The 115,343-nt window shown below is 30.4% G+C and carries 108 protein-coding genes, 1 pseudogene and 3 other annotated features (2 of these 112 cut by a window edge); of the genes and pseudogenes, 84 read left to right on the top strand and 25 right to left on the bottom strand.

Going from position 1 to position 115,343, the window contains the following annotated elements:
* A protein-coding gene (locus KQI18_RS10425) for a DUF3810 domain-containing protein (protein ID WP_216467791.1) crosses the window boundary here: on the bottom strand, positions 1 to 46 show its beginning. 1,100 nt of this gene lie to the left of the window's left edge; only the first 46 of its 1,146 coding nucleotides appear in the window; it begins with the start codon at positions 44 to 46; its stop codon lies off the left edge, out of view.
* 389 nt (positions 47 to 435) lie between these two features.
* Between KQI18_RS10425 and KQI18_RS10420 the strand changes: the two genes are divergently transcribed.
* Positions 436 to 768 (top strand): hypothetical protein, encoded by a 333-nt coding sequence (locus KQI18_RS10420; RefSeq protein ID WP_216467789.1) that lies wholly within the window; start codon positions 436 to 438, stop codon positions 766 to 768.
* A gap of 29 nt (positions 769 to 797) precedes the next feature.
* Positions 798 to 1,025, top strand: coding sequence for a hypothetical protein (locus KQI18_RS10415; RefSeq protein WP_236887734.1), 228 nt, complete (start codon positions 798 to 800; stop codon positions 1,023 to 1,025).
* Positions 1,026 to 1,111: 86 nt separating this feature from the next.
* Here the strand turns inward: KQI18_RS10415 and KQI18_RS10410 are convergent, their stop codons facing one another.
* Both KQI18_RS10410 and KQI18_RS10405 read right to left on the bottom strand, forming a co-directional pair.
* Positions 1,112 to 1,258 (bottom strand): hypothetical protein, encoded by a 147-nt coding sequence (locus KQI18_RS10410; RefSeq protein WP_216467788.1) that lies wholly within the window; start codon positions 1,256 to 1,258, stop codon positions 1,112 to 1,114.
* Positions 1,259 to 1,399: 141 nt separating this feature from the next.
* Positions 1,400 to 2,320, bottom strand: coding sequence for an AEC family transporter (locus tag KQI18_RS10405; protein ID WP_216467786.1), 921 nt, complete (start codon positions 2,318 to 2,320; stop codon positions 1,400 to 1,402).
* Between the two features lie 201 nt (positions 2,321 to 2,521).
* On the opposite strand from KQI18_RS10405, the gene KQI18_RS10400 reads away from it, so the two are divergent.
* The 3 genes from KQI18_RS10400 to KQI18_RS10390 all read left to right on the top strand — a co-directional run bounded on the left by KQI18_RS10400 (position 2,522) and on the right by KQI18_RS10390 (position 5,736).
* Positions 2,522 to 4,393, top strand: a complete 1,872-nt coding sequence (locus KQI18_RS10400) for a tetratricopeptide repeat protein (protein ID WP_216467785.1) — start codon at positions 2,522 to 2,524, stop codon at positions 4,391 to 4,393.
* A gap of 202 nt (positions 4,394 to 4,595) precedes the next feature.
* Positions 4,596 to 4,937: a PadR family transcriptional regulator gene (locus KQI18_RS10395; RefSeq protein WP_216467784.1), complete on the top strand. Its 342-nt coding sequence runs from the start codon at positions 4,596 to 4,598 to the stop codon at positions 4,935 to 4,937.
* Entirely contained in the window at positions 4,927 to 5,736 is an 810-nt protein-coding gene (locus tag KQI18_RS10390) for a hypothetical protein (protein WP_216467783.1), read from the top strand. The genes KQI18_RS10395 and KQI18_RS10390 overlap by 11 nt, the downstream gene beginning before the upstream one ends.
* A 115-nt stretch (positions 5,737 to 5,851) precedes the next feature.
* Here KQI18_RS10390 and KQI18_RS10385 read toward each other — a convergent pair whose 3' ends face one another.
* The gene (locus KQI18_RS10385; protein WP_216467782.1) at positions 5,852 to 6,787 is read right to left on the bottom strand and encodes a magnesium transporter CorA family protein; all 936 of its coding nucleotides are present in this window, start codon (positions 6,785 to 6,787) and stop codon (positions 5,852 to 5,854) included.
* Between the two features lie 515 nt (positions 6,788 to 7,302).
* On the opposite strand from KQI18_RS10385, the gene KQI18_RS10380 reads away from it, so the two are divergent.
* Positions 7,303 to 7,815, top strand: coding sequence for a flavin reductase (locus tag KQI18_RS10380; protein ID WP_216467781.1), 513 nt, complete (start codon positions 7,303 to 7,305; stop codon positions 7,813 to 7,815).
* A 91-nt stretch (positions 7,816 to 7,906) separates the two neighbouring features.
* On the opposite strand, the gene KQI18_RS10375 is transcribed toward KQI18_RS10380, so the two are convergent.
* The 3 genes from KQI18_RS10375 to thrC form a co-directional block, all read right to left on the bottom strand.
* Positions 7,907 to 8,965: a nitronate monooxygenase family protein gene (locus KQI18_RS10375; protein ID WP_334299413.1), complete on the bottom strand. Its 1,059-nt coding sequence runs from the start codon at positions 8,963 to 8,965 to the stop codon at positions 7,907 to 7,909.
* A gap of 136 nt (positions 8,966 to 9,101) precedes the next feature.
* Positions 9,102 to 9,992: a homoserine kinase gene (thrB, locus tag KQI18_RS10370; protein ID WP_216467780.1), complete on the bottom strand. Its 891-nt coding sequence runs from the start codon at positions 9,990 to 9,992 to the stop codon at positions 9,102 to 9,104.
* 10 nt (positions 9,993 to 10,002) lie between these two features.
* Complete coding sequence (gene thrC, locus KQI18_RS10365) at positions 10,003 to 11,484, bottom strand: threonine synthase (protein ID WP_216467777.1); 1,482 nt, start codon at positions 11,482 to 11,484, stop codon at positions 10,003 to 10,005.
* Between the two features lie 146 nt (positions 11,485 to 11,630).
* Positions 11,631 to 11,858, bottom strand: a binding site (T-box leader).
* An 816-nt stretch (positions 11,859 to 12,674) separates the two neighbouring features.
* Here thrC and trxB point away from each other — a divergent pair.
* Entirely contained in the window at positions 12,675 to 13,586 is a 912-nt protein-coding gene (gene trxB / locus KQI18_RS10360) for a thioredoxin-disulfide reductase (RefSeq protein ID WP_216467775.1), read from the top strand.
* A 94-nt stretch (positions 13,587 to 13,680) separates the two neighbouring features.
* On the opposite strand, the gene KQI18_RS10355 is transcribed toward trxB, so the two are convergent.
* From KQI18_RS10355 to typA, 3 genes are all read right to left on the bottom strand, one after another.
* The gene (locus tag KQI18_RS10355) at positions 13,681 to 15,564 is read right to left on the bottom strand and encodes a DUF2207 domain-containing protein (protein WP_216467773.1); all 1,884 of its coding nucleotides are present in this window, start codon (positions 15,562 to 15,564) and stop codon (positions 13,681 to 13,683) included.
* Positions 15,565 to 15,609: 45 nt separating this feature from the next.
* Positions 15,610 to 16,161 (bottom strand): LemA family protein, encoded by a 552-nt coding sequence (locus KQI18_RS10350; protein WP_216467772.1) that lies wholly within the window; start codon positions 16,159 to 16,161, stop codon positions 15,610 to 15,612.
* A 210-nt stretch (positions 16,162 to 16,371) separates the two neighbouring features.
* Positions 16,372 to 18,198 carry a translational GTPase TypA gene (typA, locus tag KQI18_RS10345; RefSeq protein ID WP_216467771.1) on the bottom strand — a complete coding sequence of 609 codons (1,827 nt, stop codon included), beginning with the start codon at positions 18,196 to 18,198 and terminating at the stop codon, positions 16,372 to 16,374.
* A 203-nt stretch (positions 18,199 to 18,401) separates the two neighbouring features.
* Between typA and KQI18_RS10340 the strand changes: the two genes are divergently transcribed.
* The 35 genes from KQI18_RS10340 (at position 18,402) to KQI18_RS10170 (ending at position 59,464) form a co-directional block, all read left to right on the top strand.
* Positions 18,402 to 19,319: an SPL family radical SAM protein gene (locus tag KQI18_RS10340; RefSeq protein WP_216467770.1), complete on the top strand. Its 918-nt coding sequence runs from the start codon at positions 18,402 to 18,404 to the stop codon at positions 19,317 to 19,319.
* 174 nt (positions 19,320 to 19,493) lie between these two features.
* Positions 19,494 to 21,986 carry a heavy metal translocating P-type ATPase gene (locus KQI18_RS10335; RefSeq protein ID WP_216467769.1) on the top strand — a complete coding sequence of 831 codons (2,493 nt, stop codon included), beginning with the start codon at positions 19,494 to 19,496 and terminating at the stop codon, positions 21,984 to 21,986.
* Between the two features lie 234 nt (positions 21,987 to 22,220).
* Positions 22,221 to 22,889, top strand: a complete 669-nt coding sequence (locus KQI18_RS10330; protein ID WP_216467864.1) for a response regulator transcription factor — start codon at positions 22,221 to 22,223, stop codon at positions 22,887 to 22,889.
* On the top strand, positions 22,873 to 24,138 hold the full coding sequence (locus KQI18_RS10325) for a sensor histidine kinase (protein WP_216467768.1): 1,266 nt from the start codon (positions 22,873 to 22,875) through the stop codon (positions 24,136 to 24,138). The genes KQI18_RS10330 and KQI18_RS10325 overlap by 17 nt, the downstream gene beginning before the upstream one ends.
* A 312-nt stretch (positions 24,139 to 24,450) precedes the next feature.
* Positions 24,451 to 24,624 carry a hypothetical protein gene (locus KQI18_RS10320; protein ID WP_216467767.1) on the top strand — a complete coding sequence of 58 codons (174 nt, stop codon included), beginning with the start codon at positions 24,451 to 24,453 and terminating at the stop codon, positions 24,622 to 24,624.
* Between the two features lie 37 nt (positions 24,625 to 24,661).
* Complete coding sequence (locus KQI18_RS10315; protein WP_216467765.1) at positions 24,662 to 24,874, top strand: hypothetical protein; 213 nt, start codon at positions 24,662 to 24,664, stop codon at positions 24,872 to 24,874.
* Positions 24,875 to 25,017: 143 nt separating this feature from the next.
* On the top strand, positions 25,018 to 25,731 hold the full coding sequence (locus KQI18_RS10310) for an ABC transporter ATP-binding protein (RefSeq protein ID WP_216467763.1): 714 nt from the start codon (positions 25,018 to 25,020) through the stop codon (positions 25,729 to 25,731).
* A gap of 868 nt (positions 25,732 to 26,599) precedes the next feature.
* Entirely contained in the window at positions 26,600 to 27,973 is a 1,374-nt protein-coding gene (locus KQI18_RS10305; protein WP_216467761.1) for a hypothetical protein, read from the top strand.
* Positions 27,974 to 28,109: 136 nt separating this feature from the next.
* Positions 28,110 to 29,678 (top strand): acetyl-CoA hydrolase/transferase family protein, encoded by a 1,569-nt coding sequence (locus KQI18_RS10300; protein ID WP_216467759.1) that lies wholly within the window; start codon positions 28,110 to 28,112, stop codon positions 29,676 to 29,678.
* A gap of 91 nt (positions 29,679 to 29,769) precedes the next feature.
* Positions 29,770 to 31,440, top strand: a complete 1,671-nt coding sequence (locus KQI18_RS10295; protein ID WP_216467757.1) for an acyl-CoA mutase large subunit family protein — start codon at positions 29,770 to 29,772, stop codon at positions 31,438 to 31,440.
* A 14-nt stretch (positions 31,441 to 31,454) separates the two neighbouring features.
* Positions 31,455 to 31,856 (top strand): cobalamin B12-binding domain-containing protein, encoded by a 402-nt coding sequence (locus KQI18_RS10290; protein WP_216467755.1) that lies wholly within the window; start codon positions 31,455 to 31,457, stop codon positions 31,854 to 31,856.
* Between the two features lie 13 nt (positions 31,857 to 31,869).
* Complete coding sequence (gene meaB, locus KQI18_RS10285; RefSeq protein WP_216467753.1) at positions 31,870 to 32,841, top strand: methylmalonyl Co-A mutase-associated GTPase MeaB; 972 nt, start codon at positions 31,870 to 31,872, stop codon at positions 32,839 to 32,841.
* 15 nt (positions 32,842 to 32,856) lie between these two features.
* A complete protein-coding gene (gene mce, locus KQI18_RS10280; RefSeq protein WP_216467752.1) occupies positions 32,857 to 33,267 on the top strand; it encodes a methylmalonyl-CoA epimerase in 411 nt (136 codons plus the stop codon).
* 26 nt (positions 33,268 to 33,293) lie between these two features.
* Positions 33,294 to 34,844 carry a methylmalonyl-CoA decarboxylase subunit alpha gene (gene mmdA, locus KQI18_RS10275; protein ID WP_216467751.1) on the top strand — a complete coding sequence of 517 codons (1,551 nt, stop codon included), beginning with the start codon at positions 33,294 to 33,296 and terminating at the stop codon, positions 34,842 to 34,844.
* A 13-nt stretch (positions 34,845 to 34,857) separates the two neighbouring features.
* Positions 34,858 to 35,241, top strand: coding sequence for an OadG family protein (locus tag KQI18_RS10270; RefSeq protein WP_216467750.1), 384 nt, complete (start codon positions 34,858 to 34,860; stop codon positions 35,239 to 35,241).
* 17 nt (positions 35,242 to 35,258) lie between these two features.
* Positions 35,259 to 35,648: a biotin/lipoyl-containing protein gene (locus tag KQI18_RS10265; RefSeq protein ID WP_236887732.1), complete on the top strand. Its 390-nt coding sequence runs from the start codon at positions 35,259 to 35,261 to the stop codon at positions 35,646 to 35,648.
* Positions 35,649 to 35,673: 25 nt separating this feature from the next.
* Positions 35,674 to 36,861, top strand: a complete 1,188-nt coding sequence (locus KQI18_RS10260; RefSeq protein ID WP_216467749.1) for a sodium ion-translocating decarboxylase subunit beta — start codon at positions 35,674 to 35,676, stop codon at positions 36,859 to 36,861.
* A gap of 349 nt (positions 36,862 to 37,210) precedes the next feature.
* Positions 37,211 to 38,206, top strand: a complete 996-nt coding sequence (add, locus tag KQI18_RS10255; RefSeq protein WP_216467748.1) for an adenosine deaminase — start codon at positions 37,211 to 37,213, stop codon at positions 38,204 to 38,206.
* Positions 38,207 to 38,382: 176 nt separating this feature from the next.
* The gene (locus KQI18_RS10250) at positions 38,383 to 39,534 is read left to right on the top strand and encodes a double-cubane-cluster-containing anaerobic reductase (RefSeq protein ID WP_216467746.1); all 1,152 of its coding nucleotides are present in this window, start codon (positions 38,383 to 38,385) and stop codon (positions 39,532 to 39,534) included.
* Positions 39,535 to 39,552: 18 nt separating this feature from the next.
* On the top strand, positions 39,553 to 40,308 hold the full coding sequence (locus tag KQI18_RS10245; protein WP_216467745.1) for an acyl-CoA dehydratase activase: 756 nt from the start codon (positions 39,553 to 39,555) through the stop codon (positions 40,306 to 40,308).
* Between the two features lie 398 nt (positions 40,309 to 40,706).
* The gene (locus KQI18_RS10240) at positions 40,707 to 43,145 is read left to right on the top strand and encodes a cell wall-binding repeat-containing protein (protein WP_216467744.1); all 2,439 of its coding nucleotides are present in this window, start codon (positions 40,707 to 40,709) and stop codon (positions 43,143 to 43,145) included.
* A gap of 200 nt (positions 43,146 to 43,345) precedes the next feature.
* Positions 43,346 to 44,047: a B3/4 domain-containing protein gene (locus KQI18_RS10235; protein ID WP_216467743.1), complete on the top strand. Its 702-nt coding sequence runs from the start codon at positions 43,346 to 43,348 to the stop codon at positions 44,045 to 44,047.
* Between the two features lie 372 nt (positions 44,048 to 44,419).
* The gene (gene gap, locus KQI18_RS10230; RefSeq protein WP_216467742.1) at positions 44,420 to 45,436 is read left to right on the top strand and encodes a type I glyceraldehyde-3-phosphate dehydrogenase; all 1,017 of its coding nucleotides are present in this window, start codon (positions 44,420 to 44,422) and stop codon (positions 45,434 to 45,436) included.
* A 359-nt stretch (positions 45,437 to 45,795) separates the two neighbouring features.
* The gene (locus tag KQI18_RS10225) at positions 45,796 to 47,001 is read left to right on the top strand and encodes a hypothetical protein (RefSeq protein WP_420372070.1); all 1,206 of its coding nucleotides are present in this window, start codon (positions 45,796 to 45,798) and stop codon (positions 46,999 to 47,001) included.
* A 484-nt stretch (positions 47,002 to 47,485) separates the two neighbouring features.
* Positions 47,486 to 51,784 carry a 2-hydroxyacyl-CoA dehydratase gene (locus KQI18_RS10220; protein ID WP_216467740.1) on the top strand — a complete coding sequence of 1,433 codons (4,299 nt, stop codon included), beginning with the start codon at positions 47,486 to 47,488 and terminating at the stop codon, positions 51,782 to 51,784.
* Positions 51,785 to 51,968: 184 nt separating this feature from the next.
* Positions 51,969 to 52,346: a C-GCAxxG-C-C family (seleno)protein gene (locus KQI18_RS10215; RefSeq protein WP_216467739.1), complete on the top strand. Its 378-nt coding sequence runs from the start codon at positions 51,969 to 51,971 to the stop codon at positions 52,344 to 52,346.
* 35 nt (positions 52,347 to 52,381) lie between these two features.
* Entirely contained in the window at positions 52,382 to 53,695 is a 1,314-nt protein-coding gene (locus tag KQI18_RS10210; RefSeq protein ID WP_216467737.1) for a hypothetical protein, read from the top strand.
* A gap of 144 nt (positions 53,696 to 53,839) precedes the next feature.
* Positions 53,840 to 54,099, top strand: a binding site (T-box leader).
* Positions 54,100 to 54,224: 125 nt separating this feature from the next.
* Positions 54,225 to 55,019, top strand: coding sequence for an amino acid ABC transporter substrate-binding protein (locus KQI18_RS10205; RefSeq protein WP_216467735.1), 795 nt, complete (start codon positions 54,225 to 54,227; stop codon positions 55,017 to 55,019).
* Between the two features lie 32 nt (positions 55,020 to 55,051).
* Positions 55,052 to 55,663: an amino acid ABC transporter permease gene (locus KQI18_RS10200; protein WP_216467733.1), complete on the top strand. Its 612-nt coding sequence runs from the start codon at positions 55,052 to 55,054 to the stop codon at positions 55,661 to 55,663.
* A gap of 12 nt (positions 55,664 to 55,675) precedes the next feature.
* Positions 55,676 to 56,344, top strand: coding sequence for an amino acid ABC transporter ATP-binding protein (locus KQI18_RS10195; protein ID WP_216467732.1), 669 nt, complete (start codon positions 55,676 to 55,678; stop codon positions 56,342 to 56,344).
* Entirely contained in the window at positions 56,345 to 56,707 is a 363-nt protein-coding gene (locus KQI18_RS10190) for an arsenate reductase family protein (protein ID WP_216467731.1), read from the top strand.
* Between the two features lie 173 nt (positions 56,708 to 56,880).
* Positions 56,881 to 57,255 (top strand): GntR family transcriptional regulator, encoded by a 375-nt coding sequence (locus KQI18_RS10185; RefSeq protein WP_216467730.1) that lies wholly within the window; start codon positions 56,881 to 56,883, stop codon positions 57,253 to 57,255.
* Between the two features lie 2 nt (positions 57,256 to 57,257).
* Complete coding sequence (locus tag KQI18_RS10180) at positions 57,258 to 58,121, top strand: ABC transporter ATP-binding protein (protein WP_216467729.1); 864 nt, start codon at positions 57,258 to 57,260, stop codon at positions 58,119 to 58,121.
* A complete protein-coding gene (locus KQI18_RS10175) occupies positions 58,114 to 58,791 on the top strand; it encodes an ABC-2 transporter permease (protein WP_216467728.1) in 678 nt (225 codons plus the stop codon). Before KQI18_RS10180 ends, KQI18_RS10175 begins: the two co-directional genes overlap by 8 nt.
* A gap of 22 nt (positions 58,792 to 58,813) precedes the next feature.
* The gene (locus KQI18_RS10170; RefSeq protein WP_216467727.1) at positions 58,814 to 59,464 is read left to right on the top strand and encodes an ABC-2 transporter permease; all 651 of its coding nucleotides are present in this window, start codon (positions 58,814 to 58,816) and stop codon (positions 59,462 to 59,464) included.
* A 105-nt stretch (positions 59,465 to 59,569) separates the two neighbouring features.
* On the opposite strand, the gene KQI18_RS10165 is transcribed toward KQI18_RS10170, so the two are convergent.
* The gene (locus tag KQI18_RS10165) at positions 59,570 to 61,567 is read right to left on the bottom strand and encodes an FAD-dependent oxidoreductase (protein WP_216467725.1); all 1,998 of its coding nucleotides are present in this window, start codon (positions 61,565 to 61,567) and stop codon (positions 59,570 to 59,572) included.
* Positions 61,568 to 61,849: 282 nt separating this feature from the next.
* On the opposite strand from KQI18_RS10165, the gene KQI18_RS10160 reads away from it, so the two are divergent.
* The 18 genes from KQI18_RS10160 (at position 61,850) to KQI18_RS10075 (ending at position 77,275) form a co-directional block, all read left to right on the top strand.
* Positions 61,850 to 62,980: a 1-propanol dehydrogenase PduQ gene (locus KQI18_RS10160; protein WP_216467723.1), complete on the top strand. Its 1,131-nt coding sequence runs from the start codon at positions 61,850 to 61,852 to the stop codon at positions 62,978 to 62,980.
* Positions 62,981 to 63,192: 212 nt separating this feature from the next.
* Positions 63,193 to 63,546 carry a BMC domain-containing protein gene (locus KQI18_RS10155; protein WP_420330400.1) on the top strand — a complete coding sequence of 118 codons (354 nt, stop codon included), beginning with the start codon at positions 63,193 to 63,195 and terminating at the stop codon, positions 63,544 to 63,546.
* A gap of 2 nt (positions 63,547 to 63,548) precedes the next feature.
* On the top strand, positions 63,549 to 63,983 hold the full coding sequence (locus KQI18_RS10150; protein ID WP_216467721.1) for a EutP/PduV family microcompartment system protein: 435 nt from the start codon (positions 63,549 to 63,551) through the stop codon (positions 63,981 to 63,983).
* Positions 63,984 to 64,046: 63 nt separating this feature from the next.
* Positions 64,047 to 64,622: an ANTAR domain-containing response regulator gene (locus KQI18_RS10145; protein ID WP_216467720.1), complete on the top strand. Its 576-nt coding sequence runs from the start codon at positions 64,047 to 64,049 to the stop codon at positions 64,620 to 64,622.
* Positions 64,615 to 66,018 carry a sensor histidine kinase gene (locus tag KQI18_RS10140; protein ID WP_216467719.1) on the top strand — a complete coding sequence of 468 codons (1,404 nt, stop codon included), beginning with the start codon at positions 64,615 to 64,617 and terminating at the stop codon, positions 66,016 to 66,018. The genes KQI18_RS10145 and KQI18_RS10140 overlap by 8 nt, the downstream gene beginning before the upstream one ends.
* Positions 66,019 to 66,158: 140 nt before the next feature.
* Entirely contained in the window at positions 66,159 to 67,592 is a 1,434-nt protein-coding gene (gene eutA, locus KQI18_RS10135) for an ethanolamine ammonia-lyase reactivating factor EutA (protein ID WP_216467718.1), read from the top strand.
* 17 nt (positions 67,593 to 67,609) lie between these two features.
* On the top strand, positions 67,610 to 68,974 hold the full coding sequence (locus tag KQI18_RS10130; protein ID WP_216467716.1) for an ethanolamine ammonia-lyase subunit EutB: 1,365 nt from the start codon (positions 67,610 to 67,612) through the stop codon (positions 68,972 to 68,974).
* Between the two features lie 11 nt (positions 68,975 to 68,985).
* Positions 68,986 to 69,867 carry an ethanolamine ammonia-lyase subunit EutC gene (gene eutC / locus KQI18_RS10125; protein ID WP_216467714.1) on the top strand — a complete coding sequence of 294 codons (882 nt, stop codon included), beginning with the start codon at positions 68,986 to 68,988 and terminating at the stop codon, positions 69,865 to 69,867.
* Positions 69,868 to 69,888: 21 nt separating this feature from the next.
* Entirely contained in the window at positions 69,889 to 70,542 is a 654-nt protein-coding gene (gene eutL, locus KQI18_RS10120; RefSeq protein WP_216467713.1) for an ethanolamine utilization microcompartment protein EutL, read from the top strand.
* 4 nt (positions 70,543 to 70,546) lie between these two features.
* Positions 70,547 to 71,320, top strand: a complete 774-nt coding sequence (locus KQI18_RS14345) for a BMC domain-containing protein (RefSeq protein WP_216467712.1) — start codon at positions 70,547 to 70,549, stop codon at positions 71,318 to 71,320.
* 2 nt (positions 71,321 to 71,322) lie between these two features.
* Positions 71,323 to 72,792 (top strand): acetaldehyde dehydrogenase (acetylating), encoded by a 1,470-nt coding sequence (locus KQI18_RS10110; RefSeq protein ID WP_216467711.1) that lies wholly within the window; start codon positions 71,323 to 71,325, stop codon positions 72,790 to 72,792.
* A 90-nt stretch (positions 72,793 to 72,882) separates the two neighbouring features.
* Entirely contained in the window at positions 72,883 to 73,167 is a 285-nt protein-coding gene (locus KQI18_RS10105; protein ID WP_024621466.1) for a BMC domain-containing protein, read from the top strand.
* Between the two features lie 83 nt (positions 73,168 to 73,250).
* On the top strand, positions 73,251 to 74,036 hold the full coding sequence (locus tag KQI18_RS10100) for a cobalamin adenosyltransferase (RefSeq protein ID WP_216467710.1): 786 nt from the start codon (positions 73,251 to 73,253) through the stop codon (positions 74,034 to 74,036).
* A gap of 9 nt (positions 74,037 to 74,045) precedes the next feature.
* Positions 74,046 to 74,669 (top strand): ethanolamine utilization phosphate acetyltransferase EutD, encoded by a 624-nt coding sequence (gene eutD / locus KQI18_RS10095; RefSeq protein ID WP_216467709.1) that lies wholly within the window; start codon positions 74,046 to 74,048, stop codon positions 74,667 to 74,669.
* Between the two features lie 19 nt (positions 74,670 to 74,688).
* Entirely contained in the window at positions 74,689 to 75,396 is a 708-nt protein-coding gene (locus KQI18_RS10090; protein WP_216467708.1) for an ethanolamine utilization protein, read from the top strand.
* Positions 75,397 to 75,412: 16 nt separating this feature from the next.
* On the top strand, positions 75,413 to 75,685 hold the full coding sequence (locus KQI18_RS10085) for a EutN/CcmL family microcompartment protein (protein ID WP_216467706.1): 273 nt from the start codon (positions 75,413 to 75,415) through the stop codon (positions 75,683 to 75,685).
* A gap of 27 nt (positions 75,686 to 75,712) precedes the next feature.
* Positions 75,713 to 76,804, top strand: a complete 1,092-nt coding sequence (gene eutH / locus KQI18_RS10080) for an ethanolamine utilization protein EutH (protein WP_216467705.1) — start codon at positions 75,713 to 75,715, stop codon at positions 76,802 to 76,804.
* On the top strand, positions 76,805 to 77,275 hold the full coding sequence (locus KQI18_RS10075) for a cupin domain-containing protein (protein ID WP_216467704.1): 471 nt from the start codon (positions 76,805 to 76,807) through the stop codon (positions 77,273 to 77,275).
* A 140-nt stretch (positions 77,276 to 77,415) separates the two neighbouring features.
* Here the strand turns inward: KQI18_RS10075 and KQI18_RS14340 are convergent, their stop codons facing one another.
* The 3 genes from KQI18_RS14340 to KQI18_RS10060 all read right to left on the bottom strand — a co-directional run bounded on the left by KQI18_RS14340 (position 77,416) and on the right by KQI18_RS10060 (position 78,344).
* Entirely contained in the window at positions 77,416 to 77,556 is a 141-nt protein-coding gene (locus KQI18_RS14340) for a tyrosine-type recombinase/integrase (protein ID WP_216467703.1), read from the bottom strand.
* Positions 77,550 to 78,035, bottom strand: a complete 486-nt coding sequence (locus tag KQI18_RS10065; RefSeq protein WP_330654401.1) for a site-specific integrase — start codon at positions 78,033 to 78,035, stop codon at positions 77,550 to 77,552. The genes KQI18_RS14340 and KQI18_RS10065 overlap by 7 nt, the downstream gene beginning before the upstream one ends.
* Before the next feature lie 90 nt (positions 78,036 to 78,125).
* On the bottom strand, positions 78,126 to 78,344 hold the full coding sequence (locus KQI18_RS10060; RefSeq protein ID WP_216467701.1) for a helix-turn-helix domain-containing protein: 219 nt from the start codon (positions 78,342 to 78,344) through the stop codon (positions 78,126 to 78,128).
* Positions 78,345 to 79,064: 720 nt separating this feature from the next.
* Between KQI18_RS10060 and KQI18_RS10055 the strand changes: the two genes are divergently transcribed.
* Both KQI18_RS10055 and KQI18_RS10050 read left to right on the top strand, forming a co-directional pair.
* Positions 79,065 to 79,271 (top strand): hypothetical protein, encoded by a 207-nt coding sequence (locus KQI18_RS10055; protein WP_216467699.1) that lies wholly within the window; start codon positions 79,065 to 79,067, stop codon positions 79,269 to 79,271.
* Between the two features lie 14 nt (positions 79,272 to 79,285).
* A complete protein-coding gene (locus tag KQI18_RS10050; RefSeq protein ID WP_216467698.1) occupies positions 79,286 to 79,522 on the top strand; it encodes a hypothetical protein in 237 nt (78 codons plus the stop codon).
* Between the two features lie 229 nt (positions 79,523 to 79,751).
* Here KQI18_RS10050 and KQI18_RS10045 read toward each other — a convergent pair whose 3' ends face one another.
* Both KQI18_RS10045 and KQI18_RS10040 read right to left on the bottom strand, forming a co-directional pair.
* Complete coding sequence (locus KQI18_RS10045; protein WP_216467697.1) at positions 79,752 to 80,984, bottom strand: MFS transporter; 1,233 nt, start codon at positions 80,982 to 80,984, stop codon at positions 79,752 to 79,754.
* 821 nt (positions 80,985 to 81,805) lie between these two features.
* Entirely contained in the window at positions 81,806 to 82,435 is a 630-nt protein-coding gene (locus KQI18_RS10040; protein ID WP_216467696.1) for a GNAT family N-acetyltransferase, read from the bottom strand.
* A 250-nt stretch (positions 82,436 to 82,685) separates the two neighbouring features.
* Here KQI18_RS10040 and KQI18_RS14335 point away from each other — a divergent pair, with 250 nt between their 5' ends.
* Positions 82,686 to 82,808: a hypothetical protein gene (locus tag KQI18_RS14335; protein ID WP_272876226.1), complete on the top strand. Its 123-nt coding sequence runs from the start codon at positions 82,686 to 82,688 to the stop codon at positions 82,806 to 82,808.
* Positions 82,809 to 82,870: 62 nt separating this feature from the next.
* Here the strand turns inward: KQI18_RS14335 and KQI18_RS10035 are convergent, their stop codons facing one another.
* The gene (locus tag KQI18_RS10035; protein WP_216467695.1) at positions 82,871 to 83,341 is read right to left on the bottom strand and encodes a ferritin-like domain-containing protein; all 471 of its coding nucleotides are present in this window, start codon (positions 83,339 to 83,341) and stop codon (positions 82,871 to 82,873) included.
* Positions 83,342 to 83,443: 102 nt separating this feature from the next.
* Between KQI18_RS10035 and KQI18_RS10030 the strand changes: the two are divergent.
* The 4 genes and pseudogenes from KQI18_RS10030 to KQI18_RS10020 all read left to right on the top strand — a co-directional run bounded on the left by KQI18_RS10030 (position 83,444) and on the right by KQI18_RS10020 (position 85,694).
* Positions 83,444 to 84,232: pseudogene (locus KQI18_RS10030) on the top strand (RNA ligase family protein).
* Positions 84,233 to 84,394 (top strand): hypothetical protein, encoded by a 162-nt coding sequence (locus tag KQI18_RS14575; protein WP_420372071.1) that lies wholly within the window; start codon positions 84,233 to 84,235, stop codon positions 84,392 to 84,394.
* Entirely contained in the window at positions 84,378 to 84,701 is a 324-nt protein-coding gene (locus KQI18_RS10025; protein WP_216467694.1) for a hypothetical protein, read from the top strand. Before KQI18_RS14575 ends, KQI18_RS10025 begins: the two co-directional genes overlap by 17 nt.
* 270 nt (positions 84,702 to 84,971) lie before the next feature.
* Complete coding sequence (locus tag KQI18_RS10020; protein WP_216467693.1) at positions 84,972 to 85,694, top strand: DUF5714 domain-containing protein; 723 nt, start codon at positions 84,972 to 84,974, stop codon at positions 85,692 to 85,694.
* Positions 85,695 to 85,751: 57 nt separating this feature from the next.
* Here KQI18_RS10020 and arsM read toward each other — a convergent pair whose 3' ends face one another.
* The 3 genes from arsM to KQI18_RS10005 form a co-directional block, all read right to left on the bottom strand.
* A complete protein-coding gene (arsM, locus tag KQI18_RS10015; protein ID WP_216467691.1) occupies positions 85,752 to 86,510 on the bottom strand; it encodes an arsenite methyltransferase in 759 nt (252 codons plus the stop codon).
* 115 nt (positions 86,511 to 86,625) lie between these two features.
* Positions 86,626 to 87,366 (bottom strand): metallophosphoesterase family protein, encoded by a 741-nt coding sequence (locus KQI18_RS10010; RefSeq protein WP_216467689.1) that lies wholly within the window; start codon positions 87,364 to 87,366, stop codon positions 86,626 to 86,628.
* 4 nt (positions 87,367 to 87,370) lie between these two features.
* A complete protein-coding gene (locus KQI18_RS10005) occupies positions 87,371 to 87,763 on the bottom strand; it encodes an ArsR/SmtB family transcription factor (RefSeq protein ID WP_216467687.1) in 393 nt (130 codons plus the stop codon).
* A gap of 247 nt (positions 87,764 to 88,010) precedes the next feature.
* Here KQI18_RS10005 and KQI18_RS14570 point away from each other — a divergent pair, with 247 nt between their 5' ends.
* The 9 genes from KQI18_RS14570 (at position 88,011) to KQI18_RS09965 (ending at position 96,995) form a co-directional block, all read left to right on the top strand.
* On the top strand, positions 88,011 to 88,127 hold the full coding sequence (locus tag KQI18_RS14570) for a hypothetical protein (RefSeq protein ID WP_420372069.1): 117 nt from the start codon (positions 88,011 to 88,013) through the stop codon (positions 88,125 to 88,127).
* Positions 88,099 to 88,527: a hypothetical protein gene (locus KQI18_RS10000; RefSeq protein ID WP_216467686.1), complete on the top strand. Its 429-nt coding sequence runs from the start codon at positions 88,099 to 88,101 to the stop codon at positions 88,525 to 88,527. Before KQI18_RS14570 ends, KQI18_RS10000 begins: the two co-directional genes overlap by 29 nt.
* A gap of 1,079 nt (positions 88,528 to 89,606) precedes the next feature.
* Positions 89,607 to 89,750, top strand: coding sequence for a hypothetical protein (locus KQI18_RS14200; protein ID WP_236887730.1), 144 nt, complete (start codon positions 89,607 to 89,609; stop codon positions 89,748 to 89,750).
* A 122-nt stretch (positions 89,751 to 89,872) separates the two neighbouring features.
* On the top strand, positions 89,873 to 91,027 hold the full coding sequence (locus tag KQI18_RS09990) for a THUMP domain-containing class I SAM-dependent RNA methyltransferase (RefSeq protein ID WP_216467685.1): 1,155 nt from the start codon (positions 89,873 to 89,875) through the stop codon (positions 91,025 to 91,027).
* Positions 91,028 to 91,043: 16 nt separating this feature from the next.
* Positions 91,044 to 92,399: a VCBS repeat-containing protein gene (locus KQI18_RS09985; RefSeq protein ID WP_216467684.1), complete on the top strand. Its 1,356-nt coding sequence runs from the start codon at positions 91,044 to 91,046 to the stop codon at positions 92,397 to 92,399.
* A 26-nt stretch (positions 92,400 to 92,425) separates the two neighbouring features.
* Entirely contained in the window at positions 92,426 to 93,130 is a 705-nt protein-coding gene (gene walR / locus KQI18_RS09980) for a cell wall metabolism DNA-binding response regulator WalR (protein ID WP_216467683.1), read from the top strand.
* On the top strand, positions 93,130 to 94,563 hold the full coding sequence (locus KQI18_RS09975) for an ATP-binding protein (RefSeq protein ID WP_216467682.1): 1,434 nt from the start codon (positions 93,130 to 93,132) through the stop codon (positions 94,561 to 94,563). Before walR ends, KQI18_RS09975 begins: the two co-directional genes overlap by 1 nt.
* Positions 94,564 to 94,580: 17 nt before the next feature.
* Positions 94,581 to 95,318: a tRNA pseudouridine(38-40) synthase TruA gene (gene truA, locus KQI18_RS09970; protein ID WP_216467680.1), complete on the top strand. Its 738-nt coding sequence runs from the start codon at positions 94,581 to 94,583 to the stop codon at positions 95,316 to 95,318.
* Positions 95,319 to 95,387: 69 nt separating this feature from the next.
* Positions 95,388 to 95,594 (top strand) — a binding site (T-box leader).
* Positions 95,595 to 95,792: 198 nt separating this feature from the next.
* Positions 95,793 to 96,995 carry an argininosuccinate synthase gene (locus KQI18_RS09965; protein ID WP_216467678.1) on the top strand — a complete coding sequence of 401 codons (1,203 nt, stop codon included), beginning with the start codon at positions 95,793 to 95,795 and terminating at the stop codon, positions 96,993 to 96,995.
* A 71-nt stretch (positions 96,996 to 97,066) separates the two neighbouring features.
* Here KQI18_RS09965 and KQI18_RS09960 read toward each other — a convergent pair whose 3' ends face one another.
* The 4 genes from KQI18_RS09960 to KQI18_RS09945 all read right to left on the bottom strand — a co-directional run bounded on the left by KQI18_RS09960 (position 97,067) and on the right by KQI18_RS09945 (position 100,363).
* On the bottom strand, positions 97,067 to 97,456 hold the full coding sequence (locus KQI18_RS09960; protein WP_216467676.1) for a DUF4363 family protein: 390 nt from the start codon (positions 97,454 to 97,456) through the stop codon (positions 97,067 to 97,069).
* Between the two features lie 3 nt (positions 97,457 to 97,459).
* Positions 97,460 to 98,116: a DUF421 domain-containing protein gene (locus KQI18_RS09955; protein WP_216467674.1), complete on the bottom strand. Its 657-nt coding sequence runs from the start codon at positions 98,114 to 98,116 to the stop codon at positions 97,460 to 97,462.
* A gap of 192 nt (positions 98,117 to 98,308) precedes the next feature.
* Entirely contained in the window at positions 98,309 to 98,806 is a 498-nt protein-coding gene (locus KQI18_RS09950) for a ferritin-like domain-containing protein (RefSeq protein ID WP_216467673.1), read from the bottom strand.
* Positions 98,807 to 99,127: 321 nt separating this feature from the next.
* Complete coding sequence (locus KQI18_RS09945) at positions 99,128 to 100,363, bottom strand: cell wall-binding repeat-containing protein (protein WP_236887728.1); 1,236 nt, start codon at positions 100,361 to 100,363, stop codon at positions 99,128 to 99,130.
* Between the two features lie 240 nt (positions 100,364 to 100,603).
* Between KQI18_RS09945 and KQI18_RS09940 the strand changes: the two genes are divergently transcribed.
* From KQI18_RS09940 to KQI18_RS09925, 4 genes are all read left to right on the top strand, one after another.
* Entirely contained in the window at positions 100,604 to 102,532 is a 1,929-nt protein-coding gene (locus KQI18_RS09940; protein WP_216467672.1) for a sigma 54-interacting transcriptional regulator, read from the top strand.
* 345 nt (positions 102,533 to 102,877) lie between these two features.
* Positions 102,878 to 103,837 (top strand): 2-keto-3-deoxygluconate permease, encoded by a 960-nt coding sequence (locus KQI18_RS09935; RefSeq protein WP_236887727.1) that lies wholly within the window; start codon positions 102,878 to 102,880, stop codon positions 103,835 to 103,837.
* Between the two features lie 111 nt (positions 103,838 to 103,948).
* On the top strand, positions 103,949 to 104,224 hold the full coding sequence (locus KQI18_RS09930; protein WP_216467671.1) for a UxaA family hydrolase: 276 nt from the start codon (positions 103,949 to 103,951) through the stop codon (positions 104,222 to 104,224).
* 14 nt (positions 104,225 to 104,238) lie between these two features.
* Positions 104,239 to 105,402, top strand: a complete 1,164-nt coding sequence (locus tag KQI18_RS09925) for a UxaA family hydrolase (protein WP_216467670.1) — start codon at positions 104,239 to 104,241, stop codon at positions 105,400 to 105,402.
* Between the two features lie 218 nt (positions 105,403 to 105,620).
* Here KQI18_RS09925 and KQI18_RS09920 read toward each other — a convergent pair whose 3' ends face one another.
* The gene (locus tag KQI18_RS09920) at positions 105,621 to 105,965 is read right to left on the bottom strand and encodes a winged helix-turn-helix transcriptional regulator (RefSeq protein ID WP_216467669.1); all 345 of its coding nucleotides are present in this window, start codon (positions 105,963 to 105,965) and stop codon (positions 105,621 to 105,623) included.
* Positions 105,966 to 106,176: 211 nt separating this feature from the next.
* Between KQI18_RS09920 and KQI18_RS09915 the strand changes: the two genes are divergently transcribed.
* The 4 genes from KQI18_RS09915 to KQI18_RS09900 form a co-directional block, all read left to right on the top strand.
* Positions 106,177 to 106,491, top strand: a complete 315-nt coding sequence (locus KQI18_RS09915) for a cupin domain-containing protein (RefSeq protein WP_216467667.1) — start codon at positions 106,177 to 106,179, stop codon at positions 106,489 to 106,491.
* 69 nt (positions 106,492 to 106,560) lie between these two features.
* Positions 106,561 to 106,941, top strand: coding sequence for a VOC family protein (locus KQI18_RS09910; RefSeq protein ID WP_216467666.1), 381 nt, complete (start codon positions 106,561 to 106,563; stop codon positions 106,939 to 106,941).
* A 746-nt stretch (positions 106,942 to 107,687) separates the two neighbouring features.
* A complete protein-coding gene (locus tag KQI18_RS09905; RefSeq protein WP_216467664.1) occupies positions 107,688 to 110,207 on the top strand; it encodes a GH39 family glycosyl hydrolase in 2,520 nt (839 codons plus the stop codon).
* Between the two features lie 169 nt (positions 110,208 to 110,376).
* Positions 110,377 to 115,343, top strand: the 5' portion of a protein-coding gene (locus KQI18_RS09900) for an LPXTG cell wall anchor domain-containing protein (RefSeq protein WP_216467662.1). The gene runs 967 nt beyond the window's last position; only the first 4,967 of its 5,934 coding nucleotides appear in the window; the start codon lies at positions 110,377 to 110,379; its stop codon lies off the right edge, out of view.

Genomic DNA, 115,343 nt, shown 5'->3' with positions numbered 1-115,343 from the left:
GCAAAAGTGTTATAAGCATTATTTTAAAGCGATTTTTTTTCATCATTTTATAATTCACTCCTATATTCTGATGCATCTTATTATATCAGTTAATCAAAAAAATATAAAATAAATGAAATTATGGATTACAATTAGAAAATATAAATATTAATATTTATATTATTAAAATAAATATTATATACCTGTAAGAATCTGCTAAGATTTAGACCGCTTAAGCAAGTATATGATATTCTATATAAAAATAGGGATGTGGTTGTTGCCGAGAGTCTATGTCACTTATTCTAAAAGTATAGAAAATTATTTGCATGTAACCTTAAAGAGTGGTATCTTATAAAAAATAGTATAGAGAATTTTAAAAAAATCATAGTATTTATTATTTAATACAATAACATAGTTATTAAGAAGAAATGATTTAATTATATTGGGGGGATAATTATGGGTATAAATAAGAGAAAGCGACATCTTAAATTTAATGGTGTACAGTTTCTATGGTATGTAAAAGCTGGAGATTATGATGAAGATTGCATACATATTATATCTGAAGATAAAGAACTGTACTTTAAATATAGATTTAATCAAATTGTAGATAAATTTACACATCCAAGAATATTTGTAGAGAAAAGTGAAAAATTAAAAAGAGGCGTTTATAATTTCTTTCCTTTGCTTACTGATGAAATTGCTTCTTCATACACAGTTAGCCAAATATTGAAATGGTATTATAGCCGGGATCCAAATTTAAAGCCTATAGATAGACGAGAGGATAAATAGAATTACATAAATAATCAATGGAGGACTAAATGGAAAAGATAATTATTAGACTTGAAAGAAATAAATTTAATTTTAAATTTAAACAGTACGAAGGACTTTACTTTCATGCAGAAATAAAGAAAGATTCGGAAATAATAAAGTACAAAATTACAGAAGATGAAAAGGGAATTATATTAAAAGAATTTGGAAATACTCATATTAAAGACAATCTATTGTATATTCCTCAAGTTGAGGCGTATATAGATTTAAATACCTAAAATAAGAAATCACAATGTAATTTTTAGTTGGAATAAAATACCAACTAAAAGTTACGTTGTGATTTTTAGTTTTAATAATATTTTATTTACATAAACATTCTAACTACGAATAATATTATCACGAAAATTAACGCTACTTTAAACGCAACTCCTGCAACTGCTTTGATAATTTTATATGAAATACCTATGGCTACAATTGTTAGCGCTATTTTAAAAAGCAAGTCTAAATCCATGTTCATTCCTCCTATTTTATGTACATAATAATATTATAATATGTATGTATTAAAAAAATACATATTGCATAGAATTCTAAAAACTAATATTACTGTACAATTTGTTTGAATAAACTATTGTACAATACATCAAAGAATAAATCAACCTAACAAGAACATGTTTATTATTGGGATAGTAAACACAGAGAATAGTGTGGTTAAAAAAACACACTGTGAGGCTAATGTGACGTTGGAGCCGTATTGGTTTGCCATTATGGCAGTATTTGCGGCTGCTGGCATTGATGTCATTACGATAGGAATAGCGGCAATCATGCTATCTTCTACTCGATTGTTTAGTAAGAAAAATACGACTAACGGAAGCAATATAAGTCTAATGAATGTTACAAAGTATAGCTTTTTATTGTAAAAACATTCTTTAGCTGAAGAATTTGCAAGCATACTTCCAATCACAAGCATTGAAATTGGAGTTGTAACCCCTCCTAATAAACTCAAAGAGTTATTTAAAAATGCTGGAAGTCTTAGTCCTGTTACAAACAATGTAAGTCCAAATACAATAGATATAGTAGCTGGGCTTATCAAAGATTTTGCTGAAAATTTGTAGTCACTATTCCCTTTAGAAAGTAGATATATTCCTATAGTAAAGGTAAATAAATTAAAAGGAAGATTGTATATTGCTGTATAAAAAATTGCTTCCTTACCTAAAACGGCCTCTACGACAGGATATCCCATAAATGCGACATTTGAAAATATTATTACATATTGATAAATTCCTATATCACTATCATTTTTGAATGCAAATTTAAGTAAAAATGCTAGTGCAATAGATACCGCGTATGCAACTACGGATACTATTAGTAAAAGTAATATCTTATTTACCATAGTGTTATTAAAATCTATTTGCATTGAGTCTATTATCATTGCTGGTAAAAATACTGACATAGCTAGATTAGAAATTTTTGATGTTGATTCATCATCAAGTAATTCTAGTCTTCTAATAAAGTATCCTACTAATATTAATATAAATAATACCGCAACTTGTGTAAAAATATTGCTAAAGCTCATAGTTTCACCTCCTTAAATAAATATTATATCAAATACTATTATATATTAAATAAAAATTTAAATCCAGTAGACAAAAAGCGATAAAAAGATGTTAGAATAGAGTAATTAATTAATAGATTCTTAAAAAAATCAGTACAAAGCGTGATATTGTTGTATAATAATATCAAGTATAAAATATCGTAAATAGGTAGGTAATTTATAATGAAAAATACAAAATTTTCCATAAAAAAATTAAAAGATTTACCAAGTGATCCTAAAGTAATACATGCGAAGGGAACACTTTTAGAAAAAATGGGAAAATTAGACAGCGCTATTGATACATATAAAGTAGCTGCTTCAGATAATTATGTTAAATCACAATATCGATTAGGTATTATATCAATAGACAAAGAAAATTACAAAGAGGCTGAGGAGTGGTTTTCATTAGCTTGGAAAAATGGAAGCGAAGATGCTGCATTTGAGCTGGGTAATATGTACTATAAGCTTAAAGGTTATGAATACTGTCTGTATTGGTATGAAAAAATAGCGAGTCAAGGTAATATTCAAGCTCAAAACAATCTTGGTGTAACCCATTTTATGATGAAAGACTATGATAGAGCTGAGAAGTGGCTTAAAAAAGCTTCTGATAATAATTCTGGTAAAGCATGTTACAATTTAGGTATACTTTATAGTTATTTAGAGAGAGATGATGAAGCTTACGAAGCATATAAAAAAGGGTCTGTCTTACTAGATGATGATTCTAAATATAATCTTGCTGTCATTATGTGTGAAAAAAAAGATAGCAAAGGAGCAGTTGGATTATACAAACAACTCCATAAAACAGGTTATGTAAAAGGGAGTTTTAATCTAGGTATGATTATGGAAATAAATGATAATCTAGAGGAGGCAGAGAAATACTACAAGAAGAGTGCAGATAAAGGAGATGTAAAATCTCAGTATAGACTTGCGTATATATACGATAGAAAAGATGATATAGAAGATGCAATAGAATATTATCAAAAAGCCATAGAAGAAAACCATGTGCTATCTAAATACAGATTAGCGAATCTTTATAATAAAGAAAATAATATAGAAAAAGCAAAAGAGTACTATAAGATGGCGGCCGATGAAAATATAACGGAAGCAAAGAATAATTTAGCAGGAATATACTTTGAAGAGAAAGACTATGAAAGTGCTATAGAATATTATGAAGATGCAATTTCAGTCGGATGTAAGAGTTCTTTAGAAAATCTAGGTGATTTATATTATCAAAATGGAGACTATGATTTAGCTATTTCTTATTATTTGAGATTACCGAGCTCTGTTTCTTGTCAGATAAAACTAGGAAATATATATGAAGATATTGATAACATTGAAGAGGCTACTAATTGGTATAAAAAAGCATCTGAAAATGGTGATATTCAATCTAGCTATAGACTCGCATGTATATATGAGAATTTAGGTAATCCTAAAGGGGCTAAAAAATACTTTGAGATTGCAGCAAATAAAAATCATATAAATGCAAGAATTCACTTAGGAAGAATTTATTTTGCTGAAGAAAAGTATGAAGAGGCAAAAATGATGTTTGATACACCAGCTAATGAAGATAATGTATATTCACAACATATGGTAGGTAGAATAAATGATATATACTATAAAGATTATGCAAATGCGAAGTATTGGTATGAGAAAGCAAGAGCAAATGATTGTATAGACTCAATATATAACTTAGGTCAGTTATGCATAAAGCTAAATGAATATTCCGAAGCAGAAAAGTATTTTAAAGAAGGTACAGAATTGTTCAGTAAAAAATGCGAATACATGCTTGCAAGTTTATATTACAAAAAGAGTTTAGATATATATCAAAAATTGGCTGATGAAAAATATGAAAATTGTACTGAGATACTTTCGAATATGCCAAAACTTGATATTGATGTAGATGATGTTCTGACTCCAGATATTTCTTTACAAACAGAAATTGTTAGTGAAGAAGAATATGTTCCAATTTATATATTAGATATTAAGGAGAGTTTAGATTTCATGCTAGATGGTATACAAACTGAAATGATAATTGAGGAAGAGATATCAGAGTAGATTTAAATTATAATTTTGATTTAATAAATAAAATAAAAGTTTCTCAAGAATAGATGATAGAAATCCACTATAAATTGTAAGAGTATATTAATAATTTATAGTGGATTTTTTATTTTCACTATATTGCTTTACAATATAGTGAAAATATATTATTATATAAATAGACTATATTGTAAAACAAGGTAGTATATGAGGTGAAAAAATGGATAATAAAAACTCTTCTCAAATGTTGAAGGGGATTCTAGAAGGATGCATGTTAGAGATTATTTCTCAAGGAGAGGTTTATGGTTATGAGATGCATGATAAACTACAAAAAAATGGATTTCACATGGTGGCTGAAGGTACTATATATCCGCTACTTTTAAAACTACAAAAACAAAAGCTTATAGAGGGTGTTATGCGACCTTCTCCAGAAGGGCCTATGCGAAAGTACTATCATTTATCAGAAATAGGAAAAGAAAGTCTTGAAGCATTTAAAGTACAGTGGGAATCATTAGAATCGAGTGTAAACAGGCTAATTAGGGGTGATAAGAATGAAACTTAAGGAATTAATTGAGGAGAATAATCGTTTAAGAGGATTATTAACTATGGAAAATGAAAAATACTACAGTGATATTTTACTGTATATAAGAAGTAAAGACATGTTAAAAAATGATATTGAAGTTGAAGAAACACTACTAGAATTACTAAACGACTTGTTAGATGCACAAAAACAGGGAATAACTGCAGAAGACTACTTCGGTATAGATTCAAAGAAGCTATCTGATGAAATAATTGAGAATATAGGAAATATGACTCTTAAAGATATTTCAAAATTTTTTCTATCCATATTTGCTATATTTACGATGTTTTCGCTTTTTTACGAATTAGTAAGTTTAGGTAGCAGAGTAGACATAGGAAGAATTTTATTCGGAGCTATACTATTAATGCCAGTAATTTTTATTATATTTAAGCTTATAAACTCAGAAGTTTATAGCAAAAAGTCTAGTAAATTTTTTGGGGCTGCATTTTTTTTAATCCTATTTGGTTATATAGGATTAAATATAGCGTTTGGATTAGTATTCCCGAATACATTGATAATTGTCATAGAAGGATTTCATAGGATAATTGCTATTATAACATTAATGGCTATTTCTACTATTTACGTCTTATTTGCTGATAGTATAAATAAACCATTTTTAATAATAATATGGGCTCTTGGATTGGCTGGTATAATCTCTTGTTTTGAAGGTGTCACTAAATTTCTTCAAGGTAGCACAGGTATTATTGTAAGTATTTTATTTACAACTACAGTACTAGCAGTTTTTTATTACTTCCAGCTAAAAGTAATAAAAAAATATTAAGGTTTAAAACAACTGCATAAATGTGAAGAAAATCGACAGACTATCATTTGTAAAATTAAATAAACTACTATAGACAAAGCCTTTAGAATTATAAATTAATATCTAAAGGCTTTGTCTATAGTAGTTTATTTCTAAACATAAATATAGCGACAACTATGCAGATAAGTGTTGTAACAAAAACTACCATCCAGAATCCTAATGGACCAGTATCAAATGGTATCCCGTTTACATTCATACCAAAAAATCCTGATATTATCGTTGGGATTGAAAAAATTAATGTGACAACTGTTAAGAATTGCATTACGTTGTTCTGGTTATTGTTTACGATGGCGCTAAAAGCATCCATGATTCTACTAAGTATATCTCCATATATTTTGGCCATTTCTACAGCCTGTCTGTTTTCGACTATTACGTCCTCAAGTAGGTCTTCATCATCAGGATATTTTTTCAAACTAGTAAAACGAACCATTTTATTTAATACCATTTCGTTTGCCTTAAGTGATGTAGAGAAATAAACCAGAGATTTTTCAAGTTCTAGTAATTGAACAAGCTCTTTATTTTTCATGGATTTATGTATCTCTCTCTCTATAGCAATAGTCATTTTATTTATTCTTCTCAGATAGTTTAAGTAATAACTTGCATTTTTTCTAAGTATCTGAAGAACAAATCGGGTCTTTTTAGAAGTATAAAATTCCTTAATATGGCCTACGATAAAGTCGTTAAGAATCTTCGTCTGAGAGTTACATACTGTTATAATTGCATTATCCATCAATATAATACCAAGTGGTATTGTAGAGTAGTGTGATGAGTTAGAGCTACTCTCGTCAATAGGGATGTCTATAAGGATCAATGTATGATTATCTTCAGCTTCAATTCTAGAACGTTCTTCCTCATCAAGTGCTGCTTCAAGACTTTCAATATCTAAATTTAGCATATTAGATACTGTGTTTATCTCTGATTGGGTTGGCTCTATTAAATTTATCCAACAATCACTTTCAAAGGAATTTAATTTTTCTAGTTTATTTTCAATAGTCTTATAATATCTTATCATTAGCAACACATCCTTTTTCTAGTGATGTTCTAGACACTATACTATTATACAATATCTTTATATAATTTCCTATAAAAAGAAATTTAAGAACAATTTTAGCAATTACTTACTCATTATATAATAATATTAATTTGTTAAGTAGTCAAAGGTTGAACTTTTATAAATAAATACAATTTTACGAAAAGGGGGAATTATGTTTATATTATTGTATAATTTAGCTTGCGAACAAACATTTAACAATGGCTAAGTTTGAATATGAAATTTAGTAAGAAAGTATTATCACTAGGTTTAACAATTTCTATTGGTGTTATGTATACTCCTACGACAAATGCATTAAACACGATTGGAAAAAATCAAACCTCATACTTTTAAATAAGGAGTTATTTTTTTAATCTTTATGAATAGAATATAGGTGTAGTACATTAATATCTATCATTATGATATAATTAACTTTATAAATCTAAAGTACATAGATAAAAATGTATAAACTATTCAATTATTAAGGAGGTACCGATATGAGTACTTTTAAAAAAATAAGCCCTACTGAAATTTCTAGAAATCCAATTGACATAATAAGTAACGATTGGATGTTGGTTTCAGCAGAAAAAGAGGGTAAAGTTAATACTATGACTGCTTCTTGGGGTGGAGTGGGATTTCTATGGGGTAAAAATATAGCAATTATATTTATAAGACCTCAACGTCATACAAAACAATTTATAGACAGCTCTGATACATTTTCTTTAACTTTCTTCGATAAAAAGTACAGGGAAGATCTTGCTTACTGTGGAAGTGTTTCTGGACGTGAAGAGGATAAAGTAGCTAAAATAGGTTATAAAGTTCTACACGAAGAAGAAGTTCCTTATTTTGAGGAAGCTAATTTGGCTATAATATGTAAAAATGCGTATAAACAAACTGTAGATCCAGATGGATTCTATGATGAAAGTCTAATCGAGAAATGGTATCCAAATAGTGACTTCCACCAAATATATATAGCGGAAATAATGGATGTACTTGTTAAAGAAGACTAATCTCTTAAAATGAAATATATAATTATATAAAAGATATAAATAAAAGTCTGTAAGTTGAACTTATCAACACGATACAGACTTTTATTTTACTCTATAATTTTGATGTAAGATCAGATACAACTTCTTCTACAGTAGAAATTCTATCAATTTTATACCCTTCGCTCCCAGTGAATAAAAGTGCATTATCAATATCTCCTTTAACCGCATTTATCAGTGCTTGAGATATGCAGTAAGGGGTTTCTTTTGGATTACAAGGTATAAGACAGTTGTAGCATTTTTCAATATTTTCGCGGTTTAACTTTACTTTTTCAATAAATTTATTTTTTATTGCTCTTCCTGGCAGTCCAACAGGACTTTTTACTATTTGAATATCTTCTTTCTGAGCGTTAACTATAGCCATTTTAAACTTTTCGTCGGCATCACACTCTTCAGTAGTAATAAATCTTGTACCAATTTGTACACCATCAGCTCCAAGATCGATGTATTTTTTTACATCTTCAGATGATGATATACCACCTGCTGCAATAACAGGAATATTTTTATTAAATTTATCTCCAAAAACTTTCGCTATTTTAAGTATCTCTTTGAATTCATTGTCGTAATCTATTTCTTGAATATGGTCTAATTCTTCATTACTAAATCCTAGGTGACCGCCAGCATTAGGGCCTTCTACAATTAACATATCTGCTGTAGTTTGATCTTTTCGATCCCACATTTTAAGTATAACTTTGGCAGCCTTAGCACTTGATACTATTGGAGCTATTTTAGTGTTAGTGCCCTTTGTTAAAGAAGGCAACTTAGCAGGAAGCCCTGCTCCAGAAATTATTAGATCTATACCAGATTTAATCGCTTCTTTGACATAAGTTTCATATTCCTTCATGGCCACCATAAAGTTTATTCCAATAATTCCGTTATTAGAAATTTCTTTAGCTCTTTTAATATGTTTTCTCAAAGCTCTCAAATTTGCATTTATAGTATTAGTTTCAAAGTCTTCTTCATCATATCCAATTTGGACACCTGATAGTACACCTACACCACCTAGTTTTGCTACTGCACCTGCTAAAGATGATCTAGAGATACCAACTCCCATTCCTCCTTGAATTATCGGAATCTTTGCAACTAAATCTCCGATTATTAATTCTTTTATAATAATCCCTCCTAATCTTCAAAATAAAAGTACTAGATTATAATACTTAATATTATTACCTAGTACTAATTATTATACTATAAAATTTCAGATTAGACTATATTTAAATAATTTGCTTAAATATTATTTTCAGTTAAATTTAAATATAGTTAACAACAGCGCCGTTTAAATCACAGTTGAGATCCTTTATATCCCATTTTATATCATGCTTTGCAAAATATGAAATCATATTATTTTTGAAGTTTTCATCTTCAAGAATTAATGACATAATTGTAGATCCTGATCCACTTATGAATACTCCCAAAGCTCCTATTTTATTAGCATAGTCAATGATATTTTCATATCCATTTATCAGAGTTCCCCTATATGCTTGATGAAGCTTGTCTTGGCAAGCTACTTTCAATAGATCAAAGTTTTTGTTTAACATCGACGATATTAGCATTGAGACTCTACCGACATTAAATACTGCGTCTATATGTGAAACTTCTGTTGGGAGAACGTTTCTAGCTTGTTCTGTCGAAAGTTTAAATTCTGGGATAAAAGCGCAGAATTTTAATTCTTCTGGAACTTTGACTACATCGTAATGAAGATCATCGCCATCTGTTATACATACCATCATATTTCCGAATATCGCAGGAGCTACATTGTCAGGGTGACCTTCAATTTCGCAAGCGATTTTTAAAAGTTCGTCTTTGCTCAAATTAGTACCAGTTAAAGCATCTGCTGCCAATACCCCTGCTACTATGCAAGTTGCACTACTTCCAAGACCTCTACAAATTGGAATATTATCTTCTATTACTATTTTTACACCATTTGGAACTCTATCTGGCTTTACTGTATCAAAATAGTACCTCATTGATGAATATACTAAGTTGTCTTCATTTTTATATTTGTTGTCACAGCCCTCGATTATAAGACCATTTTCTATTTCTTCAAAATAAAATTTATTGTATAAATCAAGTGCGATACCTAGACAGTCAAATCCAGGACCCACATTTGCAGTTGTTGCTGGAACTATAATTTCTATCATGATTAATCACCTACACCTTTAAGAATTTTTTGATCTCTATCTTTAACTTATCTTTATCTGAAATATTCTTATGAATTATTTCATCCTCTTTTAATCTCAATATTGAATCAGGTATTTTAACTTTTGATAAATCTTGTAATTTATCTGCAATCTCAAAGTCATCTAAATTTGATGTATCATGTTCTAAAGATTTTAAAACATCTTCGCAAAATTTGTAAGGGCTTGCAGTGCTTACAATGATCGTTTTAGTATTATCAGAAGTTTTTTGAACGTAATTTTTATAGCAATTGTATGCAACCGCGGTATGAGTATCTACAAGATAGTTAAAACTCTCAAATACATTTTTTATAGTACTATTTACGTCTGCTTCATTAGAGTACTCTGCATGGAAAGAGTCCAATTTGCGCTTCATATTACTGTCTATTTCGTAATAACCTTGTGAGTTTAGATTATTCATTAGACCTTTTACTGTAGCAGTATTTCTATCGGATATTTCAAACAATAGTCTTTCCAGGTTGCTTGATATCAAAATATCCATCGAAGGGGATGTGGTTAGTTTTAATATTCTATTTTTATCGTATTTACCTGTGTTAAAAAAGTCATACAGTACATTGTTGTCATTTGAAGCACAAATAAGTTTATTTATCGGAAGTCCCATTTTTTTTGCATAGTAGCCTGCAAGTATATTGCCGAAATTTCCAGTCGGAACAACGAAATTTACTTTGTCATACATATTTATTTCACCAGTAGAGACTAAGTTTATATATGAATAAAAATAGTAAACTACTTGCGGTAGCAATCTTCCGATATTTATTGAATTAGCGGAAGAGAGTACATATCCATTCTCTAGGAGCTCTTCTGAAAATTTTTCATCTGAAAAAATATCTTTTACAGCAGATTGAGCATCATCAAAATTGCCTCTGATGCCAACTACATGAGTGTTTTTGCCTTTTTGAGTTTTCATCTGAAGTTTTTGTATGGCACTAACACCATCCTCAGGGAAGAAAACAATAATTTTAGTATTTTCAACATCTTTAAATCCTTCAAGTGCAGCTTTTCCAGTATCTCCTGAAGTTGCAGTTAAAATAACGACTTCATTATTTATTCCGATTTTTTCTATAGAAGTTTTTAGAAGATGAGGCATTATTGTCAGGGCCATATCTTTAAAAGCAAGTGTATGTCCATGATAAAGCTCTAAAAAATATGAATCATTTACCTTTCTTATGTTAACAGCATTTTTATATCCAAATTTTTCATCGTAAGAGTTTTGTATACAATTTTTAATTTCATCAACTTTAAAGTCGGTTAAAAACTCTTTTAATAATTCAAAAGCAATTTCTGAGTAAGTCATATCTATAAAATTTTTTAGTTTATTTGTTATATTTGGAAAATAGCTTGGTGCATAAAGTCCTCCATCATTTGAAATTCCTTTTATTATTGCTTGTGATGCTGTTAATTTGTCATTATTTCCACGAGTACTTATAAAGTCCATATTTTTACCTCCGAATTTTTTACATTAATTTATATAAATTTATAATTTCATATTTTGTTATATATTTAAAAATATTTAGTAGTTTGCAAAATATCAAAAACAATAGATTTCTTGAAAATTTTCAATAAAAAAGATTCCCGTCCCTAAAAAGGGACGAGAATCATATTCCCGCGGTTCCACCCAAATTGATTTATAAAAAATCCACTTGTACTTTAACGTAAGTTATACGTCTATTCTTACTAAAATCTATTGATAACTTCAGATAGAAGCTCATAGGTAGTTTTCGATCTCTCGTGTTAAGGAAACTTTTCAGCCGGTGGGTTTCCATCTCTATTAACTGATTTAGATTTACTCTTCCTAATCATTGCCTTTTTTGTATTAAATATTTAATAACCATTTTATGAAAATAATTTAATAATGTCAAGCAAAATTTTGAAAAAATAAATAATTTATTTTTAACAAAATAAAAAATACACATAAATATGAAATTTTATATACAAAAATTTAGATTGATAAATCAAAAAATAGCTTTAGTTTTATAAGAAAATACTTAAATAATACGAATATTTTAAAGTGAATTAAATATTTAATTTTAGATAAAGAAGTTTATTTAAATCCAATGTAATAAATTATGCTTTACCTATCAAAAATATAGAAATTTAAAAGATTTTCTTTGTTAAATTAAATATATTATGGGTATAATATTTAATAAGCAAGTGATAATATTGCAATATAAATGGAATATTTAGTAAAAAATTATCTATAATATACTTGGGGTAAAAAATAAAGAACTTATAAATTACTGATTATTATTATATTAAATGAGGGGTATTTTCAAGTAAAGTTCATATTCAGTTCATATGGTAAGCTTACAATACTATAAAAGGAGGCGATGTAATGGCAATACTACTAATATCAGCTGGATTGATATTATTTATGTATGGATTATCAGTATTATCATATATATCAGAATCAAACGCTTTGGATAATGTAAATGAAAATTAACAATAACGAAAACATAATATAAAACATAGAAATAAAAAATAGGCAATAAAGTTGAACTGTAAATATTAGTGTATTTGCAGTTTTCTTATGTATAAAATATTGTTTTACTTCGAGTAAAAGTTTATATATACTTAAACTATAAATAAAAATTTTAATAAATAATCTAATAGGAAAGAGGGAAGAACATGAAAGATGTAATTGTAATAGGTGCTGGACCAGCAGGACTCACAGCGGCACTTTACGCGGTTAGAGCAGGATTAAGTGTAGCTGTTTATGAAAAGAGTGTTTATGGGGGACAAGTTACTGGGACTGCTGAAGTTGAAAACTATCCATCAATACAAAAAATTTCTGGATTTGATTTTGCCAATAATATATACAATCAATCAATATCACAAGGTGTTGAGATAAATTTCGAAGAAGTTGAAAAAATTGAAGATAAAGGAAACTATAAAATTGTTAAGACTACCTCTGGTGAGCATGAGTCAAAAACTGTAATTATAGCAAATGGAGTAGAAAGACGTAAATTAGGATGTAGAGGTGAAAAAGAGTTTACGGGAAAAGGTGTTACATATTGCGCTACTTGTGATGGAGCATTCTTTAAAAATCAAGATGTCGCTATTGTAGGTGGAGGAAATACAGCACTTGAAGATGCACTTTTCCTAGCGAATAACTGTACAAAAGTTTATTTAATACATCGAAGAGATTCGTTTAGAGGAGACAAAATCCTAATAGATGCAGTTTTAAAAAGAGAAAATATCGAGATAATATACGATAGTGGAGTAGATGAAATAACTGGAGACTCAAAAGTCAGAGAAATAAAAATTAAAAATCTTAAAGATGATTCAATAAGTACAATAACTGTAAACGGAATATTTGTAGCGATTGGCCTTGAGCCAAAGAATCAAATGTTTAGTAATATTCTTGAACTAGATAAAGCAGGGTATATTGTGGCAGATGAGTCTTGTACCACAAAAGTTGAAGGTGTTTTTGTAGCAGGAGACAATAGAACTAAGTTTTTACGTCAAATTATAACTGCAGCTTCAGACGGAGCAATAGCAGCAGTGCAGGCAGCTAACTATGTAAATACAGGAAATTAGTATAAAATATATAATAAAACTTATTTAAAAAATGTAATATCAAAATATAAAAAGGCAATAGCTATCTAAGCTATTGCCTTTTTATATAAATAAGTTACCAGCTACCTCGACCTCCGCCGCCGAATCCACCGCCAGAGAATCCTCCGCCTGATGAACCGCCACTTCCAAAACCTCCACTTGAATCACCAGTATTAATGATTGGAGTTGATGCAGTTCTTAGAGAACTCATTGATCGATTGAAAGAACTCATCCAGTAAACAGTGGAAAAAGTACTATAGTTAGGCCCATAGTACCATGTTGGTTTAGGTACGGCTAGGTCCTCAAATTTCTTCGCCCATACATTTGATACTCCTAATACATAAGCATATGGTAAGACGTGGTAGAAGTATGTTGGATCGTCTTGAACTAACATCTCTAAGCGATCTTTCTCAGCATATTTTATAAAATCTTTAAATCCGAGAATTTCTTCTAACCAAGCATGGCCTTTCATACTACGTTTTGTTGGAGAAACAAATATAAAAATACATACGATAATTATAAATGAAGCAATAGCTGTATTCATAGGTGACAAATCAACAAAATATAAAAAGAATATTAACATTATAAGCCCCGTAAATATTCCTAATATAATATAGAGCAATGTTTTTGTAGTTTGTTTCATTTTATAACGATATTTACCTATATAGAACCATGGAAGAATTAAAATAATAAAAAATACTGATACTACTCCGGACATTGCCAGAGATGATGATATCATCAAATAACTTTTATAGAAATATAAGAAAGTGGTAATCGCTACGACACTTAAAGAAAGAAAAAAAGCAAGGGTTTTTAATCGACCAGACGTTCCATCAAATATACTATTATCTTTTAAGGCGAATTTACCCTCAATTTTGGCTGCAGTTGCCTGGAATTCTTCACCTATATTTTTTTCCTTTAGCTCCTCAAAACTTACACGTTCCTTATAAAAAATTTTATTGAATAACATTTGTTCATATTTTTCTAATTGATCATCAGCGTCCTTTAATTTTTCTAGTTCGAATGATTTTTTCTCTGTTTCGTGAATATTAATATAACCTTTTGTAGCCCATTCAATAATAAGTGATGTGGTATCTTCATGATTTGCAGTGCCATCTATAACATATCCGATTTCAGCACTATTTAAATCTTTTGGAGGTTCAAATGAAACAATTGGAATTACTTTATTTATTCCTTTAGTAAAATACTTAAGGAGTAAAATAGCTCCTAATATACCAAATACTATCATAATAATAGAAGAGATATCAGTAGGTTTTGCGTAATTAAAATATCCGTTTTCAAGATTTACTTTTATTGTAACTCCTTCATTTGGTCTTAAATATCCTTTATAAGAACCATGAATTGAATTTCCTTGTACATTGTAAGTCACATTACTATTATTGCTATTTTCGGTTCCGTATTTACCGCTTGTAAAATTAATTTTGCTAGTATCAAATTTTTTTGGCATATTTATTGTAAATGAAACATTGTGAATATCAGCGTTAATATTCGTAGGAATAATATTCATATACAACATTTGAAGTCCATTTAAATTTAAATCTCGTGTATGTATGTCGTAAGTTAATACATAAGATTCTTTGCCAGTAAATTCATAGTCAGGATCACCAGCTTTGATGACTACGCTTTCAAATCCGTAATCGACATCGAATTGATGTCTTTCTACATTTATATTTTTGACAGGGAAAATATATTTCTTTTCTCCATTTCCAAAATCCATTTTATATTCTATTGGGATTTCACTATACAATCCATGACTAGGCGTAAAGAAATCCATATTGATCTTTTCTGTAACATGGATAACACCATCTTCTTCTACATCCATTACAACATTATATGCATCCATCTGAAAATTACTATATGCAAATACATTACTAGTTGTAGTAAACAATATTAAAAGCAAACAGAATATACTTAGTAAATGTTTTATAAACTTATTCATATAACCTCCTTATAAAAAAGATATAGGGTATTCCTATATCTTTTTTTAAAACGAAATCTTAATGTTATCACGATGTGTGTCATCATCAATTTCAAATAGCGGTTGCTTCTTAAAATTAAACATTGAAGCGATTATATTTGATGGGAAAGACTCGCACTTTGTATTAAATTCTCTTACCATGGCATTGTAGTATTTACGAGAATTTGCGATTTCTCCTTCCATTGATTTTAAGTCATTTTGCATCGTCATAAAATTTGTATTCGCTTTTAAATCAGGATATGATTCGCTTAGTGCAAATAAATGAGATAGCGTAGATTGAAGTGATTTTTCATTTGAAATCTTATCATCTATTGTCGTTGAATTCATAGCAGAATTTCTTGCTTCAATTACTTTTTCTAGTGTTTCTGATTCATGTTTTGCATAACCTTTAACTGTTTCTACTAAATTAGGTATAAGATCATAACGTTTCTTTAAATACACATCCATAGTAGAGAAGGCTTCTTCTAATCTATTTTTTAGCTTAACAAATCCATTATAAGATGCTATAAACCATATAGCTATAATAGCTATTATTGCTATTATTACAATAAAGATCATAATATGCTCCTTTCATTAATTATATTTTAACATTGATATTATAACATTAAATTATTTAGTCGTAAATCCTGAGGAGTAACTGCATTTGATAGTTATAACTATAGTATATATCAATTATATTATGGTATGTATGATATTTAATATTAAAACATAAAAAAGCTAACTGAATACAAATAATTTGTATTTCAGTTAGCATGTATTTAACTTTAACTAGTTAGCTTGTCTTGATCTGTTGTATCTTAGTCTGTCGTGTTCGTTTAAGAATTTTTTTCTAAGTCTTATTGAATCAGGAGTAACTTCAACAAGTTCATCGGCTTCAATAAATTCAAGAGCTTCTTCTAGAGTAAATATCTTAGGAGGAGATAATTTTATCGCATCATCTGATCCAGAGGCACGCACGTTACTCATTTTCTTATTTTTACATGGGTTGACTACCATATCATCTTTTCTAGAGTTCATACCTATGACCATACCTTCGTATACATCAACACCAGGATCAACAAACATTGTAGCTCTATCACTTAACGCGTTTAAAGAGTATCCCATTGTAACACCAGGTCCTTGTGCAATCAATACACCGTTGTTTCTAGAAGGTATTTCACCTTTAAATTCTTCGAACTTTTCAAATGATCTAACTAGAGTACCCTCACCATGAGTAGAGTTTATAAATTGGCTTCTATAACCTAAAAGTCCACGAGTAGGTGCTAAGAACTCAACTTTTACGTAGTCTCCTTCAGCTGCCATAGAGACCATCATACCTTTTCTTAGACTTAACTCATTTATAACTGTTCCTGAATAAATATCAGGGCAGTTTACTATAACTCTCTCAATTGGCTCTAATAACTTACCGTTTTCATCTTTATGCATAAGAACCTCAGGTTTAGATACACCAACTTCGTATCCTTCACGTCTCATGTTTTCAAGAAGTATTGATAAGTGAAGTTCACCACGTCCAGAAACCTTAAATCCATCTGTAGTTTCAAGTGGATCTACTCTAAGACCTACGTTAACTTCAAGTTCTTTTTCAAGTCTGTCTTTTAATTGTCTTGTTGTAACTGATTTACCACTTCTTCCAACAAAAGGAGAATCATTTACTAAGAAGTTCATTGACAGAGTAGGTTCTTCTATTTTTATCATTTCCATTGGAAGAGGACGATCTAGATCGCATAATGTTTCACCAATAGATATGTCTGGAATACCAGCAATAACAGCAATTTCTCCACTTGCAGCTTCATCAACTTCAATTTGGTTTAATCCCTCATAAACTGATAATTTTGAGATTTTTCCTCTTGTTACGACTTCATTACCTTTACAAATAGAAACATTAGAACCATTTTTTAAAGTTCCTTTGTAAACTCTACCAATACCAAGTCTACCGATATAGTCGTCATATGCAAGAGAAGATACTTGGAATTGTAGAGGTTCTTCATTGTAGTCTGGATAAGCCTCAACATGCTTGGTAATTGTTTCGAATAGAGGTGAAAGATCAGTATTTTCGTCATCCATTTCGTGTTTTGCAATACCTTGTTTAGCTATTCCGTATATTATTGGGAATTCGCATTGTTCATCAGTTGCATTTAACTCAACAAATAAGTCGAAAACTTCGTCAACGACTTCTTCTGCTCTTTGATCATTTTTATCTATTTTATTTATAAATAGAATTGGCTTCAATCCGCATTCCAATGATTTTTGAAGTACGAATCTAGTTTGAGGCATAGGCCCTTCACTAGCATCTACTAGAAGTATAACTGTATCTACAGTTTTCATAACACGCTCAACTTCTGAGGAGAAGTCGCTGTGACCAGGAGTATCTACTATATTTATTTTATAATCGTTATAGTTTATAGCACAATTCTTTGAATAAATAGTAATTCCTCTCTCTTGTTCTATATCATTACTATCCATTACACGTTCTCTAACAGTTTCATTGTCTCTAAAGACACCACTTTGAGAAAGAAATGCATCGACTAAGGTAGATTTACCTGCATCAACGTGGGCTATAACCGCGATATTTATGATTTTATGTTTTAATAACATTTATGTTGCTCCCTTCAAATTAAATAACTTATTTATTATATCACAGTAAGATCCCCTGTACAAGAAAACATATAGTATAAAGTATATAAATGTTTTAAAATGTCGAAAAAATATCATATATATTGGAACTACTGTTATTTAATATTAAATTTTGTTAAAATTGATAAAACTATATTATAATACTTGTATAAGGAGGGGATAATATGTACCAACATGTTACTTATAAAGAAATCGAATGTAAAAGTGCAGTAAACAAATTAAAAAGAAAAATTCCATATGAATGGGATTTAAATATATATAGGGGATGTATACATGGCTGTAAATACTGCTATGCACTTTATTCTCATCAGTATATGGGTTTAGATATAGGGACTGAAAATTTCTTTAAAGAAATATATGTAAAAACTAATATAGTAGATAAACTAGAAAAACACCTTAAATCCCCAAAATGGAATAGAGAAATAATAAACCTAGGTGGGGTAACGGATAACTACCAAGCAATAGAGACTAAATACAAAATAATGCCTGACATTTTAAAGCTTTTTATAAAATATAAGACACCAATGATTATCTCCACAAAATCAAATTTAATACTTAGAGATTTCGACCTTATCGACGAACTATCTAGAATTACTTATGTAAATGTAGCGTCTACAGTAACAACTGTAAATGAAGATTTAAGAAAAAAAATCGAGCCAAATACTGTGAAATCTAAAGATAGGCTAGAAATGTTGAAGGAATTTAGAAAAACAAATGCATCAGTAGGTGTTCATATGATGCCAATAATTCCTTACATAACGGATAAACATAATGATGTTGAGGAGTTATTTGTTAAAACTAAGGAAATAGAAGCTCATTATATTTTACCAGGAACTCTAAATCTCAGAGGACCTACCAAATACGTATTTATGAACTTCTTAAAGAGAGAATTTCCAAACTTATATCAAAAAATAGATTACCTATATAGAAATGGTGGATTGGACAAATTGTATAAAAATGAACTGTATTCTATGATTAATCCTTTGTTAAAAAAATATGTTTTATCAAAAGACTATTCAGATCAAATACGTAAAAAGATGCTAAAAGAAAAGAGTGATGATGTACAATTGACATTTTTTTAGATTTTGAAAATCTAGAATATCTCCAAGGTGAGTATTATTAAGCAATAGGTAGATTTACATAATCTTTCTACATAAATATAATTAAATATTTTATAAAAAATCTTGATTAATCATACCTATAGGGGGTATAATTGATATTAGATAGAGCTTATCAATTCGAAGGGAGTGGATGTTATGAGTACAAATAATATCACTGAAACATACAAAATAACAGGTATGACATGTGCATCATGTGCAAAAGCAGTAGAGAGAACTGTACGCAAGCTCGATGGAGTATCCGATCAAAATGTAAATATAGCTACAGAGAAATTAAAGATCGAATATAACAATGATGAAGTTGGGTTTGATGACATAAAGAGAGCTATAGAAAAAGCTGGGTATGGTGTTATAAAAGAAGAAACCAACAAAAAAATAGATATGAAAGTTGGTGGAATGACCTGTGCTTCTTGCTCTAAAGCTGTAGAAAGAGTAGTAAAAAAACTAGATGGAGTAGAAAGTGTAAGTGTAAATATTGCTACTGAAAAGGCAAGTATTAATTATGATTCATCAAAAGTAAGACTTTCACAAATAAAGAAAGCCATTACTAAAGCTGGATATGAGCCACTTGATGATGAGGCAAGAAAAAACGTTGCTGAAGATGAGGATAAATTAAGAAAAGAAAAAGAAATGAAATCACTGTTCCAAAAATTTATAGTAGCTATTGTGTTTGCTATACCACTATTTTATATAGCAATGGGGCCTATGATTATTAAACCTCTAGGGCCTTGGCCAGTACCAGAAATAATAAACCCTATGACGAATACTTTAAACTTCGCATTGATCCAGTTAATTTTAGTAATTCCGATTATGATTGCAGGTTATAAATTCTATATAAATGGATTTAAGTCACTAGTGCACTTAAGCCCAAATATGGATACATTAGTTGCGATAGGTACATCAGCTGCTTTTATTTACAGTCTATATACTACTTTTCAAATTGCTAGTGGTCATGTAATGGAGATGCACGACCATCAACTTTACTTTGAAAGTGCTGGTATAATTATTGCACTTATACTTCTTGGTAAATATTTAGAGTCTAGATCTAAAGGTAGAACTTCAGAGGCTATTAAAAAACTTATGGGGCTTCAACCTAAGACAGCCATAGTTTTAATGGATGGCAAAGAAGTTGAAACTTTAATAGAAGAAGTTGAGGTTGGAGATATTATTCTTGTAAAACCAGGAAGTAAAATACCTGTAGATGGTATAGTTATAGATGGATATACTTCAGTAGATGAATCAATGCTTACAGGTGAGAGTTTACCTGTTGAGAAAAAAGTTGGTGATTTAGTAACTGGTGCAAGTATAAACAAAAATGGAACGATTCAATTTGAAGCTAAGAAGGTTGGAAGTGATACTGCTTTAGCACAAATAATTAAACTAGTCGAAGATGCTCAAGGAGAAAAAGCTCCTATAGCTAAGTTAGCTGACGTAGTATCAGGATACTTTGTACCTACAGTAATAGCTATAGCTTTAATTTCTTCTGTATTATGGTATTTTGTCGGTGGTAAAGATTTAGTATTTGCACTTACTATCTTTATCTCTGTATTAGTAATAGCTTGTCCTTGTGCTCTTGGTCTTGCAACACCTACAGCAATTATGGTGGGTACAGGTAAGGGTGCTGAAAACGGGATACTTATAAAAGGAGGGGAAGCTTTAGAATCTACCCACAAAATCCAAACTGTAGTTTTTGATAAGACAGGTACAATAACAGAAGGAAAGCCGAAAGTTACGGACATAGTAGTAAACAATATAGACGAAGATTATTTAATTAAATTAGCTTCAAGTGCAGAAAAGGGATCTGAGCATCCACTTGGTGAAGCTATTGTTAAATATGGTGAGGAAAAAGGAATAGAAGTTGTTAAAGTTGACGATTTTAAAGCTATACCTGGATTTGGTATACAAGTAAAAATCGATGGTAAAATAGTTATTCTTGGAAATAAAAAGCTAATGTTAAATACAGAAGTAGAATTTGAAGGATTAGCAGAAAAGTCGGATGAACTTGCTGCACAAGGGAAGACTCCTATGTATATTGCTATAGACGGCAAACTAGCCGGGATCATAGCAGTTGCAGATGTAGTTAAAGAAAGCAGTAAAAAAGCTATAGATAAACTACACAGTATGGGAATTAAAGTAGCTATGCTTACTGGTGATAATGTTAAGACTGCAAATGCAATAGCTAAGCAAGTCGGTATAGATGTAGTTTTAGCTGAGGTATTACCAGAAGATAAGTCTAACGAAGTAGAAAAATTACAAAGTCAAGGTAAATTTGTAGCGATGGTAGGAGATGGAATCAATGATGCTCCAGCACTTGCAAAAGCGGATATAGGAATAGCAATTGGTAGTGGTACAGATGTTGCCATTGAATCTGCAGACATAGTTCTTATGAAAAGTGATTTAATGGATGTACCAGCTGCAATTAAGTTAAGTGATGAAACTATAAAAAACATCAAGCAGAACTTGTTCTGGGCATTTGGATACAATACAATTGGTATACCGGTAGCAGCTGGGCTTCTTTATATATTTGGAGGACCTCTTCTTAATCCTATGATTGCAGCGGCAGCTATGAGTTTAAGTTCTGTATCAGTTGTTACAAATGCACTAAGACTAAAAAATAGAAATATATATTAGTAATAAATCAGTTATTTAATTGAGAATATACAAATTATGTAAAGACTATTGAAGAATTTCAGATAATTCAATAGTCTTTTTTAAAATTTTAATATTTGCTAATAATTTTTATTGTAAAAACCTTGAAGATTTCTTAAGTTTCTTTATAAAAATATTGCTTAATTTTCATCTAAAGTTCACAAAAATGGTGTACAATGTAGGTGGTTCATATTTTTTATGGAAAGGAATGATACTATGAATTCATCTATACTAGTAATAGAGGATGATGCCAGTATCCAAGAGCTGATAGTAGAATTTCTGACAGCTGAAGGGTACGAAGTAGACTATGCTAATGATGGACTTGAAGGAATCCAAAAATTTAAAAAAGGAAATTACAATTTAATTATTTTAGATATAATGATGCCAAATTTAGATGGATATGGTGTTTGTAAAATGATAAGACAAACATCAAGTGTGCCAATAATTTTTCTAACAGCTTTAAATCAGGAGACAGATCAATTGAAAGGTTTTGAACTAGAGTGTGATGACTACATAACTAAACCTTTTTCATTTAATTTACTCGTAAAAAGAGTTGAAGCAGTTTTAAGAAGAAGTAGCAAAATAATGAATGATAAATTTCTAGTGTTTGAGAAGTTAAAATTAGATCTTAATACTTATGAGGCTGAAGTTGATGGAAATGCTGTAGAGTTAACTCTAAAAGAGTTTAATATTTTGAAAGATTTGATAGAAAAATACCCTCAAGTTATTACAAGAGAAGGATTATTAGACAGCATATGGGGTTATGACTATTATGGTGATACAAGAATAGTTGATGCTCATATTAAAAACATAAGAAAAAAAATATCTATACCGTACATTAAAACTGTGAAAGGAATAGGTTACACACTTGAGAAGGATATTTGATAAATGGGAAAAAATGAGTATCAAGTACAAACTATTTTCTATAACAACAAGTTTGCTATTAGGATTAGCACTTGCAATATACTTGATACTGTATTTTATGTTACCGTCGTATTACCATGAATATAAGATTGATTCATTAGAAGCACAATTAGGATATTTAACAAAAACATCGAAGAGAGATGACACGGGAGCTTTGGAAGAAAGACTTTATTATATGGCGAAAGATCAAAATCTAGCTATTCTGTTAAAAGACCATAATGGTAGAGTTGTCTATGGTAAAAATGAGGTTGTTCTTCTTAAATATAGCAGATATATGTCGAGCAATATAAACGACGAGTATAGAGTTACAATGCCCATTAACACATCAGATTCAGAAGAACCATATACACTTGAAATAATTATGCCTCTACAACCTATAGACGAGGCAAGTGAAGTAATTAGAAAACTTATGCCTTATATCATTGCAGTTGCTATAATAATTGCTGTCATCGGAGCATTTATATATTCGAATGTGATTACAAAACCACTAATTGAAATTATTGAAATTGAAAGAAAACAGGAAAATAATCGTAAAGACTTCGTTGCTACTATATCTCATGAATTAAAGACTCCTATTACAATAATTAGTGGTCAAATTGAAGGTATGATTTACAATGTAGGTAAATATAGAGACAGGGATACTTACCTTAAAAAGTCATATGATTGTACTCAAGAATTAAAAGAACTTGTTGAAGAAATGATAGAAATTTCAAAAATGGAAATTTTAGATCAAGATCTAAACTTAGGAACCGAGTCAAAACAGATTATAAACATGAGTGAACTACTTCAAAATTTAGTAAAAAGGCAGTTATTTCTTATTGAAGAGAAAAATATAGATACATCTCTTTCTATACAAGAAGACGTATCTGTTATTGCTAATACTGAGAGAATTTCTAGAGCTATTAATAATATAATAAACAATGCGATTAAATACACTCCAGAAAATGAAAAAATAAATGTAAGATTATATAAGAAAAGCAATGCTAGGGTGATATTGGAAGTAGAAAATACTGGTATTACAATAGAGAAAAAATACTTAGATGAGATTTTTACCCCATTTTATAGGATTGAAAAATCTCGTTCTAGAAAGACTGGTGGAAGTGGATTGGGACTTTATATAGTTAGTCAAATACTAAAAAACCATGGTTTTGATTATTGTATGAAAAATAAGGATAATTCTGTAGTTTTTAAAATAGAATTTAAAAATTAAAAGGTTTCAATGCATTTTCATATTAAAATCACAATAAATTCATATACTGGATGTATTATATACTCAAGTAAGAGAAATATTGCTAACTTAAAACCATAATAATAATACCCTAAGTATAGTGATAGTTATCCCTCACATCCTCAATAAATGACTATCACTATAAAAAAGAATTAGCTGTATCTTAAATGATTTATAAATCTTTAGATACAGCTAATTCTTTTTTTTCAAAAAATCAAGAAATAATAAATAAAGATAAAAATCTTGGACACCATATTTATAAGTAATAAATATAATTTTTAGGAGGTGTTTACGATGGATAAAATGAAAAAAAGCATGAAAAATATGCAAAAAGATCTTAAAAGAGGTGTGAGAAAAACTTCTAATGCAGTAAAAGATACAGCAGAAGATTTAATGGATACAGCAGAAGATGCTATGAGAACAATGGAAATGAAAAAAGATAACATGATGTCTAATAAAAGAAAATAATATGTTACTTTAAAAATAAGTTAGGAGATGTCAAAAAATGTCTAAAAGAAATAAAAATAAAAATAATATGAAAAGTCCAGAAAAAAGAGAACTTGAAGAAGATTTAATACTAGAATCAAGGGATCCAGCAGAGTTATTGATGACCAATACAGAAGATGCGAAGAAAATGATGAATGCTAAACAAGATGCTAAAGTTACAAATTTGGACAAAAAGCGTATTGTTAATGACACTATGGGAGAAATGAAATAAATATTACTCTTAAATTAAAAATCACGGAAATATCCGTGATTTTTAATTTAAGAATAAGGATTAATATTTAAAATAAAATACTTGAATTTTAAATCTATTTGTTATATATTAAGTATAACAAAAATCGGAATGGGGGCAAAAGAATGTTAAACATTAATAAAGTGTCTAAATCATTTGAGAACAATAAAAAAGTTTTAAATAATATAACTTTTGATATAAAATGTGGTGAAATATTTGGGTTTATAGGTCATAATGGGGCTGGAAAAACTACATTAATAAAAGCAATAGTTGGAATTCATGATTTTGATGAAGGGGAAATACTAATTGATTCAAAGAACATTAAAAGTAATCCAATAGCATGCAAAAAGATATTTGCATATATACCTGATAATCCTGATTTGTATGAGTATTTAACAGGACTACAATATCTAAATTTTATAGGCGATATATTTAAGGTACATCAAACAAAAAGGCAAGATTTAATAAAATTTTATTCGAACAGATTTGATTTAGATAAAGATCTTGGCAACACGATATCTTCTTATTCACATGGAATGAAACAAAAGTTAGCTATTATATCAGCCTTAATTCATAGTCCAAAGCTACTGATATTAGACGAGCCATTTGTTGGTCTAGATCCTAAAGCAGCTTTTACTTTAAAGGAGATTATGAAAGAATTTTGTAGTGTCGGAGGAAGTATATTTTTTTCAACACATGTACTAGAAGTGGCAGAGAAAATATGTGATAGAATAGCAATTATAAAAAATGGAAATGTAATTGCATATGGAACAACCGATGAAGTAATAGGGAATAGTTCTCTTGAGAATGTATTTATGGAATTGATAGATAAAAACTAGTTTTAATCAAAAATATAAACTATATTATTGAGGAAATCCAATACTATAAAAATCATTTTCTATAATTTAAATCATTGTGTGCTTATAAGTTTATAACTTATAGGCACTTTTTTAATTCAAATAAAAACATAATACAGGTAAAAAAGAGGGATTTCTACTATAAGGTTAAATGTCAAATTAAAGCTTTAATACAAAATTCATTTAAAAAATTTTAGAAATTTCAGAATAATTAAAATGATAAAGAGGTTTAATATAGCATTTTATAACTATCTGTGTGTCAAAATATGTATAAAGAAATGTGTTGCAAAAAAGTAACTTTTTGGTTTAATATAGAATTAACAAATTTAATATAGATTTAACATAAATATGAAAATTAACAATTAGTTAACAAAAAAGAAGATTAATCTAATTTAGTCTAAACTATTAAACTTATCATAAATAGGTCTTCAAAGAATTATCTGTATATGAGAATTCTTTCTTCACCTACACACCACAGAAGAAACCATATGTATTCTATGGATTCAAGAGAATGACATTAATCAGTATTTTCAAAAATGTGCGCACAGTCAAATTATTATTCAAAATCATTTTCACAATCAGATATAAAATTAAAGGACAAAAGTTTTATGCTGAGAATTTTCGGCTTAATTTAAATTGCGTAATCTAAATTTTTAGGATAATCCTAGTATCAAAACATTACTCGAGTCAAAAGTTATATTTTTCACAAAGAAATATCTAAATTTCATAAAAAAGTTTACCTGTATAAAAGTGGTTATTTAAATCTTTAAATTTAGAAGTTGTTTGTGTTAGCGAGAGTGTTAGATAATTCTCTGGCGAACGTTTTCAGCTATACGAGGAGGAATATCGCATGAGTTTTAGCTTTACAGAAGTATTTCTAAGCCAGTTTATATTGATGTTTGTCGCAATTGTTACAGGCTTAATATTTGGAAAGATAAAGTTTGGGAAATTTAGCTTTGGTATATCAGGGGCGTTATTTACAGGACTTGTCATTGGGTGGGTGGCGTTTAAATATGCAACTTCAATCAATGAGGGACAAAAAGGATATGAAGCAGCACAAAATTTAATATCCTCAGGAGTAATTTCAAGTAGTTTTTTTGATATCTTCTTGATTATATTTGTTTGTGCAGTTGGATTATTAGCAGCTAAAGATATAGGTATTGTTTTAAGAAAGTATGGGTTAAAGTTTGTTGTACTTGGTTTACTAATAACTTTTATGAGTGCAGCTACCACATATGCTTTGACTTTATTCAGTAAAGATTCAAATCCATATGAGATTTCTGGTGTATATACTGGAGCTTTAACAAGTTCTCCAGGTCTTGCTGCAGCTATTGAAACTGCAAGAGGCCATGCAATTGAAAAAACAAAAGAATACGATAGTATGAGCAAATCAGATAAAATCAAATTTTTAGAAATGGCGGGAGTAAAAGATATTCCAAAAGACGTTCAAAAGTTTAAGATTACAGATGATATAAAAAGCCAATACATAACAAATGCTGAAGGAAGTATAGGAGCGGGGCATGCAATAGGTTATCCTTTTGGAGTTTTAATAGTAATTTTAGCAGTAAACTTCTTTCCAAATATATTTAAAATTGATGTTGAAAAAGAGAAGTTACAATATCGTAAAGAACTAATCGATGCAAGAAAAGAAAGTAGTCATGTTAATTCAATAGAGGAAACTAAATTCGATATAGCTGGATTTATACTAGCTTGTATGGTTGGTTATGTCATTGGAAATATAAATATATATTTACCTTTTATAGGTTACTTTAGCTTAGGATCAACTGGAGGTGTATTGATAGGTGCTTTGATCTTAGGATATATAGGAAAAATTGGAAGTATTAGCTTTAGAATGGATTCAAAAACGCTAGGTATACTTAGGGATATTGCCCTTGCATTTTTCTTAGCAATTGTTGGACTTAAGTATGGATATCAGGCTGTAGATGCTTTAGTTGGAACTGGAGCATATCTTGGTATAGCCTCGGTGATTATAGGTGTAGTTGGTATGCTTTTGGGATTTGTAGTTGGAAAATACGTCTTAAAAATCAATTGGCCGATGTTGTCTGGAGCGATATGTGGTGGAATGACTTCTACTCCTGGGCTAGGTGCTGCTGTTGAAGCTTTAGATAGTGACGACCCAGCAGCAGGATATGGTGCAACTTATCCATTTGCTCTTTTAGGCATGGTAATATTTACGATAATACTTCACAAGTTACCGATGTAATCACAGTTATTCTAGGGTCATTATCATGTAGTTTATTTAGTTAATTATTTTATTATTTGACATCAAGGTTGATTTTCTAATCATACAAATACTTCTTAAACTATAAAGTTAAAATTCGTTGGGTGGGTGAACATTTATGGATAGTAGATTGAGATGTAAAGAATTAGAGAGTAAAGTTATGACCGCGGATCAAGCTGCGGAATTATTTAAAGATAATATGATAGTAGGTACAAGTGGTTTTACACCTGCAGGTTATCCAAAAGCTATACCACTTGCGATTGAAAGAAGAGCTAAAAATGGAGATAAAATAGGTCTTACAATAATAACAGGTGCTTCTGTAGGACCAGAGCTAGATGCAGCACTTTCAGAGTGTGGGGTAATGAAGAGAAGATATCCATATCAGACTAATACTACCTGTAGAAATCTTATAAACGACGATAAAGTTAAGTATTCAGATATGCATTTAAGTCATGCACCTCAGTGGGTTAAGGCAGGATTTTTAGGAAATATAGACGTAGCCCTAATCGAAGCAATTGCAATAACAGAAGATGGAAATTTAATTCCTTCTACATCAATTGGAAATAGCAATGTATTTGTTGAGTGCGCGGACAAAGTGATTGTTGAAATAAACACATCACAGCCTATTGAGCTTGAAGGTATACATGATGTATATAATTTAGAACTGCCTCCAGATAGAGAAGCTATTCCACTTACTAAAGCAGATGATAGAATTGGAACAACATATATTCCTTGTGATAAGAATAAGATTGAAGCAATTGTATACACAGATATAAAAGATAAGACTAGATCAGTTGATCCAATAGACGAAACATCAAAAAAAATGGCTGATAATCTTATTAAATTCTTAAAAAATGAGGTTGAAGAAAATAGATTGCCTAAAAACTTATTGCCACTTCAATCTGGAGTTGGAAGTGTTGCAAATGCCGTTTTAGGTGGTTTAGTTGATTCGGATTTTGAGGATCTTGTTATTTATTCTGAAGTTATTCAAGATAGTGCAATCGACCTAATTGAAAAAGGTAAAGTAGTATTCGCATCAGGAACATCGCTAACAGTATCACCAGAGAGATTAGATGATTTTTATAATAAGTTTTGTAGTTACAAAGATAAACTTATACTGAGACCTCAAGAGATAAGTAATAATCCTGAGATTGCTAGAAGATTAGGGGTTATAGCAATAAATACCGCAATAGAAGTGGATATATATGGAAATGTAAACTCAACAAATATAATGGGAAGTAGAATGATGAATGGTATAGGTGGATCAGGGGATTTTGCAAGAAATGGATATTTATCAATATTTACTACAGAATCTATTGCTAAAAATGGAAATATTTCAAGTATCGTTCCTATGGTATCTCATCAAGATCACAGTGAACACGATGTTATGGTTATAGTTACTGAACAAGGTGTAGCAGATTTAAGAGGGTTATCGCCTAAAGAGAGAGCGATTAAGATAATTGAAAATTGTGCACATCCTGACTATAAAGAAGAACTGCATGATTATTTCGATAAGGCATGTGAAGGTAAGTATAAACAAACACCACACATACTATCTGAAGCACTTTCTTGGCATCAAAGATTTATGCAAACTGGAACCATGAAAGAAAATAAATCCACTGATGATCTTTTAGTAAATACAAAGCCTAAAGATGGAAAAGTATCAGAAGGGGCGGGAGCTAATTAATCAAAGCAAGTTAAATAAATAACTATTTAACATAAATAGCCTGCCATATATTTATAAATTATATGGCAGGCATAGATTAGGAGGGTACAATATGGACAAAAACAGAGAGCAAATTCAAAGTTGCTTTACAAAATGGGAAGAAAATAAGGTTAAAAAAAGTATTGATAAATTCCCTGAGAGAAAAAAAGAATTTGAATTTGATACCGGTGTGGAAGTAAAAAGATTATATACTCCATTAGATGTGTGTACTGATTATGAAAACGATCTCGGATTTCCAGGGCAATACCCATTTACAAGAGGTGTGCAACCAACTATGTACAGAGGTAAGTTTTGGACAATGAGAATGTATGCTGGTTTTGCTACAGCTGAAGAATCTAACAAGAGATATAAATATTTAATAGAAGAAGGATCTATGGGGCTTTCTGTTGCATTTGATTTGCCAACCCAAATGGGATATAACTCAGACAATCCAATTGCAGAAGGTGAAGTAGGGAAAGTTGGAGTTTGTATAGACTCTTTAGCAGACATGGAAATATTATTTGACGGTATACCACTTGATAAAGTATCTACATCAATGACAATAAATGCACCTGCATCAGTATTACTTGCCATGTATATTGCAGTAGCTAAGAAACAAGGTGTATTTCCAGAAAAATTAAGGGGAACTATTCAAAATGATATTTTAAAGGAATATGTAGCTAGAGGAACTTATATATTCCCTGTAAAACCATCTATGAGACTTATTACAGATATATTTGAGTATTGTTCTAAACATGTTCCTAAGTGGAACACAATCAGTATATCTGGATACCATATCAGGGAAGCAGGTGCAAATGCAATTCAAGAAGTGGCATTTACTCTAGCAGACGGTATTGCGTATGTAAATGCAGCTATTGAAGCAGGACTTCATGTAGATGATTTTGCTCCAAGATTATCATTCTTTTTTAATGCTCACAACAATTTATTTGAAGAAGTTGCTAAGTTTAGAGCTGCGAGAAGAATTTGGGCAAAAATTATGAAGGAAAGATTTAAAGCAGAAAATCCAAAATCATGGGCATTAAAATTCCACACACAGACAGCAGGATGTACATTAACTGCACAACAACCTGAAAATAATATTGTTAGAGTTGCTATTCAAACTTTAGCTGCAGTTCTAGGAGGAACTCAATCGCTACATACAAATTCAAAAGACGAAGCTCTAGCTCTACCTACAGAAGATTCAGTAAGAGTAGCTCTTAGAACACAACAAATTGTTGCAAATGAGAGTGGAGCAGCGGATACTATAGATCCACTTGCAGGTTCTTACTATGTTGAGGGTCTTACTAATGAGATAGAAAAGGAAGCGATGGCTATTATCGATAAAATAGATGAAATTGGAGGTGCGCCACAAGCCATTGAGCAAGGATATATACAACAAGAAATAATGGATAGCGCTTATAAATATCAAAAAGAAATAGAAAATAACGAAAAAATAATAGTAGGAGTAAATAAATATCAAATAGATGAAGAAGCACCGAAGGGTCTTTTAAGAGTTGATCCAATGGTTGGTGAGAGACAAAAAGAAAAAATAAAAGTTCTTAAAGAAAAAAGAAATAACGAAAGAGTAAATGAAACTTTAGAAACGCTGAGAGATGTTTGTAAATCTGATGAAAATATAATGCCGGCTATTTTAGATGCAGTTATGGAGTATGCAACACTTGGAGAAATCTGTGGTGTTATGAGAGAAGAATTCGGTGAATACAAACAAATAGTAATGATATAGAGGGGAGTAAAAACATGAGACCTATAAGAGTATTAGTTGCAAAACCAGGATTAGATGGACATGATAGAGGAGCTAAAGTTGTTGCAAGGGCGCTGAGAGATGCAGGTATGGAAGTTATATATACAGGATTGTTTCAAACTCCTGAACAAATTGTGGCTTCAGCCATACAAGAAGACGTGGATGTAATAGCTATGAGTATATTATCTGGAGCTCATAATCATTTACTTCCTAAGGTAGCAGAATTATTAAAAGAAGAAAATATAGATGATGTTCTTATAATCGGAGGCGGTGTTATACCTGAAGAAGATATACCAGTACTAAAAGAAAAAGGTATTGCTGAGATATTTACTCCGGGAACTCCTACATCGACCACAATTAAATTTATAAAAGAAAATACACACAAAAGTTTGGCGTAAAGGCGATGATATTATGGTGAATAAAGTCGATGATAAGATAAAAAAATTAGTCGATGGAGTATTAAATGGAAATAAGAGGGATTGTGCTAGACTTATTACCATTGTAGAAAATGAAACTTCCGGTTACGAAGATGCATTAAAAGAGATTTACAATCAAACAGGAAGAGCTTATGTGATTGGAATTACTGGTCCACCTGGGGCTGGTAAGTCTACATTTACTGATAAGATAGTTAAACTCCTTAGGACACAGGGTAAAAAAGTAGGAATTATCGCAATAGATCCAACAAGTCCATTTACAAAAGGTGCAATACTTGGAGATCGAATTAGGATGAATGATTTAAGTACTGATCCTGATGTATTTATTAGATCAATGGGGACTAGAGGAAGTTTGGGTGGACTTTCTAATGCAACTCAAGCAGCTATAAAAGTACTCGATGCATATGGATGTGATTATATATTTATTGAAACGGTTGGGGTTGGGCAATCTGAGATAGACATTGTAAAAACAGCAGATACTACTCTAATTGTTATGGTTCCAGGATTAGGAGACGATATACAAGCGATAAAAGCAGGAGTCATGGAAATTGCAGATGTTTTTATTGTAAATAAAGCTGATAAAGATGGAGCTAAAAAGACATCTATAGAAATTGAGATGATGCTTGATTTCAATAAAGAATGGGAATTTAGACCTCCAGTAAGCTTAGTAATATCTGAGACCGGAGAAGGCGTAGATCTTGCTTATGAAAATATATTAAAGCATAAGATGTTTCTTGAAGATAGTGATAAATTAACCCAAAAAAGACTAAGACGCAATAAGCAAGAAGTTAGAGAGTTGGTACAAAGAAAAGTTGAGACGTTGGTTAGAAATTTACAGAGCAGTGAAGAAATAGAAAAACTTCTAAATAAAACAATGACTAAGGAAATTGATCCTTATTCAATAAGCAGTATAGTATATGAAAAAATAACAAACAATCAAAATCTATAATTGGAGGGGTAGTGCATGAAAGTACTAAAAGTAGATCATGTTGGTATAGCAGTAAATAGTTTAGAAGATACTCTTAAGTTTTATGAAGATGTTCTTGGATTAAAATGTACAGGAAGAGAAATAGTTGAAGATCAACAAGTTAAGGTTGCATTCTTACCCGTAGGTGATACTGAGTTAGAGTTTTTAGAATCAACTACAGAAGATGGACCTATTGCAAAATTTATAGCAAAAAATTCAAATCGTGGTGGTATTCAACATGTTGCTCTTAGAGTCGATAATATTGAAGAAGCCATAGCTGAAGTAAAAGATAAAGGATTTAGAATGATAGATGAGACACCAAGATATGGAGCTGGAAATGCAAGGATAGCATTTTGTCATCCAAAAGGAACTGATGGTGTATTACTTGAGCTAAGTGAAAGAGAATAAAAGACTAATTTCCTGGAGGTGGTTTTATGTTGTCTAAAGAAAAGTTAGATTTACTTCAAGAAAAGAGAAGTGCAATCGAATTAGGCGGGGGACAAAAAAGAATAGATAAACAACATTCATCAGGCAAACTAACAGCTAGAGAAAGGTTGAATAGATTATTTGATGAAAATACCTTTGTTGAGTTGGAAGCATTTGTAAAACATAGATGTTCTAACTTTGGGATGGAAAAACAAGAAATTCCTGGAGAAGGAGTTGTTTGCGGATACGGAAAAGTTGATGGAAGACTAGTTTGTGCATTTGCTCAAGATTTTACTGTCCTAGGTGGATCACTAGGTGAGATGCATGCAAAAAAGATTGGTAAAGTAATGGATCTTTCTTTAAAATTAGGTGTTCCAGTAGTAGGTTTAAATGATTCCGGTGGAGCTAGAATACAAGAAGGGGTAGATGCACTTGCTGGATATGGTGAGATTTTTTATAAAAATACTTTAGCATCTGGGGTAGTACCTCAGATTTCAGCAATAATGGGACCATGTGCTGGCGGAGCAGTGTATTCTCCTGCACTTACCGATTTTGTATATGTGGTGGATCAGACTAGTCAGATGTTTATAACAGGTCCACAAGTTATTAAAACAGTAACTGGTGAAGAAGTAACTGCTGAAGAGCTCGGCGGAGCATATACCCATAATACTACTTCTGGAGTAGCTCATTTTATAGCTTCAAACGACGAAGATTGTATTAATCAAATTAAGAGACTGCTTAGCTTTTTACCTTCGAATAATTCAGAAAAAGCTCCAATAATAGAATGTCAAGATGATGCGAACAGAATAAATGATATATTAGATAGCATTGTTCCAGATGATTCTAATAAACCTTATGATATGAAAGAAATAATATTTGAAATAGTTGATAGTGGCGATTTTTATGAGGTACAACCACTATTTGCTCAAAATATTGTTACTGGGCTTGCAAGAATAAATGGTGAAAGTATAGGAATTATAGCAAATCAACCTAATTTTATGGCTGGATCTCTTGATATAAATGCTTCTGATAAAAGCTCTAGATTTATAAGAATGTGCGATTCATTCAATATACCAATTCTAAGTTTAGTTGATGTACCGGGATTTTTACCTGGAACGGCTCAAGAATATGGCGGAATTATTCGTCATGGTGCAAAGATGCTTTATGCTTACAGTGAAGCTACTGTTCCAAAAATAACTATCATAACTAGAAAAGCATATGGTGGATCGTATCTAGCTATGTGTTCAAAAGATTTAGGTGCTGATATGGTTTTAGCATGGCCAACAGCAGAGGTTGCTGTAATGGGACCAAGTGGCGCTGCTAATATAGTATTTAAAAATGATATTAAAGATGCTGAAGATAAAGATGCTATGAGGGCTGAAAAAGTTCAGGAGTATACAACTGAATTTGCAACTCCATATAAAGCGGCAGAAAGAGGATATATCGATGATGTAATAAGACCTTCATTAACTAGACTTAGACTTGCGGATGCTCTGGATATATTATCTTCAAAACGTGAAGAGAGACCGCCTAAAAAGCATGGAAATATACCTTTATAGGAGGTGGTAAACTATGAATTTACGTCAATTACTAGAAGCACTAAAAGATCCTTCAGCTTCCGTAAGTGTAGGTGATAAGCTTCTTGCTGGATTTAGTGTAGCGATAATTTCAATGGTTGTAGTATTTATTGTGTTGATTTTAATTTCTGGAATTATAAGCTTATTGGAAAGGCAGACAGATAAAACTACAAAAATAAATAAAGAAACTAAAACTCCTGCTACAATCCCTGATCACAATGAGCGAGCAGATGATGCAGAATTAGTCGCAGTTATAACTGCTGCAATAGCAACTCAAACAGGAAAATCGGCAAATAATATATTGGTAAAAAAAGTAGTAAGAAGTAACAACTATAAAACAAGTTGGGAAAATATGAAAAATAATACTAATCGATATTGAAAAGGGGGAGCTAAATAATGATAAAAAAATACAATATAATCGTTAATGGAAATAGCTATGAAGTAGAAGTTGAAGAAATAAGCTCAGAAGGAGTGCAGGTTTCAAGAGCACAATCTATTCAACAAAGTACTCCAAAAGTGCCACCAAAAGAAGCTAATAACGCTGCTTCTAAATTAAATACACAATCAGTAGGATCAGGAACAGTAAGTGCCCCAATGCCAGGAACTATAAATGATGTAAAAGTTAAAGTTGGAGATAGCGTTAAAAAAGGTCAAGTATTATTAGTACTTGAAGCTATGAAGATGGAAAATGAAATTATGGCAAGTTCGGATGGGAATGTAACATCAGTAAACGTATCAAAAGGAGCTTCAGTAAGTGTAGGAGACACTTTGATAACTATAGGATAGAAATTAAAAAAAGGAGGACTTACCCATGGTAGAGGTTATAACTAATTTTATTCAATCAATGGGTATTGTTAATATGGATTGGAGACAGTTAGCAATGATATTAGTTGCATGTCTTCTACTGTATTTAGCAATAAGTAAAGGTTTTGAACCATTATTACTAGTACCTATAGCTTTTGGTATGTTGCTTTCAAACCTTCCCCTATCTGGAGTAATGAATGGGGCAGTTTCTGTCATCGAACCAATTGGAGCGACCGTAAACAATACCTTGGAGGCAAATATAACAACGAAAACTGCAGGTGGATTACTACATTATTTATTTTTAGGGGATGAACTTGGAATATTTCCACCATTAATATTTTTAGGGGTTGGAGCTATGACTGATTTTGGCCCATTGATATCAAATCCCAAGAGCATACTACTTGGCGCAGCAGCGCAATTTGGAATATTTTTTACTTTTATAGGTGCATTGCTTTTAGGTTTTACAGGACCAGAGGCGGCATCAACAGGTATAATAGGAGGAGCTGATGGTCCAACAGCAATATACTTGACCACTAAATTAGCACCACATCTACTAGCGCCAATAGCAGTTGCAGCTTATTCGTATATGGCATTAGTACCAATTATTCAACCTCCGATAATGAGAGCTCTTACTTCTCAAGAGGAAAGAGGGATAGTAATGACGCAGAGCAAACCTGTATCTAAAAAAGTTAAAATTCTGTTTCCTATAACTGTTACTATTGTTGTGTCGTTACTTTTACCTGCAGCTGCAACACTTATTGGAATGCTTATGTTTGGTAATTTGCTTAAGGAATGTGCAGTCGCAGATAGACTTTCGGATACAGCTTCTAATGCACTTATGAACATAGTTACTATATTTCTGGGGCTCTCAGTTGGAGCATCCGCTAAAGCAGAAATATTTTTAAGTGCACAGACTTTAAAAATATTTGTACTTGGAGTAATCGCTTTTGGCATTGGAACAGCAGCAGGCGTAATCTGCGCCAAGATAATGAATAAATTTACAAAAGAAAAAATTAATCCACTTATAGGAGCAGCTGGAGTTTCTGCAGTTCCAATGGCAGCAAGAGTAGCACATAAGGAAGCTCAAAAAGAAAATCCAGGTAATTTTATACTTATGCATGCAATGGGACCAAATGTTGCCGGAGTTATAGGTTCTGCTGTTGCAGCAGGTATTTTACTTAGTTTGTTTGGTTAGATGAAGATAAAATACTCTATAATAATAAATGAGTTGTATAAAATGTGAATTTTATACAACTCATTTTCTTTTATTATTATAGAAAAGCTCTAGATAGTTTTATAGAATTTCTTGTATATTAATTTTATTGCCAAGAGTATATTCTAATCATATCTTCTTATATCCAGTTTATATATTAAAACAGATATGATTATATAAGTATGATCGCCATAGATTGTTGAATTGTTTGCTATTATCAATGATATAATATTTTATATAGATGTCTAATGTATAAGTTATACATATAAGAAGTATATTGATAAATAATTATAAATAATGATTAAAAATATTTTTACTTATGGAGGATACAATGATTGAAAATTTACCTAAAATCGATTTACATTGTCATTTAGATGGTAGTTTGAGAGTTGAAACAATTCAAGATTTAGTTATCAAAGAAGGTCTTATTGAGGAATTTGATTTGACAGATATACGAAAAGTTAAAGACATAGCAGTAGCTCCTAAGAATAGTACGTCTCTAGTAGAATATTTAAAAAGTTTTGATTTGCCTGTTGGCATAATGCAAACTAAAGATAATTTAGAGAGAGTCTCCTTTGAACTTTTAGAGGATGCTTCTAAAGAAAATATTAAATATATAGAAGTTAGGTTTGCACCGTTACTGCACACGAAAAAGGGACTTACAATAAAAGAGATAATAGAGAGTGTGCTTATAGGAATCAATAAAGCTGAAGAAAAATACGATATCAAAGGAAATCTAATTCTAGGTTGTATGAGAAATATGACTGAAGAAGATGCTATATTGATAGTAGAGGAAGGTAGAGAATTTATAGGATCTGGCGTAGTAGCAGTCGATTTATGTGGACCAGAAGACGAAGGATTCTGTAAAAAATTTACAAAAGCTTTTAATCTAGCCAAAAGCTATGGATACAGAATCACTATACATGCTGGAGAAGCTGCATCTGCAAACAATGTTTACGATGCTGTAAAAATGTTGGGCGCTGAGAGGATAGGGCATGGAGTTCGAATTAAAGATAATAAGGATGTATACAAATTAATTAAGGATAGCAAGATAGCCCTAGAAATGTGTCCTACTAGCAATGTACAAACCAAAGCAGTTGTATCTTTTAAAGAGCATCCATTTTACAACTTTTATAAAGATGGATTAAAAGTAACCATAAATACTGATAACAGAACTGTTTCAGATGTAAGTTTATCATCTGAGATTGAATTTGTACTCAATAACTTTAATTTGACTACAGAAGATTATTATGAAATATATAAGAATTCTGCAAATGCAAGTTTTGCTGATAATGATATAAAGTCTTGGCTTATTAGTCTGATATAACCTTATTATGTTTATACAATTTGACTATACTACTGTGCAACTATATAGATAAAAACAATCATAATGCTTGCGAAAAACGTGGTAAAATCTAGAATAGAGGTTCAATATATTGATTTTTGTAATTTTAATAAAACAATCAAAAACTTAGTCAAAATAAATAATTAGGGGGAATTTCAATGTCAAATTTACCAAAGCAATTTGATAGCTTTACTGATGCAAGACAAAAAGGATTTTTAAGTGCTAAAGAATTAAAAGATAGTGGAAAAAAATTAGTAGGTACTTTCTGTACTTTTACTCCTGTTGAGATACCAATGGCAGCTGGTGCAGTTACAGTTGGGGTGTGTGGTGTAAGTGAGGAACCAATACCAGATGCTGAAAAGGTTTTACCAAGAAATCTATGTCCGCTTATCAAATCTAGCTATGGACACGCTATAACTGATACTTGCCCTTATTTCTATTTCTCAGACTTGCTAATTGGAGAAACTACTTGTGATGGTAAGAAAAAAATGTATGAAGAACTTGCAAAAGAAAAAAATATGCATGTGATGCACCTTCCAAATACGGTTAAAGGTGATCTTAGCTACAAACTTTGGAAAGACGAGATAATAAAATTAAAAGAAGAAACCGAAAAATCTTTAGGTGTTACAATAACAGAAGATGATATCAGAGCTGCTATAAAAGATAAAAATGAAGAGAGAGTTCTTTTAAAAGAATTCTATGAATTAGGAAAATCTGAGCCATCTATGCTTACAGGTATGGAGCTGCATAATGTCCTTTACCAAGCAGGATTTAAATTTGATAGGGACGAGTTAAAAGCTTCTATAAGAAAAGTAATAGATGACACAAAAGAAAGATATGAAAAAGGTGAATGTCCTGTTAAAAAGGACAGCCCAAGAATACTTATAACAGGATCTCCAATAGGAGGAATCAGCGAAAAGATTATACAAACATTAGAAGATGCTGGAGCATCAGTTGTTGCTTTAGAGTTATGCCAAGCTATTAGATCAACAGACAGATTAGTTGACGAAAATATGGATGATGTTTACGATGCATTAACTCAGAAATACATAAAAATTGGATGTTCATGTATGATGGATAATGACAATAGATTCGAACTTTTGGATAGATTGATAGATGAATATAAAGTGGACGGTGTAATAGACGTAGTTCTTCAAGCTTGTCATACTTTCAATATTGAATCTTACAGGGTAAAAGAGTTTGTAACAAAAGAAAAAAATAAAGCTTTTATGTCTATAGAAACAGACTATTCAAAATCTGATACTGAACAATTAAAAACGAGATTTGAAGCATTTGTAGAGATGTTATAAGAGCTATTAGGAGGATGTATGTATAGTATAGGAGTTGACTCAGGATCTGTCGCAACCAAAGGAGTTCTGTTTGATGGAGAAAAAATAGTCAAAAAAGTAATTCTCCCAACAGGATGGAGTCCTAAAACTACATCTGAACAAGTTTATGATTTATTGTCAGAAGGAATCACCAAAGACCAAATTATAAAAACAATTGGTACTGGATACGGTAGAGGCGTAATGGATTTCGCTGACAAAAAGGTTACAGAGATAACTTGTCATACGAGGGGAATTTTTTTTCTAAATGAAAATATAAGAACAATCCTCGATGTAGGTGGTCAAGATAGTAAGGTTATAAATTTAGATAATGCAGGGAATGTATTTAACTTTATAATGAATGATAAATGTGCTGCAGGGACTGGTAGATTTTTAGAGATAACTTCTAATTTATTGGGAAGTGATATCTCAAATATAGATAAACTAGCAAGTGGAAATGAACCGGTGAATATATCAAGTATGTGTACTGTATTTGCTGAATCAGAAATAGTAAGCTTGCTTGCTCAAGATATTGCTAAAGAAAATATAGCAGCTGGAATTCTAAAATCAATTGCAAATAAATCCGTATCGATGCTATCTAGAACTGAAATAGTTGATGAGATTGCATTTACCGGAGGCCTTGCAAAAAGTAAGGTCTTAGTTAAAATGATAGAAGAATTGCTAGGTAAAAAAATATTTGTTGCCGAAGATACACAAATAATAGGTGCACTAGGAGCAGCAGTAATTGGATATAAATAAATTATTTTTTAATAAAGTTTTATAAACATAAATTAATAAAAAATTAAACTAATAAGGGGCTACTTTTTAAAATGATTAAATTCAATCATTTTTGGGACAGCCCCTTTTTTGATAACTTTTTATATTGTAAATTATTTATTAAACTTCTCAGGGAATTGTTTGATTATACCATCGACAAGTATATCAGAAAAACTTTGGTAAAGTTAAGATTTCAGATTGACGAAAAATTATAAAAAGATATTAAGAAACAGTTTTATTACAAATTTATACAAAAATAAAGTAAAATAATAAAAAAATTACAATATTGATAAAAAAAAATAAATATTTGGTATTTTTATTAAAATCTTACATTATCTGCTATAATTGTATTAGAAAAGTGAATTATTGGGGTGAAAATTATGAAGAAGAGAAAAAATTTAATAAAAAGGCTATTATCAGTTGGATTGGTAATTTCTATTTTTGTCGTATCGACAACACCAACTTTTGCATATAACAACAATTCTATAACATCTATAAATAAACCGGACTATACACAAGAGTATAAGCAATATTTAGAAGATGTTGAAAATGGAAACGCAGATAAGTACAATGGACGAATTCCAGCTCCCTATAAAATCGAGTCGACTGATGTAAAAGACAATGGTCTAGGGATTTCAGTTCCAAACTATTTGAAGAGAAAAACAAGTGCAAATTTACCGATTAGCTACGATCCAAGAAAATTAGGTTTAACTACTCCTGTAAAGGATCAAGGTGAATTAGGTACATGTTGGACTTTTACAGCCATGTCATCACTAGAAAGCTACCTAAAGTATAAAAATATGGGCGAATATGATTTTTCAGAAGAACATTTAAAGTGGTGGGCAACTAATGGTGATTATGGATGGAATTTGACGGATATGACTGGTGCTTCAAATTTTACAGCTATTGGATATTTAACATCTTGGATGGGTCCTAAATTAGAAAAGGATATTCCATACAATGGTAAGGTACCTATGGCACTTGGTGCTACAAGACCAAGTAATATGGATGCAGAAGATACACAAGTAAACGTAACTGAAGTTGTACATATAAATGATAATATTGAATCCATGAAGAACTCTGTGTTAAAGTATGGAGCTATAATATCGGGTTATGGGCATTACAATAGATATTTAAGTCAAGATAAATCATCTTACAACTGTAATGTATACCAGTACACAAATCATACAATATCAATAATCGGATGGGATGACAATTATTCTAAGGATAACTTTAATCCTGACTATAAGCCTAAAAACAATGGAGCATGGCTGGCTAAAAACAGTTGGGGACCATACAATTCAGAGGGTGGTTACCTTTGGATTTCATATGAAGACAAGACTTTGATGTCAGATACAGATAATTTTGCAATAAAAAACGTTGAAATGCCAGATGAAAGTAAGAAAATTTACCAACATGAATATGCAGGATTAGCTCCTATTGTTGGTCAAAAGATTACTGCAGCTAATGTATTTGACTTTAGCAGTGATAGTGAAGTATTGGATTCAGTGACATTTATGAGTGATAGCATAGGCTCTAAGTATAATATTTATTATGCACCAGTGGTTGGAAATTCGCCTCAAAAAGATAGAATGGTTAAAATTGGCGGAGGAAATATAGAGTTTTCAGGATATACAAATGCTGAGGTAGATTCTTATAAAATTCCTAAAGGAAAAGGAGCTATTGTAGTAGAGATAGATGGAGAAGGAACTGGAAATGTATCTATGTTTACCGAATCAGAAGTAAAAGGATACGACGGTTTTATAGCTAAAGCTGATTTGGGTGAAAGTTATATTTTAGAAGGAGATAATTTTAAGGATGTCAATTCTTCATCTGAATTTTATCCAATGAATTTTACAATAAAAGCAATAACTAAAAATACAACTTACAAAGATGTAAATAAAGAAAATTTGATAGGTACTGATAGATACGATACATCTGTGAAAATAAGCAAAAAGGGTTGGTCGACTTCTGATAATGTGGTACTTGTAAATGGAAATGCTATACCTGATGCATTATCTGCTACACCGTACGCATCATCATTAAATTCACCTGTTCTATTAACAGAGAAAAATACATTAAATAAAATTACATTAGACGAAATAAATAGACTTAAAGCTAAAAACGTATATATAATTGGTGGAGAAAATTCAGTAAGTAAATCTGTTGAAGAGAAACTTAGGTCGTCAGGTTTTGCTGTAGATAGAATATCAGGTGAAGATAGATATAAAACTAGTATGAATTTAGCTTACAAATTAAATGAAAAAAATAAAGTATCAAAAATTGCTGTAGTAAATGGTGTTAGAGGGTTGGCTGATGCTATAAGTATAGGAGCTCCAGCAGGAGAAAATAATATACCTATAATACTAGCAGACCCTAAAAGCCAAGTTAAAGACTTAGATCAATTTGAAAAGGTCTCTAATATAGAAAAAACATATATAGTCGGTGGGACGTCTTCACTATCTTCTGATTTAGAAGGTCAACTTATTAATCCGACTAGATTATCTGGTGAAAATAGAAATGATACAAATGCCAAAATCGTAGACCATTTTTACAAAGATAGTATTAACGGAAGCCAGTACAATAATTTATATGTAGTAAAAGATGGTTCAAAGAACAGCGGAGATTTAATCGACGGACTTTCAGTTGGTGCTTTAGGAAGCAAAACAAAATCACCAATACTATTAGTTGGAAATAAATTATCAGTTGAGCAAAAGGCTGCGCTGAAAGGAAAAGTATTTACTTCTGCGACGCAAGTTGGAGGAGGGGCAAATACAGAGGCTTTTGCAGAAGCATTTAAACTAATAAGATTACCTTAATATTAAGGTAATCTTATTCTAAATTCAAGGAGAATTTACTTTATAAAATAATAAAAATCCCTATAGTAAATAAATATATAATCTGTTTGTTTTTCAGGTAAATATGCTAACTTTATAAAAGAAGCAATTGACTAAAGGTTTCAATAGAAATAAAATGGATTATAATAAGAAAATATTGTAAATGTTTTGGAGGTAGCTGTATGAAGTTCAAAGTAGACAAAGAAGTATTTGATAAGTTAGAAAATGTTTGTTTTGGGGTTGTAGTGGCAAAAGGGATTGATAATACAAAAACTATAGAGAGAATTGCCAACTTACTTGATATTAGTATTGAAAATACAGAAAATTACTTTGAAGGCAAAAAGGTTAAGGAATCTGAAGAGATTATTCCTTATAGAGATGCTTTTAGAGAGTTAGGAATAAATCCAAATAAATTTATGAGCTCTATTGAAGCTATGACATCGAGAGTAGCAAAAAATAAAAAGCTACCTTATATAAATCCTATTGTGGATCTTGGAAATTCAATTTCATTAAAATACTTACTTCCTTTAGGAGCGCATGATATGGATCTTAGCAATGATGATGTTAGTGTTAGATTCTCTAAAGAAGGCGATAAATTTATTCCTTTTGGAGAGACTGAGCCAGAATTTATAGAAGGTGGTGAACTTATTTATTCTGTTGGAGATAAAGTTAAGACTAGAAGGTGGATCTGGAGACAAGGCGAAGAAGGCAAGATAACTGAAAATAGTAAAAATATATTTTTTCCTATAGATGGTTTTAAAGACAACAATGTAAATAAGATAATTAAGGCTAGAGATGAACTTGCTAAGTTGCTTAAGGAGATCTTTGAGTGTGATGTAGAAGTTGGATTGGTCGACAAAGATCATATGGAGATGGAGTTATAATTTATAAAAAATTTAATAATAAAATAAAGAGGTTGTACAGTACGTATCAGTTGTGTAATGTACAACCTTTATTCTATTTTAGCATTTTTGAACTAAAGGTAGGTAAAGGAGTCAAAAACGTGTTCTGTAATGTTTTAAAATATATCATTAAAATAGTAGAAATTGAAATTTTGAATTTAAAAATATATTTGGCAAGATCACATTGCATATAATACATACTATATTCACTATTTAAATAAAAAGTATATCATATATAGCTTTAGATTTTAAAATTGATGATAAAAATATATTTAATGTATAAAAATATTGAATATATGCTCTATATAGTGTACAATAATCATGTAAAAAGTACACGAAGGGAGAAATATATTGATGAAGATAAAAGTGGGTATGAATGGGTTTGGAAGAATCGGAAGACAAGTTTTAAGATTAGCTCAAGAGGAATTTGGTAGTGACTTGGAGATAGTTGCAATTAATGCTAGAGCAAATTGTGAAACTTTGGCGCACCTATTTACTTATGATTCAAGCTATGGAACTTTTAGAGGAGACGTTGAGATTAAAGATGAAGATACTTTACTAGTTAACTCTAAAGAAATTAAAATATTTAGACACAATGATCCAGAAGAAATACCTTGGAAAGATCTAGGGGTTGATATAGTAATAGAATCTACTGGTATATTTACTGATAAAGTAAAAGCAGAAAAGCATATAAAAGCAGGGGCTAAGAAAGTTATAATAACAGCTCCAGGAAAGAATGAAGATGTTACTATAGTTATGGGAGTTAATGAAGAAGAGTATGACAATGACAAGCATCATGTAATTTCTAACGCATCATGTACTACTAACTGCTTAGCTCCATTTGCAAAGGTACTTAACGAAAAATTTGGCATTAAGAGAGGTCTTATGACTACTGTTCACTCTTATACTAATGATCAAAGAATCCTTGATAAGAGCCATAAAGATTTAAGAAGAGCTAGATCTGCAGCAGAGTCAATAATACCAACTACTACAGGTGCTGCAAAAGCAGTTTCCAAAGTACTTCCTCAATTAGAAGGAAAATTAAATGGATTTGCTCTTAGAGTTCCAACACCTACTGTTTCACTTGTAGACTTAGTTTGTGAATTTGAAAAAAATGTTACAGTTGATGAAGTCAATAATGCACTTAGAGAAGCTGCTGAAGGTGAATTAAAAGGAGTGCTTGGATACTCAGATAAACCATTAGTATCAATCGACTATAAACAAGATAGTAGGTCATCTATAGTAGATGGATTATCAACTATGGTGATGGAAGATAATATGGTAAAAGTAGTTTCTTGGTACGATAATGAGTGGGGTTATTCTGCTAGAACAGTTGATTTAGTAAAATATGTAGCAGCAAGATTAAAATAGATTAAAAAATAAAAAAATATTTTTTATATTTTTTAATAAAAGATTATGTAGAAATTTAATTTTGATTTTCTTCATAATCTTTTTTATATTGGGTATTTTTTGATATACAACTTGACACCTGATAGCAAGTCGTCGGTTGGGATAGAGGACAATGTTAATAAATTTACAATTTAATTTTAAAAGAAAGATATCATAATTTGTCTTGCATAAGTCTGATAAATTATTGTCGAATAATGTAACGAATCAGTGTTTGCAATGGGTTGTATAGAGGTTTTTCTAGTTGCAAAGTTTTTAATTTGCCATTATAATCATATATAAGTAACATTCAAACTAAAATTTTATAATCAAAAATGGAAGGAATGAAAAAAATGGAAGAAAAGGTAACGGAGACGTTAGATGATAGGAGGAAAGTAAAACCTGTCAACACAGAAACCTTTGTATTTCTTGCCGTATTGCTAGTTGGTTTTGGGTACATAGGTAGCATAATGGGTGTAGGAACAATGTTTAAGGTCATTATGGCTACTGCGCATGCATTACTTCTAGAAACTGTATTCTTAATTATGGCTCTAGCTGTTTTAGCAGGTGCACTGAGTGCTTTACTTTCTGAATTTGGGGTAATTGCATTAATAAACAAATTGTTTAGAGGATTAATGAGACCTTTATACGGTTTGCCTGGAGCGAGTATAGCTGGTGCTATAACAACATACTTATCTGATAACCCAGCCATAATCTCATTTGCAAAAGATAAATCATTCACACAGTATTTTAAAAAATATCAAGTTCCAGCTCTTTGTAACTTGGGAACTGCATTTGGTATGGGACTTATAGTAACTACATTTATGATGTCACAAGGAAAAGAGTTTATAGTTCCAGCCTTAGTTGGTAACTTAGGTGCTATAATAGGAAGTATTATAAGTGTTAGACTAATGTTACGTCAAACTAAAAAATACTATAACTACAATCCTGAAGAAGATAAAAATAACACTGATGGAGTTACTAAAGCAGAAGAGATGAGATCGATTAGAGATGGAAACGTATTCCAAAGATCTCTTGATTCTATCCTTGAAGGCGGTAAACTAGGAGTTGACATGGGTCTTGCTATTATTCCTGGAGTACTTGTTGTCTGTACACTAGTTATGCTCCTTACATTCGGACCATCAACTGATCCAACAACAGGTCAAGCTGTTTATAACGGTGTTGCTTATGAAGGAATCAAATTACTACCTAAAATAGGTGATAAACTTGGTTTTATACTTGAACCGTTATTCGGATTTACTTCTGCAGAAGCTATAGCGTTCCCAGTTACATCACTTGGAGCTGTTGGGGCTGCAATATCACTAGTACCTAAATTTATAGCAGATGGCGTTGTTACTCCAAATGATATAGCAGTATTTACAGCAATGGGAATGTGTTGGAGTGGTTACTTAAGTACACATATAGGTATGATGGATGCGCTTAATGCAAGAGATCTTGCTGGAAAAGCAATTCTTTCACATACAATAGGTGGATTATTTGCAGGTATCTCTGCTCACTTTATATTTATGTTTATTCAGATGATATTTTAACTTTTAAATAAACTTATTTAAAGATTATTCTTAGAATATAATTGCAAAAGCACCAAAACGTTATTTAAACGTTTTGGTGCTTTTTTAATTTAAGTAAATATGATAATTTTTAATAACTTTTGAAATGATTTGTTATTTACTTATTTATTTTTTTGCTTTAATTGATAATATTTTACATATTAATTAAATGTCTGATAAAATAGTTATATGAAAGATATTGTCAAAATTTATTTTAAATTGTTTATCAATTGTAAAATTAGTGTAAAAATATATAAAGATATAGAAATATGTTACAATTTTTAGTAAACTAGCAGTTAAGTTACTTATATAATGATTTGATTATTCTACTCAATAACTACCTAGTAGATAATAGATTAGCTACTAATCATAAATTTTATAAACTAATCATAAAACTTATAGAGCAACTTACTAAAAATCAAAATAGGACTTACAATAAGATGGTTTATGTGATGGAGGTTATATTATGGAAGAATTATTTCATATAGGTGTTGATGTAGGTTCTACAACAGTAAAAGTTGTGGTGCTAAACAATAACAACATAGTTTATAAAGAATACAAAAGACATTATTCTGATGTAATAAAATCTGTAAAAGAAGTACTTAATTCTGTGTATGAGAAGTTTGGAGATAAAAAAATAACTATTGTTATAACAGGTTCTGGAGGAATGGGAATATCTAGAGTTTTGGACGTAAAATTTGCCCAAGAAGTTATTTCTAGTACAAAGGCTATTGAACATTTTAATCCTGAAACGGATGTCGTTATTGAATTAGGTGGAGAAGATGCAAAAGTCACTTTTTTAAGTGATGGTGTAGATCAAAGGATGAATGGGATCTGTGCTGGTGGTACAGGTGCTTTTATAGATCAGATGGCATCATTATTAAAAACTGATGCACAGGGCTTGAATGAGCTTGCAAAAGACTATGAAGTAATTTATCCGATCGCTTCAAGATGTGGTGTTTTTGCCAAGACAGATATACAACCCCTAATAAACGATGGGGCTAAACAAACTGATATAGCTATGAGCATCTTTAATGCTGTAGTAGTACAAACAGTGAGTGTATTGTCATGTGGTAGAAAAATAGAAGGAAATGTTGCATTTTTAGGAGGACCGCTTTATTTCTTATCCCAACTTAGGGAAGCTTTTAAGAGGGTATTAAATCTAAGTAATGATGATATTATATTCCCGGAAAATGCACAGTTATATGTAGCACTAGGAGCTTGTATCCTGTCTTGTGATGAAGAGTGTATTAACTTGTCTACATTGATTAATAAGCTTAACTCTGTTAATAGTATCGATTCCATAGATACTGATTATATAGATATTCTTTTTAAGGATGAAAAAGAATATAAGGAGTTTGAGGAAAGACATGATAAAGATAAGGTAAAAACAAAAGAGTTAAAAGACTTAAAAGGAAACTGTTATCTTGGTATAGATGCAGGATCTACAACTACTAAATTAGCTATTGTAGATAACGAAGGTAATTTACTTTACTCTCAATATGGAAGTAATCAAGGGGCACCTTTAGAGACGACTATAGAAGCTATTAATGAAATATATAAAATACTTCCTAAAGATAGTAAAATAGCTTATGCAACTGTAACAGGTTATGGAGAAGGGCTTATTAAAAAAGCTCTAAAGGTAGACAATGGAGAGATAGAAACTATTGCACATTATAAAGCTGCTAAATTCTTCAATGAAAATGTTGATTTTATATTAGACATAGGTGGCCAAGACATGAAGTGTCTTAAAATAAAAAATGGTGTAATAGATAGTATCATCCTTAATGAGGCGTGTTCATCCGGATGTGGTTCGTTTTTAGAGACTTTTGCAGATTCATTATCGATGGGTATTGAAGACTTTGCTAAAGAAGGTATATACTCTAAAAATCCTGTTGATTTAGGGTCTAGATGTACAGTATTTATGAACTCAAAAGTAAAACAAGCACAAAAAGAAGGAGCATCAATTGGAGATATATCAGCTGGTCTATCATATTCTGTAATTAAAAATGCATTGTTTAAAGTTATAAAGATCAGAAATACTGAAGAAATCGGAAAAAATATAGTTGTTCAAGGTGGTACATTCTATAATGACTTAGTACTTAGAAGCTTTGAAAAACTTATTAATCAAAATGTTGTTAGACCAAATATTTCAGGCATAATGGGTGCTTTTGGTGCAGCACTTATTTCAAAAGAATTGTATAACGAAGGATATGAAACAAAGTTGCTTAGTCAAGATGAACTTGATAAAGTAAATCTTGATGTAGATGTAACTAGATGTAAAGGTTGTTCAAATCATTGCTTACTGACAATAAATAGGTTTTCAGACGATGAGGTGTTTATATCAGGAAATAGATGTGAGAGAGGCGAAATCATACATGGTGGCAAAAAACCAAATATGAATGAAAAACCAATAAATTTATATAAATATAAATACGATAGAGTTTTTAGATATCAGCCTCTAAAGATAGAAGAAGCCCCATTAGGAGAAATGGGTATTCCTAGAGCATTAAATATGTATGAGAATTACCCTTTCTGGTTCACATTCTTTACAAATCTAGGGTTTAGAGTGATCATTTCAGATAGATCATCAAAAGATCTTTATGAAAAGGGAATAACTAGTATTGCATCAGAAACTGTTTGTTATCCTGCAAAACTAGTTCATGGTCATATAGAAAATCTAATACATAAAGGATTAAAAAATATATTTTATCCAAGTGTTACCAATGAAAATAAGGAAGACCAAAGATCAGATAACTATTATAACTGTCCAGTCGTTATTTCTTACTCTGAAGTTATAAAAAATAATGTAGAAGATCTGAGAACTAAAAATATAAATTATATGAATCCGTTTATAAGTTTAAATAATAAAGATAAGTTGAAAAAGAGGCTTTTAGACGAACTTTCAAAGCACTTTAATAGTTTAACTAAAAAGGATATCTATAGTGCAGTAGATGCTGCGACTAAGGAGCAAGATTCATTTAAAAACGAAATGCAGGCTGTTGGCGAAGAAGCTATAAAAGAGATGGAAGAAAAAAATCTAAAAGGTATAGTTTTATCAGGAAGGCCTTACCATATAGATCCAGAAATAAATCATGGGATGCCAGAGTTAATTAATTCTTTAGGAATGGCTGTCTTAACAGAGGATTCTATAGGCCATCTTGCAAACTTAGAAAGACCGCTTAGAATCGTAGACCAGTGGGTATATCACTCTAGGCTTTATAAAGCAGCAGCATATGTACGAGAAAAAGACAATTTAGAACTTGTACAATTAAATTCATTTGGATGCGGTTTAGATGCTGTTACTACCGACCAAGTTGAAGAAATTCTTCATGAAAAGTCCAAGATTTATACGGTTATAAAAATTGACGAAGGCAATAACTTAGGGGCAGCAAAGATTAGACTTAGATCTTTACAGGCGGCTATGTCCGAAAGAGAAGAAAATAATGTATATGTAAAAGATATTGAAAATAAGAAAAAGTACGATAAAAATAGTAGACTTGCAAAAGGTCATACAATACTTGCACCACAAATGTCCCCAATCCATTTTGATCTACTTGAAAAAGCTGTTAATCTAAGTGGGTTTAACATAGTGGTTATAAATGATACTGATAATAGTGTTATTGAAGAGGGGTTAAGATACGTAAATAATGATGCCTGTTATCCTGCTATTATTGTAGTTGGTCAGCTAATAAAGGCATTAAAATCGGGTAAATACGATTTAAATAATACATCTGTTGCAATTACTCAAACTGGTGGAGGATGTAGAGCTACAAATTATATAGGCTTTTTAAGAAAAGCAATGTATGATGCTGGATTTAAAGAAGTACCTGTCGTTGCGCTTAGTGTAAATGGTATAGAAGAAAACGGTCTAATGGAAAATGTATCTTTAAAACTTGTAAATAGGTTGTTTATGGCAGCGATTTACGGAGATTTGCTAATGAGGGTACTTTATAGAGTAAGACCTTATGAAAAAGTTGTGGGAAGTACAGATGCGTTATATAAAAATTGGAATGAAAAATGTAAGGAGTCTCTAGCAAAAGGAAAATTATCTGAATTTAAGGAAAATGTAATAGAAATAGTAAAGGATTTTGATAACTTAGAAATAATGGATATGCACAAGCCTAAGGTTGGTTTAGTCGGAGAGATTTTAGTTAAATTCCATCCAGTAGCAAATAACGACTTGGTCGGGATACTTGAATCTGAAGGGGCTGAGGCAGTTGTACCTGACCTAGCTAATTTCTTCTTAAGTTGCGCTTATAATACTATATTTAAACATGAATATTTAGAAGGATCAGGAAAGGCTAAGATGGCAGGAAAGGCCTTTATAAAGATTGTTGAGGCCTATCAAAAGACATATAAAAAAGCATTAAATAATAGTAAAAGATTCTCAGCACCTCAGAGAATACAGGATGTAGCAAATAGCACTAAACCAATAGTATCACTAGGAAATCAAACTGGTGAAGGATGGTTGCTTACTGGGGAGATGGTAGAACTATTAAATGAAGGTGTAAATAATATAATTTGTATGCAGCCTTTTGGTTGTTTACCAAACCACATCATAGGTAAGGGGTCAATAAAAGAGCTAAAGAGGGTTTACAAAAATGCAAATATAATTCCTATAGATTACGATCCATCTGCTAGTGAAGTCAATCAGCTAAATAGAATAAAACTTATGCTTTCTACCGCATTTAAAAACATGGAAAAAGAGCATATAGAATTCAAGGATATAACGCATAAAAGTATGGAACCTGTAAATGTATAATTTGTTTACTAAATAAGATATAAGTTAAATATCTAAATTTAAATAAAAGTATCTAAATTAAGTGTTTTATAACTTAGTTTAGATACTTTTTTGTAAATCTATTATACTTTAATTAATCTGTGTATATTACCTGGGTATTTGATATAATAAGCTTAGTATATAAAACGCATGAGGAGGATTCAATATGTGTGAAGAAATAAAAGCATCAGAGTATAATAAAAAAGGTTTAAACTGCGCAGAGTCTATTATAAAGGCTTATAATGATGAATTTAGTGCAGACATACCCGTTTCGCTTGGAAGCGGTTTGGGCGGAGGAAATGCCGTTGGAAGTTTGTGTGGTGCAGTAAATGCCACAAATATGATTATAAGTTACGAAAAAGGAAGACAAAATGAATCTGAGACAAATAGTGCAAAGATATACGTTAAAGATGCTATGAATTCAGTAACTGAAAAATATGGATCTCATATATGTAAGGATTTAAAGAGAGATAAAGTAAGTTGTAAAGAGATTATAGATTTTTCTTATAAGAACCTAAAGGAAACTCTAAAAAAAGATCTTTAATATATATAAAACTTTTGAGGAAAAGGTGGTAGGCGATGAAGTTATATGAAAACTTTATATCATCAGAACTACTAAAATACGATGTAAATGAAGATATAGTTATTTACAAAGGTCGTTATTGTGTGTACTTAGACAAAAAATACAAGTGCAGTGGGAAAGTTTACTTGAGGACTATTCCGCCTGTTTCGATTAACTTTCATGCTGATATACTTTTTGTTGAGGATATAGATGATGTAGATATAGGAAATATGGAGTTGAATTATGACAACGCTGTTTTAGAAGTACACGGCTACAAAATAACATCAGTTAGTATTAATTCTCTAGGTAAGTCTTCAATTGATGGATATTTAAATGGAAGCTATATGAGATCTAAAAATTCTTTTGTAGATTATGTAGATTTTGGGATAATAAATTCTAACAAATACTCAGGAAAGTTAATAAAAAGTGAAGATACATTATATGCAGGTAGAATGGAGTTTGAATTTAATGATTTTGTTGTAGTTCTAGATAAAAGAGAAGATTACAGGAAAGAACTTTACGAAGAATTAAAGTCAAAATCTGGCTCAATAATAACGCATGTAGGTAGAATATACAAAAAGGATAATACAAGCTTTAAAACAAGCAATATAATCGATATTCTCGATGATATATCAATAGCATTAAGCTTCGCCTGTGGAAGATACGTAGGTTTTTGTACAGCGTTAGGATATAAAGATAATTCTGTAGTATACAAACTGTGGGGAGAAAGCAGAATTTCTCCATTTAAATTTGTTCCAAATTGGACTGATACAATATCTAATCATCACAATATAGAAAAATATTTAGGTTTGATATGTAAAAAACTAGAAGATTTTTATTTTGGAAAAGCTATAAGAAATGTAGTTAATTGGTATATAGAATCCCTAAGCAGTATCACACTAGAAAATAATATTATATCTGTGCAAGTTGCTTTAGAGACACTTTCATATATAGTTTTGGTTGAACAAGAAAAAACAATCACTGATGAAGAGTTTGACAAAAATGTTACATCGAAAAATTTAAGGTTACTACTCGATTCTTGCAAAATTCCGTATGGCAAAGAAGAACTAGTATTTTTTGATGCTTGGATAAATGATAAATTTGACGACGGTGTAGATCTTTTAATTTACTATAGAAATACAATCGTTCATCCTAGTAGGAAAACTAAAAGAGCAAGACTTGAGCTAGAAGATATGTGGAATATAATAACTATTGGGACAAGGTACATTGAGCTAGTACTTTTGTATATAATAGGATATAGAGGTGAATATTCTAACCGACTAAAAGATAGATCTTATGGAGAAGTTGATGTAGTACCATGGAGTCAGTAAATTTTATTATCAACATAATCTTAAAAGAATCTAATTTTTAGAAAATTATAAATAAGGACTAAATAAATATAAATTATGTATTGACAAATTTAGTTTTATGATTTAGAATCAATTAAAACAACAAATAAAAATTGATAAACACTTTTAAATGCTATGATAAGAAATAGTAAAAGTAAGTATCTTAAACAGAGAGTTTCCGTTTGGTGAGAGGAGCACTAGATTTTACTTTGAACACATCTTTGAGCAGGACTTTGAAAGGGACTTAACCTTAGTAGAAGATTTCGGTATCCTTGCACCCGTTATAGTGCTAGAGTATAGATAACATTATTGTACTTGATGAGGTTAGTGTCGTGAGGCATTAATAAAAAGAGGTGGAACCACGAGAGTCAACTCCCGTCCTCTAGCTATAGCTAGAGACGGGAGTTTTTTAATACAATTTTTTAAGCGCGCTAAAACTTTGTATTTATTTTAATCTTAGATACTAAATTAGAAATAAAAATTTTATTAAAAATAATGTGGAGGAGAAATTATGAAAAATATATTAAAAAAAATATCGCTTTTAACAGCAATAGTAATATTGGTTGGAAGTATGGTGGGTTGTACTGGAATAGATGATAATAAAGCTGATACTAAAAATAATAAAAAAGAAATTATAGTTGGATTTGATAATACATTTGTCCCAATGGGATTTTTAGATGATAAAGGAGAAACAGTTGGATTTGATATAGACCTTGCAAAAGAAACATTTAAGAGAATGGGCAAAGACGTTAAATTTCAACCAATTGACTGGTCTATGAAGGAGACAGAAGTCAACTCTGGAAATGTTGATGTACTATGGAATGGATACTCAATAACTGATGAAAGAAAGAAAAAGATATCTTATACAGATTCATACCTTCAAAACAAGCAAATAGTAGTTACAATGAGTGATTCAAATGTAAAGAGTAAAGCAGACTTAAAAGATAAAGAAGTTGGAACTCAACAAGGGTCTACAGCTCTGGATGCAATAGAAAAAGATAAAGCTTTTATGGATACTTTAAAAGGTGGAGCTCCAGTTTTATATGACACATACGATAAGGCTCTAAGAGATCTTGAAATAGGTAGAACTGATGCCGTTGTTGGAGATGAAGTTTTAGTGAGATATTACATGAGTCAAAAAGGCGAAGAAAAGTACAAAGTTTTAGATGAAGATTTTGGTCTTGAGGATTATGTAGTTGCAACAGCAAAAGATAACAAAGAACTTAGCGTTAAGATAAACGAAAAAATAAAAGAAATGAAAGATGATGGAACTTTTGAGCAGATATACAAAAAGTGGTTTAAATAAGTTTAGACAGTTAATTATGAGGGGGCTATAATATGTTACAGGGTTTAGGAGTTGTTTTAGCAATATTTTTTATAACATTGATTGTATCGATACCGCTTGGTATTTTGGTTATGTTTTTAAGGCTTTCTAAAAATAAATTAGTAAGCGGAATTACACAATGTTATATACTTATAATGAGGGGGACACCACTTCTTTTGCAAATGATAGTAATATTCTATGGATTACCTATTATAGGTATAACTTTTGATAGATTTACAGCAGGTATTATAGCCTTTATATTTAATTATGCAGCTTATTTTGCAGAAATATTTAGAGGTGGAATTCAGTCAATAGATAGAGGTCAATACGAAGCTTCTAAAGTACTTGGATTTGATAAAGTTACTATGTATAAAAGAATAATATTTCCTCAAGTTTTTAAGAAAATACTTCCTCCAGTTTCAAATGAAGTTATTACCTTAGTAAAAGATACATCTTTAGTTTATATACTAGGACTAAATGATATCTTAAGAATTGCTCAAATAGCTATGAATAGAGATGTAAGTTTAATTCCTCTTTTTCAAGCAGGTGCAATATATCTACTATTTGTAGCAATTCTTACAAAAGGATTTGAACTTCTAGAAAAAAAGTTTTCATATTATAAATAGGGGGTATCTTATATGTTAAAGGTAGTAAATTTAAATAAATCGTTCAAACAAAATAAAGTTCTTAAAGATATATCTTTTGAACTAGAAAAAGGCGAAGTTGGAGTACTTTTGGGAAAGTCAGGTGCAGGAAAGACCACTATTTTAAGATGTATAAACGATCTTGAGAAGTTTGATAGCGGTGAGATAATAATCGATAATAAATCAATTAAATCGAGTAAAGATATGGCAGAAATAAGGGGTCAAATAGGTATGGTTTTTCAAAATTTTAATTTATTTCCTCATATGACAGTACTAGAAAATATTATAGAATCACCTGTTCATATATTTAAAGTTGATAGATCTGAAGCGGAAAAAACAGCTAAGGAGCTACTGAAACTAGTCGATTTAGAAGATAAACTAGATGCTTATCCATTTGAGCTATCAGGTGGTCAACAACAGAGGGTTGCAATTGCTAGATCATGCGCGCTTATGCCTAAAGTATTGTGCTTTGATGAACCAACTTCAGCTCTTGATTCAGACACAATACAAAGAGTTGTAACGATTATTAAAAAGCTAAAAGATAAAGGAATGACTATTCTTATAATTACCCATGATGTAGCCTTTGCTGATTGTGTTGCCGACAAAATTATCAGTATTAAAGATGGAGTAGTTGGAGATATAAAGCTTAAGGAGGAAATTTAAATGATAAAATTATATGGTTATACAAGATGTTCAACTGTAAAAAAAGCTAAAAATTGGCTAGATGAAAATAATATAGCTTATGAAGATATAGATATGGTTAAAGTTCCACCTTCAAGAGAAGAATTAGAAATTATCTATAAGACTAGCGGATTAGAGATAAAAAAATTCTTTAATACAAGTGGTATGAAGTATCGAGAATTAGGTCTAAAGGATGTAGTAAAGACTGAATCCGTTGAAAAACTTTTAGATATACTTGTAAGCGATGGAATGCTTATAAAAAGACCAATGCTGTTTGATGGTAAAAATGTTCTTTTAGGATTTAAAGAGGATGTTTGGAAAGATACATTATTACCTCAAAGCTAATATTTATTAAAAATAAAAAAACTTAAATAAACAAAAAAGTAGTATGTAGATGTGAAAAACATTTACATACTATTTTTTATTGACTTTTTCTATTTCACCTGTTATTATGTGTATATACAGTATATATACAGCATACACGGTATATATACACTTAAACAAGATGAGGTGATAATTTGAATATAATTATAAGCAATTCATCATCTGTGCCATTATATGAGCAAATTCAAGGTCAGATAAAGGCTGAGATAGTATCGTTAAATTTAAAACCGGGTGAGGTATTGCCATCTATAAGATCGCTTGCAAAAGAACTAAAAGTGAGTATTATAACAACTAAAAGAGCATATGAAGAGCTTGAGAAAGAGGGATTTATCCAGACTGTAGCAGGAAAAGGAACATTTGTAGCAAATCAAAATTCCGAAAGGTTAAAAGAAATAGCTAAATACGAAATAGAATGTAAGCTTGAGGAGATTATTAGACAGGCAAAGGCAGTAAATATTAGCTTTGATGATTGGATAGAAATTTCTAAGAATTTGTTTGAGGAGGTATAGTAATGGATGCAATAAAAATAAATAATTTAAGAAAAAATCTAGGTAAGTTTCAATTAAAAGTAGATGAATTAAATGTAAAAAGTGGTTATATTACAGGATTTATTGGTCCAAATGGATCTGGAAAAACTACTACTATTAAATTAATAATGAATATGATAAAAAAAGACAGTGGTAAAATAAAAATTTTTGGAAAAGAATTTTTAGAAGATGATGTTTCAATAAAAGAAAAGATAGGATATATATCAGAAAGGCCGGGTTTTTTAGATAAGGCAAAATTAAAGCATATAAAAATAAGTATTTCGAGGTTTTATAAAAATTGGGATGATAGTTTATACAATTCATATATAAAAGAATTTGAACTAGATGAAAATAAATCTTATGAGTCATTATCAAAGGGGCAACAAAAAAAATTTGAATTAGCTGTAGCACTTTCACATCATCCAAAATTAATAATTTTAGACGAGCCGACTGCAAACTTGGATCCATTATTTAGAAATAGATTTTTAGAAATACTTCAGGAGAGAATAGACGAAGATGAATCTACAGTATTTTTATCTTCGCATATTACATCTGATCTTGATAAAGTTGGTGATTACGTAACATTTATATATAACGGAGAAATAATTTTATTTGGAGAAAAGGATACAATTTTGGATAATCATGCTTTAGTTAAAGGAAATAAAAATTTGTTGGATGATGAAACAAAAAAATCATTTATTTATATAAAAGAAAAAGATTTCGGTTTTGAGGGGATTACAAAAAACAAAAACTTAGCTTACGAAATTTTTGGAGATGAGGTGGTTTACGATAAGGCAAATTTAGAAGATTTATTAGAGTATTACGTGGAGGCGAAGAAACATGAGTAATGTTCTAAAATTAGTAAGAATGAGTTATTTAAATTTAATAAATTTTAAAAGATCGACTTTAATACTTATTATATCATATATTCCATTGGTGTTAATATTCCCATTAATGGTAAGTCTAGTCGTATTTATTGCTTGCTATAGTATTACTATTTTAATAATGACTAATGAAGAAAATAGTGAAATTGATACTTTAATATCATATGTTCCTGTTAGGAAATCAGAGTATGTTTTATCAAGATATTTATTAGTTTTAATTAACTTATTGTCAGGCATATTATTATTTACTGTCTATTACATATTAATATATCTTATGAAAACATATATTAATGATTTGAGTATTAATCAAACATTATTTGATGTTACTTTAAATATGAAAAATTATTTATTCTTGTTTATATATGGTGTACTTATATCTGTACTAACAGTTTCTATTGCCATTCCTTTTAAATTTAAATTTAAAAAAGTCGGAAGATTTTTTGATGGAATAGCGGGTGCTATACTTGGGGCGTCATTATCTTTTTTAATTAATTTTAAACAGGATATGTCGTCTGGAAATTTTAATTTCAGTAATTTTGATTTGATTTTATATACAGTTATATCAAGTTTTATTATTATATTTATTTCTTACATATTATCGATCAAAATATATAAAAAGAAAGAATTATTATAAAAAACTTCTTGGAGGTGAAGATATGAATAACACGTTAAACCTTACAAAAATGAGCTATACTAATTTATGGACAATGAAAAATTTTCTTATAACCTATATTCTAATATTTGGTTCAATGAGTATCATAAATCCATTTATGCAAAGCATTCTAATACCAATGATTGTTTATATAGCCACTTATCAAATTATGGAGTTTGAGGATAGAAGCAATATTGAAGTATTAGTTGGGACCCTGCCTGTTACTAGATGCGAGTACATTAAATCAAGATATGCCTTAGTAATAGGAAATTTATTTTTAGGTATAGTTGTTTTTAGTATATGCTTTATATTGATGGGGTTAGCTAGAAAGTATTTTAATATAAATTTAGACTCATACACTTTGCAAAATTATGAAACTTTGTTTATTACAGGTACATTGTCAGCATGCATTACAATGTCTGTCTTAATACCATCATTAATTAGGTTTGGAAGCATAACTGGAAGATATATTGCTTTTTTGGTATTTGGATTATTTGTAATTATTCCAGTATTAATAATGCCGGAGTTTGCAGATTTATCTTTAAAAATATTTGCTATCAATGAAAATTTATTAAGACCAATATGTTTACTAGCAGAAATAATGATTCTATCGATTTCATTTATAATATCTAACAAAATATATAATAAGAAATAATTATATGTTGAAACTATTAAACAGTAAGATAACCTCAGTAAAAAAGGATTTTAAACTTTTACTGAGGTTATTTTTTTTTACTAATATAAGTTAGCAATAATAATATTAAATGTTTTTAGCTACTTCATATGCATCCCATATTGCGTACATGATATTATTAACGTGGCTAGCATCACCAATTAAATGGATATCATCAATCTCGTTTTTAATATCATTATATAAATTATTTTCAGGAGTGTATCCAATAGCAAGAACCACACTATCAGTGTCTATTTCTTCTTCGATACCGTTGGTATCTATCAAAAATCCTATATCAGTTTTTTTGCTTATAAACGAATTAGTTTTTACTTCTATCTTTTTATACTCAATTAGTTCTAGCAACATATCAAGATTAGCATGACATAGAGGAGCATTTAGTTTTAGTATATCGCTCATTTTTTCGACAATAGTAACTTTCTTGCCTTGTTCGTGAAGCCAAAGAGCTGTTTCGCAACCGACAAGTCCTCCTCCAACAACTATAACAGTATCACCGACATCTACTTTAGACGTTAAAGCATCCTCAGCAGCATAAATATTTTTAGCTTGATCTATATCTATAATTTTTGGATTTGATCCTGTAGCTAAAACAACGGTGTCAGCATCAAATGATTTTATGTTATCTTTATTAATTTCATTATTTAATTTAATTTTTACTCCTAATTCATCAAGCTGAAGCTTATACCAATTCACAAGATTTTTATCGTCCTCTTTAAAATCGGGAACTCCACCAGGAACTATATTTCCTCCTAGTAAATCGGATTTTTCAAGTAACGTAACATTATGCCCTCTAATAGCAGACACTCTTGCCGCCTCCATACCAGCAACGCCACCACCAATGATGAGAACTTTCTTTTTATCAGAGGCTTTTGTTATAGAGTAATCTTTTTCTCTACCACAAGCTGGGTTTACTGCACAGGATAAACCTGAATATGCAGCAACTCTTCCCATGCATCCTTCTTGGCAAGACAAACATGGACGGACACTAGTAAATTTATCTGAATGTATTTTGTTTGGAATATAAGGATCGGCTAGAAGAGGCCTTCCTAGTCCTATCATATCAGTTTTTCCTGATAATATTGCTTCACTAGATAGGTCAGGGTTTTCCATCCTACCAGCGGTAATAATAGGTACATTTACAGCTTGTTTTAACTTTTCGTTAAACTCTAAATACATTCCTTTTTTATGGTACATAGGTGGATGAGACCAATACCAAGAATCATAGCTCCCAACATCTCCATTCAAAGCGTCGTAACCTGCATCGACTAGTATCTTTGCTGCTTCTATACCTTCTTCAATATCTCTTCCTTTTTCAATGAAAGTTTCACCTGGTAGTCCACCTTTTCTCCAGTCTTTTATAAAACTCTTTATACTGTATCGAAGAGAAACTGGGAAATCATCTCCACATTCTGATTTTATGGCTTTGACTATTTCACATGCAAATCTAAGTCTATTTTCTAAAGATCCACCATATTGATCTGTTCTATTGTTAAAAAAAGATATTGCAAATTGATCTAGTAGATAACCTTCATGAACAGCATGTATCTCTACACCGTCATATCCTGCATTCTGAGCAATTTTAGCTGATTCTGCAAATTTTTTTATGTAAGTTTTAATTTCTTCTATTGTCAATTCCCTACAAGTAACATCATCTAACCATCTGTGTGGTATTGGGGATGGTGCGACTGCTATATCACCAACTAAACTAGGTATAGCAACACGTCCAAATCCTGCAGTCAATTGTAGGAAAACTTTGGCGCCATAAGCGTGAATTCTCTCTGTCATAATCTTACTTGTCTTAACAAAATTTAATGGATTAAGAGTAGGGCAAGGCATAGAAGGCATTACACATTTTTCAATGTCGTTTTCAACATATGTAACACCAGTCATTATAAGACCAGTACCTCCCTTAGCTCTTTCAACATAGTACTCCACACCTTTTTCATTATAAGTTCCATCTTCGTCACAAAGTCCGGCGGGTCCCATAGGAGCCATAACAAAACGGTTTTTAATTTCTAGCGATCCAATTTTGATTGGATCAAAAAGAATTTTGTGTGTTTCCTTCATAAATAATTCCTCCCCAAATTTTTTATAGTATAAAATGAGTTTAAATAAAATTTTAACAGACTCACTTAAATTGTATATAAAATACAAAATAACTTCAATTAAATATTAAATCAAATGGTAATTTATTATATATAAATTTAATGCAAAAAAATTATTTTATTGACAACAATTATCTGAACTAGTATATTTATAGTATCAAACACAATGGTGTGTTTATAGAGAGCAGCGAAGCTCCATAGATTAATCTATGGAGCTTTTTTGCGTTTTTAAGGAGGGAAATCTATGCACAATTTTGAATTAAAAACATCGATAAAGTTTGGACTAGGTTCACTAAATGCATTAAAAGAAATTCGAGATAAAAATGTATTGATAATAACAGACCCATTTATGATAGAATCAGGGTCTATAAAAAAGATAACTGAAAATCTAGAAAAAACTACATTTGAAATATTTAGCGATATAGTTCCAGATCCGCCTATTGAAACTATCGTAAAAGGTGTTGAATATTTTAATAAAACTAACCCAGATGTAATAGTAGCAGTAGGTGGAGGATCTGCAATAGATGCAGCTAAGGCAATTCTGGATTTTTCTAAAAAGATACTAAGCAAAGAAAACGTAGAATTTATTGCAATACCAACTACAAGTGGAACAGGATCTGAAGTGACATCCTTTGCTGTTATTACTGATAAACAAAAAGGTGTAAAATATCCTTTAGTATCCGATGAATTACTTCCAAATATTGCAATATTAGATCCAGAACTTGTTAAAACAGTACCAGATTTTATTACCGCAGATACAGGTATGGATGTACTAACTCATGCTATAGAAGCATATGTTTCTACAGATGCAGATGATTTTTCGGATGCATTTGCTGAAAAAGCAATTAAACTAGTATTTAAATATCTAAGAAGAGCATATAAAAATGGAGATGATATTGAAGCTAGAGAAAAAATGCATATAGCATCATGTTTAGCAGGACTTGCATTTAATCATGCTTCTTTAGGTATTAACCACTCTATAGCTCATGCACTTGGAGGTAAATTCAAGATACCACATGGTAGAGCAAATTCTTTATTATTGCCACATGTAATAGAGTACAATGCGGATATTAAAGCAAATGAAGATGGAGAATATTCAAGAGCAGCACAAAAATACTATGAAATAGCAAAATTAATTGGTTTAAATTCGACTAACGTTAGAGTTGGAGTAAGACGTCTAATCAACGAAATAAAATACTTACAAAGCGATATGAAAATGGTTACAAAATTAAGTGATTGTAGTGTATCAACTAATGAATTGCATGAATACGAAGATGAGATAGCATTATCGGCGATCAATGATACTTGCACAAATACTAATCCCAAAGTTCCTACTCAAAAAGATATTATAAATATATTAGATAAAGTAAATTAACAAATACTTCTATATATAGAAAAATATATTATAGGAAAACCTTTTAGATTTTTTCTAAAAATATTGACAATTACAAACTAAATAATTATAATAAAAATAAATAAATATCACAATGGAGTGGTATTAAGATGAAAGCAATGGGGCTTCTTAGAGACAGTTATGTGTCTTTTTGGAGCCCCTATTTAATTTTAAAGTTATAGAAAGCAGGGAAAATTTTGAGTGAAGATAATAGACAAAGGGTAATACAAGAATATGTTCCTGGTAAACAAGTTACACTTGCTCATATAATAGCAAATCCGAATGAAGATATATACAAAAAGCTAGGCCTTGTACTGGATAAAAAGGATGCCATAGGAATTTTGACTATAACACCAAGTGAGGCTTCTATAATAGCTGCAGATGTTGCTACTAAAGCATCAGGTGTGGCATTAGGTTTTATCGATAGATTTAGTGGATCAGTAGTAATAAGCGGTGATGTAAGCTCAGTTGAGTCAGCACTGGATGAAGTATTATTGGTACTTGGAAATATGTTGAATTTCTCTTCTACTAAGATTACGAGGACTTAAATATGAAAAATGTAATCTTTATGGGAAAAACAGGAAGTGGTAAAACTACTTTATGTCAAAAGTTGGATGAGTTAGACCTTATGTATAGAAAAACTCAATCTATAGAATTGTACAGCGATTCAATAGATACGCCGGGTGAATACATAGAAAATAGAACTCTCTATAATGCACTTTTGACAACATCGGTAGATGCAAAAATTATAGCTTTAGTGTATGATTGTACTCAGGAAGAAAATTATTTAGCACCAGGATTTGCGTCAATGTTCAATAAAGAAGTTATAGGTATTATTACAAAAATAGCTATTGCAAAACAAAGCGATATAGACTTTGCAATTGAACAATTAAATATGGCAGGAGCGAGTAAAATCTTTAAAGTGGACACAATAGAAGACATAGGAATTGAAGAACTACGTTCTTATCTTATGAATATTAAATAAATATATAAGATATTGCTATGAACTCTAATGTATCTATGTACATTCTTAGTTGAGGTGGATAGTATGGGAAGAAAAATATTATTAGTCGATGATGATCCGCTTATAAGAGGGGACATTAAAGATATGCTACTTGACAGAGGTTATAATATAGTTGGGGAAGCTAGCGATGGATTTGAAGCTGTAGAAGAGTGTAAAAAGTACAGTCCTGACCTAGTAATTCTCGATATAGATATGCCGATATTAGATGGTATAAAGGCAGGAAAAATAATAACAAAAGAGAATCTTGCAGGAGGGATACTTCTTCTTACATCTTTTGATGGAGATGAGTATATAGAAAAAGCTAAGAGTATAGGAGCTTTTGGTTATATAGTTAAGCCTCCAAATGAAAAGTCACTTATACCTTCAATAGAAATGTGTTTATCTAAAGTTGAAGAGTTTGAAAAAATGAAAAAGAATTTGGACAAAATAAATTCAAAACTTACAGAAAGAAAGATAATTGAAAAAGCTAAGGGCGTACTTATCAAAGAATACAGTATATCAGAAGATGAAGCGTATTCAAGAATTAGAAAACTCAGTATGGATAAAAGAACTACTATGGTGGAAATATCAAAAACGATTATCATAGGTTACGATGCTTGACTTTGATCACAAAATAAGAAATATCTGCAAAAGAGAAACATATCTGAGTGATGAAGAAATCGAAAAAATCATAGAAGTATCTAAATCTATACAGTTTATGGCAGATTTTTACGAAAGTGATGTTTTTATAGATGTACATGGTAAAAAAATGTCTGAAGCATTTGTAGTAGCCCATAGCATGCCCAAAAACAAATCTTTATATAGTGAAGATATATCAGGACAACCTGCATTAGAAGTAAATGAACCAGGTGTTATTGAAGTATTTAATACTGGAAATATAAAAAGAGACATTAAAGCTCTGACACAAGAATACAAATTAGTTAAACAAACAATTCAACCTATTAATTTAGATGAAAAGATAATCGGAGTTATAATAGTCGAAAAAGATATAAGTGAAGGACTAAGGGAAGATTTTAGTATAAACAAATCATCAGAAAACGACAGTTCATATAATTTTATAAATTTATTTAAAAACAATATATTTTTAATAGATAATTTAAATTCTGCGATATTAGTTTTCGATGAAAATGGATATTTAAAAGTGAAAAATAAAAACGCAGAAGAGCTTTATAAAAGTCTTGGGTTTACTGATGATATAATAGACAATCACTACGATTGGTTAACTCTTGAAAACGATAAGTTTGAAGATTTTAAATACGATGACCTCGATGAGATTAAAGAGGTGTATATTGATGATATGTATTTAAATATAAAGAGTATTCCGATCGAAGATGGAGTATTTAAGCTAGCTAAGGTAATACAAAATGTAACAGAACTAAAAATGAAAGAAGCAGAGCTTATATTGAAATCAGTTGCTGTAAAAGAAGCTCATCATAGAGTAAAGAATAACCTATATACAGTTATATCACTCCTTAGGAAACAAAGCCGTTTGTCAAAAAATGAGGAAGTGAAAAATTGTCTAGATAATACAGTAAATAGAGTATTTGCTATATTATCAACACACTATTTACTATCTAAAGAAGTAGACAACAATATATCGATTAAAGAAGCGATCGATCTCCTTATCAGTAATGTCCAAGGAGGTTACAGCGATAATAAAGACATTAACATATATATAACAGGAGATGACTTTGAAATAAGTGGAGATAAAGCAACATCTCTGTTACTTGTAATAAATGAGATTATTCAAAATTGTTTTGACCATGCATTTAATGGAAGAAATTATGGAAACATACAAATTCTAGTAAACCAAGAAGAAAACTTTAAAAACATAGCTATAGCCGATGATGGTGTCGGTTTAGATGAAAGTAAAATAAACACTGATAGTTTAGGTACATTCATAATAGAGAGTTATGTTAAACAAGTTTTAAAGGGTGAAATAGAAAGACAATCAAATAAAAATGGCACAAAAGTGCTAATAAAAATACCGAAATAAATAACTAATCTACAAAGTAGTAGTTTTAATTGAGCAAAGGGGCTTAAGGTTATTAATAAAAGGGGTTATACCTCTATTTATTGTGACTTTAAGCCTCTTTGCTTGTTTATAACATACTTTGTAAGCTTGGAGGTGAATATGTGAAAGAAGAATTACTTAGTGTAGGTATCGATATAGGTACCAGTACAACTCAACTTATATTTTCTAAATTAACAGTGGAGAATACAGCTTCAAACTTTTCAGTTCCTAGGATAAGTATAGTAGACAAAGAGATCATATATAAAAGTCATGTATATTTTACGCCTTTGATTTCGGCTACTGAGATAAACGGAGAAGAAATCAAGGCAATCGTAGAGTCTGAATACAAGAAAGCGAATATAGACAAGGATGATATACAAACTGGAGCTGTAATAATTACTGGAGAAACAGCTAGAAAAGAAAATGCAAACGATGTGCTACATGCACTCAGCGGTTTTGCAGGAGATTTTGTAGTAGCAACTGCAGGTCCTGATCTTGAGAGTATTATTTCGGGAAAAGGAGCTGGCGCACATATATATTCCAAAGAACATTCTACCACTGTAGTAAACATAGACATCGGTGGTGGAACTAGTAACTTATCACTATTCAAAAGAGGTGAGGTAGTAGACACAGGTTGTTTAGATATTGGTGGCAGGTTAATTAAGATAGATGTTACAAGTAAAGAAGTCACTTATATATCACCGAAGATAGAAAAAATAATAGATGATAACAACCTAAATATCCTAGTAGGAACTAAGATAACTATAGAAAAAGTAGAACCAATCGTAAACATAATGAAAGACATAATAGTAGAAAGCATTGGCCTAAAGAAAAAGAGTGAGCTTTTTGATTTTATGGTTACTAATAAATCTATCTCACTTAATGAGGATATTAAAAATGTATCATTTTCTGGTGGAGTTGCTGATTATATCTACTATGAAGGTTCTATAGATGATTATTTTAAATATGGAGATCTTGGAATTTTATTAGGACAAGCTATTAAAAACTGTGAAGAATTAAAAAACATAAATGTAATAAAACCACTTGAAACAATAAGAGCTACAGTTGTTGGAGCAGGATCACATACAACTGAAGTAAGTGGAAGTACTATAACATATACGAATGATGCTTTCCCAATAAAAAATCTTCCTATTTTAAAGTTATCATTGGAAGATGAAAATGGTGGCTCAAATGATATAAGTAAGGCAATTAAAAATAAATTAAATTGGTTTAAACTAGAGAACGACCTTCAAAAGATTGCTATTGCATTTAATGGACAGAAAAATCCGTCATTTAAAAAAGTAATGGAATATGCAAGAGGCATAGTAGAAGGTATGAGTGAAATAGTAGAAAAAAAACTGCCATTTATCGTAATTGTTGAAAACGATATGGCAAAGGTATTAGGTCAATCAATATATGCACTTTTAGATTACAAGACAGACATAGTTTGTTTAGATAGCATTAAGGTTGAAAATGGAGACTACATTGATATCGGTAAACCAATAGCCGATGGAAAAGTATTACCAGTGGTAATAAAAACACTTGTTTTTAATTAATAAATGGAGGTATACGCATGATTTTAAAGACTAAATTATTTGGACACACATTTCAGTTCAAAAATTTATACGATGTAATGGCAAAAGCAAATGAAGAAAAATCTGGTGATAAACTAGCAGGATTAGCTGCGGAATCTGCAGAGCAAAGAGTTGCTGCGAAGGTAGTTTTATCTAATATTACTCTTGCCGACATAAGAAATAATCCAGCCGTTGACTATGAAAAAGATGAAGTAACTAGAATAATTCAAGATGCAGTAAATGAAAAAGTTTATGGAAATATAAAAAATTGGACTGTTTCAGATTTAAGAGAATGGTTGCTAGATAGTGATACAACAGGGGCTGATATAAGAAGAATTTCAAGAGGTTTAACTTCTGAGATGATATCAGCAGTTGCAAAGTTAATGTCAAATATGGACTTAATTTATGCGGCTAAGAAGATTAAAGTAACGGCACACTGTAACACTACAATAGGTGAAGAAGGAACTTTGTCTGCAAGACTACAGCCAAATCACCCAACAGATGATCCAGATGGAATTATGGCATCTCTATTAGAGGGTCTTACTTACGGAATTGGAGATGCAGTTTTAGGACTTAATCCAGTTGATGACTCTGTTGAAAGTGTTACGAAAGTTTTAAAGAGATTTGAAGAAGTAAAACAAAAATATGAAATTCCTACTCAAAACTGTGTATTAGCACATGTTACTACACAAATGGAAGCTATTAGAAAAGGTGCTCCAGCAGATTTGATTTTCCAATCGATTGCAGGATCTGAAAAAGGAAACGAAGCTTTTGGATTTAACGGACAAACGATAGAAGAAGCTAGACAGTTAGCATTAAAAGAAGGAACAGCAACTGGACCTAACGTAATGTATTTTGAAACTGGACAAGGTTCAGAGTTATCATCAGAAGCTCACCACGGTATAGATCAAGTAACTATGGAAGCTAGATGTTATGGATTTGCAAAGAAATATGATCCTTTCTTAGTAAATACAGTTGTTGGATTCATAGGACCTGAGTATTTATACGATGCAAAGCAGGTAATGAGAGCGGGTCTAGAGGACCATTTCATGGGTAAACTTAGCGGACTTCCTATGGGAGTTGATGTTTGTTACACAAATCACATGAAAGCCGATCAAAATGATATGGAAAATCTAGCAGTTTTACTTACTACTGCAGGTTGTACTTACTTTATGGGAATACCACATGGAGACGATGTAATGCTAAACTACCAAACTACAGGATACCACGAAACAGCATCGTTAAGAGAAATGTTCGGGCTTACAGCGATAAAAGAATTTGACGCTTGGCTTGAAAAAATGGGATTCTCAAAGAATGGAAAATTAACTAATAGAGCTGGGGACGCATCTATATTATTAGGATAGGAGGTTTTGTAATGAATGAAAAAGATTTAAGAGTATTAGTTGAACAACTAGTAGAAAAGATGGCCGGAAATATCGATGTAGAAAGTATTCAAGATACAGTAAACAATGAGATTGCAAGTGTAGTTGATAGTGACGGTTTCATAGATGATATAACAGAGATAGACATAAAAAAACAATTACTTGTAAAAGATCCTAAAGATGCAGAAGCATATTTAGATATGAAGGCAAAAACTCCTGCAAGAATAGGTATAGGTAGAGCTGGTGCTAGGTACAAGACAGATACAGTACTTAGATTTAGAGCTGACCATGCAGCAGCACAGGATGCAGTATTCTCATATGTAGATGAAAATTTTGTGAAAGAAAATAATCTATTTGCTGTTGAGACATTGTGTAAAGATAAAGATGAATATCTAACTAGACCAGATTTAGGAAGAAGATTCTCAAAAGAAACTATAAATGCAATTAAAGAAAAACTGGGAACTAAACAAAAGGTTCTACTAATGGTGGGTGATGGACTTAGCTCAGCTGCTATAGAGGCAAATTTAAAAGATAGTGTTGAATCAATAAAACAAGGTCTTAAGATGTACGGAATTGAAATAGGCGATATACTTTTCGTTAAACACTGTAGAGTTGGAGCGATGGATCAACTTGGAGAAGAGCTAGACTGTGAAGTTGTCTGCATGCTAGTAGGAGAAAGACCTGGTCTTGTTACTGCTGAGTCAATGTCAGCCTACATTACGTATAGACCTAAAATAGGAATTGCAGAAGCAAAAAGAACTGTTATATCAAACATACACAAAGGTGGAACTACAGCTGTCGAGGCTGGAGCGCATATAGCAGAACTAATAAAAACAATGCTAGATAAAAAAGCATCTGGTATAGACCTAAAATAATTAGTTAGGGGAGTATATAATATGAAAAATGATATGATTCGTCCAAATATATTGGGGACAAAGATAATACCAAATATAAGTGTTGAAATGGCAGAGAAATTAAAATTAAAGCCACATCATAAAAGTTTAGGACTTATAACTTCGGATTGTGACGATGTTACTTATACAGCATTAGATGAGGCTACTAAAGCTGCAGAAGTTGATGTTGTTTATGCTAAATCAATGTATGCAGGTGCTGGAAACGCATCTACAAAGATTGCTGGAGAAGTAATAGGTATAATAGCAGGACCAAGCCCAGCAGAAGTTAGAAGTGGATTAAATGCAATAATTGATTTTATGGAGTATGGAGCTTCATTTATTAGTGCAAATGAAGATGATTCTATAGTTTACTATGCACATTGTGTGTCAAGAACAGGTACTTATCTTTCAGAAGTAGCAGGAATAAGAGAAGGTGAAGCTTTGGCTTACTTAGTAGCACCCCCTTTAGAGTCAATGTACGCTTTAGATGCTGCGCTTAAAGCAGCAGATGTTAAACTTTGTGAACTATTTGAACCTCCTACAGAAACCAACTTTGGAGGAGCTTTACTTACAGGATCTCAATCAGCTTGTAAAGCAGCATGTGATGCGTTTGCAGAAGCTGTTAAGTCAGTTGCTGAGAATCCAACAGGATTTTAATTAAATGAAATCTTTAGGATTAATAGAAGTTATAGGTTTTATTTCAGCTGTTGAAGCGAGTGATACGTGCTTAAAAGTTGCAAATGTAAACCTATCTAGAATTGATAGAGTTGGCGCAGGAATAGTAACTGTGAGTATAGTTGGAGACGTAGGAGCAGTAAAAGCAGCAGTAGATGCAGCGAAAGTAGCTGTAGAGAAAATAGGAACTCTGAGATCTGCTCATGTTATACCGAGATTAAATTCAGATGTTGAGGAGTTTTTATATAAACAGATAAAAAATGAAAATTATGATGTGGACAGTAAAATAGAAAAGAAAGAATCAAATATAACTGACCATGTAATATCAAATGATACTTCAGATTCAATGATTAATGAAAGTCAAACTGCAAACTCTGACGTTGTTTTTAATCGTAATCTGGAAGTAGATATAAAAACAAAAACAGATACAACAGCAGAAAAACAAGTAGAAACAGATACAAAAGCAGAACTTAAATTGAATTTGAATACAAACATATCTGAATCTGATGAGTCTAATTATATTAATGAATCAATAAAAATAGACGAAACAGAATCAAAGGCTGAAATAATAAATACCAACGAAACTCTTAATTCAAAAACACTAAAAATAGGAATTTCAGATTTATCTAAATACAGTGTTAAAGAATTAAGAACTAAAATCAAAACACTTGATGCTTCAGTAAGTGCAAATGCGTTAAAGAGAATGAAGAAAGAGGAGCTTATAAAGTATTTTGATAAGTTAAATAGAAAGGATAATTAGATATGGAACTTGCAGATAGAGACTTAATATCTATACAAGAGGTTAGAACTCTTGTAAAAAGATCAAAGATTGCACAAGCAAAATTAGCAAAATTCGATCAAGATCAAATAAATAAAATAGTAAAAGCAATTGCAGATGCAACTAGTAAAAATGCATCAAGATTAGCTAAGATGGCTAATGAGGAAACTGGCTTTGGAAAATGGGAAGATAAAATAGTAAAAAATACTTTTGCTTCACAAGGTGTTTATGAGTATATAAAAGATAAAAAAACTGTTGGGATAATTAGTGAGAATTCAAAAGAAAAGACAATAGATATAGCTACTCCAATGGGAGTTGTAGCTGGATTGATACCATCTACTAATCCAACTTCAACAGTGATATATAAAACCCTTATATCTTTAAAATCAGGAAATACTATAGTATTTTCACCACACCCAAATGCTAAGAATTGTATTATCGAAACTGTAAAAATAATAAATGAAGCTGCAACAAAAGCTGGTTGCCCTGAAGATGCAGTACTGTGTATTACAACTCCAACTATGCAGGCAACTAGTGAACTTATGAAGCATAAAGATACAGCGATGATACTAGCTACTGGCGGAGAAGCAATGGTTAAGGCAGCTTACTCATCAGGAACACCAGCGATAGGGGTAGGACCTGGAAATGGGCCAGCTTTTATAGATAAAAGTGCAGATGTAAAATTAGCTATAAAAAGAATCATTGATTCTAAAACATTTGACAACGGTGTAATTTGTGCATCTGAGCAGTCGATTGTTGTAGAAAAATCTATGGAGGAATCAGTGGTAAAAGAACTAAAGGCACAGGGAGCTCATTTACTTACAGATGAAGAAAGTAAAAAGTTATCTAAATTCATACTGAGAGCCAATGGAACTATGAACCCTAAAATAGTTGGAAAAAGTGTAGCACAAATAAGTGAACTTGCAGATCTTAAAGATGTACCAAAGAGTGCTAAAGTATTAGTAGCAAGAGAAACTAGAGTAGGTGCTGATGTTGCTTATTCAAGAGAGAAGCTAGCACCAATTCTAGCGTTCTACGTTGAAGAAAATATAGAAAAAGTATCTGAGAGATGCAGAGAAGTCTTATTAAATGAAGGTGCAGGTCATACTTTCTCAATGCACGCAAATGATGAGGATTTAGTAAAAAAATTCGCTTTAAACATGCCAGTATCAAGAATAATGGTAAACACTCCATCAGCGCTTGGAGGAATTGGAGGATCAACAAATCTTGTTCCAGCTCTTACTCTTGGTTGTGGTGCAATAGGTGGAAGTTCAACATCTAATAATATCGGTCCACTTGACTTAATAAATATAAAAAGAGTTGGCTATGGTATAAAAGAACTTGATGAAATCAGAGGAAATCAAACTAACGTAGATAGTAATGTACTAGACACAGTTGGCAAAGAAGAATTAATCGATATGCTTGTTGAAAAAATAGTAAAAAAATTAGTATAAGAAAAATTAACTAAAACAAAAACCAAACTAAAACTGTTAGTAATAATTAAATATTAAAATAAATAATATAAAATTTTGGAGGTAATAGATATGGCAAACGCAAACGCATTAGGAATGATAGAAACTAAAGGATTAGTAGGAGCTATAGAGGCTGCAGATGCAATGGTTAAAGCAGCAAATGTTCAATTAGTAGGTAAAGAGCAAGTTGGTGGTGGATTAGTAACTGTAATGGTTAGAGGAGATGTTGGGGCAGTTAAAGCTGCTACAGATGCAGGAGCAGCTGCAGCTGAAAGAGTTGGAGATCTTGTATCAGTACACGTTATACCAAGACCACACTTTGAAGTAGATGCTATACTACCAAAGGTAACTGAATAATACTGGATTAAGTTTGAAATCTAACAAAAATGTGCTACTTATTTTAGTAGCACATTTTATCCATCTGATAGGAGATGAGATATATGGGAGTTATAACAGAAGCGGAAATAAGAAAGCATTTTATTAAAAATAAAGAAATGAAAACTTTCTATATAGAAAAAAATCAGATTGTGACTCCATCTGCAAAATCATATTTATCTGAAAAAAATATTGATATTAAGTATATGGATAGCAAAGAGGATTTAAATGATAGTATAGAAAATAATTCTGATAAGAATTTAAAAAATGATATAAATAAAACTAATGAATCCTTAAAAAAGTATAAGTATACTACAGTATATGGAGGACATATGGAAGAAAAGCCTGAACATATGACTCAACTTAATGGTAACTTGCTTGTGTTTAAGGATCATAAGAGAATTGTTCTGAGGGGTAAGATAGACTCTCTTGAAACTAAAATACTCGAATCTCAGCTTATATGTGTAAAAAACAATATGGAGAAATTGGCTAAGGATCTAGATGAAGTGCTATCTTTTATAAGAACTATTCTAAGATGTGAAGTATTGGATGAACCATTAGAAGAATTTACACTACTTGGATTAACCCCTCAAGAACTTAGAGAGAAATCTCACTATCCAAAAAAATACTTTGGCATAGACCATGAATATATAAGTTACAAAATGGGTGAAGTAGTAGTGTCATTAAACAGTATAAGAACTGAAGTTAGAGAAGTTGAATTAACAGCGTATGAAGCTTTTAAGGGAGAATACGGTCGGATGCATAGGGAAGATTTGATGAGAGGTTTAAATAGATTGTCTTCTCTGTGTTGGATTTTGATATATAAAGTCAGAACAGGTGAATACAAGTAAGGTGGTTATATGGAAAATTTATTAAACGAAATTGTTGAAGAAGTAATAAATAGAGTTAAAAAAGAAGCGTTTATTGAAGTAGAAGCCTCTGGAAGACATGTGCATTTAAGTAAAGCAGATATGGAGGCCTTATTTGGAAAAGGTTATGAGCTTACTAAAGCTAAAGACTTATCTCAGCCAGGACAATACGCTTGTAAAGAGAGAGTTATGATAACAGGCCCTAAAGGAAGTTTAAAAAACGTAATAGTGTTAGGACCATGTAGATCAAATACACAAGTAGAAGTTTCTCTTACAGATTTGGCTTCATTAGGTCTGAAAGCTCCAGTTAAACAAAGTGGAGACCTAGAGGGAACTCCTGGATTAAAAATATCTGTAGATGATAAAGAAGTAAATGTAAATGAAGGTTTAATAGTCGCTAAAAGACATATACACATGACACCACAAGATGCAGAAAAATTTGTTGTACATGATAATGAAGAAGTTAATGTAAAAGTTTTTGGAAATAGACCTCTTGTATTTGAAGGTGTAGTTGTAAGAGTTAATGCAAATTACAAAACTTATATGCACATCGATTATGATGAAGCTAATGCATGTGGATTTCAAAAGGGAACATTCGCTAAAATAGTAAAGTAGCCTTTAGGAGGGGAAAAAAATGAATTACGATTTTCTTGTAAATAGTATAGTAGAAGAATTATACAACAAAATAAACGACTTAGAAATTTACAATAAACCTAAAGCAGTAGTACTATGGCCAAATAGCGATGATGAAATGAATATATTAAGAGATGAGTTTGAAGTAGAAGAATTCTCTGACAACACAAAAAATTGTGATTTAGTAGTTATATCTAGGCTTTGTATGCGAGGTTTGTGTAACTTGGCTACAGGAAACAGTACTTCTCAAGAAGAGAGATTTATTCTTAAAATGCTCATGAAGGGTAAGAAAGTATTTATTCTTGAAAATAATTTAGAATATAGAAGATATAAAAAGACAGCGCCAAAAGCTCTATATAATAAATATGTAGAATATGAGCGTGAAATATGTAAATATGGTATCAACTTAGTAAAAGATGTGACTTGTATAACTTTAAATAAAGATTCTAGACGTAATGAAAACAATAGCAATGAAAATAATCATGAAAATCCAAAATATACCCATAATAATATTGAAAGATACATTGATAATAAAAACTCAGAAGATAGATCACTAGACTTTAGTAAAAAGAGATTAATTTCTGAAAGTGATTTAAGAAAAATCAAAACTGTTGAATTAAAAGAAGTAATAGTTAATAAAAAAACTATAATAACTCCACTTGCAAGTGATTTTATCAGAATACATCACTTGAATTTGATAAGAGTTTAAGGAGTAGGAGTATAATATGGAGATAGGAAAAGTTGTAGGAAATGTTTGGGCGACTAGAAAAGACGAAAAATTAAGTGGACAAAAACTTTTAGTTGTTAAACTATTGAAAAGTAAAAGTGAATATAAAGATGGATTTTTAGTCGCAGCGGACAATGCAGGTGCAGGAAACGGTGATTTAGTTTTGATCACTAAAGGAAGTGCAGCCAGAGAATCTCTAGAAAAAAAATCGATACCTGTTGATGCGTCTATAGTAGGAATAATAGACGAATTAGAGGTAGATGACGAATAAAAATCTTAACTTAAACGGAGGAAAATTATGAGCATAAATGAAATCATAATTTATGTAATGGTAATATTTATGGCACTGGGGGCAATTGACAAGTGCATAGGAAATAAATTTGGTTTAGGTGAGCAGTTTGAAGAAGGTATTATGGCTATGGGTTCTCTAGCTGTTGCAATGGTAGGAGTAATTTGTCTAGCACCAGTTTTAGCGAATGTACTTAGACCAGTAGTTGTTCCTGTATTTGATATGCTAGGTGCAGATCCAGCAATGTTTGCGGGAAGTTTACTGGCTAACGATATGGGCGGAGCTCCACTAGCAATGGAGCTTGCTAAAGATCCACAAGCAGGTTTGTTTGGGGGACTTATAATAGGTGCGACTATGGGGGCTACAATAGTTTTTATTATACCTGTTGCTCTAGGAATAATCGAAAAAGAAGACCAAAGATTTTTAGCTACAGGAATACTTGCCGGAATTATTACAATACCTGTAGGTGCGTTTGTAGGTGGAATAGTAGCAGGATTCCCTGTTATGATGGTTATTAAAAACCTTGTACCTATAATATTATTTGCAGCAATAATAGCACTTGGACTAATTAAATTTGAGAGTGCAATGATAAAAGGATTTACTTATTTTGGTAAAGGTGTTGTAATAGTTATAACATTAGGATTAGCAGCAGCAATTGTTGAGGCGCTTACTGGAATCGTTGTTATTAAAGGTATGAATCCAATAAAAGATGGAATAGAAATAGTTGGTGACATAGCAATTGTACTAGCAGGAGCATTCCCACTAGTATTTGTAATCACTAAAGTATTTAATAAACCTCTTATGGCACTTGGAAAAGTATTAGGAATTAACGATATAGCAGCAGCGGGTCTAGTTGCAAGTTTGGCTAACTGCATACCAATGCTTGGAATGATGAAGGATATGGATGACAGAGGTAAGATTATTAACGTTGCATTTGCAGTATCGGCTGCATTTGTTTTTGGTGATCACTTAGGATTTACAGCAGGTTTTAATCAAGAAATGATAACTCCTATGATAATTGCTAAATTAGTTGGTGGAATTACTGCTGTAGCACTTGCTATGGTAATAGCTAGTAAGATGCTTAAAAAGGAGAATGCATAAATGGATATAAATAATATAGATAAAAGCGTATTAGAGAAGTTAGTAAGAGAAATATTAGAAGAAAAGTTAACGTCATCAAAAGATGGAGTTGATTTTATCAGAAATACAGATCAAAGTGGTATAACATCTATAAAGCTACCCACTGTTAAAGTTGATGAAAGCAATAGATTAGATACTGGGAATTCAAATGATGTTGTGTACACAAAAGATTTATTTACATTAGAAGAGAGTCCAAGACTTGGTTGTGGTGTAATGGAAATGAAAGAGACAACTTTTGAGTGGACACTTGACTACGACGAAATAGATTATATAATTGAAGGTACATTAGATATATTAATAGACGGACGAAAAGTATCTGCAAGTGCAGGAGAACTTATATTAATACCTAAAGGTAGTAAAATACAATTTTCTGTAAAAGACTATGCTAGATTTATATATGTTACTTATCCTGCAGATTGGGCAAATAGTTAATTGATTAATTGTGTGGTGCTTTAGAAATATTTAAAAATCAATGGTTTTAGCATTTAATGCAAATGCGTAAAATATTAGAATAAAATAGAAATTTATAATTTGCCACCATATTGCCACCGTTGAGTAATTTTGGTGGCAAATTATAATTTATCAAATAAATCAGCAACTTTTCTTTGTGATTCTTCTGTAGTATGTGTATAGGTATTTAATGTTATATTAATGTTTGCATGTCCTAATCTTTTCTGAACATCTTTAGGCGTAACTCCGTTTTGTATTAACATACTTCATGTGTATGACGCAACATGTGAAAATTAAACTCAAAACCCAGCTTGTTTTTAACTGTAATACCTAGCTTACTAGAAATTGTTGTATTTCTTGTAAAATTGCCATTTTTACTTGTGCATACTATGTTTGCTATAGGATAATCTTTATCATGGTAAAATTCACCTAATTTCAACTTCATTTCCTTTTGATATATTTTATGTTCTTTCAGAATTTTAGTTAAAGTGTCTCCTATAGTAATCACTCTATAAGATGATTGTGTTTTTGGCGTATCAATTTTATGTTTTCTCGTCGCCTCATCAAGAACCATTGTTTTTTTAATATTTATAGTTTTTTTCTTAAAGTCAATATCATCCCATGTTAATGCACATACTTCACCACATCTCATTCCTGTGTAATATCCAATTTGCAATAAGATGTGATATAAGTCTCCTTTAGGAAAGGCTTCTAACAATTGGTTAAATTGTTCTTTTGTTATGGTTTGAACTTCTTACCATATAGCTCTACATAATAATACAAGATTATAGATACAAATGTCGACAAAATAAACGATCTCTTTATGTTAAACTTAGCGAAATTTTTGAAAAGTATCCAGATTTTTATTCATTAGTAAAATATAAAATAAACGAAGAGAGAGAGACAGAAGTTGACTTCTTTTTCCTGTTTCATAACCGTTATATGTAGTAATTGGCATATCCAATCTTTTAGCCATTTCCTTTTGCATCAGATTTAAATCTTCTCGAACTTCTCTTAGCCTTTTAGCAAATACATTTTCTTTATAGTTCATTTTGAATAATCCTCCAAGATTTTAATTTATTTAATAAATATATATTACTATAAAATAGTGCAGAAAATGTAAATATGACTCACGCTTATTTAAATGGAATTCACAACAAGTAGCGAGATAAAAATATAACTACATATGAACAACTAAAAACCTATGAGCTAGGTGTAAGAAATGAACAGGAAGCCAAGGAGAAAAAACCAACTAGATATCAAGTTATAGACCAAAGAAAAATAGACGTTAATTTGTGTATTCTTACTTGGCCGTTATCTTGAATCAAGGAGAATTGAAAGATTTTATAAAAATATAATAATTTGGTTTCGGAAAATAAAAAATTTAAGAGAGATTATGAGTATTTTCGAAATAGATTAGGACTGAATAAATTACTGATGCTGATGTGGGATGTAAGTAATATGGACAAAAGTTGCAATAACTATTATTGGCATAGTGCTATAGATGAGATGAATGCATTAAAAAATTAAAATCAAAAGAACGTGAATGTGAAGTTCATTGAATGTGAATGCGGAAATGAGGCAGAATATATTTCAGATAACGAATTTTACTATACAGATTGTCTTATGCAAAGTTTTGGTCTGGATTAAAGCACAGAAACTCATTATAGTCTTGATGGAACATATTAAGGCTCTAACGATGATATGGACGTGTTTATAGATGGTATAAAAAATTGCGGTTATACTATTGAAAATTTGGAGGCTAAGTAATATGGATTACAAACCATCTTTAGTAAAAGAATTAATGTCTGAGATAGATAGTATCAAGAGTAAACATAAAAAGGAAATAGAACAAGCAAGACAATTAAAATCAAATAATAAATTTTCTTTCGAGGTATTAGATTTAGTAGAAAAATATGCAGATAAAATATTTGATGAAATTAGTTTTGCTTACTCAGATTTAGTAGATAAAGAATGAATGGGAGGTAAGTATTGAAAGTTGAATTTACAATACCAGTAGAGTGTGTCAGCAAGGATAGACCAAGATATGATAATGGACATGCTAGGACTACAGTTAAAACAAAATATTTTGAACAGTCAATAAAGTATCTATATTTAAAAAGACATTATTTTGAGGGATTAATCAAAGTAAGTATTGATATCTACTCTAAGAAGCCTAAGAAACCTAGCTACTTTAGACTACAAGAAAGATATAGACAACATGGTTAAGGCTAAAATACAAGAGAAGTGAAGCAGTTAGCCATAGCATTATTTGGAAGCAATGTTTTTAGTGAAAAGGATCCTAGCTTGTTTGATTTAATAGATATATAAAGGAAATAGACATTATTCTATTTCCTTTATATATGTTATTTGGTTATACTATACTTTATAATACCAACAAAACTATAAAGAATTTCTTTTTAAAATTCATTTAATCCATAATTAGCTTAAAGTAATATTAATACTGACTCATTACTTTAATATTCTTATTAGTCTTACAAATAACTGCTAGTATTACAGTAAATACTCCTGATATTAAAAACCAATTATTTATTCCTATTCTTTCAGATACAAACCCTGCTACTAATAGTCCAACTGGTGTTGCAATTAGCATCATACTTGTCACTATACTTATTACTCTTCCTAATATACTTGGATCTATTATAGTTTGAAGCAATATAAAGTAGCCCGAATTGAAAAGTGGAGAACATAATCCCATAATTAATGTAAGTACTCCAAATATAAGAATTTGACTTTTTGGTAAAAATCCAGAAATTATAAGTGGTAATCCAAATAATAAAAGTGCTATGAATACTAAATTTATTTTCTTAATTTTATTACTTATAATACCTATCAATACAGACCCTAGTAGCATTCCTATTGCAAATACCATCTCTATAGCTCCGGCTTGATTAGATCCACCATTAAAGTGGCTATTTACTATAAGAGGAAATAACGTGCCCACAGGTATACATAATACTGCGTTTATAGACATTATGATAGTAAGAGCGTATAATCCATTGTGATTTTTTAATTGCGTATATCCATATTTAATTTCTTTAAAAACTCCACTATTTTCAATATCTTCATTGCTTTTAACTGCATTTGGTATGCTTACAATTTTTAAAGTAATTACTGCTAATATTGCCCCAACTATATCAATTAATAATATATATTCTATATCTAAATACCCCATCATGAGTGCACCAATAGCAGGCCCTAATATATTTGCGCCGGACTGAATAAATTGGTTTACACTGGCTGATAATCCTAATTTTTCTAAAGGTACTATCATTGGTATAGATGCTTGCATAGAAGACGAGTGAAAGCTACTTCCCACAGATCTAATAAATAATACAAAGTAAACTAAATTTACAGATTCTGTATTATTAATAAAACTTATAGACAGCATTAATGTTGCAAGTGCTACTGTTGAATCTGATATCATCATTATATTTTTTCTATTATATTTATCGACTATTGTTCCTATAAAAGGACCAAGTATAGCTTGAGGTAGTAATCCTACAATAGCTGATATAGAAAGTACTATAGCTGAATTAGTTTTTACTGTTAAGTACCACATAATTGCGAATTGAACTACGCTACTTCCTATTATTGAGAATGCTTGACCGAAGGATATTGTATAAAACACTTTTTTCCATTGGTTGTTATTTTCTATATTATTATTCATTAATTTATTCTCCTCGTTTCTTATTTTAATTTTAAATTACTATTTTCTATCGCACATACATAACATATTTTCATAATTTTTCATGAAAAGTTATAGTACTTCTGTTTGTTTAAGGATATAAAAAAATCACAGGTGGTGCCTGTGATTGAGGTAAATAAGAAGATATCTTTTTATTTTAAAATTTTTGTAAAATCCATCATTAAATAAACATATAGTTAAAGTTTTTTAACAACAAAAAAAGACTACCTGATAGTCTTTTTTATTTTAATATATAAACGAGTTTATTAAAAATAGACGGACTAATCCCATTTACCCTGTTTTCACAAACAGAGCCTTTAAACAATATTCAATTACTTGTTTAAAGTTTGGAAACGTAGTCTCATAGATGCTGTCATTTTCAATAATCCTCCTTGTAAGTTCAAATTTAATCCTTATTTTATAAGGTCTTATACATTATATATAAAATACATCATTATTTCAATATATTTTTTAAATTTTGGTTTAAAACTTCTTGTACTATTGCTTTAATATGAATAGCTGTGTAAAACAAAATAAATTAAATTTAAGAACTCTAGAAATAAGGTTCTTTTCTATTGCCGATTTATTGCCTGATTTTAGTATAAAAATATGAAATAATTGTTTTGTGGAAAAATATTCCACAACCAAAACTTAATAACTGGCTAGGTTTAGTTTAAGGGAACCTGCTTGGAGGTAAATATGAATAAATTAAAAAATTACGAATTACATAACGGAGACTGTCTATATATTATGAAAGATATTCTGGATAAGAGTATCGATCTAATTCTGTACGATCCCCCACACTAAAACAAATACTTATTGTATCCAGTATAATAATTCTCCTTATGAAGAATGTATCTATAGCAAACAGTATCTTTTGTATTTAAAAGAATAGATTTAAATAGTTTATTTTTTTTGGTCTTTTTATTTGTATTAGAAAATTTTTTTGTAACTGTTTCTAGATATATAAATCCTAAATTCTTGAGCGATTTAGTTGAATTAGAGTTTTCTTTATATGTTTCAGCTATGATTCGTTTTAAATTTAGATGTGTAAATCCATAGTTTATCATAGCCTCAGTAATTTCTGTAGCATAGTCATCTCCCCAATAATTTGGATTTATACAGATGCCTATTTCAGCTTCCTCATCGCCAGGCTTTATATTGTTAAATCCCTGATTTCCTATGACTTTATTATCTCTTTTAGAAACTATTGCGTAGTGTCCTACTCTCCCTTGGTTATAATTATTTATAAAATACTTTTTTATAAACCTTTCAGTATCTTTTATATTGGAATGTTTTTTTATTGGTAAATACTTTACTACAATGTCTTTACTATAACATTCATACAAATCTTTTGCGTCAGATAGTCTCACAGGTCTTAAAAAGCAATTTTTACTCTCTAGCGGTTTCATTTGTGAATACTCATTACTCATACTATCCTCCCCCTAATATCATCATCTATATTATTGTATTTATTTACTTGAATTTAGTTCGCAATACAAAATAGCAGATGAATTTAAAAGCTATAATAAATTCAGTCAAATTAATTAATAGTAATATAAAAAATTATAAATATAGTTGTGATAAAAAGATTTAAGTTAACTTATTTAACTAATTTATAGCTCTAATTTTTATGCTTAAAACAATTTAACATTGACCATACTATCTATAAGAGGTGATAGTATGGATATATTCGAAGAAAAAGGAATAGAGAAGCATCTTGATAATGTGACTAAGTTTGTAGGTAATGACTTTAATGATACATATGGAAAAGTGGTTGAGTGTGGTTGGGAAATAGAAAATTAATGTAACGTAAAAAGGTAGCTAAATTGCTACCCTATTTTACTATATCTAAGTTAACAGATTATTTAAGTAGAAAGTAATTTAGACAGTAAATCAACGTGATTTAGTTCTTCAGATATTATATTTGAAATCAAATATCTATCAGAAGGATATTGTAATCCATTCATTATGCTTCTATATTTTTGGACAGATTCTAAAGTTTCTGCAAGAATGTTTTGCAATCCTTCTATAAGATTTTTAGGTGGCTGAAAAATTCCTTCATATAATGGTGCGTGAGTGCCTGTAAGTCGATAATACATATTATACAGTATGTTTGCGTGAACTAACTCTTCATCTTTAATAAATTCTAAAATCGTTAATAATTCTTTTGTCTGAGCTGGAGATAGAGTAGGTATAGGAGAAAGTTCATCTATTTTAATTTGATCAATCAACCACTGATAAAATTGTAAGTGTCTTTCTTTTAATATTATAGATTCCACTAGCATATCTATTGTATTCTGAAAAGGATTCGGATCTGGGTATAGACCTTCATACATAATAAACCTCCTAAACGTTTTACTATAGATATATGTTTTAAATAAGTTTTAGATACTTATTAAATAATTGCTTAAAATCACTCACCATTGATCATACTACACATGAGAGATGATTACATGGATATATTTGATGAAAAAGGTATTAAGCCTATGCTAATTAATGAAACTAATGAGGCTTTTGATTCTCCTGATTATATATTCGAACTTAAATTAGACGGAATTAGATGTATTGCATATTTAGATAAAGATAGTACGGATTTGAGAAATAAAAGGGATTTTAAGTTGATACCAAGATTTCCAGAACTAGAGTATCTACATAAATATGTAAATGAAAAATGTATACTAGATGGTGAACTAATTGCAATGAACAATGGTGTACCAAACTTCTATGAATTGCAAAGAAGAACTTTATTAAGTGGTCCTTTTAAAATGCAACTATCCGCAAAGAAATATCCAGTATCTTTTATAGCATACGACATTATTTACTATAAAGATGAATTAGTTACGGATTTACCATTAATAGAACGAAAGAAGTTACTAGAGAAGACTGTTAAATAGATGGATAGATTTGCAATATCTAGGTATATAGAAGGAAAAGGAAAAGCATTATACCAGGTTGCAGAGAATCAAAAGTTAGAGGGTATTGTTGCAAAGGACAAAAACAGTATATATTGGTTCGGTAAAAAGAGTAGAGACTGGATAAAAATTAAGTATATGAACGATGAAGACTTTGTTGTATGCGGTTATATATTAAAAGAGAATAATATGACTAGTTTAGTAATTGCACAATATAATGAAGAAAACAAATTGATATATAAAGGACATGTAACATTAGGTGTTAGTCTTAGAAAACTTAATCAATATAAATATAAAAAAGTTAGTGAACCATAAATTAAGTACGTACCTAGTGGATCTAATAACGAAGATACTGTTTGGCTAGAGCCAACTTTAGTATGTACAGTGGAATATATGCTGAATGATAAGGACAGTTTGAGGCAACCAGTTTTAAAAGGAATAAGAGAAGATAAATTACCGAATGAATGTAGAGAATAGTGATTTTTATAATATTTGTATATATCGATTACCTGGATATCCAATATGTAGTAATGATATAAGAAAAGACTGTGTTTTATATAGCAATGATGCAGACAAGACGATTGCCGAAGTATTTGCATGGAGTAAAGAGAACTGTGTTGTTATGGATATAAAAGATTCTAAATCATATACAGCGGATAATTTATTTATCGTTGGTTGTAGGACAGAGGAAGCACTAAGGAAAATGAACTTACCAGATAGATACACAGTATTTAATGGTGTAGATAGATGGGATACTTTAAATAAGGTATTAAATAGGAGATAAGGCTAGCTTAATTGCTAACCAATTGTCATACTAAAACCAGGAGGTTGATAGTATGGATATAAAAGATATATTTAGTTACGATCCAAGATGCTATGCTAATCTTGCAATGTAGTTTATATCAAAGGAAATGTAAATTTAGTTTAGATTTATTAATTAATAAAAAAATATTTGCAAAAAAGTTAAAACTTAGCTATATTAAAAATTATTAAAATATATAACTATATCTGGGATTATAAAAAATAGTTTTACATATTAAGGGGTGAATTAAAAATGAATAAGTTTAATTGTTTAATTTGTAATGAGGAAGTACTTTACGAAAATGAAAGTAAAGAAAGAGTTTGTTATTTCTGTAAAGAGACTTATGAGTCAGCTATAGTATGCAAAAATGGACACTATGTATGTGATGCATGTCATAGTAGTGATGCATATACAGCTATAACAAACTATTGTTTAAACACTAATAGTATAAACCCATTAGAAATGGCATTAGATTTAATGAAGCATCCAGCTATTAAGATGCATGGACCAGAACACCACTACTTAGTTCCAGCTGTATTAAGTACTGCATTTTTAAATAAAACTAAGGAAAAAGAAAAATTAGATAATTTACTAAATGAATGCCAAAAAAGAGCTAAAAATGTATTAGGGGGATTCTGTGGGTTTTACGGAGCATGTGGAGCTGGTGTAGGATGTGGTATTTACACTAGCTTAATACAGGAATCAGGTCCTATGAATAAGGAAGAATGGGGACTTTGTAATTTAATGACATCAAAGGCACTTGAAAGTATCAGCAAATTTGGAGGACCCAGATGTTGTAAAAGAGATTCTTTTACGGCTATAGAAACAGCAATAGATTTTACTAAAGAGTATTTAAATGTTGAGCTAGAAAAAACTGTAGACTTAAAATGCAATTTTAATAGCTTAAATAAAGAGTGCTTAAATAGCAAATGTAAATTTTATAGCGAAAGTGTCTTAGATTTAGAAGATAATTAGTTACTTATATATATATTGTAGTAGAAAATAGAAAGTATCTCCCGAAGGAGATACTTTCTATTTATTAGCTGTAACTGAAGCGGACATGATATACTCACCTACATTTAAATTATGCCCCCACTTCTCTTCATATTCTTTAGAAACAGGCTTTATGTCTATTTTTATATTTTTAAATTCTGAATTTGTTAAGTAAATTTCTAACTCTTCAACTGAAGAGGCACCTGTGACTCAGCCACAATATAGCTTTTCATCTTGTTTCATTTCTTGAGTTAAATCTTTCATAAGTACTATGTCTGATATAGATAATCTACCACCAGTTTTAAGTACTCGATAAGCCTCATCATAGACTCTTTGTTTGTTAGGAGATAGATTTATAACACAGTTTGAGATTATAATATCAACTATGTTATTTGCTACAGGAAGATTTTCTATTTCTCCAAGTCTAAAATCTACATTTTTATAATTATCATTAATCGCATTATTTCTTGCTTGGCTTAACATTTCTGGAGTCATATCTACTCCTATAACTAAACCTTTATCTCCAACTTTTTTAGATGCTAAGAAACAATCAAATCCAGCTCCACTACCTAAATCAAGCACAGTTTCACCCTCCTTTATATTTGCTACTAAATGAGGATTTCCACACCCTAAACCTAAGTTTGAATCTTTAGGTACAGTTTCAATATCGTCATTAGAATATCCTATACTTTTAGATATATCTCCTCCACAACAACTAAAGCCAGGTTCATTTGTTACTATTTTCTTATAGCTATTCCTAACTATATTTTTTAAATCTCCATTAGTAAAATCTTTCATATTATAAGCACCACCTTAATTAGACACTCTTAGGTCTATTTCTATAATTTTATTTTGTTTTTATATTTAATTCTCTACATATAATTTTTGCTGTTTGCTCTGCCACTAGATATTTTTATTTTGAACCTTCTCTTATAAGTCTTGCAAAGTCATTTGAAAGTATTTCATTTGCTTCTATTTCATGTGCCATTTTTTCAAAGTCATATTTTACTTCTATAATTTCTACTTCTACGCTTGATAGAGTTTTAGATATTTCATCTTCATTTTTTATATCTATAATCACATAGTTTGCATTAGGATTGCCTGTTTTAGGTTTTCCGACACTTCCAGCATTAACAAGTAATTTTTCTCCATAATACTTAGCATATGGTATATGAGTGTGGCCACAAACTAATATATCATCAACTAACTCACTCATAACTTCATCTGCTTCTTTTGAGTCTTGTTTTAAATACTCATTTATAAGCCTTGTGCTACCATGCACAAACCTTATAGCTTTATTATCAAAGGTAAAACGTAATTCTTTTGGTAAATTTCTTAAGTATTCTTTATTTTCATTGATTGTAGCTTGGCCTGTAAAATGCATTGAAAGTCCCGCTTTTTCAGCATCTTTAGGATCAGGATAATCACATCCACAAACTATTTTTAAGTTACCTATGGCGTCATCATAATTTCCCATTATAGTAAGTATCTTATTTCTCTTTAAAGTTTCAATAACCTCATTTGGTCTTGTCCCATAACCTACTAAATCGCCCGTACATACTGTAATATCTACATCTTTAGTTTCAATGTTAGTTAACACTGCATCTAGGGCATATATGTTACTATGAATATCTGAAATAACTGCTATTCTCATGGTTTTACCTCCTGGATTTTCCCTTAATTTCCGAAATTATATCTTTTACCTGAGAAACTGTATCACATTTTAAATTGGCAGCCTTATAAGCTTTTAAGATAGCAGAGTCTTCCTTTAATTTTTGCTCATTATCTAACTCTTTATCTAAAATAACTTTTATAAAGTTAAATTGATTTAGAGTATCTTCATCTAATTTGTAGTAAATAAATTTTGCGTCTTTATAAGATTCAACCAAGCTAACATTTGTAAGCTTACTTAAATGTCTAGATGCATTAGATTGTATAATTTCAAGTATTGCCTCTATCTCACAAACACAAAGAGCCCCATCTCTTAAAATATTAAGTATTCTTATTCTAGTTTCATCGCTTAAAGCTTTTAATATTTGTATAATTTCCATAATAACTCCTTTTCATATTAACATATTCACTTATAATCATATGATATGCTGAAAAATGTATTTTGTAAATGTAAATTAACTTTTTGATTTTAATTTCAACAATATTTTAATTTAATAAACATCCATTTAACTAACTTATGTACTTTTAAATAGTTCAATATATACTACGATTACGAACTAATAAAAATATAATCTACCATATAATTTTACCCCTTAGTAATTCTTCAGTTTGGGTTCAAGTCTATCTATGAGAGGCATAGTAAATTCAATAACCACAAAGAGACACCTAGAAACTTACGAGGATGTTAAAATAGTTTTATATAAATTAGTAGAAAGTGTATCAGAAAGACTTAGAAAGACTTAGAAAGCACGGTTTTGTCTGCAGTACTGTACAAATAACAATAAGAGATAGTTCTTTAATGTCATACGAAAGGCAAGGTTTTTTATTAATTCCTTGCTGCACAACAAATGGAATATTTGATAAAGCATTCGAATTGTTCAAGGCACATCATTATTCTTTTGTTCCTGTTAGAAAGCTTGGAGTGCGTGCTTGTAATTTAACTAATTCTAATTATGTACAAATGTCATTTGATATTCGTTTTGTAGATATGCAAAGACATGAGAAAATAGATGAGACTATTGATAATCTAAGATGTAGATTTGGGCATTATGCAGTTCAAAGAGGAATATTGCTGGTTGACACTGAATTATCTCATATAAATCCCACGGAAGATCATGTTATACATCCTGCAGCATATAGATAATATAATTGTAAAAATTAATTAACTTGAAAGAGTATCATGCTTTATGTTTAATCAAAAATGAAGAGAAGAATTATTCTAGTTTTATTGCGAAACTACCTACTTTATTGTAGGTAGTTTTTTATGTAATAAATAATGAATCTTAATTAAATTTACACAAAAAAATAGAGGGATCTAAATAAATAGATTTCCCCTAAGGCCACTAATCGATTACGCTTAACGTTTATAAACGAGTTTAAGAACGCTATGCTTGTTATTCACTTGTGTAATAAAGTGTATACATAATGTTTTTTAAATGTGCATGTCTCCTAGTTTAAATTTATATTGCCACCATTTTGCCGACCTAAAACACAAAATTTAGAATATGCGCTATAGAATTCTATAGTTAGATTTATTAGAGTTGGCAGTTTTAAAAATAGTATTTTCAATATGTTGAATGTATTTTAAATATATTCTATAGTTAGTTATAAAATAGTAAGACGTATAAATGTTACTTATCCTGCAGATTGGGCAAATAGTTAATTAATTGATTAAATTCAATTTTGTTTTTAGATGATATTTTTATATTGTATCAAATAGGCATCCCAATTCTTTTAATGAAAAATAAGAGAAATGATGGGTGCTATATATAGGACCTTATAACTCATTTGCTACGAAACTAATAAAAATTAAATGAAATTTCAACAGAACTATTAAGATAAATAGGGATATGTTATAATTGTAGTAGTAATAATTATAAAAATTGATTGATTTTTATAATATATTAAATGGTTTTATAAATTTGTAGGAGTATATCTTTTGACAGAAAAAAGTAAAATTGAGTCTCAGAATTAGGTAGTATTGCAGTAGCATACTCCGGAGAAATTGACAGTAATTCCTTTTAAAAGTAGCGAAGGATACATTAGGATATAATGTAATTGCAGTTACAACTGTCTATATGAAGTCCTTTAAAAGAATGCGGATTTACTAAATCTGAAATTAGAGAGTTTTCATATAAATTAAAACTTGAAACATACGATAAACCAGCTTTTGCATATTTAACAAGTAGAGTTCCATATGGAACAAGGATTACTGTCGAAAAGTTGCGTACTATAGAGGAAAGTGAGAACTACCTTATAGACCTTGATTTTAAACAGTTTAGAGTTAAATTGCATGATAATATTGCAAGAGTTGAAGTAGATAAAAAAGAGATTGAAAAATTTTTTGTAGGAAATACTATTTTGTAGGAAATACTATGGAAAAAGTAGATAAAAAACTTAAAGAATTAGGATTTAACTATGTTACATTGGACATGTCTGGTTACAAGATTGGAAGCATGAATGTATATGTAGAGTAATTAGGAGGGAAAATGAAAAATTACACATTGGTAGCACCATGCTTTTTCGGTATGGAAAAAATGTTAGCTAGAGAAATAAAGGATTTAGGATTTGAGATTATAAAGACAGAAGACGGGAGAGTCACGTATAAAACTGATGAAACTGGAATAGCTAAATCAAATATATGGTTAAGATGTGCTGAGAGAATTCACTTAAAAGTTGCAGAATTTGAAGCAAAGAGTTTTGATGAATTGTATGAAAATACAAAAAGAATAAATTGGTCTAGCTTTATACCTTATGGAGCTGAGTTTCCTATTTCAAAAGCTTCATCAATAAAATCTAAACTTCACAGCACGCCAGATATACAGTCTATTGTCAAAAAGGCCGTAGTAGATAGTCTTAAAAAGAGTTATTTAGAATGCGGATTATTAAAGGAAGATAAAGAAAAGTACCCGATTTTTGTATTTATACATAAAGATAAGGTTGTACTAACCATAGATACTACTGGAGACGCGTTGCATAAGAGGGGATATAGAGAAAAGGCAAACAAAGCTCCTATAAGAGAAACCTTGGCTGCTGGTCTTGTATATTTGACTCCTTGGAGACCAGGTAGGACTTTAGTGGATCCGATGTGCGGATCGGGAACTATATTAATAGAAGCTGCTATGATTGGACTTAATATGGCTCCAGGACTTAATAGAGAGTTTATATCAGAAAAATGGAGAACTTATGATAAAAGTTTTTGGTGGGATGTAAGAAGAGATGCATTTGATAAAATAGAATCAGAAAGAGAATTTAAAATTAAAGGATACGATATAGACCAGGAAAGTATAGATATAGCAAAAGAAAATGCAGAAATAGCAGGTGTAGAGGACTATATAGAATTCGAGGTTGGAGATGTTACTAAGTTTAAAAGCGATGAGGAGTATGGGTTTATAATAACTAATCCACCTTATGGAGAAAGACTTGAAGATAAAGACACTATCAAGCAACTTTATAAGGAAATTGGCTATGCATTTAAAAAACTTAAAAATTGGTCTTATTATTTAATTACGTCATTTGAAGAGTTTGAATATGAGTTTGGTAAGGCTGCTGATAAAAAAAGAAAACTCTACAATGGTATGTTAAAAACTTATTATTATCAATACATGGGACCAAAACCGCCTAGAAAAAATGAGTCTGAGTAAGTGATAGGAGGAATATATGAAATCATATAAGCTAATTATTTTGGCAGTTTTAGTTATGGCTTTTAGTTCTGGATGTAATATGAAAACAGATTCAGCTGAAAATTTAGTTGACAAGCCAAAATATGATATAGATAAAAAATCATTAGAAGATGGTATCAGTAAATTACTACCTCCAAATACGTCATTTACTCTTCCCTCTAATTCTAAAGATGTTGGTACGATAAATAATGTAGATTTAAATGGAAATGGTGTTGAAGAAGTAGTAGCATTTAAGAAATCTGAAAATCTTAATGAAAATTCATCTAACAAAGTGGGATTTATGATTCTAAGAAAAACTAATGACAACTACTCATTTGACGATGAGGAACTTATAGACGGGGATTCAATTGAATATGCTAATTTTTATGATTTAAATAATGATGGACATAAAGAGATTGTTATTTTATCCAAATCGAAAGATAAAACTACTATGCATATATATAGTTATATAAATAATAAAATAAAAAAACTATACACAGTTGAACCAAGCTGGATAGAAAACTCAGAAAATTTAACTGACATGAAGATTCAAATAGGTAAAATGGATAGTGATGGTTTACTAGATATAGTTATGGTTAACTTAAATCCGAAAACTAATGAAGCATATGTAAGTGTATTAAATTTTGACGATACTTTGATTCACAAGGATACTACAGTTTTTCAGAATGTAAAAAATATAAGCGAAATGTATCTAAATATTGGTAGAGTTTCGGCAAAAAGAAGAGGTGTTGTAGTAGATATTCCGATTTTAAAAGGTGGTTATTACAGCACAAATATACTTTATATGCAAAACAATAAAATTGAAAAAGCATTTGTAGATAATGAAATTATAAAACCGTACTATATACCTATTAGAGATATAGATAAAGATAAAATTTTAGAAATACCTACAAATGATGTTACTTATAAATCTAAAGATGAAGCCAACGTTACTTGGTATAAATGGAGTGGTAGAAAAGGTTATAAATCTTTCTCATCTCAAATTTATTACAATTACAAATGCAACTATAAAGTATTGATTCCAAATAATTTGACTGGCAAGGTTATTGTTGAGGAAGAGTTGGTTAATGGTAAAAATCCGAAAACTTCTGTTTTTAAATTCTACTATTATGATTCAGTAGATTCTGAGCGAAAAAATCTATTCTATATAACAGTTGAAAATAAAAGTAAAATTGATGAAAGTCAAGGTAAAAATTCACACAACCCGATTACATTAAAAGAAACAGAGGATTACAATTACTTTTTGACTATAAATAACATTGAAGAAACAAAAAAATTGGATCTAACAGCAGAGGTAATTAAAGATGATTATTTTTCACTTATTTACGAATAATATATTGTTAACATGGAGGTTATATTGTGAAAGGAAAAATATTAGTTTTAGAAGATGAGATTGGAATAAGAAGTTTTGTTAGTATCAACTTAAAAAGAGAAGGTTATGAGATAATAGAAGCCGGAACAGGCCAAGAAGCGATAGAAAAAATGACATCAGAAGGGAACATATCTTTAGCACTTTTGGATGTTATGTTACCAGATATGAGTGGTATAGAAGTGTGTAAATTCATAAGAGAGAATTTTGATCAGGTAGGTATAATAATGCTTACAGCAAAGGCTCAAGAAGATGATAAAATAGAAGGTTTTATATCTGGTGCAGACGACTATATAGTCAAACCTTTTAGTATAAAAGAGCTTTTAGTTAGAGTAACAGCACTTCTTAGAAGGGTAAATAAAGAAGAAAATAGCTCTAATGTAAGTGAGATAGTTTTCCCACCATTTGTGCTTGATATAGACAAGAGAAAACTTTTTAAAAATAATAAAGAAATAGAACTTACACCTACAGAATTTTCAATTGTTAAATATTTGATGTCTAATGCTAAACAATCATTGAGTAGAGACCAAATTTTAGACGAAGTGTGGGGAGCTAACTATCTATACGACTTTAAAATAGTCGATGTAAATATTAGAAGAATTAGAAATAAAATTGAAGATGATCCATCTAAACCGAAGTATATTCAAACAATTTGGGGATATGGCTATTGTTTTAGAAAGGAAGAAGATGAGTAGTGCTACACTTTGACGGATTAAGAAAAAAAGTAATCAAAAATCACTTTATAATTATAATAATAATGGTCGTCCTATTTGAAGGCATGTTTATGTTTTACATACAGAATAACTACTATGAATCAACTAGACAGTTATTAAGAGCCCAACTATTAAACTACACAACTGACTGGACGTATAAAACGGATGCTGTTGACACTACTAGTTTTGAGACAAAAATAAACAATATTTACGAAAGACAAAGTTTAGATAAAAACTCAAAATTTGGAGTATCTATTATAGATAAAAATAGACGTTTAATATTAGATCAGTATGGTTTTAAAAGCAATGAAAAGGTATACTACGACGATGTTGAAAGAGCGCTAAGAGATTCTAAAACTTATGCTCCATATACTTATAAAATTCCAGAAACTGGAGAACATGTTATGAGTATATCGGCACCTTTAAAGTCAAACAATACCATCGAAGGTGTAGTAAGATATACCACTTCACTTGAAGAAATTGACAAAGCTATAGCTATGCAGGCATTATGGTTAGTCCTAGCTGGTATACTTATACTATTAATAGCAGTCGCAATAAGTTTAAAGTTTGCTGAAACTCTTATAAATCCACTTAGCGAACTTAAAAAATTTGCAAACGAACTAGCTAACGGTAACTATAAAGTTAAACTTAAACATTCAACTATTGTTGATGATGAGATTGGGGAATTGGCACAGACTTTTGAGCATATGGCTTATGAAATAGATAAGAGTGAAAAACTAAAGGAAGAATTTATATCTTCTATTTCACATGAACTTAGGACACCTTTAACTTCGATAAAAGGGTGGAGTGAAACCCTTGGATTTGAAAGCATAACAAGGGAAGAGCTAGACCTAGGACTTGGAATAATTCAAGATGAAACAGCTCGACTTATAAAACTTGTTGAAGAACTTTTGGATTTCTCAAGATTATCATCTGATAGAATTAAAATTAATATTGATGAAGTGGATGTTGAAGGTTTAGTTGTAGGAGTAGTAAATCAACTTAAGGTAAAGGCTTCAGAAAAGAACGTTGAGTTATTATTTGAATTTGAAAACGAAGAGATGGTGACTATACAAGGCGATAAAAATAGATTGAGACAAGTGCTTATCAACTTGATCCAAAATTCACTAAAGTTTACAGATTCAGAAGGATATGTGAAATTGTATGTTTCGCAAGATGAAGAGATGACGACTATAAAGGTTGAAGACAATGGAGCAGGTATAGAAGAACAAAACTTAAGTAAAGTTTTAGATAAATTTTTCCAAGAAGATTACAATAAAGCTGGCAGTGGTTTAGGACTAGCTATAAGCAATGAAATTGTTAAACTTCACGGTGGAACTATGATCATAAATAGTAAGAAAAACGAAGGTACAACAATAACATTTACCTTAGCTAATAAGGTAGTTAAAGTCTAAAATAAAGGAAGTATAAAATGAGAAATATAAAACTAGTAATATCGTATGACGGTTCAAGATACAAAGGATTTCAAAGACTTGCAGATAATGATATGACAATACAGGAGAAAATAGAGTCTGTATTAAGCAAATTGACAGGAGAGAATATTGAGATAATTGCATCAGGAAGGACTGATATGGGGGTTCATGCTAGATACCAAGTAGCAAATTTTAAAACTAATTCTAATGAATCTACTAATAAAATACAAAAATATTTGTATATGTATTTGCCTGAAGATATTGTTGTCAATTCAGTTGAAGAGGTCGATGACAGATTCCATTCAAGATACAATGTTAAGTCTAAAACATATGTTTATAAAATAGATAACAATGATTATCCTAGTCCTTTCACAAGAAAATACAGAACTCATATACCAAAAAAGTTGGATGTGAAAAAAATGAAAGATGCAAGTAAATACTTGATAGGAGAGCACGATTTCTCTAGTTTTGTATCATCCAGATCAAAGAAAAAATCTAATGTCAGAACTATATACAGTATAGAAATTGCTTCAAAAGATGGAAATATAGATATTTATATAAAAGGTAATGGATTTTTACACAACATGGTGAGAATAATTGTAGGTACATTAATAGACATTGGACATGGTAAGTTTGAACCGGAGCAAATGAAAAATCTTATATTAGCAAAAAATAGGAGTATTGCCTCAGAGACTGCGAAATCTAAAGGCTTAGTACTTCATGATGTAAAATATTAATATTTATTTTAAATTTTAATTGACAGATTATCAAAAATAAATTATGATATTGGTTACAAAGCAATATAATTAAATCCTGTGAAAAAGAGATTAGCTTGATGGAATTTTATAGAGAGCCGAGGGTGGTGGAAGCTTGGCAAATGAATTTTAGTGAAGAGAGCTTTGGAGGATATCGCCAGAAAAGGTTAGTATGGTGGTAGGAATTCTCGCCTTAAGAGATTGAGTGGATAAGTTAACTTATCAATTAGAGTGGTACCGCGGATATTCGCCTCTTAGTATTTTACTAAGAGGCTTTTTTAGTACTAAAATTCAATAATTACATGTCATATAATATATTAGGACTTGGTTTTCTAGAGACAGACTTAATATATTTAAGGATGTATTTATAATTCAATTGAAGAAAATTAAAAATTACAAATGTAAATATAAATTCGAGATAGTAATAATAAAATAGTAAATTGGGAGGAAATTGATATGAAAGAAAAAGTTGTTTTAGCGTATTCTGGAGGATTAGACACTTCAATAATAATACCTTGGTTAAAAGAGACTTATGATGATATAGAAGTAATTGCAGTGTGTGGTAATGTTGGTCAAGAAGACAAGATGCAAGATGTATACAACAAAGCTTTAAAGAGCGGTGCATCAAAAGCGTATGTTGATGATATATGTGAAGAATTTGTTACAGAAACTATTTTTAAAGCTATAAAAGCTGAAGCAAAATACGAGGGAAAATATTTATTAGGTACATCTTTAGCTAGACCGATTATAGCTAAAAGACTTGTAGAAGTTGCGCACAAAGAAGGTGCTAAATATATTTGCCACGGTTGTACAGGTAAAGGTAATGATCAAGTTAGATTTGAAGCTACAATAGCAGCATTAGATCCAAGTATTAAAGTTATCGCTCCTTGGAGAATGTGGGATATAAAATCTAGAGAAGATGCTATAGACTATGCAAATAAGCACAATATAGAAGTTACAGCTACTAAAGAAAAGATATACTCAGTAGATGCTAACCTTTGGCATGTATCTACTGAAGGTGGAGATATAGAAGATCTAAGAAATGAACACAATCCAGAGTTAGTATATAAAGAGTGTGTTTCGCCTGAAAAGGCCTGTGATACAGCAGAATATGTAGAGATTTTCTTTGAAAAAGGAACTCCTAAAAAAATTAATGGAGAAGTATTAGCACCAGTTGAACTAGTTAAAAAAGTTAATGAACTTGGCAAGAAACACGGTATTGGCGTTGTAGATATCCTTGAAAACAGATTAGTTGGTATGAAGTCAAGAGGAATTTATGAAACGCCAGGAGGAACAATACTTTATGAAGCACACAATATATTAGAAAGTGCTACATTAGATAAAGATACTCTACACTACAAGCAATTAGTTTCTTATAAGTACGGAGAACTTGTTTACGATGGATTATGGTATTCTAAATTAAGAGAGGCAATAGATGCATTTATAGAGTCAACACAAGACAATGTTACTGGCTCAGTAAAGCTTAAACTTTACAAAGGAAATATTAAACCTGCAGGTATATTCTCAGATAACTCACTTTATGATCAAGGTATATCATCTTTTGGGGACAGCGAGCTTTATGATCATAAAGATGCTGAAGGTTTTATAAATCTGTTTACATTACCTTTAAAGATTAAAGCTATGAAAGGTAGTAAATAATTATTAATCTTACTAAAATAAATATAATAAAACCTTCCAAAAGTTTAAATACTATTGGAAGGTTTTTGTTATTAGAATATATAGTCTAGGCCAAAGTTAACATTACCCCTTATGTTAGAAATATGACTTTTAATATTTTCTATTTGTTCATAAGAAGTTGCTTTATCTTCTATTATAATACATTTTTTTAGTATATTAAGATGAGTTCCAATTAGGTTAAAAGATGCATGGTCCAATGTTTTATACCATTTTTTTTGTTTTTTATCCCATTCCTCAGAGATTTTTTCTGCTTCTTCTTTGGCTTTATCCCAATTATCTTCATCAATAAAATGCTCTAACTTAACTAAATCGCTTTGATAATCGCTAGTATATTCATTTATACTATTTGTAATATAAACGCCAAAGGCTAAAAATAGAACTGTCCAAACTACTGCAAAAACTGTTGATTTAATAATAATCACCACCTATACATGTTTTGCTTGAATAAATATTTTATCGTATTCATCCAATATACAGATAAGAACATCTTTTGGATTCTCAATATGATTTGATTTTAAGATTCCCATAAGCCATTCTTCATCTTTTTCGGCAGCCTGTAAACCATTTTTTGAAATAACTCCATCAATAATCAAAGATATTGGAAGGTGTAAAAAAGCTTGAGAAGGGGTACTATTATAATTAGTCGTCGGTACAACACTTAAATTTCCGTCAGTTTCAAGTATTGCGTATTGAATTTCTTTAAGATTAAAATAGCCTTCTATTCTAAGTTGTTCTAATAATTCTTCTAGATTGATTCTATCCTTTTTTAACTCTTTGTACTGTATCTTACCTTTATCGATTAGTATTGAAGGTTTACCTGACAATATAGAATGAAAGATTTTACTTTTAAGTCCAATGAATGACACAATTGTTTGCATTAACACAAGGCCTGTTATAGCAGCAACTCCATTTATGATAGGTATATCGTTATTCTCCATAGGGAAAGCAGCAACTTCTGCAATTAATAGAGTGATAACTAAATCGAAACAGTTCATTTCAGCAATTTCACCTTTACCCATAATTCTAAGAGCAATTAAAACTGCTACATACAATATAATACTTCTAATAAAAATAACAACCATATGCATAAACTCCTTTAATGATTATTAATAATAAATTTAGTATGTCCTGTCTAAAATTTTTAATTCAATATACACTAAATAATAAAAAACGAATTTCTAATTTTAGAAATTCGTTTTTTATTATTTACTTTATGTGATTTTTATAAATACACTTTGAAAACTTATTTGTATTTTGAAATAATTTGCTTGAATTTAAAATGGGAAGAATTCTTGTTCAAACCATGAATTTTGTGTAGCGTATTCTATTTCAGCTGCGAATGCTTGTCTATGTTCATTTTCCCAATAAGCTAGAGTCTCTAGAAGTTTTTTTGCGTTTGGATCAGTTGCTTTTGCTGCAGCTTTTTCATAGAAGTTTGCAAAGTCGTTTTCAAGAGTATATGCCATTCTAAGTATTGGTAGATCTGATAACTCATAAGACAAGTTTACATTATCTAGATCTTTTTCCCTACTAAATATTATTTTTTCTCCATCTTCTAATTTTAAATTTACCTCGTCAAATGGTTCATTGTTTTCGGCTCTTATAAGTTGTTTCTCTAATATATTGTAGTGTTCATCCTCCATTGAAGCAAGTCCTTCAAATACATCTTTTATGGCCTTACTTTGTGCTTTGTCTTTATAAAATCCGTAAAATTCCTCTGCTTTTTTTTCTAGGTTCATTGCGTATTTAATTATTTCTGCATAATTGTTCATATTCATTCCTCCTAATTTTTAATAATTTATGTAAAATTATGTTTTCACTTATTTGATTTAATATATATAATACCCTATGGTTTTGGTTTCAAACATAACTTAATGTTTTATAAATAAACAAAAAGCCGACATAAGCAAAGTGGCGATACCTTCACGAAGAAAAATAATTCTACAGATAATATCTACGAACCTTGTTTGAGGATATAAGTTTGGGAGAAATCAATAATAGAATAGAAAAAATAGGGCAGTAGTTAAATCTACTGCCCTATTTTAATTTAAAAGAAAATAACAAAGTGATGTCATTTTAGCTTTGTATTATATTTAGTAAAGATTTGCATCATCATAATATTCTACTTTATCAAACATACCAGTAGGACCTGGTGTTTCGAATTTAAGCTTATTACCTTCAATACCTATTCTATATACATCAGCATAACCATTAAAGTAAATTTTTATATGCAATTGTTTGTTTTTTTCATCTATTTTTACAATATCAAAATTATAGTCTGGGTTTTCATTCGGATCTGGTGAGTTACCTATATATATATGCTCTTCCTCGATTAAGATAGTTTTACCTGAGTTATTTTTCCAATTGCCCATGTATCTTCCAATTATCGGTACAGGATCAAGACAACTGTTTATTGTTTTATCTGAAAAAGAACCAATCGCTGTAATTTTATTTGAACCCAAAAATAAACTTTTATCACTGCTATCTGAAACTAATGCTATTGGTATATATTTAGCTATAGAAGAACCTACTAGAGCGTTCACAAGGTTATATCCATCAGCTACATAAAATTCGTTTGAATCATAATTTTGATCGTCACCATTTCCTTCTAAGTAGAAAGCAGATATTATAAGGTAGTTTGTCTCAAATCTATCTGCGCCACCAAGTCTGGTTAAATATTCGCCTTGAGATTCGAATGATTCACTCATAGATACTTTACCACCAACCATATAATTAGTTTTATTTTTTAGATTATATGTAGTTTTCTTTCCGTCAGTTAGGATTACAACACATTTTTCTCTTGCCGCTATTGCAGCTATACTTATAGAATCAGCTTCACCTTTATATGCGTTAGTTAAAAACACGATATCTGAATTACTCAATTTTTTTACTTCAGTCGCCACATTTAAACTTGTTTGTATTCTATCACTTCCGCTGATTCTAGCGATATCTATACCTTTAGATTTTAATGAGTTTTCGACTTTTGCACTTACTGAGTTAACTCCTCCTATTATGTACACTTTATTTACTTTAGATAATCTAGACATTGTTACATCCGGAATAGAGTCCTTTTTTGTCAGCAATATTGGTGAGTTTGTGGCTCCAGACAATCCACTTGCACTTAATCCATCAGCAATCGAATTATCTAGATTTACTACTATAGCGGTTTTATATGTTTGTTTATCTGCAATAAGTGCTGCCGTTTCGTAAGTAGTAGCGCCTTGAATTCGTGCAAGGTTAGGTGGTCTATATGCTGATACATTAATTGTTAGAGTTATTGATATTAAAACTGATAAAGTCATAGACATTAATTTTTTTGTTAAGTTCATTGTGAATCCCCCTATGTTTTATATTCCTCAATGAGTATATTATAACTTATCTCTATATAAAATTCTCCCTATTTTAAATTAATTATGATTTTTTCATTAATATGAATAAACAGACATAAAAATTAATTTATGATAAAATGATTGTAATATTTAAAGCGATTTATCTAAGGATATTAAACGTGACATTCTGTAATTAATATTTTTGAGAAGACGATAAATTTGTAAATTGAGGTGACATATATGAAGGAAATACTCATTATTGCTCCGACAAGAGAAATGTATAAAAGGGCAATGTCAATTATCGAAGTAGAGTGTTATGACAATATTAGTGTTGAATATGGTACACTGAAAGACAGTTTACCCATTGCTGAAGAAGGAATTAAAGAAGGAGCAAGAGTAATTGTTAGTAGAGGCGGGACTTATAACATGCTTAATTCTTTATATAAAGTACCCGTCGTAGAAATTAAGGTTGATGCTTACGATATTATAGAAAGTTATAAAGAAGTAAAGAACTGCGATGAACCTTTAGGTATAATTGGGTTTAACAATGTGATATATGGTTTTGATATATTAGAAGAAATATTAAACAACAATATTACAACTATTACTTTAGAGAAAGAAGATGATGTATACGCTGCTATTGAAAAATATCGTAAAAAAGGTATAACTACTTACATAGGAGATACCACTGTAGCGCATATAATTGAAAAGTTAAATTGTAGGGGGATTTTAATTGAATCTAGAAAAGAAAATATTCTTAGAGCTATAAAAGAGGCGATACAAATAATAAATGCAACTAAGATTGAGCAAGAACGCAGGGTTAGGATAGAGACAATGACTGACTTTGTACATGATGGAATAATTACTGTAGATAAAAATTTTAAAGTTACAGTATTTAATAAAAGTGCAGAAGAGATTTTCGGTATAAAAAAAGCTGATGCTTTATATAGAGATATAACAGATTTAATACCAAATACAGAATTGCCTAAAGTTGTTGAAAGTAAAAAGCCTCAATTTGGGCAGATTCAAAGCATAAGAAATAACAAGATACTAACAAATAGAGTTCCGATTATATTAGACGATGAAGTCCAAGGGGCAGTAGCTACATTTCAAGATACAAGAGAAATTAGTTCATTTGACCACAAGATTAGAAGAAGTTTGCTTAATAAAGGGTTTTCAACAAGATTTACGTTTGACGATATAGTTCATGATAGTAGTGAAATAAACAAATGTATAGAGATAGCGAAGAAATACTCGGAATATAATACACCTGTAACAATTACTGGTGAATCAGGTGTAGGTAAGGAGTTATTTTGTCAAAGTATACATAAACACAGTGCACGTAGGGACAAACCTTTTGTAGCAGTAAACTGTGCAGCGATACCGGAATCACTAATTGAAAGTGAATTTTTTGGATATGCAGAAGGCGCTTTTACAGGAGCTAGAAAAAAAGGAAAACCTGGAGTATTTGAGTTAGCTCATCAAGGAACCATTTTTTTAGATGAAATAAGTGAAATTCCAATACAGTTACAAGGGAGGTTGTTAAGAGTTGTACAAGAAAAGCAAGTTGTAAGAATAGGTGGGGATAAAGTTATACCAATTGATGTAAAGATAATATGTGCAACAAATAAAGACCTAAATGTGATGGTGAAAGAAGGAACCTTTAGAAGGGATCTTTTCTATAGAATAAATGTATTAACCCTTTTTATTCCCCCATTAAGGGAAAGGAAAAAAGATATTATTAAATTAACTGAGTTCTTTGTAGATAAATATTCAAATAGGTATAATAAAAATAAATTAAAATTATCTGAAGAAGTAAAAGCAAAACTATACCAAATAAATTATGAAGGGAATATCAGAGAGTTAGAGGGCATGGTTGAAAAAGCAGTCGTTTTAGATAGTTTTGATTTTATACTAAAAGAATATGACGATACAATTTATATGTACGAAGACAATAGGAAGTCAATAAAAAAAGAAATCTCAAATAAATTACTATTAATAGATAATAACAGCAATAGTATACCTAATTATGTAGATTTAAGAACTTTGGAAAGGATGTATATTGAAAAAGTATACAGAGAAACAGGGGAGAATACTACTAAAACGTGTGATATTCTAAAAATTACTAGATCAACATTGTGGAGAAAGTTAAAAGAAATAACTAACTAAAAAAATTAAAAATAATTTAAAGTAATATAAAGAAAAAAATTAATACACTTCAGCCGATTTGTAAATACAAGTCGGCTATTTTCGTGTAAATATTTTTATAAATAATGTAACATTAACTGTTTGAAAATAATACATTAATCGTTTCATTTTTAGACGAACTTTGATTAATAATTAATTGAATGCAAATAAATAAGATTTATTTGAAAAAATAAATATTGAATAAAGCCTATAATTGCAATAAGTTAAAATCACATTTAGTAAAAAAAGATATTAAATAATTTATTTAAATATTAGTTGGTATGCTATTTGCTTTTATATAAGTATAAATAAAAAAAGGAGTGATGAATGGTGAAAATTTTAAAATCGGTTCAAAAACTGCCGGGAGGTTTAATGGTTGTTCCTTTGCTTTTGGGAGCTTTAGTTAATACTGTCTGTCCACAGGCTCTTGAAATAGGAGGTTTCACAACTTCACTATTTAAAACAGGAGCTATGAGCTTACTTGGTCTATTCTGTTTATGCAATGGAGCTCAAATTAATGTAAAGCAGGCGGGCAAACCACTGATAAAAGGCATTACATTGACAGCTACAAAGTTTTTAATAGGTGCAATTTTAGGTATTATAGTAAGTAAATTAATTGGCCCAAAAGGTATCATAGGTATAACACCTCTCGCTATTGTAGCAACAATGACAAATTCAAATGGTGGTCTTTTTGCTGCTTTAGCTGGCGAATATGGTGATTCTACAGATGTAGGTGCAATTTCTATACTTTCTCTAAATGATGGTCCTTTCTTTACAATGTTAGCATTTGGAGTAACGGGCCTTGCAAATGTTCCCTTTGAAGCTTTGCTCGCTGCAATAATTCCTATAATAATTGGTTTTATTCTTGGCAACTTAGATGAAGATATAAGAAAATTTTTAGCTCCAGGAGCGACTCTTCTTATACCTTTCTTTGCCTTTCCACTAGGGGCAGCATTAAACTTTAGCCAAATAGTAACTGCAGGATTACCTGGGGTAGCACTTGGTATAGCGGTAACTTTAATAACTGGCATGGGTGGATATTATGCTATGAAACTTATAAAAGCGGATCATCCAGCAGTTGGTGCAGCCACTGGTACTACAGCTGGGAATGCAGCGGGTACTCCTGAAGCTATGGAAGCTATAGATCCTACACTGGCTACTATTGCAGCAGTTTCAACTGTTCAAGTTGCAGCAGCTATAATAGTAACAGCGATCCTTTGTCCATTATTAGTCTCATATTTAGACAAAAGGGATAAAAAGAAGAAAGAAGTGATCACTGCAATTTGATCTTGCTAATTATAAATTAGTTATAAAGCTAACAATCTTATTCAAAAATTATTGTTTAATTTTGAGTAGGTTAAATAAAATTTTAAAAACATAATCGTAGGAGGTTATTATATGAATGCAATTATTCATGCAAATGAAAAAGATAATGTAGTTACATGCGTTAGACATTTAAAAAAGGGAGAGCAAGTATCTATAGAAGGGAGAACATACACAGTTAATGAAGACATACCGGTATTTCACAAGATGGCTATAGCAGATGTAGAGCAATATCAAACAGTATTTAAATATGGCGAAATAATTGGAGTTGCTCACGAAGATATAAAAATTGGTGACCACGTACATGTACATAACATTGAAAGTACACGTGGTCGTGGAGATAAACAATAGGGAGGTTATACAATATGAAATTAATGGGTTATTTAAGAGAAAATGGTAAATTCGGTATTCGAAATCATATTTTAGTTATTCCAACATCAGTATGTGCAAGTGAGACAGCTACAAGAATTGCAGCTTTAGTTCCAGGTGCAGTTGCTATTCCACATCAACATGGATGTTGCCAGATTGGATCTGACTTAGATCTTACAGAGCAAACTTTGATTGGATTCGGAAAAAATCCTAATGTCGCAGCAGTATTAGTTGTAGGTCTAGGATGTGATGGTATTCAAGCAAAACATGTCGCTGAGTCAATTGCAGATACAGGAAAAAAAGTTGATTATGTTGTTATTCAAGAAAATGGAGGAACATTAAAAACAGTATCAAAAGGAGCTGAAATAGCTGGAGAGATGGCTCGAGTAGTTTCAAAAGAAGTTAGAGTAGAGTTTGATATGAGCGAACTTATAGTTGCGCTCGAATGTGGAGGATCAGATCCAACTAGTGGTATAGCTTCAAATCCATCAATTGGATATGCTTCTAATCGCGTAGTTGATGAAGGAGGAAGTACTATTCTTAGTGAGACTACAGAGGTAATAGGAGCAGAACATCTACTTGCAGAAAGGTTTGAAGACAATTCTATGCGCGAAAAATTCTTAATGTTTGTAAATGATGTTGAAAAAAGAGCAATTGCGATGGGTGAAGATTTAAGAAGTGGTCAACCTACGCCTGGAAACAAAGAAGGTGGATTATCTACTATAGAAGAAAAATCACTGGGTTGTATGTATAAAGCAGGAACACAACCTTTTAAAGGAGCTCTTGATTACGCTGAAATACTGCCAGAAGATAAAAAAGGATTATATTTCATGGATACTCCAGGTCAAGATATAGATTCTATAACAGGAATGGTTGCAGGAGGAGCACAAATTGTTATTTTCTCTACTGGGAGAGGAACTCCAACAGGGAGTCCTATATCTCCAGTGATAAAGATTACAGGTAATACTGATACTTTTAATAAAATGCCTGATAACATAGATATAAATGCAGGTAGAATTATTACAGAAGGTGCAAAAATAAGTCAAATAGGAGAAGAGTTATTTATAGAAATTGTAGAAGTATCAAATGGTAAAAAATCAAAAGCCGAAAGTCTTGGCCATAGGGAGTTTGGGATATATAGAATAGCTTCAACATTCTAATAAACCCATAAATTTATTCTTAAATAAAAAGCTGCAAACAGATAACTAAGATCAGTTTGCAGCTTTTTTATTTATCTTATATATATTAATTTTATTTTCAAGTGAAGTTTCGAGTTAAGAAGAAGTAGTCGTAAACCTGAAATCAATATTTGCTGTACTGTGTTTTTATATAGATCATTGTCGAACGAATAAAAAACAAGGATAGCTTAATTGCCACCCTATTTTTTTATATCCTCAAGTTCGAATTTTACTGAATTTATATGGGATGTCCCCCAATGATTCATTGCATCTAAGACAGGTTTTAATGTCTGACCAAGATCTGTAAGTGAGTATTCAACTCTTGGTGGAACCTCAGGGTAAACTTTTCTGCTAACAAGCCCATCAGCTTCCATTTGTCGAAGTTGTTGAGTAAGCATTTTTTGACTTATCTCTTCAATTCCTCTGTTAAGTTCGTTAAATCTTTGTGTACCGTTGTTCATTAGATTTCTAAGAATGAGCACTTTCCATTTGTGCCCAATCAAGTTTACTGTATGCTCAATAGGGCATGATTTATTACATGGCATTTTATTCTCTCCTTTATTTATTATGCAACACTTACTTTATGGTCAGTATATCACAAAAAGGTGCCTACTTGTTATAAGTAAGTGCAGGATCTATAATGTGTTTAAGATTTATTTTAATACAATGACATGTCGTAAAATAATTGTGATGAACTAGTTCGTTAAATAATAACTAAGACTTTACACATAATATTTAAAAAGGAGAAATAACAATATGAATAAAATTAACATAGGTAACTTACTTGATTTCGAATCCCAGAAGAGTGCACGTAAAGCTATTTTCAAAGAAGGTCAGCTTGACGTGGGACTTCTACTTTACGAACCTGGACAAACGACACCGGAACATAAGCATTCTAATATTGACGAAGTATTTTATATTATTTCCGGAGAAGGAACTATAACAATAAATAACGATGAATACGTAATAAGCGAAAAAGATATTATTTTGTCTCCCAGGGGAGAAACTCATGGTTTCTATAATACTAGCTCATCAAATTGGGTTGTACTGCAAATTAAGATAGCCAGTTAACGTACCATTAACTAGTGCAATTTAAAACTTAAGAAGTAATTATTCTTAGAATGGAGGCATTTAATTTAAATGTTTAAACGAATAGATCATGTTGCATTTACAGTAAAGGATAGACAAAAATCAATTAATTTTTATGAGAAACATTTCGGATTTAGGAAATATTTTGAACATGATGTTCCGGGTGTTCCTGAAATTGAAAAAGTAGTTTATCTTAAATTAGGGGATACCGTTTTAGAATTTGAGCAATGGACTAAAGAAAAGGAAAAAAGCGGATTTCATTTCTGTCTTATTAGCGATGATTTTGATACCGATTACCAAAGACTTAAGAATGTAGGTGTTCCAATTGTAACTGAACCACATATTCCTAGTCCAAGGGTACCAGAAGAAATTGGATGGAAAAGGGTTGTTTTCAAAGGACTAGATGGTGAATTGATTGAAATTAGGGGTTGATATATTGTATAAAAGATTAAGCAGTATACGTAGCAGACTACAAGAGTTACATGTGCAGAAATGCCGACAAATAGGCGGTGGAGCAAGCAAAGGATTAGAGAAGTTCCCGGCCTACTATACAATAATTTCTAACTTCCTCATTAATAATGGCTATGATAAGTTAAAAATCTTATAAATCAGTTAATAAGATAAAGCAACAAGTAACGAAAAATAAAATATTTACAAAAATAGTATAGCTAATTAACATTTAAAAAAATAATAATATACACATCTAATCGATAAAAAGGTGATCAACTATAGTTGTTCACCCTTTTTGCGTTTAGTCTAAATAAATTAGAAAATTGACATAATGGATTTAGTTTTAACTATAATAAAATACCCAAATATATAAAGCAAAAACAAAAAATTATAACAATGTTATTTTTACCAGAATTAGCTAAATAACTGGTGTTTAGAAATATATAGCAGGGGTAGAAATAGATTGAAATTAATAAATAAATTTAAAAATTAGTAGTTTGATTTTGTGTATATATAAATTAAAAATTAATATTAAAAATATCAAGTCTTATAAATGTGGTAAAATTTGCTAGTAAAATTGATCATATTTGCTCATTTTATTTTAAGAAAACAAAAAATACTATAAATCTACGAAATGGTATTAAAAAATGATAACATATAAGGATTATGATGACCGATAATATTAATTCAGTATATATTTAGTTGATACTAATTAGGGAGGAATATTTATGATTAATAAATATGATTTTATCATTATGGAGGGCACTCTTCCAATAAAAGCCACAGTTCGAAGATTTGATGAAATTGATCTGCATTGGCATAATGAATATGAATTTATATTTGTATTGGAGGGAAGTATAGAAGTTTGTATTGAAAAAGATGTTTACTATCTTAAAGAAAGTGATGTTATGTTAGTAAATGGATGTGAATTTCATAGTATTAAGAAAATAGAAGACCAAAATTTGGTTTTGATTCTTAAAGTTGCCCCTGATTTTTATGATGATTGTTTCCCTATATTTAAAAACTTGAAATTTGAATGTAAATCCTTTAATAATGATAGCTACGATGAAGAAAAGTTTGAAATTATTAGAAACTATATCTCAAATATCGCTTGGAATATAACTCAAAAAAACAAAGGTTATGAGTTAACAGTCGGTAGTTATTTATATTTATTAGGAGATCACTTAATTAACAATTTTAAATATGAAATTGTAGATACTAAAAAACATAATCATGACCGGGATGTTACGAGGATAAATAATATTATAAACTACATTAACGATAATCTATATAGAAATATTACTTTAAAAGAGATTGCAGAAAAATATCATCTTAATTATCATTTTTTATCACACTTTATTAAAGATAAGATTGGCATGTCTTTTCAAGAATATCTAAATAAAATAAGGTTAGATAAGGCTGAGTATTTATTGACAAATAGTAATAGCAACATATCTGATATAGCTATATCTACAGGTTTCTCAAGTACAAGTTATTTCAATAAACTATTTAAAAAAAAGTTTAGATGTTCACCTTCAGAATATAGAGAATTATTGGAGCAAAACTATATAAGTAACACCCCTAAAATTTATTACGATATAAATAACGATCTAATATATGAGAAATTATTTACTTATCTATCTTTTCCTAATAATAGCAATATGAAAAATAATGTTTCAAATATTGAACACGTTTACATAGATTCGAATAGTGGAGGTAAGAAGCTAATACATTATTGGAAAAAACTTTCTACATTTGGTAGAGCTTCAGTTGGTTTAAGAAATAATTTTAAAAAACAACTGAGTGAATTTCAAAGAGAAATTAACTTTGAATACATAAGAGTGAGCGGACTGTTTATGGAGGATATGATGATTTATAGTTTTTCTGATAACGGGAAAATAAGTTATAACTGGAGTGAAGTAGATAAAATTCTAGATATGTTTGTAAAGGTCAAAGTCAAACCATTTATTGAAATGGATTTTATTTACGAATCGAAAAATTTCAATAATGACAATAAAGATTACTTATGGAAAGTTAATATGTCTCCTTTGATCAATATAAATTTATGGACTGAGGTAATTTTAGAGTTTATGAAGCACTGTATAGATAGATATGGATTTGAAGAAGTAGTGTCGTGGTGTTTTGAAGTTTGGAATTATCCTGACTATAAGTATTTTCAAAGTAATGGAAGAGGGGATGAGTACTTAGAGTATTATAAAAATTCTATAAAAATTATAAAATCTATTTCTAAAAGGTGCAAAGTTGGAGGACCGACAATAAACCATGGAAGCATAATAGAACATAAATGCTTGCTTGATATCGTAGAATTTTGCAAGAAAAATAATATTAATTTAGATTTTTTAAGCGTTAATATACATACTGCATATGTTGAATTAAAAGATGTGGAAGAAAATATCCTATATAACAAAAACCGCAAAGATAAGCATGAAATAGCATCACAGATAAAAAAAATTTATTATGATAAAAATTGTACAATAAAAACATTACAATTAGTAAAATCTGAATTAAGCGATATTTTAAATAGCAACTTTGAAATTCATGTAATCGAATGGAATACATCATCACAGCAAGAGCACTTAAAGCATGATGCAAGTTATGTAGCAACTTTTATCATTAAAAACTATTTGAAAAGTATTAGGACTTCAAAGTTTATAGATAACAACATATTACCTAAATTGTATGAAGCAAAAAACTTGAGGATTTCCTCTATTCATGGAGGTTTCGGTCTTTTAAATAATTATGGTTTAAAGAAAACTTGTTATTTTGCATACTATTTATTATCTAAATTAGGAGATACGATAATTGATCAAAGTGATGATTATATTGTAACAAAAAGAGAAGAAAGCATACAGATATTAGCGTACAATTACGCTTATTTTGACGATCTTTTTATGCAAGGTGATATGGAGGAATTAAATAATAACGAGAAATATTATATTAATAATAATGAAAAATCTTTAAGAGAAATAGAATTTAAAATTTCCAATCTTTATGGAAAATATAAATTTACAACTTATAAATTAAATAGGGAGCATGGATCAGTGTTTGAAAAATGGACAGATTTAGGATCTCCAGAAAATATGACACAAGAAGAGCTTAGGTATTTAAAGGGAAATATTCAGCCTAAAATCGAAATACAAGAAATAAATTTAAATGGGGAATATACAAAACTAATGAGTATACCAGAGCATGGTGCTGAGTTATTGATAATAGATAAAAGATATTGAGTGTGAGTTATTTAAGTACGATTATAATTTACCTAACAGCAAATATTGGTATAGATTTAAGCAAATATTGGATATATAGTAAAACTTTTAGTCGATATAATTAAAAATAGTTTACTTATTAGAAGATTACTTTATAAGTAGATTATTTAGACTAAGGGAGGGTTTTATTATGAGGAGAATAAATATTAAACGAAAATTTTGTTCTTATATAACTATATTAGCTATGATATTTCAATTTTTTTCATTCTTACCGGCGCTGCAGGTAAATGCTGAAGATAATATCACAGAATTTCCATTTATCACAGACGTTACAATAACGGATGGTAACGGTGAACCTATATCAGGGCCAATAAATACAAATGCAGAGGTTAAATTAAACTATAAATTTGAACTACCTAATCAAGGAGATATAAAAAATGGCCAGAGTTATATTATGCATATTCCGAAAGAATTTGAGATAATTAAACAGATGAAGGTTGAAATCACAGATGAGAATTCTGATGAAAAGATAGCTGATGTGACAATAGACATTGATGGGAAAGTAACAATTGTATTTACGGAATTTGTTGAAAAACACTCTAATGTTTCTGGATACTTTTATATACAGACTAACTTCGACGAAAAAGAAATTGGTGGAGAAAACAAAGTGCCAATAGAATTTGACTTAGGTGGTTCAGGAAATTCAAAAGATATTGACGTAGAATTTGAACAGCCAGAAAAACCTGATGCTTCGGTACATAAAAAAGGAAGTTATGATGCTTCTAAAAATGAAATAACTTGGGAAGTTTTAGTTAACCCAGAAAAGGCAAAGGTTGAAAATGCACAAATTGTTGATTTTATCTCAGAAAATCAAGAATTTATTGAGGGATCAGTTAAAATTAACGGGAAAGATGCAGAAGCAAATTACAATTACGATAATGTTAAAAGAGAATTAACGTATACTTTTCCGGATACAATTGAGACAGAGCAAAGAATTACTTTTAAAACAAAACTGGCAAGTATGGGATTAGAATCGCATGGCAAAACAATAATAGAAAAAAATAAAGCAACTTTTATTCATGATGGTACTCAAGTGGTTTCAAACGAGGCAACTGTTGAAATAAAACCAGATTTTATTCAAAAAACAGGTGAATATGATGAAGCTACAAAGAGTATTAAGTGGACTATTAATGTAAACGATAATGCACAAACTATTGAAAATGCTGTGGTAACAGATAATATTCCAGATGGTTTAAAATTTGTAGAAGGCAGTGTTATGGTAAATGGTGAGAATGCTCCTGCTTCTGCTTATGATATAGAAGGTCAAAAATTTACCTATAGATTAGGGACTATCGATAAGCCACATAAAATTGAATTTTCAACAAAAGTTGTGGATGAGGATGTCTATCATTCTAATGATGGTAAGAATTTTAACAACAATGTAACTATAACAGATAAAAATGGTAGTAATGCATCAGATGGTACTGAAGTTGGAGTATATTCAAGTGTTATTTCAAAACACGGCAAAGGATATAATCCTTCTACAGGAGAAATTACATGGGAAATTGTCGTAAATAGAAATAAGATAGATATACAAAATGCAGTAGTTACTGATGATATAATGAAAGGTCAAGAATTTGTAGAGGGCTCATTTGAAATATATAATCATTCATCAACTGGGAATGATCCAAATGGACAATTTAGCTACAAAAAATCGAGTAGCGATGATCCAACAGGAACTATAACATATAAATTTAATGAAAATATAAAGGATACATACGTTATAAGTTTTAAAACTAAAGTGACAGATAAAAATGTATATGCTGGAAATACGAATAAGGATTACTATAATAATGCAAAACTAACTGGCGAAAATATCGAAGAATCAGACTCTACTGCTACTCAAAGAATAATAAGTCAAGTTATAGACAAATCAAGTTCTGATTATGACTATGTAAAAAGAGAGATTACATGGAAGATAGTAGTAAATAGAAATAATATGCCTCTTACAAACGTTTCTGTTATAGATGTCATAAGAGAAGGTCAAGAATTTGTACCAGATTCAGTAACTATAAATGGAAGTAATGTAGATTCTTCAAATTATAAATATGATAAAGACAGCAAAACATTAAAATATACTTTTAAAGAAAATATTGATAAAGAGCAAACAATCACTTTTAAAACGAAAGTAACTGATACCTCAATTTTTAATACTAATGGTGAGAAAATTATAGAAAATACTGCAAAGCTTATAACTCATTTAGTTCCTGGAGGTGTTGAAAGCACAGGTACTGGGAAAATAAAAAACACATTAGTAAAAAAAGAAGGGAATTACATCAGAGGGAATTCTTATATAGATTGGGATGTTACTATTAATTCAAACAAGATTCTAATGAAAGATGTAGTTTTAAAAGATATATTACAAGAAGGTCTTGAACTGGATACAACTTCCGTAAAATTATATAAGCAAATACAAAATCAAAATGGATCACTTACTAAAGGTGAAGAAGTAGAACTAGGTAAAAATAACGTCAAATATGACATGACTACTAGAGAATTTAACTTTTATTTGCCATCACCTACTGAAGATGCATATGTACTTTCTTTTAGAACAAACGTAGTCGACAAGTCAAAATCTCCTTTTACTAATACTATATCGTTTAAAGGTACTGGAATGACTGAGACATCAACAAGTAATGGTATAGAAGTTGTATACCAAGGTGCTGGTGGTGGAGGATCAGGCGAAACAGGAAGTATTAAAGTAGTGAAAGTAAACAATGAAGATGAAAATGTTAAATTAAAAGGGGCAGTATTTGAGCTAGTCGATAAATTTAACAATGTTATAAAAGTATCCGACAAAACAGGAGAAAATGGGGAAGTACTATTTGATAAGTTAAAATTTGACACAGACTATTATGTAAGAGAAAAAGTTGCTCCTGAAGGATATCTAATGAGTAATGAATCATATAAATTTCAATTAAAAAACTCAAAAGATAATAAAAATATTATATATAACTATAAAAATATAAGTGTTAAAGGGGATATCATTTTCAATAAGTTAGATGAAAATGGTGACTTACTTAAGGGAGCTGAATTTACTCTATATAAATCTTCAGATACACAATTTGAAAATCCAATAGATACAGTAGTAAGTGATAAAAAAGGTATAGTTGAATTTAAAAATGTAGATTATGGCGAATATGTAATAAAAGAAACCAAAGCTCCAAAAGGATACACATTAAGTGATAAAATACTAAAGGCTTCAGTAAGTGAAAACAAAAAATCAGTTGAAGCTGATCCAAATAGTGTATCAAATACAAAGATAAGAGGAAGTATCGAGTTTACTAAACTAGGAGATAACAAAGAACCATTAAAAGGGGCAGAATTTAAACTATATAAAGCTACAGACAAGAACTATGAAAACGAGATAGCGACATCAGAAAGTAATGACACTGGAAAAGTAATGTTTAAGGACATAGAGTTCGGTGATTATATAATAAAAGAAACGAAAGCCCCAGATGGGTATGAGTTAACAAACAAAGTATTAAAAGCAAGTATTACAACAGATGGAAAAATAGTAAAAACTAACCCAGAGAGTATATCAAATACAAAGACAAAAGGAAGTATAGAGTTTACCAAACTAGGTGAAAATGAAGAGAAATTAAAAGGAGCTGAATTCACTCTATATAAAGACACTGATACAAAATTTGAAAGTCCAATAGATACAGCAGTAAGCGATAGAAATGGATTGGTTAAATTTAAAAATGTTGAATATGGAAGTTATGTAATTAAAGAAACTAAAGCTCCGGCAGGATATATAAAATCAGATAAAGTGTTAAAGGCTACAGTAAGTGAAAACAAAAAATCAGTTGAAGCTGATCCAAATAGTGTATCAAATACAAAGATAAGAGGAAGTATCGAGTTTACGAAACTAGGTGATAACAAAGAACCATTAAAAGGAGCAGAATTTAAACTATATAAAGCATCGGACAAAAATTATGAAAACGAGATAGCGACAGCAGAAAGCGATGACACTGGAAAAGTTGTATTTAAGAATATAGAGTTCGGTGATTATATAATAAAAGAAACTAAAGCCCCAGAAGGTTATGAGCTAACAAACAAAGTATTAAAAGCAAGTATTACAACAGATGGGAAAAGAGTTAAAACTAACCCAGAGAGTATATCCAATACAGAGACAAAAGGAAGTATAGAGTTTACAAAACTAGGTGAAAACAAAGAAAAATTAAAAGGAGCAGAGTTTGAGCTTTATGAATCTTCAGATACAGAATTTAAAAAACCAATAGCAACCGCAGTAAGTGATATAGATGGATTGGTTAAGTTTAAAAATGTTGAGTACGGAAACTATGTAATTAAAGAAACAAAAGCTCCGGCAGGATATATAAAATCTGATCAAGTATTAAAGGCTTCAGTAAGTGAAAACAAAAAATCAGTTGAAGCTGATCCAAATAGTATATCAAATACAAAGATAAGAGGAAGTATAGAGTTTACGAAACTAGGTGATAACAAAGAACCATTAAAAGGAGCAGAATTTAAACTATATAAAGCATCGGACAAAAATTATGAAAACGAGATAGCGACAGCAGAAAGCGATGACACTGGAAAAGTTGTATTTAAGAATATAGAGTTCGGTGATTATATAATAAAAGAAACTAAAGCCCCAGAAGGTTATGAACTAACAAACAAAGTATTAAAAGCAAGTATTACAACAGATGGAAAAACAGTAAAAACTAACCCAGAGAGTATATCAAATACAAAGACAAAAGGAAGTATTGAGTTTACCAAACTAGGTGAAAACAAAGAGAAATTAAAAGGAGCTGAATTCACTTTATATAAAGACACTGATTCAAAATTTGAAAGTCCAATAGATACAGCAGTAAGCGATAGAAATGGATTAGTTAAGTTTAAAAATGTTGAGTACGGAAACTATGTAATTAAAGAAACAAAAGCTCCGGCAGGATATATAAAATCAGATAAAGTGTTAAAGGCTACAGTAAGTGAAAACAAAAAATCAGTTGAAGCTGATCCAAATAGTGTATCAAATACAAAGATAAGAGGAAGTATCGAGTTTACAAAACTAGGAGATAACAAAGAACCATTAAAAGGGGCAGAATTTAAACTATATAAAGCAACAGACAA

Origin of the sequence: Metaclostridioides mangenotii (assembly GCF_018917235.1) — a bacterium.
Taxonomy (GTDB): domain Bacteria; phylum Bacillota; class Clostridia; order Peptostreptococcales; family Peptostreptococcaceae; genus Metaclostridioides.
Note: the sequence above shows the minus strand (reverse complement) of the source record. Positions and strands in the feature narration are given on the sequence as shown.

Coding starts and splice junctions, on each gene's coding strand:
- KQI18_RS10420 (WP_216467789.1), top strand. CDS start 436: ATGGGTATAAATAAGAGAAAGCGACATCTTAAATTTAATGGTGTACAG.
- KQI18_RS10415 (WP_236887734.1), top strand. CDS start 798: ATGGAAAAGATAATTATTAGACTTGAAAGAAATAAATTTAATTTTAAA.
- KQI18_RS10410 (WP_216467788.1), bottom strand. CDS start 1,258: ATGGATTTAGACTTGCTTTTTAAAATAGCGCTAACAATTGTAGCCATA.
- KQI18_RS10405 (WP_216467786.1), bottom strand. CDS start 2,320: ATGAGCTTTAGCAATATTTTTACACAAGTTGCGGTATTATTTATATTA.
- KQI18_RS10400 (WP_216467785.1), top strand. CDS start 2,522: ATGAAAAATACAAAATTTTCCATAAAAAAATTAAAAGATTTACCAAGT.
- KQI18_RS10395 (WP_216467784.1), top strand. CDS start 4,596: ATGGATAATAAAAACTCTTCTCAAATGTTGAAGGGGATTCTAGAAGGA.
- KQI18_RS10390 (WP_216467783.1), top strand. CDS start 4,927: ATGAAACTTAAGGAATTAATTGAGGAGAATAATCGTTTAAGAGGATTA.
- KQI18_RS10385 (WP_216467782.1), bottom strand. CDS start 6,787: ATGATAAGATATTATAAGACTATTGAAAATAAACTAGAAAAATTAAAT.
- KQI18_RS10380 (WP_216467781.1), top strand. CDS start 7,303: ATGAGTACTTTTAAAAAAATAAGCCCTACTGAAATTTCTAGAAATCCA.
- thrB (WP_216467780.1), bottom strand. CDS start 9,992: ATGATAGAAATTATAGTTCCAGCAACAACTGCAAATGTGGGTCCTGGA.
- thrC (WP_216467777.1), bottom strand. CDS start 11,484: ATGGACTTTATAAGTACTCGTGGAAATAATGACAAATTAACAGCATCA.
- trxB (WP_216467775.1), top strand. CDS start 12,675: ATGAAAGATGTAATTGTAATAGGTGCTGGACCAGCAGGACTCACAGCG.
- KQI18_RS10355 (WP_216467773.1), bottom strand. CDS start 15,564: ATGAATAAGTTTATAAAACATTTACTAAGTATATTCTGTTTGCTTTTA.
- KQI18_RS10350 (WP_216467772.1), bottom strand. CDS start 16,161: ATGATCTTTATTGTAATAATAGCAATAATAGCTATTATAGCTATATGG.
- typA (WP_216467771.1), bottom strand. CDS start 18,198: ATGTTATTAAAACATAAAATCATAAATATCGCGGTTATAGCCCACGTT.
- KQI18_RS10340 (WP_216467770.1), top strand. CDS start 18,402: ATGTACCAACATGTTACTTATAAAGAAATCGAATGTAAAAGTGCAGTA.
- KQI18_RS10335 (WP_216467769.1), top strand. CDS start 19,494: ATGAGTACAAATAATATCACTGAAACATACAAAATAACAGGTATGACA.
- KQI18_RS10330 (WP_216467864.1), top strand. CDS start 22,221: ATGAATTCATCTATACTAGTAATAGAGGATGATGCCAGTATCCAAGAG.
- KQI18_RS10320 (WP_216467767.1), top strand. CDS start 24,451: ATGGATAAAATGAAAAAAAGCATGAAAAATATGCAAAAAGATCTTAAA.
- KQI18_RS10315 (WP_216467765.1), top strand. CDS start 24,662: ATGTCTAAAAGAAATAAAAATAAAAATAATATGAAAAGTCCAGAAAAA.
- KQI18_RS10310 (WP_216467763.1), top strand. CDS start 25,018: ATGTTAAACATTAATAAAGTGTCTAAATCATTTGAGAACAATAAAAAA.
- KQI18_RS10305 (WP_216467761.1), top strand. CDS start 26,600: ATGAGTTTTAGCTTTACAGAAGTATTTCTAAGCCAGTTTATATTGATG.
- KQI18_RS10300 (WP_216467759.1), top strand. CDS start 28,110: ATGGATAGTAGATTGAGATGTAAAGAATTAGAGAGTAAAGTTATGACC.
- KQI18_RS10295 (WP_216467757.1), top strand. CDS start 29,770: ATGGACAAAAACAGAGAGCAAATTCAAAGTTGCTTTACAAAATGGGAA.
- KQI18_RS10290 (WP_216467755.1), top strand. CDS start 31,455: ATGAGACCTATAAGAGTATTAGTTGCAAAACCAGGATTAGATGGACAT.
- meaB (WP_216467753.1), top strand. CDS start 31,870: ATGGTGAATAAAGTCGATGATAAGATAAAAAAATTAGTCGATGGAGTA.
- mce (WP_216467752.1), top strand. CDS start 32,857: ATGAAAGTACTAAAAGTAGATCATGTTGGTATAGCAGTAAATAGTTTA.
- mmdA (WP_216467751.1), top strand. CDS start 33,294: ATGTTGTCTAAAGAAAAGTTAGATTTACTTCAAGAAAAGAGAAGTGCA.
- KQI18_RS10270 (WP_216467750.1), top strand. CDS start 34,858: ATGAATTTACGTCAATTACTAGAAGCACTAAAAGATCCTTCAGCTTCC.
- KQI18_RS10265 (WP_236887732.1), top strand. CDS start 35,259: ATGATAAAAAAATACAATATAATCGTTAATGGAAATAGCTATGAAGTA.
- KQI18_RS10260 (WP_216467749.1), top strand. CDS start 35,674: ATGGTAGAGGTTATAACTAATTTTATTCAATCAATGGGTATTGTTAAT.
- add (WP_216467748.1), top strand. CDS start 37,211: ATGATTGAAAATTTACCTAAAATCGATTTACATTGTCATTTAGATGGT.
- KQI18_RS10250 (WP_216467746.1), top strand. CDS start 38,383: ATGTCAAATTTACCAAAGCAATTTGATAGCTTTACTGATGCAAGACAA.
- KQI18_RS10245 (WP_216467745.1), top strand. CDS start 39,553: ATGTATAGTATAGGAGTTGACTCAGGATCTGTCGCAACCAAAGGAGTT.
- KQI18_RS10240 (WP_216467744.1), top strand. CDS start 40,707: ATGAAGAAGAGAAAAAATTTAATAAAAAGGCTATTATCAGTTGGATTG.
- KQI18_RS10235 (WP_216467743.1), top strand. CDS start 43,346: ATGAAGTTCAAAGTAGACAAAGAAGTATTTGATAAGTTAGAAAATGTT.
- gap (WP_216467742.1), top strand. CDS start 44,420: ATGAAGATAAAAGTGGGTATGAATGGGTTTGGAAGAATCGGAAGACAA.
- KQI18_RS10225 (WP_420372070.1), top strand. CDS start 45,796: ATGAAAAAAATGGAAGAAAAGGTAACGGAGACGTTAGATGATAGGAGG.
- KQI18_RS10220 (WP_216467740.1), top strand. CDS start 47,486: ATGGAAGAATTATTTCATATAGGTGTTGATGTAGGTTCTACAACAGTA.
- KQI18_RS10215 (WP_216467739.1), top strand. CDS start 51,969: ATGTGTGAAGAAATAAAAGCATCAGAGTATAATAAAAAAGGTTTAAAC.
- KQI18_RS10210 (WP_216467737.1), top strand. CDS start 52,382: ATGAAGTTATATGAAAACTTTATATCATCAGAACTACTAAAATACGAT.
- KQI18_RS10205 (WP_216467735.1), top strand. CDS start 54,225: ATGAAAAATATATTAAAAAAAATATCGCTTTTAACAGCAATAGTAATA.
- KQI18_RS10200 (WP_216467733.1), top strand. CDS start 55,052: ATGTTACAGGGTTTAGGAGTTGTTTTAGCAATATTTTTTATAACATTG.
- KQI18_RS10195 (WP_216467732.1), top strand. CDS start 55,676: ATGTTAAAGGTAGTAAATTTAAATAAATCGTTCAAACAAAATAAAGTT.
- KQI18_RS10190 (WP_216467731.1), top strand. CDS start 56,345: ATGATAAAATTATATGGTTATACAAGATGTTCAACTGTAAAAAAAGCT.
- KQI18_RS10180 (WP_216467729.1), top strand. CDS start 57,258: ATGGATGCAATAAAAATAAATAATTTAAGAAAAAATCTAGGTAAGTTT.
- KQI18_RS10175 (WP_216467728.1), top strand. CDS start 58,114: ATGAGTAATGTTCTAAAATTAGTAAGAATGAGTTATTTAAATTTAATA.
- KQI18_RS10170 (WP_216467727.1), top strand. CDS start 58,814: ATGAATAACACGTTAAACCTTACAAAAATGAGCTATACTAATTTATGG.
- KQI18_RS10165 (WP_216467725.1), bottom strand. CDS start 61,567: ATGAAGGAAACACACAAAATTCTTTTTGATCCAATCAAAATTGGATCG.
- KQI18_RS10160 (WP_216467723.1), top strand. CDS start 61,850: ATGCACAATTTTGAATTAAAAACATCGATAAAGTTTGGACTAGGTTCA.
- KQI18_RS10150 (WP_216467721.1), top strand. CDS start 63,549: ATGAAAAATGTAATCTTTATGGGAAAAACAGGAAGTGGTAAAACTACT.
- KQI18_RS10145 (WP_216467720.1), top strand. CDS start 64,047: ATGGGAAGAAAAATATTATTAGTCGATGATGATCCGCTTATAAGAGGG.
- KQI18_RS10140 (WP_216467719.1), top strand. CDS start 64,615: ATGCTTGACTTTGATCACAAAATAAGAAATATCTGCAAAAGAGAAACA.
- KQI18_RS10130 (WP_216467716.1), top strand. CDS start 67,610: ATGATTTTAAAGACTAAATTATTTGGACACACATTTCAGTTCAAAAAT.
- eutC (WP_216467714.1), top strand. CDS start 68,986: ATGAATGAAAAAGATTTAAGAGTATTAGTTGAACAACTAGTAGAAAAG.
- eutL (WP_216467713.1), top strand. CDS start 69,889: ATGAAAAATGATATGATTCGTCCAAATATATTGGGGACAAAGATAATA.
- KQI18_RS14345 (WP_216467712.1), top strand. CDS start 70,547: ATGAAATCTTTAGGATTAATAGAAGTTATAGGTTTTATTTCAGCTGTT.
- KQI18_RS10110 (WP_216467711.1), top strand. CDS start 71,323: ATGGAACTTGCAGATAGAGACTTAATATCTATACAAGAGGTTAGAACT.
- KQI18_RS10105 (WP_024621466.1), top strand. CDS start 72,883: ATGGCAAACGCAAACGCATTAGGAATGATAGAAACTAAAGGATTAGTA.
- KQI18_RS10100 (WP_216467710.1), top strand. CDS start 73,251: ATGGGAGTTATAACAGAAGCGGAAATAAGAAAGCATTTTATTAAAAAT.
- eutD (WP_216467709.1), top strand. CDS start 74,046: ATGGAAAATTTATTAAACGAAATTGTTGAAGAAGTAATAAATAGAGTT.
- KQI18_RS10090 (WP_216467708.1), top strand. CDS start 74,689: ATGAATTACGATTTTCTTGTAAATAGTATAGTAGAAGAATTATACAAC.
- KQI18_RS10085 (WP_216467706.1), top strand. CDS start 75,413: ATGGAGATAGGAAAAGTTGTAGGAAATGTTTGGGCGACTAGAAAAGAC.
- eutH (WP_216467705.1), top strand. CDS start 75,713: ATGAGCATAAATGAAATCATAATTTATGTAATGGTAATATTTATGGCA.
- KQI18_RS10075 (WP_216467704.1), top strand. CDS start 76,805: ATGGATATAAATAATATAGATAAAAGCGTATTAGAGAAGTTAGTAAGA.
- KQI18_RS14340 (WP_216467703.1), bottom strand. CDS start 77,556: ATGTTAATACAAAACGGAGTTACGCCTAAAGATGTTCAGAAAAGATTA.
- KQI18_RS10060 (WP_216467701.1), bottom strand. CDS start 78,344: ATGAACTATAAAGAAAATGTATTTGCTAAAAGGCTAAGAGAAGTTCGA.
- KQI18_RS10055 (WP_216467699.1), top strand. CDS start 79,065: ATGGATTACAAACCATCTTTAGTAAAAGAATTAATGTCTGAGATAGAT.
- KQI18_RS10045 (WP_216467697.1), bottom strand. CDS start 80,984: ATGAATAATAATATAGAAAATAACAACCAATGGAAAAAAGTGTTTTAT.
- KQI18_RS10040 (WP_216467696.1), bottom strand. CDS start 82,435: ATGAGTAATGAGTATTCACAAATGAAACCGCTAGAGAGTAAAAATTGC.
- KQI18_RS14335 (WP_272876226.1), top strand. CDS start 82,686: ATGGATATATTCGAAGAAAAAGGAATAGAGAAGCATCTTGATAATGTG.
- KQI18_RS10035 (WP_216467695.1), bottom strand. CDS start 83,341: ATGTATGAAGGTCTATACCCAGATCCGAATCCTTTTCAGAATACAATA.
- KQI18_RS10025 (WP_216467694.1), top strand. CDS start 84,378: ATGAATGTAGAGAATAGTGATTTTTATAATATTTGTATATATCGATTA.
- KQI18_RS10020 (WP_216467693.1), top strand. CDS start 84,972: ATGAATAAGTTTAATTGTTTAATTTGTAATGAGGAAGTACTTTACGAA.
- KQI18_RS10010 (WP_216467689.1), bottom strand. CDS start 87,366: ATGAGAATAGCAGTTATTTCAGATATTCATAGTAACATATATGCCCTA.
- KQI18_RS10005 (WP_216467687.1), bottom strand. CDS start 87,763: ATGGAAATTATACAAATATTAAAAGCTTTAAGCGATGAAACTAGAATA.
- KQI18_RS14570 (WP_420372069.1), top strand. CDS start 88,011: ATGAGAGGCATAGTAAATTCAATAACCACAAAGAGACACCTAGAAACT.
- KQI18_RS09990 (WP_216467685.1), top strand. CDS start 89,873: ATGAAAAATTACACATTGGTAGCACCATGCTTTTTCGGTATGGAAAAA.
- KQI18_RS09985 (WP_216467684.1), top strand. CDS start 91,044: ATGAAATCATATAAGCTAATTATTTTGGCAGTTTTAGTTATGGCTTTT.
- truA (WP_216467680.1), top strand. CDS start 94,581: ATGAGAAATATAAAACTAGTAATATCGTATGACGGTTCAAGATACAAA.
- KQI18_RS09965 (WP_216467678.1), top strand. CDS start 95,793: ATGAAAGAAAAAGTTGTTTTAGCGTATTCTGGAGGATTAGACACTTCA.
- KQI18_RS09955 (WP_216467674.1), bottom strand. CDS start 98,116: ATGGTTGTTATTTTTATTAGAAGTATTATATTGTATGTAGCAGTTTTA.
- KQI18_RS09950 (WP_216467673.1), bottom strand. CDS start 98,806: ATGAACAATTATGCAGAAATAATTAAATACGCAATGAACCTAGAAAAA.
- KQI18_RS09945 (WP_236887728.1), bottom strand. CDS start 100,363: ATGAACTTAACAAAAAAATTAATGTCTATGACTTTATCAGTTTTAATA.
- KQI18_RS09940 (WP_216467672.1), top strand. CDS start 100,604: ATGAAGGAAATACTCATTATTGCTCCGACAAGAGAAATGTATAAAAGG.
- KQI18_RS09935 (WP_236887727.1), top strand. CDS start 102,878: ATGGTGAAAATTTTAAAATCGGTTCAAAAACTGCCGGGAGGTTTAATG.
- KQI18_RS09930 (WP_216467671.1), top strand. CDS start 103,949: ATGAATGCAATTATTCATGCAAATGAAAAAGATAATGTAGTTACATGC.
- KQI18_RS09925 (WP_216467670.1), top strand. CDS start 104,239: ATGAAATTAATGGGTTATTTAAGAGAAAATGGTAAATTCGGTATTCGA.
- KQI18_RS09920 (WP_216467669.1), bottom strand. CDS start 105,965: ATGCCATGTAATAAATCATGCCCTATTGAGCATACAGTAAACTTGATT.
- KQI18_RS09915 (WP_216467667.1), top strand. CDS start 106,177: ATGAATAAAATTAACATAGGTAACTTACTTGATTTCGAATCCCAGAAG.
- KQI18_RS09910 (WP_216467666.1), top strand. CDS start 106,561: ATGTTTAAACGAATAGATCATGTTGCATTTACAGTAAAGGATAGACAA.
- KQI18_RS09905 (WP_216467664.1), top strand. CDS start 107,688: ATGATTAATAAATATGATTTTATCATTATGGAGGGCACTCTTCCAATA.